Source organism: Microbacterium sp. Root166, assembly GCF_001427145.1.
Classification (GTDB): Bacteria; Actinomycetota; Actinomycetes; order Actinomycetales; family Microbacteriaceae; genus Microbacterium.
On the sequence record NZ_LMGL01000002.1, the window covers coordinates 343161 to 458503 of the forward strand.

Annotated in this window: 100 protein-coding genes, 4 tRNA genes and 1 pseudogene (2 of these 105 cut by a window edge); 81 read left to right on the plus strand and 24 right to left on the minus strand. The window is 70.2% G+C overall.

Annotated features, from left to right (window positions below):
• Nucleotides 1–1029, plus strand: the 3' portion of a protein-coding gene (gene glnA, locus ASD56_RS09385; protein WP_055964711.1) for a type I glutamate--ammonia ligase. It extends 309 nt beyond the left edge of the window; only the last 1029 of its 1338 coding nucleotides appear in the window; its start codon lies off the left edge, out of view; its stop codon occupies nucleotides 1027–1029.
• A 13-nt stretch (nucleotides 1030–1042) separates the two neighbouring features.
• Nucleotides 1043–4045 (plus strand): bifunctional [glutamine synthetase] adenylyltransferase/[glutamine synthetase]-adenylyl-L-tyrosine phosphorylase, encoded by a 3003-nt coding sequence (locus ASD56_RS09390; protein WP_055964714.1) that lies wholly within the window; start codon nucleotides 1043–1045, stop codon nucleotides 4043–4045.
• A 52-nt stretch (nucleotides 4046–4097) separates the two neighbouring features.
• Here ASD56_RS09390 and ASD56_RS09395 read toward each other — a convergent pair whose 3' ends face one another.
• Together ASD56_RS09395 and glnA (ASD56_RS09400) are read right to left on the minus strand one after the other, a co-directional pair.
• Entirely contained in the window at nucleotides 4098–4724 is a 627-nt protein-coding gene (locus ASD56_RS09395; RefSeq protein ID WP_235565635.1) for a peptidase M23, read from the minus strand.
• A 272-nt stretch (nucleotides 4725–4996) separates the two neighbouring features.
• Nucleotides 4997–6421, minus strand: coding sequence for a type I glutamate--ammonia ligase (gene glnA / locus ASD56_RS09400; RefSeq protein WP_055964717.1), 1425 nt, complete (start codon nucleotides 6419–6421; stop codon nucleotides 4997–4999).
• Between the two features lie 104 nt (nucleotides 6422–6525).
• Here glnA (ASD56_RS09400) and ASD56_RS09405 point away from each other — a divergent pair, with 104 nt between their 5' ends.
• Nucleotides 6526–6948 carry an RDD family protein gene (locus ASD56_RS09405; RefSeq protein WP_055964720.1) on the plus strand — a complete coding sequence of 141 codons (423 nt, stop codon included), beginning with the start codon at nucleotides 6526–6528 and terminating at the stop codon, nucleotides 6946–6948.
• A 12-nt stretch (nucleotides 6949–6960) separates the two neighbouring features.
• On the opposite strand, the gene ASD56_RS09410 is transcribed toward ASD56_RS09405, so the two are convergent.
• A complete protein-coding gene (locus tag ASD56_RS09410; protein ID WP_055964724.1) occupies nucleotides 6961–7671 on the minus strand; it encodes a DUF4191 family protein in 711 nt (236 codons plus the stop codon).
• Between the two features lie 122 nt (nucleotides 7672–7793).
• Here ASD56_RS09410 and ASD56_RS09415 point away from each other — a divergent pair, with 122 nt between their 5' ends.
• Nucleotides 7794–9071 carry a hypothetical protein gene (locus ASD56_RS09415; RefSeq protein WP_055964727.1) on the plus strand — a complete coding sequence of 426 codons (1278 nt, stop codon included), beginning with the start codon at nucleotides 7794–7796 and terminating at the stop codon, nucleotides 9069–9071.
• A gap of 9 nt (nucleotides 9072–9080) precedes the next feature.
• Here ASD56_RS09415 and sucB read toward each other — a convergent pair whose 3' ends face one another.
• The 3 genes from sucB to ASD56_RS09430 form a co-directional block, all read right to left on the minus strand.
• Nucleotides 9081–10850, minus strand: a complete 1770-nt coding sequence (sucB, locus tag ASD56_RS09420; protein WP_055964731.1) for a 2-oxoglutarate dehydrogenase, E2 component, dihydrolipoamide succinyltransferase — start codon at nucleotides 10848–10850, stop codon at nucleotides 9081–9083.
• Between the two features lie 61 nt (nucleotides 10851–10911).
• The gene (lpdA, locus tag ASD56_RS09425) at nucleotides 10912–12285 is read right to left on the minus strand and encodes a dihydrolipoyl dehydrogenase (RefSeq protein ID WP_055964734.1); all 1374 of its coding nucleotides are present in this window, start codon (nucleotides 12283–12285) and stop codon (nucleotides 10912–10914) included.
• Nucleotides 12285–13760: a leucyl aminopeptidase gene (locus ASD56_RS09430; protein WP_055964737.1), complete on the minus strand. Its 1476-nt coding sequence runs from the start codon at nucleotides 13758–13760 to the stop codon at nucleotides 12285–12287. Before ASD56_RS09430 ends, lpdA begins: the two co-directional genes overlap by 1 nt.
• A gap of 85 nt (nucleotides 13761–13845) precedes the next feature.
• On the opposite strand from ASD56_RS09430, the gene ASD56_RS09435 reads away from it, so the two are divergent.
• From ASD56_RS09435 to ASD56_RS09460, 6 genes are all read left to right on the plus strand, one after another.
• On the plus strand, nucleotides 13846–14769 hold the full coding sequence (locus tag ASD56_RS09435) for a proteasome assembly chaperone family protein (RefSeq protein ID WP_055964740.1): 924 nt from the start codon (nucleotides 13846–13848) through the stop codon (nucleotides 14767–14769).
• A gap of 222 nt (nucleotides 14770–14991) precedes the next feature.
• A complete protein-coding gene (locus ASD56_RS09440) occupies nucleotides 14992–16395 on the plus strand; it encodes an RNA polymerase sigma factor (protein ID WP_055964743.1) in 1404 nt (467 codons plus the stop codon).
• Nucleotides 16392–17714, plus strand: coding sequence for a MurT ligase domain-containing protein (locus tag ASD56_RS09445; RefSeq protein WP_235565637.1), 1323 nt, complete (start codon nucleotides 16392–16394; stop codon nucleotides 17712–17714). Before ASD56_RS09440 ends, ASD56_RS09445 begins: the two co-directional genes overlap by 4 nt.
• Entirely contained in the window at nucleotides 17711–18466 is a 756-nt protein-coding gene (locus ASD56_RS09450; RefSeq protein WP_055964746.1) for a type 1 glutamine amidotransferase, read from the plus strand. Before ASD56_RS09445 ends, ASD56_RS09450 begins: the two co-directional genes overlap by 4 nt.
• 12 nt (nucleotides 18467–18478) lie before the next feature.
• Complete coding sequence (locus tag ASD56_RS09455; protein ID WP_235565638.1) at nucleotides 18479–19129, plus strand: alanine racemase C-terminal domain-containing protein; 651 nt, start codon at nucleotides 18479–18481, stop codon at nucleotides 19127–19129.
• On the plus strand, nucleotides 19126–20169 hold the full coding sequence (locus ASD56_RS09460; protein WP_055964752.1) for an alanine racemase: 1044 nt from the start codon (nucleotides 19126–19128) through the stop codon (nucleotides 20167–20169). The genes ASD56_RS09455 and ASD56_RS09460 overlap by 4 nt, the downstream gene beginning before the upstream one ends.
• A 10-nt stretch (nucleotides 20170–20179) precedes the next feature.
• Here ASD56_RS09460 and ASD56_RS09465 read toward each other — a convergent pair whose 3' ends face one another.
• Nucleotides 20180–20401 (minus strand): DUF7455 domain-containing protein, encoded by a 222-nt coding sequence (locus tag ASD56_RS09465; RefSeq protein ID WP_055964755.1) that lies wholly within the window; start codon nucleotides 20399–20401, stop codon nucleotides 20180–20182.
• Nucleotides 20402–20571: 170 nt separating this feature from the next.
• Here ASD56_RS09465 and ASD56_RS09470 point away from each other — a divergent pair, with 170 nt between their 5' ends.
• Nucleotides 20572–22644: a DNA gyrase/topoisomerase IV subunit B gene (locus ASD56_RS09470; protein WP_055964758.1), complete on the plus strand. Its 2073-nt coding sequence runs from the start codon at nucleotides 20572–20574 to the stop codon at nucleotides 22642–22644.
• Nucleotides 22645–22687: 43 nt separating this feature from the next.
• On the opposite strand, the gene ASD56_RS09475 is transcribed toward ASD56_RS09470, so the two are convergent.
• Nucleotides 22688–25147, minus strand: coding sequence for a DNA gyrase/topoisomerase IV subunit A (locus ASD56_RS09475; RefSeq protein ID WP_055964761.1), 2460 nt, complete (start codon nucleotides 25145–25147; stop codon nucleotides 22688–22690).
• A 66-nt stretch (nucleotides 25148–25213) separates the two neighbouring features.
• On the opposite strand from ASD56_RS09475, the gene ASD56_RS09480 reads away from it, so the two are divergent.
• Nucleotides 25214–26329 (plus strand): alkaline phosphatase family protein, encoded by a 1116-nt coding sequence (locus tag ASD56_RS09480; protein ID WP_055964764.1) that lies wholly within the window; start codon nucleotides 25214–25216, stop codon nucleotides 26327–26329.
• 6 nt (nucleotides 26330–26335) lie between these two features.
• Here the strand turns inward: ASD56_RS09480 and sepH are convergent, their stop codons facing one another.
• Nucleotides 26336–27367, minus strand: coding sequence for a septation protein SepH (gene sepH, locus ASD56_RS09485; protein ID WP_055964767.1), 1032 nt, complete (start codon nucleotides 27365–27367; stop codon nucleotides 26336–26338).
• Nucleotides 27368–27579: 212 nt separating this feature from the next.
• Between sepH and ASD56_RS09490 the strand changes: the two genes are divergently transcribed.
• Nucleotides 27580–27873, plus strand: coding sequence for a DUF4193 domain-containing protein (locus ASD56_RS09490; protein WP_055964769.1), 294 nt, complete (start codon nucleotides 27580–27582; stop codon nucleotides 27871–27873).
• Here the strand turns inward: ASD56_RS09490 and ASD56_RS09495 are convergent.
• The gene (locus ASD56_RS09495; protein WP_055964772.1) at nucleotides 27848–28336 is read right to left on the minus strand and encodes a DUF3093 domain-containing protein; all 489 of its coding nucleotides are present in this window, start codon (nucleotides 28334–28336) and stop codon (nucleotides 27848–27850) included. The genes ASD56_RS09490 and ASD56_RS09495 overlap by 26 nt on opposite strands.
• Before the next feature lie 12 nt (nucleotides 28337–28348).
• On the opposite strand from ASD56_RS09495, the gene dut reads away from it, so the two are divergent.
• From dut to dxs, 5 genes are all read left to right on the plus strand, one after another.
• On the plus strand, nucleotides 28349–28801 hold the full coding sequence (gene dut, locus ASD56_RS09500) for a dUTP diphosphatase (RefSeq protein WP_200947494.1): 453 nt from the start codon (nucleotides 28349–28351) through the stop codon (nucleotides 28799–28801).
• Nucleotides 28798–29397, plus strand: a complete 600-nt coding sequence (locus tag ASD56_RS09505; protein ID WP_055964778.1) for a DUF3710 domain-containing protein — start codon at nucleotides 28798–28800, stop codon at nucleotides 29395–29397. Before dut ends, ASD56_RS09505 begins: the two co-directional genes overlap by 4 nt.
• Nucleotides 29394–30134, plus strand: coding sequence for a DUF3159 domain-containing protein (locus tag ASD56_RS09510; RefSeq protein WP_055964781.1), 741 nt, complete (start codon nucleotides 29394–29396; stop codon nucleotides 30132–30134). The genes ASD56_RS09505 and ASD56_RS09510 overlap by 4 nt, the downstream gene beginning before the upstream one ends.
• Nucleotides 30135–30270: 136 nt before the next feature.
• Nucleotides 30271–33099 (plus strand): aconitate hydratase AcnA, encoded by a 2829-nt coding sequence (gene acnA, locus ASD56_RS09515; protein ID WP_055964784.1) that lies wholly within the window; start codon nucleotides 30271–30273, stop codon nucleotides 33097–33099.
• Nucleotides 33100–33195: 96 nt separating this feature from the next.
• Nucleotides 33196–35154, plus strand: coding sequence for a 1-deoxy-D-xylulose-5-phosphate synthase (gene dxs / locus ASD56_RS09520; protein WP_055964787.1), 1959 nt, complete (start codon nucleotides 33196–33198; stop codon nucleotides 35152–35154).
• Here the strand turns inward: dxs and ASD56_RS09525 are convergent.
• The 5 genes from ASD56_RS09525 to ASD56_RS09545 form a co-directional block, all read right to left on the minus strand.
• Nucleotides 35151–35858, minus strand: a complete 708-nt coding sequence (locus tag ASD56_RS09525; RefSeq protein WP_200947496.1) for a hypothetical protein — start codon at nucleotides 35856–35858, stop codon at nucleotides 35151–35153. The two genes, dxs and ASD56_RS09525, sit on opposite strands and share 4 nt — an antisense overlap.
• Before the next feature lie 231 nt (nucleotides 35859–36089).
• Nucleotides 36090–38234 (minus strand): 3-hydroxyacyl-CoA dehydrogenase NAD-binding domain-containing protein, encoded by a 2145-nt coding sequence (locus ASD56_RS09530; protein WP_055964790.1) that lies wholly within the window; start codon nucleotides 38232–38234, stop codon nucleotides 36090–36092.
• Between the two features lie 10 nt (nucleotides 38235–38244).
• Entirely contained in the window at nucleotides 38245–39450 is a 1206-nt protein-coding gene (locus ASD56_RS09535; protein ID WP_055964794.1) for a thiolase family protein, read from the minus strand.
• Between the two features lie 72 nt (nucleotides 39451–39522).
• Complete coding sequence (locus tag ASD56_RS09540) at nucleotides 39523–40722, minus strand: ribonuclease D (protein ID WP_055964797.1); 1200 nt, start codon at nucleotides 40720–40722, stop codon at nucleotides 39523–39525.
• Complete coding sequence (locus ASD56_RS09545; RefSeq protein ID WP_055964800.1) at nucleotides 40715–41278, minus strand: DUF3000 domain-containing protein; 564 nt, start codon at nucleotides 41276–41278, stop codon at nucleotides 40715–40717. Before ASD56_RS09545 ends, ASD56_RS09540 begins: the two co-directional genes overlap by 8 nt.
• A 52-nt stretch (nucleotides 41279–41330) precedes the next feature.
• On the opposite strand from ASD56_RS09545, the gene ASD56_RS09550 reads away from it, so the two are divergent.
• On the plus strand, nucleotides 41331–42551 hold the full coding sequence (locus ASD56_RS09550; RefSeq protein ID WP_055964803.1) for an alpha/beta hydrolase family protein: 1221 nt from the start codon (nucleotides 41331–41333) through the stop codon (nucleotides 42549–42551).
• Between the two features lie 4 nt (nucleotides 42552–42555).
• On the opposite strand, the gene ASD56_RS09555 is transcribed toward ASD56_RS09550, so the two are convergent.
• Nucleotides 42556–43008: a SufE family protein gene (locus tag ASD56_RS09555; RefSeq protein ID WP_055964806.1), complete on the minus strand. Its 453-nt coding sequence runs from the start codon at nucleotides 43006–43008 to the stop codon at nucleotides 42556–42558.
• A gap of 34 nt (nucleotides 43009–43042) precedes the next feature.
• Entirely contained in the window at nucleotides 43043–43945 is a 903-nt protein-coding gene (locus ASD56_RS09560) for a sulfurtransferase (RefSeq protein WP_055964809.1), read from the minus strand.
• A 119-nt stretch (nucleotides 43946–44064) separates the two neighbouring features.
• Here ASD56_RS09560 and zapE point away from each other — a divergent pair, with 119 nt between their 5' ends.
• From zapE to ASD56_RS09580, 4 genes are all read left to right on the plus strand, one after another.
• On the plus strand, nucleotides 44065–45093 hold the full coding sequence (gene zapE, locus ASD56_RS09565) for a cell division protein ZapE (protein WP_055964812.1): 1029 nt from the start codon (nucleotides 44065–44067) through the stop codon (nucleotides 45091–45093).
• Between the two features lie 160 nt (nucleotides 45094–45253).
• Nucleotides 45254–46522, plus strand: a complete 1269-nt coding sequence (locus ASD56_RS09570) for an ammonium transporter (RefSeq protein WP_055964813.1) — start codon at nucleotides 45254–45256, stop codon at nucleotides 46520–46522.
• A 72-nt stretch (nucleotides 46523–46594) separates the two neighbouring features.
• Nucleotides 46595–47131: a type II toxin-antitoxin system PemK/MazF family toxin gene (locus ASD56_RS09575; protein ID WP_082541402.1), complete on the plus strand. Its 537-nt coding sequence runs from the start codon at nucleotides 46595–46597 to the stop codon at nucleotides 47129–47131.
• A 35-nt stretch (nucleotides 47132–47166) separates the two neighbouring features.
• The gene (locus ASD56_RS09580; protein ID WP_055964816.1) at nucleotides 47167–47985 is read left to right on the plus strand and encodes a methyltransferase domain-containing protein; all 819 of its coding nucleotides are present in this window, start codon (nucleotides 47167–47169) and stop codon (nucleotides 47983–47985) included.
• A 52-nt stretch (nucleotides 47986–48037) separates the two neighbouring features.
• Here the strand turns inward: ASD56_RS09580 and ASD56_RS09585 are convergent.
• A tRNA-Val gene (locus tag ASD56_RS09585) sits at nucleotides 48038–48110 on the minus strand.
• Between the two features lie 153 nt (nucleotides 48111–48263).
• On the opposite strand from ASD56_RS09585, the gene ASD56_RS09590 reads away from it, so the two are divergent.
• The 5 genes from ASD56_RS09590 (at nucleotide 48264) to ASD56_RS09610 (ending at nucleotide 51587) form a co-directional block, all read left to right on the plus strand.
• Nucleotides 48264–48336: transfer RNA gene (locus ASD56_RS09590), tRNA-Gly, on the plus strand.
• A gap of 56 nt (nucleotides 48337–48392) precedes the next feature.
• A tRNA-Cys gene (locus tag ASD56_RS09595) sits at nucleotides 48393–48466 on the plus strand.
• A 25-nt stretch (nucleotides 48467–48491) separates the two neighbouring features.
• Nucleotides 48492–48563 (plus strand) — tRNA-Val (locus ASD56_RS09600).
• A 451-nt stretch (nucleotides 48564–49014) separates the two neighbouring features.
• Entirely contained in the window at nucleotides 49015–51021 is a 2007-nt protein-coding gene (gene thrS, locus ASD56_RS09605; protein ID WP_055964819.1) for a threonine--tRNA ligase, read from the plus strand.
• A complete protein-coding gene (locus tag ASD56_RS09610) occupies nucleotides 51018–51587 on the plus strand; it encodes an HIT family protein (protein WP_200947498.1) in 570 nt (189 codons plus the stop codon). Before thrS ends, ASD56_RS09610 begins: the two co-directional genes overlap by 4 nt.
• A 102-nt stretch (nucleotides 51588–51689) precedes the next feature.
• On the opposite strand, the gene pdxY is transcribed toward ASD56_RS09610, so the two are convergent.
• Both pdxY and ASD56_RS09620 read right to left on the minus strand, forming a co-directional pair.
• Entirely contained in the window at nucleotides 51690–52541 is an 852-nt protein-coding gene (gene pdxY / locus ASD56_RS09615) for a pyridoxal kinase PdxY (RefSeq protein ID WP_055964822.1), read from the minus strand.
• A gap of 7 nt (nucleotides 52542–52548) precedes the next feature.
• Entirely contained in the window at nucleotides 52549–53889 is a 1341-nt protein-coding gene (locus ASD56_RS09620; RefSeq protein WP_055964825.1) for an aminotransferase class I/II-fold pyridoxal phosphate-dependent enzyme, read from the minus strand.
• Nucleotides 53890–54004: 115 nt separating this feature from the next.
• Between ASD56_RS09620 and pdxS the strand changes: the two genes are divergently transcribed.
• From pdxS to ASD56_RS09680, 12 genes are all read left to right on the plus strand, one after another.
• Nucleotides 54005–54895 (plus strand): pyridoxal 5'-phosphate synthase lyase subunit PdxS, encoded by an 891-nt coding sequence (gene pdxS, locus ASD56_RS09625; protein ID WP_055964828.1) that lies wholly within the window; start codon nucleotides 54005–54007, stop codon nucleotides 54893–54895.
• A gap of 14 nt (nucleotides 54896–54909) precedes the next feature.
• The gene (gene pdxT / locus ASD56_RS09630; protein WP_055964830.1) at nucleotides 54910–55506 is read left to right on the plus strand and encodes a pyridoxal 5'-phosphate synthase glutaminase subunit PdxT; all 597 of its coding nucleotides are present in this window, start codon (nucleotides 54910–54912) and stop codon (nucleotides 55504–55506) included.
• Between the two features lie 33 nt (nucleotides 55507–55539).
• Nucleotides 55540–56064 carry a hypothetical protein gene (locus ASD56_RS09635; protein ID WP_055964836.1) on the plus strand — a complete coding sequence of 175 codons (525 nt, stop codon included), beginning with the start codon at nucleotides 55540–55542 and terminating at the stop codon, nucleotides 56062–56064.
• 4 nt (nucleotides 56065–56068) lie between these two features.
• Nucleotides 56069–56602: a DUF1697 domain-containing protein gene (locus ASD56_RS09640; RefSeq protein WP_055964852.1), complete on the plus strand. Its 534-nt coding sequence runs from the start codon at nucleotides 56069–56071 to the stop codon at nucleotides 56600–56602.
• A 118-nt stretch (nucleotides 56603–56720) separates the two neighbouring features.
• On the plus strand, nucleotides 56721–57479 hold the full coding sequence (locus tag ASD56_RS09645; RefSeq protein ID WP_055964855.1) for a YebC/PmpR family DNA-binding transcriptional regulator: 759 nt from the start codon (nucleotides 56721–56723) through the stop codon (nucleotides 57477–57479).
• A 68-nt stretch (nucleotides 57480–57547) separates the two neighbouring features.
• Nucleotides 57548–58123 (plus strand): crossover junction endodeoxyribonuclease RuvC, encoded by a 576-nt coding sequence (gene ruvC, locus ASD56_RS09650; RefSeq protein WP_055964858.1) that lies wholly within the window; start codon nucleotides 57548–57550, stop codon nucleotides 58121–58123.
• A 46-nt stretch (nucleotides 58124–58169) separates the two neighbouring features.
• Nucleotides 58170–58790, plus strand: coding sequence for a Holliday junction branch migration protein RuvA (gene ruvA, locus ASD56_RS09655; protein WP_055964862.1), 621 nt, complete (start codon nucleotides 58170–58172; stop codon nucleotides 58788–58790).
• A complete protein-coding gene (gene ruvB / locus ASD56_RS09660) occupies nucleotides 58783–59808 on the plus strand; it encodes a Holliday junction branch migration DNA helicase RuvB (RefSeq protein WP_055964864.1) in 1026 nt (341 codons plus the stop codon). Before ruvA ends, ruvB begins: the two co-directional genes overlap by 8 nt.
• Nucleotides 59809–59890: 82 nt before the next feature.
• The gene (locus ASD56_RS09665; protein WP_055964867.1) at nucleotides 59891–60301 is read left to right on the plus strand and encodes a preprotein translocase subunit YajC; all 411 of its coding nucleotides are present in this window, start codon (nucleotides 59891–59893) and stop codon (nucleotides 60299–60301) included.
• Nucleotides 60302–60340: 39 nt separating this feature from the next.
• Nucleotides 60341–62071 (plus strand): protein translocase subunit SecD, encoded by a 1731-nt coding sequence (gene secD / locus ASD56_RS09670; RefSeq protein ID WP_055964875.1) that lies wholly within the window; start codon nucleotides 60341–60343, stop codon nucleotides 62069–62071.
• The gene (gene secF, locus ASD56_RS09675; RefSeq protein WP_055964881.1) at nucleotides 62071–63060 is read left to right on the plus strand and encodes a protein translocase subunit SecF; all 990 of its coding nucleotides are present in this window, start codon (nucleotides 62071–62073) and stop codon (nucleotides 63058–63060) included. Before secD ends, secF begins: the two co-directional genes overlap by 1 nt.
• Before the next feature lie 60 nt (nucleotides 63061–63120).
• Complete coding sequence (locus ASD56_RS09680; RefSeq protein ID WP_055964892.1) at nucleotides 63121–65370, plus strand: RelA/SpoT family protein; 2250 nt, start codon at nucleotides 63121–63123, stop codon at nucleotides 65368–65370.
• Here the strand turns inward: ASD56_RS09680 and ASD56_RS09685 are convergent.
• From ASD56_RS09685 to ASD56_RS09695, 3 genes are all read right to left on the minus strand, one after another.
• Nucleotides 65367–65912 carry a hypothetical protein gene (locus ASD56_RS09685; protein WP_055964895.1) on the minus strand — a complete coding sequence of 182 codons (546 nt, stop codon included), beginning with the start codon at nucleotides 65910–65912 and terminating at the stop codon, nucleotides 65367–65369. The genes ASD56_RS09680 and ASD56_RS09685 overlap by 4 nt on opposite strands.
• 95 nt (nucleotides 65913–66007) lie before the next feature.
• A complete protein-coding gene (locus ASD56_RS09690; protein ID WP_055965845.1) occupies nucleotides 66008–67720 on the minus strand; it encodes a DUF349 domain-containing protein in 1713 nt (570 codons plus the stop codon).
• 98 nt (nucleotides 67721–67818) lie between these two features.
• Complete coding sequence (locus ASD56_RS09695; protein ID WP_055964898.1) at nucleotides 67819–68118, minus strand: hypothetical protein; 300 nt, start codon at nucleotides 68116–68118, stop codon at nucleotides 67819–67821.
• A gap of 226 nt (nucleotides 68119–68344) precedes the next feature.
• Here ASD56_RS09695 and ASD56_RS09700 point away from each other — a divergent pair, with 226 nt between their 5' ends.
• The 29 genes from ASD56_RS09700 to ASD56_RS09840 all read left to right on the plus strand — a co-directional run bounded on the left by ASD56_RS09700 (nucleotide 68345) and on the right by ASD56_RS09840 (nucleotide 102860).
• Entirely contained in the window at nucleotides 68345–69625 is a 1281-nt protein-coding gene (locus ASD56_RS09700; RefSeq protein ID WP_055965847.1) for a replication-associated recombination protein A, read from the plus strand.
• Between the two features lie 206 nt (nucleotides 69626–69831).
• Entirely contained in the window at nucleotides 69832–70461 is a 630-nt protein-coding gene (gene rpsD / locus ASD56_RS09705) for a 30S ribosomal protein S4 (protein ID WP_055964901.1), read from the plus strand.
• A 108-nt stretch (nucleotides 70462–70569) separates the two neighbouring features.
• Nucleotides 70570–70854: a hypothetical protein gene (locus ASD56_RS09710; RefSeq protein ID WP_055964904.1), complete on the plus strand. Its 285-nt coding sequence runs from the start codon at nucleotides 70570–70572 to the stop codon at nucleotides 70852–70854.
• Nucleotides 70855–70916: 62 nt separating this feature from the next.
• Nucleotides 70917–73574 (plus strand): alanine--tRNA ligase, encoded by a 2658-nt coding sequence (gene alaS / locus ASD56_RS09715; protein ID WP_055964907.1) that lies wholly within the window; start codon nucleotides 70917–70919, stop codon nucleotides 73572–73574.
• A complete protein-coding gene (ruvX, locus tag ASD56_RS09720) occupies nucleotides 73571–74038 on the plus strand; it encodes a Holliday junction resolvase RuvX (RefSeq protein ID WP_055964912.1) in 468 nt (155 codons plus the stop codon). Before alaS ends, ruvX begins: the two co-directional genes overlap by 4 nt.
• 1 nt (nucleotide 74039) lies before the next feature.
• Nucleotides 74040–75746 carry an endolytic transglycosylase MltG gene (mltG, locus tag ASD56_RS09725; RefSeq protein WP_082541403.1) on the plus strand — a complete coding sequence of 569 codons (1707 nt, stop codon included), beginning with the start codon at nucleotides 74040–74042 and terminating at the stop codon, nucleotides 75744–75746.
• Nucleotides 75716–76618, plus strand: coding sequence for a shikimate dehydrogenase (locus ASD56_RS09730; RefSeq protein WP_327043468.1), 903 nt, complete (start codon nucleotides 75716–75718; stop codon nucleotides 76616–76618). The genes mltG and ASD56_RS09730 overlap by 31 nt, the downstream gene beginning before the upstream one ends.
• Before the next feature lie 4 nt (nucleotides 76619–76622).
• Nucleotides 76623–77852, plus strand: coding sequence for a chorismate synthase (gene aroC / locus ASD56_RS09735; protein WP_055964915.1), 1230 nt, complete (start codon nucleotides 76623–76625; stop codon nucleotides 77850–77852).
• Nucleotides 77836–78363: a shikimate kinase gene (locus ASD56_RS09740; RefSeq protein WP_055964925.1), complete on the plus strand. Its 528-nt coding sequence runs from the start codon at nucleotides 77836–77838 to the stop codon at nucleotides 78361–78363. Before aroC ends, ASD56_RS09740 begins: the two co-directional genes overlap by 17 nt.
• Nucleotides 78360–79436, plus strand: a complete 1077-nt coding sequence (gene aroB, locus ASD56_RS09745) for a 3-dehydroquinate synthase (protein ID WP_055964928.1) — start codon at nucleotides 78360–78362, stop codon at nucleotides 79434–79436. The genes ASD56_RS09740 and aroB overlap by 4 nt, the downstream gene beginning before the upstream one ends.
• A 55-nt stretch (nucleotides 79437–79491) precedes the next feature.
• Nucleotides 79492–81069, plus strand: coding sequence for an MFS transporter (locus ASD56_RS09750; protein ID WP_235565639.1), 1578 nt, complete (start codon nucleotides 79492–79494; stop codon nucleotides 81067–81069).
• 21 nt (nucleotides 81070–81090) lie between these two features.
• Complete coding sequence (locus tag ASD56_RS09755; RefSeq protein ID WP_055965854.1) at nucleotides 81091–81549, plus strand: type II 3-dehydroquinate dehydratase; 459 nt, start codon at nucleotides 81091–81093, stop codon at nucleotides 81547–81549.
• Nucleotides 81550–81641: 92 nt separating this feature from the next.
• Entirely contained in the window at nucleotides 81642–82202 is a 561-nt protein-coding gene (gene efp, locus ASD56_RS09760; protein WP_055964932.1) for an elongation factor P, read from the plus strand.
• A 3-nt stretch (nucleotides 82203–82205) separates the two neighbouring features.
• Nucleotides 82206–82616 carry a transcription antitermination factor NusB gene (nusB, locus tag ASD56_RS09765; RefSeq protein ID WP_055964936.1) on the plus strand — a complete coding sequence of 137 codons (411 nt, stop codon included), beginning with the start codon at nucleotides 82206–82208 and terminating at the stop codon, nucleotides 82614–82616.
• Nucleotides 82617–82627: 11 nt separating this feature from the next.
• Nucleotides 82628–85579, plus strand: coding sequence for a DEAD/DEAH box helicase (locus ASD56_RS09770; RefSeq protein ID WP_082541404.1), 2952 nt, complete (start codon nucleotides 82628–82630; stop codon nucleotides 85577–85579).
• Nucleotides 85580–85652: 73 nt separating this feature from the next.
• A complete protein-coding gene (locus ASD56_RS09775) occupies nucleotides 85653–87236 on the plus strand; it encodes a Rieske 2Fe-2S domain-containing protein (RefSeq protein ID WP_055964939.1) in 1584 nt (527 codons plus the stop codon).
• 75 nt (nucleotides 87237–87311) lie between these two features.
• A complete protein-coding gene (pyrR, locus tag ASD56_RS09780; protein WP_055964942.1) occupies nucleotides 87312–87842 on the plus strand; it encodes a bifunctional pyr operon transcriptional regulator/uracil phosphoribosyltransferase PyrR in 531 nt (176 codons plus the stop codon).
• The gene (locus ASD56_RS09785) at nucleotides 87839–88825 is read left to right on the plus strand and encodes an aspartate carbamoyltransferase catalytic subunit (protein ID WP_055964945.1); all 987 of its coding nucleotides are present in this window, start codon (nucleotides 87839–87841) and stop codon (nucleotides 88823–88825) included. Before pyrR ends, ASD56_RS09785 begins: the two co-directional genes overlap by 4 nt.
• Nucleotides 88822–90171, plus strand: coding sequence for a dihydroorotase (locus tag ASD56_RS09790; protein WP_055964948.1), 1350 nt, complete (start codon nucleotides 88822–88824; stop codon nucleotides 90169–90171). The genes ASD56_RS09785 and ASD56_RS09790 overlap by 4 nt, the downstream gene beginning before the upstream one ends.
• Nucleotides 90168–90677, plus strand: coding sequence for a PH-like domain-containing protein (locus tag ASD56_RS09795; RefSeq protein WP_055964950.1), 510 nt, complete (start codon nucleotides 90168–90170; stop codon nucleotides 90675–90677). Before ASD56_RS09790 ends, ASD56_RS09795 begins: the two co-directional genes overlap by 4 nt.
• The gene (gene carA / locus ASD56_RS09800; RefSeq protein WP_055964953.1) at nucleotides 90674–91828 is read left to right on the plus strand and encodes a glutamine-hydrolyzing carbamoyl-phosphate synthase small subunit; all 1155 of its coding nucleotides are present in this window, start codon (nucleotides 90674–90676) and stop codon (nucleotides 91826–91828) included. Before ASD56_RS09795 ends, carA begins: the two co-directional genes overlap by 4 nt.
• Nucleotides 91821–95123 (plus strand): carbamoyl-phosphate synthase large subunit, encoded by a 3303-nt coding sequence (carB, locus tag ASD56_RS09805; protein WP_055964954.1) that lies wholly within the window; start codon nucleotides 91821–91823, stop codon nucleotides 95121–95123. The genes carA and carB overlap by 8 nt, the downstream gene beginning before the upstream one ends.
• Nucleotides 95120–95980 carry an orotidine-5'-phosphate decarboxylase gene (pyrF, locus tag ASD56_RS09810; RefSeq protein WP_055964957.1) on the plus strand — a complete coding sequence of 287 codons (861 nt, stop codon included), beginning with the start codon at nucleotides 95120–95122 and terminating at the stop codon, nucleotides 95978–95980. The genes carB and pyrF overlap by 4 nt, the downstream gene beginning before the upstream one ends.
• A complete protein-coding gene (gene gmk, locus ASD56_RS09815; protein ID WP_055964960.1) occupies nucleotides 95973–96881 on the plus strand; it encodes a guanylate kinase in 909 nt (302 codons plus the stop codon). The genes pyrF and gmk overlap by 8 nt, the downstream gene beginning before the upstream one ends.
• A 91-nt stretch (nucleotides 96882–96972) precedes the next feature.
• Nucleotides 96973–97227 carry a DNA-directed RNA polymerase subunit omega gene (rpoZ, locus tag ASD56_RS09820; RefSeq protein WP_055964963.1) on the plus strand — a complete coding sequence of 85 codons (255 nt, stop codon included), beginning with the start codon at nucleotides 96973–96975 and terminating at the stop codon, nucleotides 97225–97227.
• A gap of 87 nt (nucleotides 97228–97314) precedes the next feature.
• Nucleotides 97315–98508: a methionine adenosyltransferase gene (gene metK / locus ASD56_RS09825; RefSeq protein ID WP_055964966.1), complete on the plus strand. Its 1194-nt coding sequence runs from the start codon at nucleotides 97315–97317 to the stop codon at nucleotides 98506–98508.
• A gap of 43 nt (nucleotides 98509–98551) precedes the next feature.
• Nucleotides 98552–100564, plus strand: coding sequence for a hypothetical protein (locus tag ASD56_RS09830; protein ID WP_082541406.1), 2013 nt, complete (start codon nucleotides 98552–98554; stop codon nucleotides 100562–100564).
• A gap of 8 nt (nucleotides 100565–100572) precedes the next feature.
• Entirely contained in the window at nucleotides 100573–101496 is a 924-nt protein-coding gene (gene fmt, locus ASD56_RS09835) for a methionyl-tRNA formyltransferase (RefSeq protein WP_055964971.1), read from the plus strand.
• Complete coding sequence (locus tag ASD56_RS09840; RefSeq protein WP_235565640.1) at nucleotides 101493–102860, plus strand: RsmB/NOP family class I SAM-dependent RNA methyltransferase; 1368 nt, start codon at nucleotides 101493–101495, stop codon at nucleotides 102858–102860. The genes fmt and ASD56_RS09840 overlap by 4 nt, the downstream gene beginning before the upstream one ends.
• 6 nt (nucleotides 102861–102866) lie before the next feature.
• Here the strand turns inward: ASD56_RS09840 and glsA are convergent.
• Nucleotides 102867–104014 (minus strand): annotated as a pseudogene (gene glsA / locus ASD56_RS16020) (glutaminase A).
• A gap of 20 nt (nucleotides 104015–104034) precedes the next feature.
• Between glsA and rpe the strand changes: the two are divergent.
• The 12 genes from rpe to gltB form a co-directional block, all read left to right on the plus strand.
• Nucleotides 104035–104733, plus strand: coding sequence for a ribulose-phosphate 3-epimerase (gene rpe, locus ASD56_RS09855; RefSeq protein WP_055964979.1), 699 nt, complete (start codon nucleotides 104035–104037; stop codon nucleotides 104731–104733).
• Nucleotides 104734–104789: 56 nt separating this feature from the next.
• Nucleotides 104790–105053: a phosphoribosyl-ATP diphosphatase gene (locus ASD56_RS09860; protein ID WP_055965860.1), complete on the plus strand. Its 264-nt coding sequence runs from the start codon at nucleotides 104790–104792 to the stop codon at nucleotides 105051–105053.
• Nucleotides 105054–105096: 43 nt separating this feature from the next.
• Nucleotides 105097–105939: an ATP phosphoribosyltransferase gene (gene hisG / locus ASD56_RS09865; RefSeq protein ID WP_055964982.1), complete on the plus strand. Its 843-nt coding sequence runs from the start codon at nucleotides 105097–105099 to the stop codon at nucleotides 105937–105939.
• Nucleotides 105939–106715: an imidazole glycerol phosphate synthase subunit HisF gene (gene hisF / locus ASD56_RS09870; RefSeq protein WP_055964985.1), complete on the plus strand. Its 777-nt coding sequence runs from the start codon at nucleotides 105939–105941 to the stop codon at nucleotides 106713–106715. The genes hisG and hisF overlap by 1 nt, the downstream gene beginning before the upstream one ends.
• On the plus strand, nucleotides 106712–107077 hold the full coding sequence (gene hisI / locus ASD56_RS09875) for a phosphoribosyl-AMP cyclohydrolase (protein WP_055964989.1): 366 nt from the start codon (nucleotides 106712–106714) through the stop codon (nucleotides 107075–107077). Before hisF ends, hisI begins: the two co-directional genes overlap by 4 nt.
• On the plus strand, nucleotides 107074–107676 hold the full coding sequence (locus ASD56_RS09880) for a Trp biosynthesis-associated membrane protein (RefSeq protein WP_157535947.1): 603 nt from the start codon (nucleotides 107074–107076) through the stop codon (nucleotides 107674–107676). The genes hisI and ASD56_RS09880 overlap by 4 nt, the downstream gene beginning before the upstream one ends.
• A 30-nt stretch (nucleotides 107677–107706) precedes the next feature.
• Nucleotides 107707–107937: a DUF6704 family protein gene (locus ASD56_RS09885; protein ID WP_055964992.1), complete on the plus strand. Its 231-nt coding sequence runs from the start codon at nucleotides 107707–107709 to the stop codon at nucleotides 107935–107937.
• A 1-nt stretch (nucleotide 107938) separates the two neighbouring features.
• Nucleotides 107939–108715, plus strand: a complete 777-nt coding sequence (trpC, locus tag ASD56_RS09890; protein WP_055964995.1) for an indole-3-glycerol phosphate synthase TrpC — start codon at nucleotides 107939–107941, stop codon at nucleotides 108713–108715.
• Nucleotides 108712–109974: a tryptophan synthase subunit beta gene (gene trpB / locus ASD56_RS09895; protein WP_055964998.1), complete on the plus strand. Its 1263-nt coding sequence runs from the start codon at nucleotides 108712–108714 to the stop codon at nucleotides 109972–109974. Before trpC ends, trpB begins: the two co-directional genes overlap by 4 nt.
• Nucleotides 109971–110762 (plus strand): tryptophan synthase subunit alpha, encoded by a 792-nt coding sequence (trpA, locus tag ASD56_RS09900; RefSeq protein WP_055965001.1) that lies wholly within the window; start codon nucleotides 109971–109973, stop codon nucleotides 110760–110762. The genes trpB and trpA overlap by 4 nt, the downstream gene beginning before the upstream one ends.
• 58 nt (nucleotides 110763–110820) lie before the next feature.
• Nucleotides 110821–111807 (plus strand): prolipoprotein diacylglyceryl transferase, encoded by a 987-nt coding sequence (lgt, locus tag ASD56_RS09905; RefSeq protein WP_055965004.1) that lies wholly within the window; start codon nucleotides 110821–110823, stop codon nucleotides 111805–111807.
• 65 nt (nucleotides 111808–111872) lie between these two features.
• Nucleotides 111873–115343: the 5' portion of a glutamate synthase large subunit gene (gene gltB / locus ASD56_RS09910; RefSeq protein WP_055965007.1), read on the plus strand. 1137 nt of this gene lie beyond the right edge of the window; the window shows 3471 of its 4608 coding nt (coding positions 1–3471); its start codon is at nucleotides 111873–111875; the stop codon falls past the right edge of the window.

Consider the following 115343-nt stretch of genomic DNA (forward strand, 5'->3'; position numbering starts at 1 on the left):
GTGGCGGATCCTCGTCACGTGCTCAAGCGCACGCTCGCCAAGGCGGCCGACGCGGGGTTCACGTTCTACACCCACCCCGAGATCGAGTTCTACCTGCTGAAATCGTCCTCCTTCGGCGCCGACGGCCCCGAGCCCGTGGACTCCGCCGGCTACTTCGACAACGTCCCCGGCGGCACCGCGCACGACTTCCGCCGACGCTCGGTGCGCATGCTGGAGGACCTCGGCATCTCGGTCGAGTTCAGCCACCACGAGGGCGGCCCCGGGCAGAACGAGATCGACCTGCGATACGCCGACGCGCTGGCGACGGCCGACAACATCATGACGTTCCGCACCGTGATCAAAGAGGTCGCGATCGAGCAGGGCGTGTACGCGACGTTCATGCCGAAGCCTCTGAGCGGCAAGCCGGGCAGCGGCATGCACACCCACATGTCCCTGTTCGAGGGCGACGTCAACGCCTTCTACGAGGAGGGCGCGCAGTACCAGCTCTCGCAGGTGGGCCGCCAGTTCATCGCCGGCTTGCTGCGCCACGCCAACGAGATCGCGGCCGTGACGAACCAGTTCGTCAACTCCTACAAGCGGCTGTGGGGCGGCGACGAGGCTCCGAGCTTCATCTGCTGGGGTCACAACAACCGCTCCGCGCTCGTGCGCGTGCCGCTCTACAAGCCCAGCAAGGGCCAGTCGTCGCGGGTGGAGTACCGCGCGCTCGATTCGGCGGCCAACCCCTACCTGGCTTACGCGCTCATGCTGGCGGCCGGGCTCAAGGGCATCGAAGAGGGCTACGAGCTGCCTCCCGAGGCGGAGGACAACGTCTGGTCGCTGACGGATGCCGAGCGCCGCGCCCTCGGGTACGCCCCGTTGCCGGCCAGCCTCGACCACGCGCTGGAGTACATGGAGGAGTCCGAGCTCGTCGCCGAGACCCTCGGTGAGCAGGTCTTCAACTACGTGCTGCTGAACAAGCGTCGCGAATGGCAGGAGTACCGCTCGCAGGTGACCCAGTTCGAGCTCAAGAGCAACCTCGAGATGCTCTGACGCCTGCTGACGCATGTCCGCGAGCGAAAGATCCAGCTCTCTCACCCATCTCGCGCGCCTCGGCTTCGGGCGGCTCCGTGAAGCCGACGACCTGCTCGCCGAGCTCGAGAGCGAGGCAGGTCTCCCGCGCGAGCTCGTGATGGCCGGCGCTTCCCGCGCCGCCGACCCGGACGAGGCTCTGGGCGCCATGGCGAGGATTGCGCGCCGGGATGCCGTGGCCCTGCGTGCGCTGCACGAGGACGCCCGGGGCCGGCAGGCGCTGTGGGCATTGCTCGGTGCATCGACCGGATTCGCGGACTTCTTCCTGCGGCATCCTTCCGAGCTCGCCCATCTGGTGGGAGCCGGCGAATCGCTGCCCTCGACGGGGGAGATGATGGAGGAGCTCCTCGACTCCGTCGGCACGGTCGACGGCTTCGCCTCGGACGGGAGCGAGGCCGCGTGGGTGGCGCTGCGCGTGCGATACCGCCGCATGCTCGCCCGGATCGCGGCGTACGACCTGCTGAGCGACTCGCCCGTCGATGTCGTGGCCGCCGTCGCAGCACGGCTCGCGGATGCCGCGGGCGCGGCGTTGGAGGCCTCGCTCGCGGTCGCCCGCACCCGGGTCTCGGGCGGCGCCGCGGGCGCCGGTCTCTTCCCCCGCGATCAGGTGGCGCAGACGGGCCTGGCCATCATCGGCATGGGCAAGACCGGTGCACGCGAGCTCAATTACGTGAGCGACGTCGATGTGATCTTCGTGGCCGGCCTCGCCTCGGAGGGCGGTGAGTCGCCGGGGGAGAGTCGTCTGGTCGACATCGCGACCCGCCTCGCCCTTCAGACGATGCGCGGCATCTCGAGCATCGAGACGGAGCCTCCGCTGTGGGAGGTCGACGCCAACCTGCGGCCCGAGGGCAAGCAGGGGGCGCTCGTGCGCACGCTGGACTCGCATCTCGCGTACTACGACCGCTGGGCGAAGAGCTGGGAATTCCAGGCGCTGCTCAAGGCGCGGCCGATCGCCGGCGATGCGCCGCTCGGAGAGGCCTACGTCGCGGCAGTGCAGCCGAAGGTGTGGACGAGCGCCGCGCGCGCGAACTTCGTCGACAACGTCCAGCGCATGCGCGAGCGCGTCACCGAGCACATCCCCGCAGCCGAGGTACCGCTGCAGATCAAGCTCGGGCCCGGCGGCATCCGCGACATCGAGTTCACGGTGCAGTTGCTGCAGCTCGTGCACGGCCTCTCGGATGACCGCATCCGGCAGCGGGGCACGCTCGAGGCGCTGGACGCGCTGGTCGCCGAGGGCTACATCGGCCGGGCGGACGCGTCCGCCTTCTCACGCGACTACCGCGTGCTCCGGCTGCTCGAGCACCGGGTCCAGCTGCGCAATCTGCGCCGCACCCACTTGATGCCCGCACGCCCCGAGGACCTGCGGGTGCTCGCGCGGGCATCGGGGCTCGCCGACACGGGCGACGCGGTCTGGCAGCTGTGGGAGTCCATCAAGCGCGAGGTGCGCGACATCCATGTCCGGCTCTTCTATCGGCCTCTCCTGTCGGCAGTCGCGGCGCTGCCGGCGGACGAGCGGGTGCTCTCCACCGAACAGGCCCATGATCGCCTCGCGGCGATCGGCTTCGCCGACCCCGCGGGGGCGCTGCGTCACATCGCTGCGCTCACGAGCGGCCTCAGCCGCAAGGCGACCATCCAGCGCCATCTCATGCCCGTCATGATCCGGTGGTTCGCGGACGGGGTCGACCCCGACTACGGACTCCTGGCGTTCCGCCGGCTCAGCGAGCGTCTGGGCGACACCCCCTGGTTCCTCCGCATGCTGCGGGACTCTTCCGCAGCAGCGGAGAGCCTGACGAGGGTGCTGTCGGGGTCCCGCTATGTCGGCGAGCTCATGGAGTGGATCCCGGAGTCGGCCGCATGGCTCGACGACCCGGAGCTGCTCAAGCCGCGCTCGGGGCACGCCCTCCAGCAGGAGGCGCGGGCCATCCAGGCGCGCCACGGCTCCGTGGAGGATGCGATGCGCTCGGTGCGAGGGCTGCGCCGGCGCGAACTGCTGCGGACGGCGATGTCGGCCATCATCGGCACCATCACCATCGAGCAGATGGCCGAGGCCCTCACCACGATCACCGACGTGACGATCCAGGCGACGCTCCGCGCCGTCCGGCCCGAGATCGTGCCGGCCGAGGATGACGCCCTCGACTTCTCGGTGATCGCGATGGGACGCTTCGGCGGGCGCGAGCTTGGGTTCGGCTCCGACGCCGACGTCATGTACGTCTACAACCCGAACGGCGTCGACCCGCAGCGCGCCCACGAACTGGCCGTGAAGCTGGTCGCGGCGCTGCGGGCGCATTCCGAGGACCATCGCGTGCCGCTGGATCTCGACGCCGACCTGCGTCCCGAGGGACGCAACGGCCCCATCGCCCGCTCGCTCGAGGCGTACGCCGAGTACTACCGCCGATGGTCGCTGTCGTGGGAGGCGCAGGCTCTCCTGCGCGCCCGGGGCGTCGCCGGCAGCGTCAAGCTCATCCGCGAGTTCACGGCCCTGGCCGACCAGGTGCGGTACCCCGCGGCCGTCGATCCGCAGGCGCTGCGCGAGATCAAGCGCATCAAGGCGCGCGTCGAGGCCGAGCGGCTGCCGCAGGGCGTCGACCCCGCGCGCCACCTCAAGCTCGGTCCCGGCTCGCTCAGCGACGTCGAGTGGCTGGTGCAGCTGCTGCAGCTCGAGCACGCCCATGCCGTTGCCGGCATGCGCACGACGTCCACCCTCGGCGCCCTGGCGGCGGCGCGCTCTGCCGGACTCGTCCCCGCGGCCGCCGCGGACCGGCTGCACGAGGCCTGGCGTCTGGCGAGCCGGCTGCGCTCGGCGAACACGCTTCTGTCCGGGCAGACCAGCGACGTGCTGCCGGTCGACCGCAAGAAGCTCGATGGGATCGGACGCCTGCTCGAGTACCCGCCGCGCTCGGCGACGCAGGTCGAAGAGGACTACCTGGGCACCACGCGCCGGGCTCGGCGCTTCTTCGAGAAGCTCTTCTACGGCTGAGCGGATGCCTCGGCTCGTCGGCGGCGGCAGGACCGCTGCGGCCGCCGAACTCTCACTCGTGCGTCGTGGGGGCCGGGCACACCGTGATGCCGTCGATGCGGTCCCCGGGGAGTGGCGCCGCGTTCAGCGCCGCCACCACCCGCACCGCACGGTCCCAGAAGCGCTCGTAGTGGAGCGGGTCGGCGTTCACCTGGGTGCGATGGGCCACCAGGGTCGGCTTGAGGGCCGTGCGATCGGGCACGCGAGCGATCATCGCGCGGTAGAAGAAGCTCGCGGCAGTGTAGGGGTCGAGCCGCGCTTCACGTGATCCCCAGCCATCCTGCTGCTGGAACAGACCGATCGAGGTCGTCCGGGAGCCGTCGGGATTCGTCACCCCGCTCGTCTCCCAGTCGCCGTAGTCGATGTTGCGCAGTGAGGACTCGCCCATGGCCGTCATGACCGCGATGGTCTGGTCCCGCTCATCCATGCCCAGGTCGCGCCCCGCAGCGAGAATGGCGCAGGCGTGCGCGAGCTGCTCCTGCCCGTAGCCCGCGACGTCCGGCTCGCGGTCGGTCGGAGGAGCGAAGAGTGGCGCCGAGTCGATTCGGTCGCTCATCGGCGCGGTCAGCGCATGCGCGACCACTGCCCCTGCGACGACGGCGCCCGCCAGCAGCACCACGGCCGTCAGTGCGACCGACACCGCGAAAACGTGCGCTGTCCCGCGCTGCTTCGATCTTCGAGTGGACCTGCGACGGCGCGGCACACGTCGGGACGTGGACTTCGGCGCGCGAGTTCGCGTCCGCCGGGTCCTCGCAGCCTGGCGCGGGAGCATCTGCTGTCGCCTTCCGTCCGTCGTGGGCTCGTTCAGCGTATGCGCGCGCGCTGGGCACCGCCAGCCACCGTGGCCCGCCGGGCGGGTGGCGACGACGAAGGGCCCCGGTCTCCCGGGGCCCTCGTCAGCTGTGCGTCAGATCAGACGCCGTAGTACAGCTCGAACTCGAACGGGTGCGGACGAGCGGCGAGCGGCTTGATCTCGTTCTCGATCTTGTACTCGATCCAGGTCTCGATCAGCTCGGGCGTGAACACGCCGCCGGCCAGGAGGAATTCGTGGTCGGCCGCGAGTGCGTCGAGCGAGTCCTGCAGCGAGTTCGGCACCTGCGGGATGTTCTTGGCCTCCTCGGGCGGGAGCTCGTAGAGGTCCTTGTCGACCGGCTCGTGCGGCTCGATGCGGTTCTTGATGCCGTCGAGACCGGCCATGAGCTGCGCCGCGAACGCCAGGTACGGGTTGCCCGAGGCGTCGGGAGCGCGGAACTCGATGCGCTTGGCCTTGGGGTTGGAGCCCGTGATCGGGATGCGGATGGCGGCGGAGCGGTTGCCGGCCGAATACACCAGGTTGACCGGAGCCTCGTAGCCCTTGACCAGGCGGTGGTAGCTGTTCAGCGTCGGGTTCGTGAACGCCAGGACGGCCGGGGCGTGTGCGAGCAGGCCGCCGATGTACCAGCGGGCGAGGTCGGACAGGCCGCCGTAGCCCTTCTCGTCGTAGAACAGCGGCTGGCCGTTGCTCCACAGCGACTGGTGCGTGTGCATGCCCGAGCCGTTGTCGCCGAAGAGGGGCTTGGGCATGAACGTGGCGGACTTGCCCCACTGCTCGGCCGTGTTCTTGACGATGTACTTGAACTTCAGGATGTCGTCCGCCGCGTGGACCATGGTGTCGAAGCGGTAGTTGATCTCAGCCTGGCCGCCGGTGCCCACCTCGTGGTGCGCGCGCTCGAGGATGAGGCCGGCGTCGATCAGCTTGAGGCTGATGTCGTCGCGGAGGTCGGCCTGCTTGTCGACGGGGGAGACGGGGAAGTAGCCGCCCTTGTAGGGGGTCTTGTTCCCGAGGTTGCCGCCCTCTTCTTCGCGGCCGGTGTTCCAGGCGCCCTCTTCGGAGTCCACCGAGTAGAAGCTGGAGTTCTGCTTCACCTCGTAGCGGACGTCGTCGAAGATGTAGAACTCGGCCTCGGGAGCGAAGAACGCGGTGTCGGCGATGCCGGTGGAGGCCAGGTACTTCTCGGCCTTCTTGGCGACCTGACGCGGGTCCTTGCTGTAGATCTCGCCGTTGCGCGGGTTGTAGATGTCGAAGATCATGATGAGCGTCTTCGCCTCGCGGAACTGGTCGAGGTACGCCGTCGACACATCCGGGATGAGCTGCATGTCGGACTCGTGGATGTTCGCGAAACCGCGGATCGAGGAGCCGTCGAACAGCTGGCCGACCGTAAAGAACTCCTCGTCAACGGTCGACGCCGGGATGTTGAAGTGCTGCTGCACACCGGGAAGATCCGTGAAACGGATGTCGAGGAACTTGACGTCCTCGTCCTTGATGTACTTGAGCACCTCGGATGAATCTTTGAACATGAAGGCTCCAGAGATAGGGCATCGGGAACTGCCGCGCGCGGGGGCGCTATTAGTGGCACGGTACCCGCGGGGGATTGCCCGGCAGTGACACCATTGTTTCCGGCATGTTACGAGCACCTGGATACGCTGGCGGGGTGACCCAGAATGCCCCGAGCTACCCCGGTGAGCGCCTCGGACTTCCCCGCGAGGGCAGCGGATCGATCGGCCGTCCCGGCCGGCGAATCGGCGCGCTGTTCCTGGATTACGGCGCCGCCTACCTGATCTCCGGGTTCTTCGGCTGGGATCCGCTGGCCATCCTGGCGATCTTCGCGGCGATCCAGATCGTCTTCATCCCGACGATCCAGGGCAGCCCGGGTCACCGCATCTTCGGACTCCGGCTGGTGCGTGCGGACGGCGCCTGGGTGGGGCTCTGGCGACCCGTCGTGCGCACGCTGCTGCTGATCGTCGTCATCCCCGCGGTGATCTGGGATGCCGATCAGCGCGGTCTGCACGACAAGGCGGCGGCCACGATGCTGCTGCGGGCCTGACCCGCGCGCGTCTTAGCGAGGGCGCGGAGCGCGCGCCTTCGTCGGGTCGATGCCCTTCGGGATCGGCATCGACGCGAGCGACTGCGACACGGACTCGATGCGCTTGATGACGGCGGCCATCGTGGTGCGGTCGATCTTCTTCGGCAGCGCCTTGATGGTCGAGGCGAGCTTCGAGATGGGCACGTCGCCCTCGCCGTGGCCGACGTAGATGACCGTCACCGGCACGCCCGAGGCGACGCGCTGCACCTTCGAGCGCTCGTCATTGACCAGGCGCGTCAGTCGTCCGCGGGCACCCTCGCCCACGATGACCACGCCGCCGCGTCCGACGGTGCGGTAGACGGCATCCTGAGTCTTGGGGTTGACCCCGACCGGCATCTCCGCGGCCTGCCACTTGCGGCCGAGCGACGTCGACAGCACGTGACCGGCGGCTCCCGGCATCCCGTCGATCTTCTTGTACATCGCACGGGTCGACAGTCGGGTCATCAGCATCAGCGACAGCAGGATGCCGAGCATCAGGCCGGTGACGCCCCACAGGATGACGCTCCAGATCGCGACGGGCGGCAGCAGGAAGCCCGCGCCGACGCCTGCGGCGATGCCGAGGAGGACCACGCCGATCAGCGCGTACGGAAGCCACGGGAACGCCTGCTGCGTGAACGTGTAGAGGCTACGGATCTGCGAGAAGAAGCCGGGGCGCTTCTCGGGTGCGGTGGTGCGGGCGGCCATGCCTCCAGCGTACCTTTCGCGGGGGCCTCGCTCTTCCTCCCCATAGCCGTCGGGTGCGGGTTCCTCCACAGCGAACGGGAGCGCGGGGGCGGGCGGGTGCGCATCCGGCGAGCCTGGTCGGTGTGACTGCGGACGAAGACCTCCTGACCGACCCGTATCGGGCGCTGCGTCCGGTCTCGGCCACGGCGGACGGACCGTGGCCCGGCATGCTCGTCTCGCTGGCCTCGGGCGAGCGCCGCATCCACGTCGCCGCGGCCGATCTGCCGGAGGACTGGTGGGGGTGGCAGGGCGAGCCGGACGGCCATCTGCTCGTGCCGCTGGACGTGGTCCGGCGAGACGATGGTCATGATGTGGCGATCCCGCTGTGCACCGAGCGCCTGGCCGACTTCCTCGCGCGGCGTGACGCCGCGGGTGCGGCGCTGGTCGACGGCGAGGCGGTCACGGTGGCGGTCAGCGTTCTTCGCGGCTGCGTCGAGCTGAGCGGGAGCGACGTCACCGGCGAATGGTGGCTCACCGAGGCGGGGCGGCCGGTCCTGGCGACCGACGCCGTCGATCGCCCGGCGACCGAAGGCGCGCTGGAGGTGCTGGACCGGCTCGGCGGGTCATCGCGCGCGACCGGAGTGTGGGCGGAGTTGAGCTCCCTTGTCGCGGCGCCCAGGCTCTCGCGGGTGGAGGCCGAGCGTCTGGAGTCCGAGCTCTTCGGCCTCGCCGCGCCGCTTCCTTTGCAGACGGCCACCGCCGGCTCGCGAACGGCACGCGACCTCGCCGTGACAGCCCGCGATGCGACGGCGCTCGCGCCGACCGAGCACCGATCGCTGTGGGGTGCCCTCACGCGGCATCTGGACGGTGACCTCGCCGACATGCTGTCGCAGGTGACGACGTCGCTGTGGCGGCGCGGAAGGGCGACCGAGGGGAGCCGGCGGATGCCGTGGCTGATCGGCGGCGCGGCCGCGGTGATCGTCCTCGCGGTGGGGCTTCTCTGGCCCACGGGCGAGGAGGCTCCAGCGACCGCGGACGCCGGTGCCTCCGCCACCCCCGCAGGCAGCGCTGCGCCGACCCCGGCTCCCTCCACCGTCTCGGTCGGACCGCAACCGGATGCGGGCGCGCCGACCGACCTCGTGCAGGTGACGACCGAGCTGCTCGACGAACGCCGTGCATGCGGCGGAGATGCCGGCTGCCTTGGGCGGGTGATGGCCGATCCGTCGACGCCGATGCCGTCCGGCGCGATCGATCTCCCACCGGATCAGCGGGCGGTCGTGCTGCTCGATGACTTCGGCGGTGTCACGGTGCTGAGGGTCGACCCTGTCGCGGCCGCGGAACAGCCGCAGCTGGTGGTCATCGTCCGTCTCAACGACGAATGGCTGCTGCGCGACGTCCAGGACGTCGCGCAGCAGCCATAGGCCGATGGATCAGTAGCCGAGCTGCGACTCGAACGCTGCCGCCTCGAGGCGGCTCTTGACCGCGCCGAGGAAGCGGGCGGCATCCGCGCCGTCGATGACACGGTGGTCGTACGACAGGGCGAGGTACACGTAGGAGCGCACCGAGATCGCGTCCTTGCCGTCGACCGTGACGATGCCGGGACGCTTGACGACGACGCCGGTGCCGAGGATGGCCGACTGCGGCAGGAACACGACAGGGGTGTCGAAGAGCGCGCCGCGCGAACCGGTGTTGGTCAGCGTGAACGTGCCTCCGGCGAGCTCGTCGGGCTTCAGCTTGTTGTCGCGGGTGCGTGCGGCGAGATCAGCGATCTCGTGCGCGATCTGCGCGAGGTTCTTGCCCGCCGCGTCCCGCAGGACGGGGGTCAGCAGACCACGCTCGGTGTCCACAGCGATCGAGAGGTTCTCGGTTGGCGGGTACACGATGTCGGTCCCGTCGACCGTCGCGTTGATCACGGGGTACGCCTGCAGCGCCTCCGCGGCGGCGAGGGCGAAGAACGGCAGGAACGAGAGCTTGGAGCCGGTCTTGGCCTGGAAGTCGCCCTTGACCGAGTCGCGGAACGACGCGAGCTTGGTGACGTCGACCTCGACGACCGACGTCAGCTGAGCCGTCGACTGCATCGACGCGACCGCGCGCTCGGCGAGCACCTTGCGCAGACGCGACATCGGCTGGGTCGTGCCGCGCAGCGGCGAGACCTCGAGCGGTGCCGGCGCGGCGGCGGCCGGAGCGGCAGCGGCCGGAGCCGACGCGGCCTCGGCAGCCTTCAGGACGTCCTCCTTGCGGATGCGTCCGCCCACGCCGGTGCCCTTGACCGACGCGAGGTCGACACCCTGCTGCTGTGCGAGCCGGCGGACCAGCGGAGTCACGTACGAGACGAGGTCCGAGTCGTCGGCAGCCGCAGCGGCCTGAGCCGGAGCCGCAGGGGCGGGAGCCGGAGCGGGCGCGGCGGCCGGAGCCGGAGCAGCAGCGGCCGGAGCCTGAGCCGGAGCGGGCGCGGCAGCCGGAGCGGGCGCGGCAGCCGAAGCGGGCGCGGCGGGCGCTTCTGCGGCAGGAGCCGGGGCTTCCGCCGGTGCCGAGGCCCCGGAGGAGTCGCCGATGCGGGCCAGAGCAGCGCCGACCGAAACCGTCTCGTCCTCCTGGACGAGGATCTCCTGCAGCGTGCCGGCGAACGGCGAGGGGATCTCGGTGTCGACCTTGTCGGTGGAGATCTCGAGCAGCGGCTCGTCGACCGCGACGTCGTCGCCGACCTTCTTCAGCCAGCGGGTCACAGTGCCCTCGGTGACGCTCTCGCCGAGCTCGGGGAGGACGACGTCCTTTCCACCGCCGGCGGGCGCGCTCGGCGCTGCGGCGGGTGCGGCCTCAGCCGCGGGAGCAGGCTCGGCGGCGGGGGCCGGAGCCTCGGCGGCCGGAGCCTCGGGGGCCGGAGCGTCGGCGGGCGCGGCTTCCGCCGGTGCGGCTTCGGCGGTCGCCGCCTCGGGGGCGGGCGCGGGCTCGGAAGAACCCGAGCCGTCGCCGATCTTCGCAAGGATCGCGCCGACCTCGACGGTCTCGTCCTCCTGGACGAGGATCTCTTCGATCACACCGCTGACAGGCGACGGGATCTCGGTGTCGACCTTGTCCGTGGAGATCTCGAGCAGGCCCTCATCCGCCTGGACGGTGTCGCCGACTTTCTTGAGCCAGCGGGTGACCGTACCCTCTGTGACGCTCTCTCCGAGAGCGGGGAGGACGACGGAAGTGCTCATGACGATGTCTCCTTCGGAATGGATATCGGGTCTAGCTTAGTGATCCCGCAAGGGGGTGATGTCAGAGCGCGTGCAGCGGCTTGCCGGCGAGTGCGAGGAATGCCTCGCCCAGCGCTTCGCTCTGCGTGGGGTGCGCGTGGATGAAGGGCGCGATGTCCTCGGGATGCGCTTCCCATCCCACCGCGAGTTGACCCTCGGTGATGAGCTCGCCCACCCGGTCGCCCACGAGGTGGACCCCGATCACCGGCCCCTCCTTGACGCGGACGACCTTCACGATGCCGGCCGTGCCGAGGATCTCGCTCTTGCCGTTGCCGGCGAGGTTGTACTCGTACGCGACGACGCCGTCAGTGCCGTGGGCCTCGACGGCCTGCGCCTCGGTCAGGCCGACGGACGCCACCTCGGGGTGACTGTAGGTGACCTTGGGGATCTGAGCGTCCGGGATGACGACCGGCGAGAGGCCCGCGATCTCCTCCGCGACGAAGATGCCCTGCTGGAAGCCGCGGTGGGCCAGCTGCAGACCGGGAACGATGTCGCCGACCGCCCACACATGGGGGACGCCGGTGCGCAGCCGCTCATCGGTGACGACGAAGCCGCGGTCGATGGTGAGGCCGGCCTCTTCGAAGCCCAGACCGGCGGTCGCCGGTCCGCGGCCGACGGCGACGAGGAGATAGTCCGCCTCGAACGTCTTGCCGTCTTCCAGCGTCACGGTGACGCTCTCGGATGTCTGGGTCACGCCCTGGAAGCGGACTCCGAGGGACGAGGCGATTCCGCGCTTGCGGAAGGCGCGCTCAAGGGCCTTGCTGAGCGCGATGTCCTCGTTCGGCACGAGGTGATCGAGGGCCTCGACGATCGTGACGTCGACGCCGAACGAGCGCCAGACGCTCGCGAACTCGACGCCGATCACGCCGCCGCCGAGGATGACCACGCGCTCGGGGATCTCATCGAGCGCCAGCGCGTGCTCGCTCGTGAGCACGCGTCCGCCGATCTCGAGGCCGGGCAGGCTCCGGCTGTAGGACCCGGTCGCCAGAACGACGTCGGTGCCGAGGTACAGATCGTCGCCCACGCGGACGGCAGGACCCGCCTCGAGGCGCCCCTCGCCGGTGACCACGGTGATCTTCCGCGCCTTGATGAGGCCTTCGAGTCCCTTGAACTTCTTCGCCACGATGCCCTCGCGGTATGCGCGGACACCGGCCGCGTCGACACCGTCGAACGAGGCGCGGATGCCGATGGCCGAGGCCTCGCGTGCCGTGTCGGCCACTTCGGCCGCATGCAGGAGCGCCTTCGTCGGGATGCAGCCGCGGTGCAGGCAGGTGCCCCCGACCTTGTCCTTCTCGATGAGCGCGACCGACTGGCCGAGCTCTGCGGCGCGCAGCGCCGCGGCGTATCCGCCGCTGCCGCCACCCAGGACGACGAGATCGAAAGTGTGGTCGGTCATCAGGACTCCTCTGTCGTGACGAAGCGGATCAGGCTGCGCACCGTCGCTGCGGTGGGGCCCTTGTCGGTGAAGCCGTAGCCGCCGCCCTTGTTCATGCCGACGCCGGCGATGTCCAGGTGCACCCAGGGGATGCGCGGCGCGTCGGCGTCGTCGCCGGTGCGGCCGACGAAGTGGCGCAGGAACAGGCCGGCGAACAGCGAGCCGCCCGCGGGATCGCCGATCTTGGCGTTCTGCAGGTCGGCGATCGGCGAATCCAGCTCGTCGACCATATGGGCCGGCAGCGGCAGCTGCCACGCGGGTTCGGCCTCCGCGGCAGCGGCGGCGAGGTAGGCGGCGACGGCCGCGTCGTCGCCCATGACCCCCGCATGGCGGGTGCCGAGGGCGATCGTGATCGCGCCGGTCAGCGTCGCGACGTCCACGATCACGTCGGGGTGCTCGCGGCTCGCCGCGACGAGGCCGTCGGCGAGGACGAGGCGTCCTTCGGCATCCGTGTTGAGGACTTCCACCGTCGTGCCGTCGAGCATCCGCAGCACATCGCCGGGTCGTGTGGCGTTGCCGGAAGGCATGTTGTCGGCGATGCACAGCCACGCCGTGAGCTTCACCGGCGCACCGATCACCGCGACCGCGCGCAGCACGGCCAGAACCGTGGCCGCACCGCACATGTCGTACTTCATCCCGACCATCGAGGCGGCCGGCTTCAGCGAGAGGCCGCCGGTGTCGAAGGTGATGCCTTTGCCGACGAGCGCGATGTGGCGCGTCGCATCGGCGGGCGCGTATTCGAGTCGGACCAGGCGCGGCGGGCGGGTCGAGCCCTGCCCGACGCCGAGGATGCCTCCGTAGCCGCCGGCCTGCAGCGCCGTCTCGTCAAGGACCTCGACCGTCACGGGGAGCCCCTCGACGCTCGCGACGGCCCGTTCGGCGAAGTCCGCCGGGCCGAGCCACTCGGCGGGGATCGACACGAGGTCCTTCACGAGGGCGACCGCGTCCGCCGCGGCGGCGACCGCGGCGAGGGCCGCGTCGTCGGCGGGGGCGGTGCCGTGCACGACCACCCGCGAAGCGCGGGCCTTCGGCGCCTCGGACTTGTACCCGTCGAACCGGTACCCGCCGAGCGCGGCGCCCTCGGCTGCGGCCGTCCACAGCGACGCCTCGGCGAACGGAGCGGCGACGGCGATCGTCGCGAATCCGGTCAGGCTGCGAATCGCCGCCCCGACGGCGTCGCGCAGGGCCGCGGCATCCGGCCGTGCACCGGTGCCCACGACGGCGAGGGGGTGCGTGGTGGCTTCGGGGGCGTAGACCCGTTGCAGCGATCCGACGGCACCGGTGAAGCCGGTCGCCAGCAGCGCTTCGCGCAGGCCGGGCCAGTCCGCCAGCTCGGGTGCATCGTCGCCTGTCAACGGCGGAAGCGCGAGCAGCAGTGCGTCGGCGTCGGAGTCTCGGATCTGGGCATCGCTGTACGCGAGGTCGGGAAACGACATGGTCTCCATCCTATGGACCTTCGGTGTTCGCTCTGAGCGGGACGACGGCGACCTCCACGGCGATCCCGCCTCGTAGCATGGAGAGATGCCCCTCTCCGGTCCGCTGTTCGAGCGTTCTGCCTCCGCACCCCCGGTGCCGCGGGGTCTGCCGCTCGTGATCGCGCTGACAGGCTTCACCGATGCGGGCAGTGCCGTGAGCCGGATCGTGGACTACTTCCGCGAAGACCTCGCGCCGACTCCGCTCGCCGTGTTCTCCAACGACGTGCTGCTGGACTACCGCGCCCGCCGGCCTCTCATCTCGTTCGAGCAGGACCACCTGACCGACTACCGCCCGCCGCGGCTCGAGCTCTCGCTCGCGCACGATGCCCTCGGGCAGCCGTTCCTGCTGCTGGCGGGCTACGAGCCCGACTTCGGCTGGGATGCCTTCGCGGCTTCGGTGCTCGAGTTCGTCGACGACTACGACGCGTCGACGGTGACCTGGGTCCACGCCATCCCCATGCCCGTGCCGCACACGCGTCCCATCGGCACCACGGTGAGCGGAACGAGGAGCGACCTCACCGAGGCGCACTCGGTGTGGCAGCCCCACACTCAGGTGCCGTCCACGGCCGGGCATCTCCTCGAGTACCGCCTCGCCGCGGCCGGAGTCCGCGTCGCCGGCTTCGTCCTGCTGATCCCGCACTACCTCGGCGACACCGAGTATCCGGCGGCCGCGCTGGCGGCGCTGGACAGCCTGACGGTGGCGACGAGCCTGGTGTTCACGGGGGAGGAGCTTCGCGAAGAGAATCGCGAGTACCTGGCCAAGGTGCAGGAGCAGGTGGCCGGCAGCGACGAACTCTCCCGCATGGTGCACGGCCTGGAGGAGCGCTACGACGCCTATATGGCGGGCTCGACCCTGGCGACCCCCATGATCCACACCGGAGATCTCCCGAGTGCCGACGAGCTCGCGGCGGAGCTCGAGCGCTTCCTGGCGACCAGGCAGACCGGCGAGGACGACAAGCGCATCCCCTGAGCGGAATGCCCGCGCGCCTGAGGGCGTTTGCACATGGTGAAGGTGCGACGCGGGTTTGCCGAATGCTGGCGGCGCACGGCAAGTATGAGATAATGGATACTCCGACCCGTTGTCAACCGGTTTCGTCAGGTCTTCCTGCGGCTCCGGGACTTGACAAGGGTCTTACTAGTGTCCGAAATCTACTGGGGCGTGCGGCACACGTCATCCGGTGAAAGGCGAAACGTGACCTCGAGCACGAACACCAAAGCCCGCGCGGCCGCGAAGGACACCGAGGCGGACGAGCAGGCGACGACCGCCGCCGCTGCCGCGAAGCCCGCGGCCAAGGCTGCTGCCAAGCCCAAGGCTGCACCCAAGGCTGCACCCAAGGCGAAGGCCGCACCGAAGGCGAAGGCCGCTCCGAAGACGGCGGCCAAGAAGACCGCGAAGACCGACGATGACATCGACGGCGACGTCGAAGAGCTTGACGAGGTCGAACTCGACGTAGAGCTCGATGTCGAGGACGAGACCGACGAGGCACCCGCTGCCGCGGCGCCGCGCCGTGGCGCCAAGGCCGCTGCCGAGGAGCCCGCGGCCGAAGTCGCTGCCGAAGAGGACGACGAGGACGAGGAGAACACCAAGCCGGCGTTCACCGAGCCGCTTCCGACCGGCGCCATCGTCATCTCGTCCAACGACGACGAAGATGTTCCCGTCTACTCGACGATGATCACCGGCGCGACCGCCGACCCCGTCAAGGACTACCTGAAGCAGATCGGCAAGGTGCCGCTGCTGAACGCGGCCGAAGAGGTCGAGCTCGCGATGCGCATCGAGGCGGGCCTGTTCGCCGAAGAGAAGCTGTCGCACATGTCGGCCGCTGAGAAGTCCTCGCAGCTGGGCCTGGACCTGCAGTGGGTCGCCCGCGACGGCCAGCGCGCGAAGTCGCACCTGCTCGGCGCGAACCTCCGTCTCGTCGTCTCGCTCGCGAAGCGCTACACCGGCCGCGGCATGCAGTTCCTGGACCTCATCCAGGAGGGCAACCTCGGTCTCATCCGCGCCGTCGAGAAGTTCGACTACACCAAGGGCTTCAAGTTCTCGACGTACGCGACGTGGTGGATCCGCCAGGCCATCACCCGGGCCATGGCCGACCAGGCCCGCACCATCCGCATCCCGGTGCACATGGTCGAGGTCATCAACAAGCTCGCCCGTGTCCAGCGCCAGATGCTGCAGGACCTCGGCCGCGAGCCCACGCCCGAGGAGCTCAGCCGCGAGCTCGACATGACCCCTGAGAAGGTCATCGAGGTGCAGAAGTACGGTCGCGAGCCGATCTCGCTGCACACGCCGCTCGGCGAGGACGGCGACAGCGAGTTCGGTGACCTCATCGAGGACACCGAGGCCGTGGTCCCCGCCGACGCCGTCGGCTTCACGATGTTGCAGCGTCAGCTGGAGTCACTGCTGGACTCGCTCTCCGAGCGCGAGGCCGGCGTGATCCGGATGCGCTTCGGCCTCGGCGACGGACAGCCCAAGACGCTCGACCAGATCGGCGACACGTTCGGGGTCACGCGTGAGCGGATCCGTCAGATCGAGTCCAAGACCATGGCGAAGCTGCGTCACCCGAGCCGATCGCAGTCGCTGCGGGACTACCTCGAGTGAGCGCGGCGAAGGCCGGCAAGACGCTTCGCCCGGGACTGCGGTTCGTTCCCGCGGTCGCAGCGGGAAAGCTGGCCCGGTTCGTCACGCGCTTGCGCGGGGGAGGCTCGGCCTTCCCCGGGTACCTCAGCAACCGCATGGCGCCGAACCTGCTGCCGACCCTTGCGGGCCAGTTCCGCTACGGCGTCGTCTTCGTGCTCGGCTCGAACGGCAAGACCACGACCACCCACATGGTGAGCGAGATCCTGCGGGCGCACGGCCTCGCCGTGTTCACCAACCCGACGGGCTCGAACATGCCGCAGGGCGTGACCAGCGCGCTCATGGCGGACGCGACGCTCACCGGACGGGTGAAGGCCGACGTCGCGGTCCTCGAGGTCGATGAGGGCTACGCCGCCGACCTGGCCGACCGGCTGTCGCCGCGTGTCATGCTCGCCCTGAACGTGCAGGTCGATCAGCTGTACCGGTTCTTCGAGACCGAGCGCGTCGCCGACATGATGCTCGATGCCGCCGCCCGCGCTTCGGACGCGGTGATCGTCAACCGCGACGACCCGTATCTCAGCAAGATCGACGAGACCGCCATGCGCGGCAGCGTCAGCTACTTCGGCGCCTCCGAGGCGCTGGTCGCGGCATCCGCTCACGGTCTCGTCAATGCGATCGACACCCGCAGCGACTCGACCGGCTCGGCCGCCCGTCACGCGGAGTCGGAGGTCGTGGCCGTCGACGGACGCAAGGTCTCGGTCGTTGTGGACGGGCAGCCCATCGGGGTCACTGTTCCGGCACGCGGCCTGCACTACGCCGTCGACGCCGCCGCCGCGCTGGTGACGGCCGCGCGCGTGCTCGAAGCCGAATTCGACGCGGACAACGCGGCACGGGCGTTCGCGGGCATGCAGCCCGCCTACGGCCGGGGTGAGGTCATCCCGCTCGCGCCCGGTCGGGACGAGCAGGTCGAGTTCGTGATGTTCAAGAACGCACCCAGCCTCCAGCTCAACCTGGACGCGCTCCCCGGTGCGCCGGACCGGGTGCTGATGGCGATCGACGAGGGCACGCCCGATATCTCGTGGATCTACGACGTCGATTTCGACGCCCTGGATCACGTCGACGTCGTCAGCGGCGAGAAGGCGCACCAGGTCGCGCTGCGGCTCGAGTACGCGGGGATCCGCGTCGGCGCGGTCGAGCCGGACCTCGCCCGAGCCGTGTCGATGATGAGGGCGCTGCCGCCGCGCAGCGGCCTGTCGCAGACCTGGCTGGTCAACTACGAGATCATGATGGCCGGTCGCCGCCTGCTCGGTCACGGCGATCAGGAAGTGGCACGGCGCGCATGACCACGCTCACGATCGTCCAGCTCTACCCCGATCTGCTCGGGGTGACCGGTGACCGCGGCAACGTGGCCGTGCTGCAGTCGCGCCTCGCTTCGGCGGGCATCACCGCGCGGGTCGTGACGGCCGGCGTCGGCGAACCGCTTCCGGACGAGATCGACATCGTCGTGATCGGCAACGGGCCGCTCTCGGCCATGCGCCGTGTCACCGACGATCTCGCAGCCAAGGCGGACACGCTGCGCGCGCATTCCGAGTCGGGCGGAGTCCTCTTCGCCGTCGGTGCCGGCGCCGAGCTGCTGTCAGCGGGCGTGCAGACGCTCGACGGAGCCGACGTGCCCGGGCTCGGCCTGCTGCCGTTCCGCGTGCGCCGGACGCGCCAGCGACGCGTCGGATACATCGTGGCCGACACCGAGGACGGCGAGCTGATCGGCTTCGAGGACCATGCGTCGACGTGGGACCTCGATGACGGGGCGAGCGCGTACGGCCGCGTCTCCGCGGGCAAGGGCAGCGTCGGCGCCGAGGGTCTCGGCGGCGAGTCGGTCCGCGCGGCGAACGCCTTCGCGACGAACGTGCAGGGGCCCGCGCTCCCACTCAACCCGCAGCTCGCCGATGCTGTGCTCCGCGCAGCCTGCGCGCGGCGCGGAGTCGACTACACCGCCGGCGAGTCGGTCGCCAAGGCCGACACGTTGGCCGAGGCGGCTCGCTCGGACATCCGGCGCCTGACCGCGGGCAAGAAGCCGACAGTGATGAGCATCTAGGCGATCATGCCGGTGACGGATCAGCTGGCGCCGCAGGCGACGATCTCACGGCGCGCGCTCGTCGCGAACGCCCGCATCGCGGCCGGCGGGTCGGACGGGCCGCTGTACGCCCCCGTCCTGCTCCGTGCGGACGCCTGGGGACACGGCGCCGCGCTGGTGAGGGAAGTGCTGGCTGCCGAGGGCATCGCGGAGGCGACGCACGCCGACGGAGGCGACCTGATCGATCCGCTGACCCTGTTCGGTCTTCCGGGCGGAGCGCCGGCCGCACAGCCGGTGATGCGTCTGCGGGGTTCGGTGCTCAGCGTGAAGAAGGTCGCCGCGGGCGAGGGCGTCTCGTACGGCTATGCCTACCGCGCGCCGCAGGACACCCGGGTCGCGCTGGTGACCGGCGGCTATGCCCAGGGCGTCGTGCGGGCACTCGGAGGCGCGGTGTCGGTGCTGCTCCAGAACCGGCTCCACCCGATCGTCGGCCGCGTCGCGATGGACGCCTGCGTGGTCGAGATCGGCGATGCTGATGTCTCGCGCGGGGACGAGCTCGTCTTCTTCGGGGACCCGGGGCGCGCCGAGCCCTCGCTGACAGGCTGGGAGAGCGCGACCGGACTGACCGCGGGCGAACTGGCGACCGCGGTGGGGCTGCACGCAGATCGCCGGGAGACCGAGTGACCGAGCTGCGCGTCGACCTGGACGCACTCGAGGCCAACATCGACGCCGTCCGCGGTGCCGTCGGCGCGGCCGAGCTGATGCTGGTGGTGAAGGACGACGCGTACGGGCACGGTCTCGGCCCGGTGAGTCGCCGTGCCCACGACGCCGGCGTCCGCTGGTTCGGCGCGTACGACATCGAGACGGGCAGCGAGCTCCGGCGCGCACTCGGACCCGGCATCCGGATCTTCGTCTGGATGGCGGCTTCCGGAGAGGCCATGGAACGCGCCGTTGCGCACGACCTCGACATCGGGATCGGCGACGCGGAGACGCTCGAGGCGGTGGCCCAAGCGGGCGCCCGGTCGGGGCGCGCAGCCCGCGTCCACCTCAAGATCGACACCGGCCTGCACCGCAACGGCGTCCGTCCGGAGGAGTGGCCGCAGTTCGTCCGGCGCGCGCGTGAGCACGAGATCGCGGGACGGATCGAGATGATCGGCGTCTGGAGCCACATCGCCGAGGCGTCGGATGCCGAGGACGACCTCGCGCGGTCGGCCTTCGACGAGGCGGTCCACGAGGCTTCGGCCGCGGGGCTCCGGCCCCGGCTGCGCCATCTCTCGGCGAGCGCCGCGTCGCTGGCGAGACCCGAGTTCCGCTACGACCTCGTACGCGTCGGCGCCTTCTGCTTCGGCATCCGCCCCGCCGGTGGCCCTTCGGAGGCAGAGCTCGGCATCCGCCCGATCGCCGCATTGCAGGCCCCCGTGACCTCCGTCGACGGCGATCGCGCGACTGTCGGCATCGGCCGTCTGGACGGCCTTCCCTCGACCCTCGCGGGTCGGGTATCCGTCGGCACGCCGGCAGGACCGCGGTCACTTCTCGAGGTCGGCGCCGATTCGACCGTGGAGAACTGGCCCGGCGCCGCTCCCGGCGACGTCGTCACGATCTGGGGCCCGGGCGAACAGCAGGAAGGATCGGCGACCGATCTCGCAGAGGCGATCGGAACGATCGGCGAAGAGCTCGCCGTGCGCGTGTCACCGCTCGTCCCGCGCAGCTACGTGGGGGAGTGAGACCGGGTCGTCAGACCGCGTCGACCAGACGAGCGGTCTCGTCGTGCCACGAGGTTGCGATGCTGCGCAGCTTCTCTTCGTACTTGCGTCCGTGGTGCGCGCAGAAGAGCAGCTCGCTGCCGTTGACCTCGGCGGCGATGTACGCCTGAGCGCCACAGGAATCGCAGCGATCGATCGCGGTCAGGCGGTACTCGAGGACGGCGGTCTCAGTCGGTGTCGATAGCGTGGTCATTTCGGTGCCTCCTCGAATCAATAGAGCTCTCGTGCGGGTCATGAAATACAACCACGCCCCGGATAGGAGAATGCCCGGAACGCGTCACATTTCGCTGAGCGCGTACGCCCGCCCCGCCTCGAAGCGTGTCGAGACCGCCCGGTGGGTGGGCGCGGATACGCTTGAGGATTGTGACCGCCGAGTATTCCGCCCACCATCTTCAGGTTCTCGAAGGGCTCGAAGCGGTCCGCAAGCGCCCGGGCATGTACATCGGCTCGACCGACTCCCGCGGGCTCATGCACTGCCTGTGGGAGATCATCGACAACTCCGTCGACGAGGCCCTCGGCGGACACGGCTCGCGGATCGAGATCCTGCTGCACTCGGATGGCAGCGTCGAGGTCCGTGACCGCGCGCGCGGCATCCCGGTCGACATCGAACCGCGTACCGGACTGTCCGGCGTCGAGGTGGTCTTCACGAAGCTCCACGCCGGCGGCAAGTTCGGCGGCGGCTCGTACGCGGCATCGGGCGGACTGCACGGTGTCGGAGCCTCCGTGGTCAACGCGCTCTCCGAGCGGCTCGACGTCGAGGTCGACCGCGGCGGCAAGACGTGGGCGATGTCCTTCCACCGCGGCGAGCCCGGCATCTTCGCCAACGGCTCGCCGTCCTCGGCCTTCACTCCGTTCGAGGAGCGCAGCGAGCTCCGCGTCGTCGGCAAGGCCGCCAAGGGCGTCACCGGAACCCGCATCCGCTACTGGGCGGATCAGCAGATCTTCACGAAGGACGCCGCGTTCAGCTTCGCCGAGCTCGAGCAGCGCGCACGTCAGACGGCGTTCCTGGTGCCGGGGCTCGAGATCGTCATCCGCGACGAGCGCGAGGCCGAGCCGCTCGAGACGAGCTACCGGTTCGACGGCGGCATCTCCGAGTTCGCCGACTTCCTCGCGCCCGACGCGCCGATCACCGACACGTGGCGGCTGACCGGCACGGGGACGTTCACCGAGACGGTCCCCGTCCTCCAGCCGACCGGCGCGATGGTGCCCACCGAGGTGGAGCGGGTGTGCGAGGTCGATGTGGCCGTCCGCTGGGGCACCGGGTACGAGACGACCTCCCGCTCGTTCGTCAACATCATCGCGACGCCCAAGGGCGGCACGCACCAGCAGGGCTTCGAGCTCGGCCTCATGAAGGTGCTGCGCACGCAGGTCGAGCAGAACGCGCGACGGCTGAAGTATGGCAGCAACGACAAGCTCGAGAAGGACGACATCCTCGCGGGGCTCAGTGCCGTCCTGACCGTGCGCCTCCCGGAGCCGCAGTTCGAGGGCCAGACCAAGGAGGTCCTCGGCACCCCGGCGGTGCGCCAGATCGTCGCGAACGTGGTGACGCGCGAGCTGACCGCCCGGTTCACGTCGCCCAAGCGCGACGACAAGGCGCAGACCTCGCTGCTGCTCGACAAGATCGTCGCCGAGATGAAGGCGCGCATGTCGGCGCGTGCCCACAAGGAGACCCAGCGCCGCAAGAATGCGCTCGAGTCGTCGTCGCTCCCGGCGAAGCTCGCGGACTGCCGGACTAACGAGGTCGAGGCCTCCGAGCTGTTCATCGTGGAGGGGGACTCCGCGCTCGGCACCGCCAAGCTCGCCCGCAACAGCGAGTACCAGGCGCTGCTGCCGATCCGCGGCAAGATCCTGAACGTCCAGAAGGCGTCCATCAGTGACATGCTCTCGAACGCCGAGTGCGCGGCGATCATCCAAGTGATCGGCGCCGGGTCCGGCCGCTCGTTCGACCTCGATGCCGCGCGCTACGGGAAGATCATCCTGATGAGCGACGCCGACGTCGACGGCGCGCACATCCGCACGCTGCTGCTCACGCTGTTCTTCCGCTACATGAGGCCGCTCATCGACGAGGGACGGGTGTACGCCGCGGTCCCGCCGCTGCACCGCGTCGTCGTCATGAATCCGGGCACCAAGCCGAACGAGACGATCTACACCTACTCCGAGCAGGAGCTCCACGCGCTGCTGACGAAGCTGACCAAGGCCGGCAAGCGCTGGCAGGAGCCCGTGCAGCGCTACAAGGGCCTCGGTGAGATGGACGCCGATCAGCTGGCGACCACCACGATGGATCGCGCCGGCCGGACTCTGCGACGCGTGCGGATGCCGGATGCCGAGGCCGCGGCATCCGTGTTCGAACTGCTCATGGGCAACGACGTGGCTCCCCGCAAGGAGTTCATCGTGGACTCGAGCGACCGGCTCGGCCGGGAGCGCATCGACGCCTGAGCAGGCATCGCTACGGTGACGAGGCCGCCACCAGCGGGAACGATCAGCGGATGCCGGCTCCGACAGCGCCCACGACGCCCTCGAGCGGCGTTCCCGACGCGTCCCGCTTGGCACCCGGCTCGGGCAGCGCGCAGACCGCTCCGTCGGGACCGACCGCACGCGGGTCGGAGCCCACCCACGCGAGGGTGAGTGCGTCCTCGCCGCGCAGGAGTCGCTGCGCGCGCACCCCTCCGGTGGCCCGACCCTTTGCGGGGAACTCGCTGAAGACGGAGACCTTCGCGCTTCCGGACTCGGTGCCCGCCAGCGCGGTGCTCGAGCCCGCGACCGTCACGACGACGGTGTCGAACGCGGACGCACCGACGACGGCGAACGTGATCACGTGCGCGTCGTCGCTGAGGCGGATCCCGGCCATGCCGCCGGCCGAACGTCCCTGCGGACGCACCGACGCCGCATCGAAGCGGAGCAGCTGCGCGTCGCTGGCGACGAAGACCAGCTCCGCGCCGTCGGAGGCCGGTGCCGCGCCGACGACGCGATCCCCGTCCCGGAGGGCGATGATCTCGACGTCGTGCTTGGTGCCGAGCTCGGACGCGGAGACGCGCTTGACGACGCCCTGCTTGGTTCCCACGGCGATCGGCGGACCATCGGTCAGCGGCACGATGGCCACGACGTGCTCGCCCGAGTCCAGACCGAGGTACTGGTCCACGCGCGTCCCGGCGGCCAGCTGCACCGAGTTGCCGGGAACGGACGGCAGATCGACGGGGGAGAAGCGCACCAGCCTACCGGCGCTGGTGACGGCGCCGACGTCCCCGCGGGTGGTGGTGTCGACCCAGGAGCGGATCGCGTCGTGCTTGGAGCGGCGTGCCGGGGGCACGATCCCGCCGCCGGCGGCGTCCGCCGTCAGCTCGGCGCGGATCATGCGCCCGGTCGCCGACAGGAACACCCGGCACGGGGCATCCGCGATCTGCAGGTCCGCCGCGGCGGCCGCCGCGCGCGAGCGGGGCTGGACCGGTCCGCCGTTGAGGAGGAGCGTACGGCGCGGCGTGCCGTACGTCTCGGCCGCGGCATCCAGCTCACGCGCCACCTGCGCCCGCAGCAGCACCTCGCTCGCCAGGAGCTCCTCGAGCTCCGCGATCTCGGTCTTGAGCTTGTCGCGCTCGGACTCGAGCTCGATGCGCGAGAAGCGGGTGAGGCGGCGCAGCCGCAGTTCGAGGATGTACTCGGACTGCGCCTCGGACAGGTCGAACACGTCCATGAGCCGCGCTCGCGCCTGCTCGCCGTCGTCGGACGTGCGGATGACCTGGATGACCTCGTCGATGTCGAGGATCGCGACCAGGAGGCCCTCGACCAGGTGCAGGCGCTCCTTGCGTCGCGCCAGGCGGAACTGGCTGCGGCGCGTGACCACGCTGAGTCGGTGTCCGAGGTAGACGTGCAGCAGCTCCTTGAGGCCCAGGGTCTGCGGCTGCCCGTCGACGAGGGCGACGTTGTTGATGCTGAAGTTGTCCTCGAGCGGCGTCAGGCGGTACAGGTGCTCGAGCACCGCCTGGGCGTCGAAGCCGGTCTTGATCCCGATGACGAGGCGCAGGCCGTGGTGGCGGTCGGTGAGGTCGGTGACGTCGGCGATGCCCTGGAGCTTCTTCGCCGTGACGGCGTCCTTGATCTTCTCGATGATGCGCTCGGGACCGACGAGGTAGGGCAGTTCGGTGACCACGATGCCGTTGCGGCGGGGGCCGAGCGACTCGATCGACACCTTCGCCCGGGTGCGGAAGCTGCCGCGGCCCTTCGTGTACGCATCCTTGATGCCGTCGAGGCCCACGATGATCCCGCCCGACGGTAGGTCGGGGCCGGGCACGAACTCCATGAGGTCCTCGACGGTCGCCTCGGGGTTGTCCAGCAGATGGATGGCCGCGCCCACGACCTCGATGAGGTTGTGCGGCGCCATGTTCGTCGCCATGCCGACCGCGATGCCGGTCGCGCCGTTGACGAGCAGGTTCGGGTACGCGGCGGGAAGGACCTCGGGCTGCTGGAACTGACCGTCGTAGTTCGGGATGAAGTCGACGACGTCCTCGTCGAGGTTCTCGGTGAGCGCGAGAGCCGCGGGCGCCAGTCGCGCCTCGGTGTAGCGGGGCGCAGCCGGCCCGTCGTCGAGCGACCCGAAATTGCCGTGGCCGTCGACGAGCGGCACGCGCAGCGAGAACGACTGGGCGAGGCGCACCAGCGCGTCGTAGATGGGCGCGTCGCCGTGGGGGTGCAGCTTTCCCATGACTTCGCCCACGACGCGCGCGCTCTTGACGTGCCCGCGGTCCGGCCGCAGGCCCATGTCGGCCATCTGGTACAGGATGCGCCGCTGCACCGGCTTGAGGCCGTCCCGTGCGTCGGGCAGAGCCCGCGAGTAGATGACCGAGTAGGCGTACTCGAGGAAGGATCCCTGCATCTCGGTCGAGACGTCGACGTCTTCGATGCGACCGTGGTCGATGGGGGATGAATCGGTGCGTGATGCGGGCATGACGATGAGGCCTCGGGTGACGGCGGATCGGCGGGGGCCGTTCGCCGGTATGCGAGACTGGCCCCGATGTCCCTCAGCCTACCCGCGGACCCGCCGCGAGCCCGGAGCCTCACCGGTGTCGTGCCGCAGATGGCGGCTGCGCTCTCCGGACGCTCGGAGTGGTTCGCCCCGGCCACCAGCGCCATCGTCTTCGTCATCGACGGCCTGGGCGCCGCGAACCTCTCGGGCCGGGCGGGGCACGCCCGCTTCCTCGCCCAGGCCGGCGGGAAGAAGGATGTCGCGCGCACCGTCTTTCCGGCCACCACCGCCTCCGCACTCTCGAGCCTCCTCACCGGCACGCTCCCGGGCGAGCACGGCATCGTGGGCTACCGGGCACGGATCCCGGGCACCGACGAAGTAGTCAACCAGCTGCGCGGCTGGGACACCGACGGCCTGCCGCTCGAGTGGCAGCGGGCGACCCCGCTGACGGCCGCCGGGGACAGGCCCTACTTCGTCGTCTCCAAGCGCGAGTACATGGGCACCGGCTTCACCGCGGCCACGCAGGCCGGCGCCGAGTTCGTTCCCGCCGACGACCTCACCGAACGTGTTCTCACCGCGGCGAGCCTGGCGGCGCGGCATCCCGGATCCCTGACGTACCTCTACGCGCCGGAACTGGATTCCATCGGGCACCGCCGCGGCTGGCAGTCCGACGAGTGGATCGCCGCGCTGGAGCGAGTGGATGCCGCGTCCCGCGCCCTCGCGGCTGCCCTCACCCGCGGCACCGGGGTCGTCGTCACCGCGGACCACGGCATGGTCGACGTGCCGCGTCACAAGCACATCCTGCTCGCCGAGGGGGACGACCTCCTCGACGGCGTGAGGCTCATCGGCGGGGAACCGCGCATGCTGCATCTGTACACGGAGGCCGGAGCTGCCGAGAAGGTCCTCCAGGCATGGCAGGCGGCCGAGGAGTCACGCTCGTGGGTGGTCTCCCGCGACCAGCTGATCGGGTCCGGGCTCATGGGCGTCGTCGCCGACGAGGTGCGCGAGCGGATCGGCGACGTCGTCGTCGCAGCGCGTTCAGGAGTGGTCTACTACGACGACCGGCTCGCCGACAAGGGACCGCAGAACATGATCGGTCAGCACGGCTCGCTCACGGCCGAAGAGCGCATCGTCCCGCTGCTGCGCCTGGGCGCCTTCGCCTGAGCCGGCTCAGTCGTCCGTCCGGGCGCCGAAGACGATTTCGTCCCACGAGGGCATCGACGTCCGTCCCTTGCGGCGGCCCGCTTCGGCCACGGCCGAGGAGGACTCCTCGTAGGCGGATTCCCGCACCTGCTCGGCAGGAGTCTCGTCGTAGCCGGGCTCGAGCGCATCGAACAGTGCGACGGGAGACTGCGACCGTGAGGGCGCCGCCTCGTCCGCGCCGGGAAGGGGCTCGCGCTGTCCGCGGCGGCGTCGGAGTGCCTCGAGCAGATCGGCGGTCTCTGCGGAGGTCACCGCGGGCTCGTTGGCCCGCTTGATAGCTGCTTCCTGCACCGCCGGGGCGGCGGGCGCAGGAAGGTCGGGCGACTCGAGGTCGGCGTCCGGTAGGCGCCGAGGGCCGAAGGCTCCGCTGTCGAAGCGGGAGTCGTCCTTGGGCTGCACGACGTCGAGCGCACGCAGCCGGGGGATGAGGCCGTCGGGCAGGGACCCCTGCCGCGAGAGCTGAACGGCGTCGGAGTTGAGGGGCGAGAGCGTGCTGCGGCGGGGGTCGAAGCCCCATCGCGCGTCGTGGTCGACGTCGTTCGCCGTGAACTCGAGCTTGATCACCCAGCCGGTCGGCTCTTTCCAGCTCGTCCAGCGCTCGCCCGAGGCGCCCGCCTCGTGGAGCTTCACGCGTACCGCGTTGCCGAATGTCGGCGGGGCGTCGTGATCGAGGTCGCTGCCGAGCAGCACCTGGACGGCGAGGGCCTGGCCGACGACGTGCTCGCGCTCGGCGAGGACCGGTCCTTCGAAGCGGGCGACGTCCTCGAGGCGTGCACCCAGCAGTTCGGCGACCTCCGTCGCCGACATTCCGGCGCGGATGTGCGACTGGATCTCACGCGGGCTGGGCCTGGCGGCCTGAGTGTCGCCGTCGCGGTCCCGTCGCGCCTTGCGCAGTTCGATCCGCAGTACGTCGTCGACGTCGAGCGCGAACCTCTCGCCCGACTCGGTGGCCAGGATGAGCTTGTCGTCCTCGGTTCCGATGACTTTGAGCTGTTCCATGCGAACGCCCCTCCGATCCCTGCGTGTCCCGCCATGCTGACACAGCACGGCCCCCCGACCGGGAATATCGCGCGCGCGCCGTGAGTTTCACGGTTTCGCACGGCCGAGCACCTGTCCGACAGCATTTGCTTATTCGGATCCGGTCGTGCAAACTATCGCCGCCCCAAGGGGCGAGCGCACCCGCGATTATCCGGAAGTTGAGACGTTCACGCATGGCCACCGATTACGACGCCCCCCGCAAGACCGAGGACGACAGCGAGTCGATCGAGGCTCTCAAGGAGCGCGTGCCAGACAAGCTCTCGGGAGCCGTCGACGTCGAGGACGCCGACAACCCGTCGGGCTTCGAGCTGCCCGGTGCAGACCTGTCCGACCTCGAGCTCGACGTCGTCGTGCTGCCCCCGCAGGAGGACGAGTTCACCTGCACCAACTGCTTCCTGGTGAAGCACCGCTCGCAGCTGGACCACGAGGCCTCCAGCGGCCCTATCTGCGCGGAGTGCGCAGCGTAGCCTGAGCCCGCCGCACGGCCGCCGCGAGGCGGTCGGGAGTGCGCGACGCGATGACCCACGACGGCGTCGGATCGTCGGGGTCCGTGATCGGAATGACCACGACTCCGTCGATCCCGCCGCGGATCACGTGCCACGACCGAGGGTCGAGGCCCGCGCCTCGCGCCTGCCGCGCCTCTTCGCCGCGGAGCACCTCCGGCATGCCGAGGTGCTCGACGCCGATGTGCGCGCGCCCTGCACGCAGCTCGCCCGCCCGCACGCGGACGACCGGGGCGCCGGCGACGAGCAGGGCGATCACCGCCACGCCGACGATCCCTCCGATCACGAGCGCGACGGTCGGATCGATCGGGGCGAACACGAGTGCTGCCATCGGCGCCGCCACTGCGGCGCTGACCAGGACCCACAGGGATGGCCCGAGCCTCTCTCGGTAGTCCTCGGGCCCGACATTGTGCGCTGTCTTCTGCATTACCCTCGTTGGGTGACTGAAACGGTGGATGTCCTCATTATCGCCCCGGACGCTCCGGCCTATGCGCACCCGGGCGATGCGGGTGCCGATCTCGTCGCCGCCGAGGCGGTCAGGCTGGAACCCGGCCAGCGTGCCATGGTCGGTACCGGCGTGCGGATCGCCCTCCCCGAAGATCACGTCGCCTTCGTGGTGCCCCGCAGCGGGCTCGCGGCCAAGCACGGCATCACCGTGGTCAACTCGCCCGGCACGGTCGACGCCGGCTACCGCGGCGAGATCAAGGTCATCCTGCTCAACACCGATGCCCAGCACGCGCACGACATCGCGGTGGGCGACCGCATCGCGCAGCTCATCGTGATGCCCGTTCCCCGGGTTCGCTTCATTCCCGTCGAGGAGCTGCCCGACAGCGTCCGCGGCGAAGGCGGATTCGGATCGACCGGCTACAAGAAGGATGGAGTCCTCGCATGACCGACCCCACTCCCGGCGAAGGCCCGGGCGCCGAAGAACTCGAGGATCGCGCCACCGCCGGCCCGTTCGACGAGTCCGAGGCCAACCCCGTCCGGCCGTACATCGACCTGGGCGGGATCAAGATCCTGCCGCGCGAGGGCCTCAACCTGCGCCTCGAAGTCGAGGAGCAGACGAAGCGCATCGTGGCCGTCGGTCTGGACTACGCGGGCTCGACCCTGCAGGTGCAGCCCTTCGCCGCACCTCGCTCGACCGGCCTGTGGGCGGAGACGCGCGAGCAGATCCGCGGCCAGATCCGGCAGCAGGGAGGCCGCGTCGAAGAGCGCGAAGGCCCCCTCGGGCCGGAGCTCCTCGCAGAGGTGCCGGTCGTCGCGGGTCCCGAGGGCACCGCGGGCAAGCGCCTCGCGCGCTTCATCGGCGTGGACGGGCCGCGCTGGTTCCTGCGCGGCGTGATCGGCGGGGCCGCGACCTCCGATGTCGAGGCGGCCGCGGCCGTCGAGGAGCTCTTCCGCTCCATCGTCGTCGTGCGCGGCGGCTCTCCGATGCCGCCCCGCGACCTCATCCCGCTGCGCATGCCGGCGACCCCGGGCACCGCGTGAGCGACCGTCCCGATCTCACACCGCCCGAGCCCGATCAGCCGACCGCGTCGGACGTGCTGGGCGCGGCTCTCGGCGGCGCGGCCCGCAAGGCCGGCCTCGACCCGTCCGAGGGCAAGAGCACGGGCCATGTGGTCTGGACCGCGATCGGCGGCATCCGCGGCATCCTGGAATCGGTCCTCCCGGGTCTCGTGTTCGTCATCACCTGGACGCTCACGTACGACGCGGAGGCCGGCACGGCGAATCTGCCGCTGAGCCTCGGGCTCTCGGTCGGCCTCGCGCTGGTGTTCACGGCGATCCGGCTGATCCAGCGCTCGAATGCCAGCGCCGCCATCGGCGGCCTGATCGCCACGGGAGCGGCGGCCGGCCTGTCGCTGCTCACAGGTCGCGGCGAGGACAACTTCATCCCCGGCTTCATCACCAACATCGCCTACGGATCCGCCCTGCTGATCTCGGCGCTCGTCGGCTGGTCGCTGATCGGACTCGCTGTCGGCTTCCTGATGGGGGAGGGCACCGCCTGGCGACAGGACAAGCGCAAGCGCCGCGTCTTCTTCTGGCTCGCCATCGCGTGGGCGGGGCTCTTCGCGGCGCGGCTCATCGTCCAGGTCCCGCTGTACTTCGCGGGAGATGTGGCGGCACTGGGGACGTTCAAGCTCATCATGGGGCTGCCGCTGTTCGCGCCGCTCGTCGCGGTCACATGGCTGGTCGTGAGGGCGCTCTATCCTGGGCCCTCGAAGTGATACATTTATCTTGATATCAAGATAAATTCCCCGCGTAGGGTCTTAGGTGACCCTCACTAGCCGACTGCAGGCCGGCGCGGGAAGATGGGGAGTGCCGGATCCCGGCCAGCTCCCGCCGCCGACGAAGGAGACACACGTGTCCACGGTTGACAGCTTCGGTGCCAAGAGCACCCTGACGGTCGGCAGCACCGACTACGAGATCTACCGCATCGACAAGGTCGACGGCTACGAGACTCTTCCGTTCAGCCTCAAGGTGCTGCTCGAGAATCTGCTCCGCACCGAAGACGGCGCGAACGTCACACAGGCGCAGATCCAGGCGCTCGGTTCGTGGGACGCCCAGGCCGAACCCGACACCGAGATCCAGTTCACGCCCGCGCGCGTCGTGATGCAGGACTTCACCGGTGTGCCCTGCATCGTCGACCTCGCCACCATGCGCGAGGCGATGGCGGCACTGGGCGGCGACGCCACCAAGATCAACCCGCTCTCGCCGGCCGAGATGGTCATCGACCACTCCGTCATCGCCGACCTCTTCGGCACCGAGAACGCCCTCGAGCGCAACGTCGAGATCGAGTACGAGCGCAACGGCGAGCGGTACCAGTTCCTCCGGTGGGGCCAGACGGCCTTCGACGACTTCAAGGTCGTCCCGCCGGGCACCGGCATCGTCCACCAGGTGAACATCGAGCACCTCGCGAAGGTCATCTACGACCGCTCCGTGGGTGGTGTCCTCCGTGCCTACCCCGACACGTGCGTCGGCACCGACTCGCACACCACCATGGTCAACGGCCTGGGCGTGCTGGGCTGGGGCGTCGGCGGCATCGAGGCCGAGGCCGCCATGCTCGGCCAGCCCGTCTCGATGCTCATCCCGCGCGTGGTCGGCTTCAAGCTCACCGGCGCGATCCCGATGGGCGTCACCGCGACCGACGTCGTGCTCACCATCACCGACATGCTGCGCAAGCACGGCGTGGTCGGGAAGTTCGTCGAGTTCTACGGCGAGGGAGTGGCCTCCGTTCCGCTCGCGAACCGCGCAACGATCGGCAACATGAGCCCGGAGTTCGGCTCGACCGCGGCGATGTTCCCCATCGACAGCGTCACGATCGACTACCTGCGCCTCACCGGCCGCAGCGCCGAGCAGCTCGCGCTCGTCGAGGCGTACGCCAAGGAGCAGCACCTCTGGCACGACCCGTCGCGCGAGCCGGTCTTCAGCGAGTACATGGAGCTCGACCTGTCGACCGTCGTGCCCTCGATCGCCGGACCGAAGCGCCCGCAGGACCGCATCGAGCTCTCCCGCTCGAAGCAGCAGTTCGAGGTCGACCTCACGAACTACGCCGACGTCGACCACGACCTCGTCGACCTCACGATCTCCGAGTCGTTCCCGGCGTCCGACCCGCCCGGGTTCTCGCCCGAGGACGAGAGCAACCACCACGAGCACCACCACCACTCGCACGCGCCCGCCTCGGTCTCCCGGCCGACGCCGGTGACGCTCGAGACGGGGGAGAAGTTCGTCCTCGACCACGGCGCCGTCACGATCGCCGCCATCACCTCGTGCACCAACACGTCGAACCCGTCGGTCATGCTGGCGGCGGGCCTGCTGGCACGCAACGCGGTGAAGAAGGGCCTGAAGGCCAAGCCGTGGGTCAAGACCACACTGGCGCCGGGTTCGAAGGTCGTCACCGACTACTACGAGAAGGCCGGCCTCACGCAGGATCTCGAAGACCTCGGCTTCTACACGGTCGGCTACGGCTGCACCACCTGCATCGGAAACTCCGGGCCGCTGATCGAAGAGGTCTCGGCCGCGATCAACGAGAACGACCTCGCCGTGACGGCGGTCCTCTCGGGCAACCGCAACTTCGAGGGCCGCATCAACCCCGACGTGAAGATGAACTACCTCGCGAGCCCGCCGCTCGTGATCGCGTACTCGCTCGCGGGGTCGATGAACTTCGACTTCGAGACCGACGCCCTGGGCAAGGACCAGGACGGCAACGACGTGTTCCTCAAGGACATCTGGCCGGATGCCTCGGAGGTCCAGGCGACGATCGACTCCTCCATCAACGAGGAGATGTTCACGCGTCAGTACGCCACCGTCTTCGCCGGTGACGAGCGCTGGCAGAACCTGCCGACGCCGACCGGCGACGTCTTCGAATGGGACGAGGCATCCACCTACGTCCGCCGCCCCCCGTACTTCGACGGCATGACCATGGAGCTGACCCCGGTCACCGACATCCAGGGTGCGCGCGTCCTGGCGACGCTCGGCGACTCGGTCACGACCGACCACATCAGCCCTGCCGGAAACATCAAGGCGGACAGCCCGGCGGGTCAGTACCTCGCCGAGCACGGCGTGGACCGCAAGGACTTCAACTCGTACGGCTCGCGCCGTGGCAACCACGAGATCATGATCCGCGGCACCTTCGCGAACATCCGGCTGAAGAACCTGCTCGTGAGCGCGGTCAACGACGGAGCGATCGTCGAAGGCGGCTACACGCGCGACTTCACGCAGGAGGGCGGTCCGCAGTCGTTCATCTACGACGCGAGCCAGAACTACCAGGCAGCCGGCACTCCGCTGGTCATCTTCGGCGGCAAGGAGTACGGCTCCGGCTCGTCGCGCGACTGGGCGGCCAAGGGCACCAGCCTGCTGGGCGTCAAGGCGGTCATCACCGAGAGCTTCGAGCGCATCCACCGGTCGAACCTCATCGGCATGGGCGTCGTACCCCTGCAGTTCCCTGCGGGGGCGAGCTGGGACTCGCTCGGCCTCGACGGAACGGAGATCGTCTCGATTGCCGGCCTCGAGCAGCTGAACGAGGGCGTCACGCCCAAGACGGTGCGTGTCACCGCCGCCCCGAGCGAGTTCTCGGCGCCCGGCAAGGAGACCGTCGAGTTCGACGCCGTCGTGCGCATCGACACCCCCGGCGAGGCGGACTACTACCGCAACGGCGGCATCCTGCAGTACGTGCTGCGCTCGCTCGTCTGAGCACCGATCGCGTGGGGGCCGGGCGCGCTGCGCCCGGCCCCTTCGCACTCTCACGGGTAGACTGACGGGGCCCATCCGGGCCGGGAAGGAGCGGGCATGCCACTGCTGTCATCGATCACGGAGCCCCGCGATCTCGACGCCCTGAGCACGGCGCAGCTGCAGGAGCTGGCGGACGAAGTCCGCACGTTCCTCATCGAGAACGTCTCGCGCACCGGCGGGCACCTCGGCCCGAATCTGGGCGTCGTAGAGCTCACGATCGCCCTGCACAAGGTTTTCGACTCGCCCAACGACCCGTTCATCTTCGACACCGGGCACCAGTCCTACGTCCACAAGCTGCTGACCGGCCGTCAGGACTTCGCGGGCCTCCGTTCGCGCGGCGGCCTGGCCGGCTACCCCCAGCGCTCCGAGAGCCCTCACGACGTCGTCGAGTCCTCGCACGCGTCGAGCTCGCTGAGCTGGGCCGACGGGGTGTCGCGCGCACTCACGCGGACCGGCCGCAAGGACCGTCACGTCATCGCGGTCGTCGGCGACGGATCCCTCACCGGCGGCATGACGTGGGAGGCCCTGAACAACATCTCCGACGACAACGACCGCAATCTGGTCATCGTCGTCAACGACAACGGGCGCTCGTATGCCCCGACGATCGGCGGCATGGCCCGCTACCTCAACCGGGTGCGCACGGCCGAGACCTATCGCAACCTCCACCGCGGGTCCGACACGCTGTTCCGCAAGCTCGGTCCCGCAGCCCGCGCGGTCTACCGCGGCGTGCGGGGCGGCACGCACGGCTTCCTGTCGCGATTCACCAACAACGCGGCGCTGTACTCGAACCTCGACATCAAGTACCTCGGTCCCGTCGACGGTCATGACCTGCCCACGCTCATCGAGACGCTCGAGCTGGCCAAGAGCTACGGCGCTCCGGTCATCGTCCACGCGATCACCGAGAAGGGGCGCGGCTATCAGCCTGCGCTGGACGACGAGGCCGACCAGTTCCACGCCGTCGGCAAGATCGACCCGCTGACCGGGAAGACCGTCGGAGTTGCGAGCACCGTGCAGGCCTGGACCGACGTGTTCGCCGAAGAGCTCGTCGAGGTCGGTCAGCGCCGTGACGACGTCATCGCGATGACGGCCGCCATGCTGCGCCCGACAGGGCTCCTGCCGTTCGCCCAGCGCTTCCCCGATCGCGTGTACGACGTCGGAATCGCCGAGCAGCACGCCGTCGCGTCGGCGGCCGGACTCGCGTTCGGCGGGCTGCACCCCGTCGTCGCGATCTACGCGACCTTCATGAACCGCGCCTTCGATCAGGTGCTGATGGATGTCGCGCTCCACCGCGCGGGTGTGACCTTCGTCCTCGACCGGGCGGGGGTCACGGGTCCCGACGGCCCCAGCCATCACGGCATCTGGGATCTCGCGATGCTCCAGCTGGTGCCGCACATCCGCATCGCCGCGCCTCGCGACGCGGAGCGCCTGCGCGAGTCGCTGCGCGAAGCCGTTGCAGTGTCGGACGCCCCGACGGTCATCCGCTTCCCCAAGGGCACGGTCAGCCCCGAGCTGCCGGCCCTCGAGCGACTCGAGGACGGCGTCGACGTCCTCGTCCGCTCGGACGCGCACGACGTCCTGATCGTCGGAATCGGCCCGATGGCCCACATCGCCGTCGACGTGGCGGGCCGGCTGCGCGACCAGGGCATCGGCGCCACCGTCGTCGACCCCCGCTGGGCGATCCCGGTCCAGCCGTCGATCGTCGAGCTCGCGGCATCCCATCGCCTCGTCATCACCATCGAGGACGGAATCCGCGTCGGCGGCATCGGCACCCGCGTACGTCAGGTGTTGCGGGAAGCCGGGGTCGACACCGCCGTGGACGAGCTCGGCGTGCCGGATGCCTTCATCGACCACGCGAGCCGTGAGCAGATCCTCGAGGATGCCGGTCTCACGCCGGCCAAGATCGCGCAGGATGTGGTCTCCCAGGTGCTGGGGACGCGCATCCCGGTGGCCCGTGGCGCGACCAGCGAGATCCCGACGATCGGCGACCTGTCGCCCCGTGAGGAGCGGCGCCGCTAGACCGCGGACAGACGCGTCGCGAGGACGGATGCCGCGGCATCCCACTCCGCCGCCGGTGTGTCGTTCGGCCGCGGCCCGATCGCCTGCGAGAGCAGGTACCCGTCGGTGAGGGCGTCGCCGGTGACGATCACCCGCAGCAGGCTGATGCCGCAGTCGGTGCGCACGAGGTCTGCGCAGGCGGCCACGATGCGCGGCGAGAGGACGTCGTTCGGCGGCAGCACCGCGCCGTCCAGCTCGTGCACCAGATCGCGCAGCGCGGCACCGACGATGTTGCCCGCCCGCTCCTTCACGTTGACGACGTCGAGCTCGAGGACCCGGAGGTCGTGGCCGGACACGATCGGCCGCCAGTCGAAGGACGCGTGCACGAGGTGCTGATGCCCGCTCGCGGCGGTGAGGCTGCGGGCCGGGAGATCCGTCGACCGCGCCCGCACGTCGACGAGCCGGTACCAGTAGAGCATCGGGAACGCGCCGTGCGTTCCCGGCCGGAGCACCACGACCTCACCGGTGCCGTCGCCGGTGCGGCTGCGCCGGATGATCGGCTTGCCGTTGCGGGTGCGGATCGCCGTGGATCCCTCGTCGATGGTCACCAGGAAGAGCTTCATGAGGGCGGGGACCACCACGAGCAGGGTCAGCGCGGCGCCGCTCGTCTTGACCAGCACCCCGAGCGCACTGCCGCTGAACAGTCCCGAGATCGCATCCAGCATCCGGCCACCTTCCGTTTCACTCATCCGACAGGGACAGGATGCCGTGTGCCGGGGTGGCCGACGTGCCGCGGATGCCGCGCAGCGCCGACTGTTCACGCTCCGGACGCGACACGTTCCGCGGACCGAGTGCCGGTGTTCCGCTCACCGCCGCGGCGGGGCGCGCACGCGTCCCGGACGACGAAGGGCGCATCCCCGCCAGGAGGATGCGCCCTTCGTCCGCGGGTCGGTGCGTCAGCCGCCGATGCCCTTGATGACCGGGTGATGGAACGTGTCGCCGAAGACCCGCTCGGACGCACCTTCCCGATCCAGGTAGGGCGATGCGCCGCCGTCGATGAACGGCCAGCCCGCACCCAGGATGAGGCACAGGTCGATGTCTTCGACCTCGGGGACCACGCCTTCGTCGAGCATGATCCTGATCTCGGCGGCGAGGCCGTCCTGGACGCGTGCCAGGATCTCCGCCTCGGTCGCCGGTGACGAGCCGACGGCGCCCTTGAGCACCTTCTCGGCCGCCTTCGTCCAGCCGGTGACCCGACCGGTCTTGTCCTTCTCGACGACCTCCGGCAGCTCGGCGAGCTGGTGGAAGTTCTCGGAGGCGTAGAAGCGCTCCGGGAAGGCGTGCGCCATCGTGTCCTGCACGTGGGCGGCGACCTTCCACCCGACGAGGTCGATGAGCTGGAACGGTGTCATCGGCAGGCCGAGGGGCTGGAACGCCTTCTCGACGGACAGCAGGGGAGTTCCCTCGTAGACGGCGCGCGCCGCCTCGCCCATGACCTTGGCCAGCAGCCGGTTCACGACGAAGCCGGGGGCGTCGGCGGTGAGGACCGCGTTCTTGCCCAGACCCTTCGCGACCACGAAGGCCGTCGACAGCGCGGCGTCCGACGTCTGCGGCGTCTTGACGATCTCGATGAGCGGCATGACGGCGACCGGGTTGAAGAAGTGGAAGCCGACCAGTCGCTCGGGGTGCGCGAGCTTCGAGCCGATCTCCTCGACGGACAGCGACGAGGTGTTCGTCGCGAGGATGGCGTCGTGGGCCACGATCGCCTCGATCTCGGCGAACACTGTCTGCTTCACGCCCACTTCTTCGAACACGGCCTCGATGACGAAGTCGCAGTCCGCGTAGAGACTCTTGTCGGTCGTGCCCGTCACCAGGGCCCGCAGCTTGTTGGCGCCGTCGCCGTCGAGGCGGCCCTTCGCCTCGAGCTTGCCGATCTCCTCGTGGATGTGGGCGACGCCCTTGTCCACGCGAGCCTGGTCCAGGTCGGTGATGAGCACGGGCACCTGCAGCTTGCGCACGAACAGCAGCGCGAACTGGCTGGCCATGAGGCCGGCGCCGATGATGCCGACCTTGGTCACCTTCTTCGCGAGGGCCTTGTCAGGTGCGCCGACAGGACGCTTGGCGCGCTTCTGGACGAGATCGAAGGCATACATGGATGCCGCGAACTGATCGCCCGCGACGAGCTCGGCGAGAGCTTCGTCCTCGCGCGCGAAGCCTTCCGCCTTCGTGCCGCCCTTCGCCTTGTCGAGCAGGTCGAGCGCCGCGTAGGGCGAGCGGGGGACCGTCCCGATCTTGGACTCGAGCATGCCGCGCGCCATCTTGATGGCGATGGGCCACTTCGTGAGGCGCTCGATCTTGCCGGGCTCGTGCTTCCGGCTGACCTTGACCGCGCCCGTGAGCACGCCGTCCGCCCAGGACAGCGAGTCCTCGAGGTAGTTCGCCGCGGGGAAGATCGCATCGACGATCCCGTAGTCGAACGCCTGCTGGGGCTTCAGCATCCGGTTCTGCTTCAGCGGGTTCGAGATGACGACCTCGAGGGCGTTCTCGATGCCGATGAGGTTCGGCAGCAGGTACGCCCCGCCCCAGCCCGGGATGATGCCGAGGAACACCTCGGGCAGCGCGATCGCGGCGGCCGAGGCATCCACGGTCCGATACGTCGAGTTCAGGGCGATCTCGAGTCCGCCGCCCAGTGCCAGCCCGTTCACGAACGCGAACGAGGGGATACCCAGGTCCGACAGCTTGCCGAACACGTGGTGCCCGAGCTGAGCGATGAGACGGGCGTTGTCCTTCGAGCCGACCTTGGAGATGTCGGACAGGTCGGCGCCCGCGGCCAGGATGTACTGCTTGCCGGTCACGGCGACCGCGTGGATCTCGCCGGAGGCCGCGCGGCTCTTGAGGCCGTCGAGCGTCTCGCCGAGCTGCGTGAGCGTGGTGGGACCGAGGGTGTTAGGCCGAGTGTGATCACGGCCGTTGTCGAGCGTGATGAGCGCGAGCACCTTGCCGGAGGCGAGCCGGATGTCGCGCACCCGCGAGTGCGTGACCACCTCGCCTTCGGTCAGGGCGTGCAGCGGCGAGAAGTCGATCTCTTCGTAGTTCGTCATCGAGGCTGTCCTACTTCTTCTTCTTGCCGTTGTAGTGCGGGTTCTCCCAGATGACCGAGCCGCCCTGGCCGAGGCCGACGCACATCGCGGTGAGGCCGTAGCGGACGTCCGGTCGCTCGGCGAACTGGGCTGCCAGCTGGATCATCAGGCGGACGCCGGACGCGGCGAGGGGGTGGCCGAAGGCGATGGCGCCGCCCCACTGGTTCACCCGCGGGTCGTCGTCGGCGATGCCGAAGTGGTCGAGCAGTGAGATGACCTGGATCGCGAACGCCTCGTTCAGCTCGAAGAGCCCGATGTCCTCGATCGTGAGTCCGGCCTTCTTCAGGGCCTTCTCGGTCGAGGGGATCGGGCCGATGCCCATGATCTCGGGCTGGACGCCCGCGTAGGCGAACGAGACGAGCCGCATCTTCGGCGCGAGACCGAGCTCCTTGACCGCGCCGCCACCGGCGAGGAGCGACATCGTCGCTCCGTCGGTCAGGGGTGACGAGGTGCCGGCGGTGACGCGCCCGTGCGGGCGGAAGGGGGTCTTCAGCGCTGCGAGGTCCTCCATCGTGGTCTGGGGGCGGCGGCCCTCGTCCTCGGTGGCCAGGCCCCAGCTGCCCTCGGCGTCCTTGATGGCGACGGACACGAGGTCGGGCTGGATCTTGCCCGCGTCGTATGCGGCCTGGACCTTCTGCTGGCTGAGCATGCCGTAGCGGTCGGAGCGCTCCTTGGTCAGGTGCGGGAACCGGTCGAAGATGCGCTCTGCGGTGACGCCCATGTTGAGGGCGCCCGGGTCGACCATCTTCTCGGCGACGAAGCGCGGGTTGGGGTCGGCGTTGCCGCCGATCGGGTGGTGCCCCATGTGCTCGACGCCGCCGGCGACGGCGACGTCGTACATGCCCATCCCAATCGATCCCGCCATCGTCGTGACGCTGGTCATCGCGCCGGCGCACATGCGGTCGATCGCGAAGCCGGGGACGCTCTGGGGGAGTCCCGCCAGGATGGCGACGCTCCGGCCGAGGGTCAGACCCTGGTCGCCGGTCTGCGAGGTCGCCGCGATGGCCACGTCGTCGATGCGGTCCTTCGGGACCTCGGGGTTGCGCTCCATCAGGCCGATCGTCGCCTTGACGGCGAGATCGTCCGATCGGGTGTTCCAGTACATGCCTTTTTCGCCGGCTCGCCCGAACGGCGTACGCATGCCATCGACGAAGAAGACGTCCGAAATCTCGGCCACTCTGCCTCCAAATTTAGGGATGGCATCAGCCTAGGAGTGCCCCGAGCACGCCCGGAATCGGGTGGGGGATTCCTACGAAGCGGTTTCCGCCTCGGTCGGAGCCTCTTGCACGGATCCCACAAAGGCATCCGCGATCAACTGTGCAGTCTGCGCAATCTGCCACGGGCGAGCCCCGAGCGCCGCCAGTGCCTCGCCGACCGCTTCGGCCGAGATCGGCTGCGGGGGAGTCCAGGCCACCCGGCGCAGCGCGTCGGGGGTGAGGAGGTTCTCGGTCGGCATGTTCATCTCTTCGGCGCGCTGCTCGACGACCGGGCGTGCGGCCTTGAGCCGCGCGTCGGCCTCCGGGTTGCGGTCGCCCCACGCGCGGGGCGGCGGAAGCGAGTCGCCGCCCGTGGCACGCTCGAGCGGCAGCTCGGTCGCGGCCCGGCCGGCCTCGAAGGCGGCCCACCACCGATCGAGCTGCGAGCGGCTGGCACGCCCGGTGAAGTCCTTGAGTGCGGCGAGATCCTGCTTCGTCGCGGGATCGGCGATGACGGCGGCGACGAGAGCCCGATCCGGCACGAGCCGGCCGGGTGCGACATCCTCCGCCTGTGCGAATTCCTCGCGCGCCGTCCACAGCGCGCGCGCGACGGCGAGCGACTTGCGGCCGCGCACCATGTGCAGGCCACTGAGCCGGCGCCACGGCTCGTCGCGGGCGGGTTTCGGCTCCCGCGACAGGACCGCCTGGAACTCCTCGGCCGCGAGTTCGGTCTTGTCCTGCTCCTCGAGTTCGGCGACGAGGGCGTCGCGCACGTCGACGAGGTGCTCCACATCCAGCGCGGCGTACTCGAGCCAGGACTGGGGGAGCGGGCGGGTCGACCAGTCCGACGCGGAGTGCGCCTTGGCGAGCATGATGCCCAGGGTGTCCTCGACGACGGCTCCCAGCCCGACCCGCTCGTGACCCAGCAGCCGGGCCGCGAGCTCGGTGTCGAACATCGAGGTCGGCTCGAGGCCCAGCTCGCGCAGCGAGGGAAGGTCCTGGCTGGCGGCGTGCAGCACCCACTCCTGGCCGCCGATCGCCTGCTGCAAAGCGCTGAAGTCCGCGATGGGCGGCGGGTCGAAGAGGAACACGCCCGCGCCGCGCCGGAACACCTGGATGAGATAGGCGCGCTGCGAGTAGCGGAAGCCCGACGCGCGCTCGACGTCGACCGCGACGGGGCCGTAGCCCTCGGCCAGCGCACGTGCGGCCTCGATCGCGTCTTCCAGCCGGTCGATGACGACGTATTCAGTCACGCGGCATCCTGCGCGAACCCAGCATTGCAATCCCTTCCGAGCCCGGGGGAAGTCCCGCGAGCATGCAGACCAGTTCTGCCCATGCTTCCACGTGTGCGCCGATCGCGCCTTCCGGCGACCACGAGGCCCGCAGTTCTATTTGCGCACCGTCGCCCTCGGCGGCGAGCGAGCCGAACCCCTTGGACAGTGTCTTGGTGGCCGTGCCGGACGCGGAGTGGTAGCCGGCCCGCCGCGAATGCAGGGCGTCGGTCAGCCACGCCCACGCGACATCGGCGAGCATCGGGTCCACGCCGATGTCCGGCTCGAGCGGAGCCTGCGCGAAGCACACGATGCGCCACGGCCCGTTCCACGGGGCGGGCTCGTCGGGGTCGTGCAGCAGGATGAGTCGTCCGGTGCCGTAGAGCGATTCCCCGCCCTCGTCCTCGGGGCGCACGTCGCCGGCAAGGGCGAGGGAGTCCGGCGCGAGACCGGTGGGCGCCGCGATCTCTCGCACCGAGAGGTCGTCGCGGAACAGCAGCGCTCGTACCTCTTCGGCGGCGTGCGCGAACGGCGTCATAGCCGCGGGAGGACGATGCTCAGCCACCCGGACAGACTAGAGTGATGCCTCGATGGTCGCCTTCAGGCGCGCCGCCTTGCGCGGCGCCTCACCCAGTCTTCTCGCCGGCGTGAGGGCTGCGATCACCGTGCTCGGGCTCGCCCTGGCCGGCGTGCTCGCGGCGATGGGCTTCGCATCCGCCCACATGGCTCGCCGCGTCGTGACCCCGGCGCAGCGCGCCGCCGACACGCGCATCCTGTCGCTGGACACCGCGGCCCAGACGATCACGCTCTCGCGCACCGCCGACACGCAGCTGCCCGGCCGCTACGGCCTGTTCACCTCGGGGACGGCCGACTACGTCAAGCTCGGCTCGGTCCTCTCCGAGGACGACACGAGCGTCAAGCGCAAGCTGCTCACCCACGTCAGCGGCGAGGCTCGGCTCGCACCGGAGGCTGCGTTCAGCGGCTGGTACTACGACCACCCCGAGCAGCTCATGCTCCCGTTCACCCCGGAGCTCGTCGGGTCGACCGTCGGGCCCTGCCCCGCATGGCTGTTCCCCGCCGGCGACGGCGGCGTGTGGGTCATCCAGGTGCACGGGCGCGGCACCAGGCGAGCCGAGTGCCTGCGCGCCGTCCCGCTCTTCCACGCGCTGGGGATCACGTCGCTCGTGGTGTCGTACCGCAACGACGGCGAGGCCCCGCGCAGCCGCGGGGGCACGTACGCGCTCGGGGCCACCGAATGGCGCGACGTCGACGCCGCCGTCGGCTTCGCCCGCCGCCGCGGCGCGAAGCGCATCCTCCTCATGGGATGGTCCATGGGTGGCGCGATCGCGCTGCAGGTCTCCCTCAACTCCGCCCACCGCGACAAGATCGCCGGGCTGATCCTGGATTCCCCGGTCGTGGACTGGCGCGTCGTCCTGGAGTACCAGGCCCGCATGATGCGGGTCCCGCCGACGGTCAGCGGCTTGGCGATCGGCGCCCTGGGCAGCGAGTGGGCGACTCCGGTCACCGGCGCGAGCGGCGCCATCCCGTTCGATCGGCTCGATGCCGTCGCGCGCGCGGCCGAGCTGCGGCATCCGATCCTCATCCTGCACAGCGACGACGACGGCTTCGTGCCGTCCGACGCCTCGCACGAGCTCGCGGCAGCGCGGCCGGACCTCGTCGACCTCGAGGTCTTCGACGTCGCCCGCCACACGAAGCTGTGGAACTACGACCAGGAGCGCTGGAGCGCCCGCATTCGGTCCTGGCTGGAGACTCAGGGCCTCTCGGCTGCACCCGCCTCCGCGCGGGACTGACGGCTCAGGCGCCGGGACCCGCCGCCACCTTGGCGCGGACCTGGCGCTTGGCGCGCATGAGCATGCCGGTCATGCCCGAGATGCGCAGCGGCGAGACCACCCGCGTGAGGCCGATGCTCTGCGGGAAGTCGGCCGGAATGGCGAGCATCTCGTCGGCGGTCAGTCCGGTGATCCCCTGGGCGAGGATGCTCGCGAAGCCGCGGGTCGTCGGCGCTTCGGCCGGCGCGGTGGCGTGCATCGCCACGATGCCGTCCGCATCGACGTCCAGAACGATGAAGACGGGGGACTGGCACTCGGCGACCCGCTCGTAGCGCTCCGGGTGGTCCTCGTACTCCGCGGGCACGGCGGGAAGCTCCTGCGAGTACTCCAGCAGGAGCTGCAGCCGATCGGCTTCGGGGAGTTCGAGGAACTCGTCGCGGATCTCGGCGAGGCTCTCGGGCAAGTGCGCGTCAGACATCCCCGTCATCCTTTCACGCTCCGGATGCCGCGGCTCAGCGCGCGGGCGCCTCACCGGGCTCGGAGCCCGTCGCGATCGGAACCCGCACGGCGCTGCCCCACTCGGTCCACGACCCGTCGTAGTTGCGGACGTCCTCGAACCCGAGCAGGTGCTTGAGCACGAACCAGGTGTGGCTGGAGCGCTCACCGATGCGGCAGTACGCCACGACGGAGTCGCCGTCCTTCAGCCCGACCTCGTCCCGATAGATGGCGTCGAGCTCGGCCCGGGGCTTGAAGCCGCCGTCCGGCGCCACCGCGCGCGCCCACGGCACGCTCGCCGCGGTGGGGATGTGCCCGGCGCGGAGCGCTCCCTCTTCGGGGTAGGCCGGAGCCGAGGTGCGCGAGCCGTCATACTCCTCCGGAGACCGCACGTCGATGAGCGGATCGCCGAGATGGGCGAGCACATCCTCCTTGTACGCGCGAAGCTTCGAGTCGTCTCGCTCCACGACGGGATACCGCGTGGCCTCCCGTGCCGCCGGCTCCGTGGTGGTCGGCCGCCCCTCGGCGATCCACTTGTCGCGTCCGCCGTCGAGCAGGCGGACGTCTTCGTGCCCGAAGAGCGAGAACACCCAGAGGGCGTAGGCCGCCCACCAGTTGTTCTTGTCGCCGTAGATCACGACGGTGTCGTCGCGTGCGATGCCCTTGCGGCTGAGCAGCTCGGCGAAGCCGGCACCGTCGACGTAGTCCCGCACGACGGGGTCGTTCAGCTCGGTGTGCCAGTCGACCTTGACGGCCCCGGGGATGTGGCCGGTCTCGTAGAGCAGCACGTCCTCGTCCGACTCGACCACGACGAGGCCGGGCTGACCGAGCCGTTCCTGCAGCCAGTCGCCGGTCACGAGTCGCCCCGGCTCGGCGTACTCGGCGAACTTGGGGGACGACGTGTCGATCGGGGCGGCCATGGTGCTCCTCGGGTCGGGGGCGAAGAAGTGCGACGACTAGGGTTGAACCGTCCCGACCGACCCTAGATTCCCGGATCGGGCCGCACCCCTCTTTCGTAAGACTCCGACACAGGATCCGCATGACCGTCTCCGCCGCCCGCACCGGCATCGTCCACCTCGCGGACCGCACCCCGCAGCTCGCGGGCGCCGAAATGGTCGCCGCTCTCGTCCCGCCGCCGCAGTTCTCCGACGCGACCTTCGACACCTACCGCGCCGACCCGGCGTATCCGTCGCAGCAGGACGCGAAGGATCTGCTGCTGGCCTTCTCGGGTGCGGGGGCGCCTGCCAAGGGCGGGTTCTTCCGCAAGGCGAAGCGGCCCGAGGTCAAGCCGGGCATCTACCTCGACGGCGGATTCGGTGTGGGCAAGACCCACCTGCTCGCGTCGATCTATCACGCGATGCCCGCCCGCCGGAAGTACTTCGGCTCCTTCATCGAGTACACCGCCCTCGTCGGCGCGCTCGGCTATCAGAACACCGTCGAGCTGTTCCGTGGCTCGGATCTGCTGTGCATCGACGAGTTCGAGCTGGACGACCCCGGCGACACCATGGTGATGACGCGCCTTCTCGCGGAGCTCGTCGCCTCGGGGACGCGGCTGGCCGCGACATCCAACACCCCTCCCAACGCACTGGGCGAGGGTCGCTTCGCCGCGCAGGACTTCCTCCGCGAGATCCATGCGATGTCGGCGAGCTTCCAGACCATCCGCATCGACGGCACGGACTACCGCCATCGCGCGCTCGACGGACACGCCGCGGTGCTGTCGCCCGCGGAGTACGACGCAGCGCTGACGGATGCCGCGGCCCGCGGCGTCGTGTCCGATGACGCGTTCGGCGATCTGGTGTCGCATCTGGCGCGCGTGCACCCGTCGCGCTACATCCGTCTCATCGAGGACGTGACGATGGTGGGCATGCGCGAGGTCGCGCCGTTCACCGACCAGTCGGCCGCCCTCCGGTTCGTCGCCTTCATCGACCGGGTCTACGACGCGGAGCTCCCGATCCGGGCGACCGGGGTTTCGCTGGACCTCGTGTTCCCCGAGGAGATGCTCGCGGGCGGCTACCGGAAGAAGTACCTGAGGGCGATCTCACGCCTCGTGGCGTCGACTCTCGACTGATTCGAAGCACTCACCGGCCTCTGCGAAACACGATGTTTACGCACGGGGCCATCGCGTAACGCTCGCGAAACACAGGGTGAACCCCCGCTGAAACGGGCCGTCCCCACACTGGGGGGACCCGACGCGACACCTGCGTCCCTGCAGAGAGGTTCTCCCTGAGATGGATCAAGGCAACACCGCATTCATCCTGATATGCGCCGCGCTCGTCCTTTTGATGACGCCCGGACTCGCATTCTTCTACGGCGGACTCGTCAAGGCGAAGAGCGTCATCAGCATGATGATGCTCAGCTTCGGCGCCCTGGGTCTGATCGGCGTGCTGTGGGTCGTCTACGGCTACGCGATCGCATTCCCCGGCTCTGAGGGACTCGTCGCGCCGTGGGCGATCGACTGGAACAACATCGGGCTCGCCGCGCTCATCGAGGTTCCCGAGGGCGCCGCGTACCCGCCGCTCGCCTTCGTCGCCTTCCAGGCCACGTTCGCCATCCTCACCGTCGCGCTCGTCTCGGGCGCCATCGCCGACCGCGCCAAGTTCGGCTCGTGGCTGATCTTCGCCGCGATCTGGGCGACGATCGTCTACTTCCCGGTCGCGAGCTGGGTGTTCAACTTCGGCCTCGCCGAGGACGGCAGCTTCGCCTACGGCGGCTGGATCACCTACGGCATGCAGGAATGGTTCGGCCTCGGCGCGATCGACTTCGCCGGTGGTACGGCCGTCCACATCAACGCCGGCGCCGCAGCTCTCGCCCTCGCGCTGGTGCTCGGCAAGCGCGTCGGGTTCCAGAAGGGCGTCCACGTCCCGCACAACCCGCCGTTCGTGCTCCTCGGCGCCGGACTGCTGTGGTTCGGCTGGTTCGGCTTCAACGCCGGCTCGGAGCTCGCCGCCGACGGCGTCGCCGCTCTCGCCTTCGTCAACACGATCGCCGCTCCGGCCGCCGCTCTGCTGGCCTGGCTGCTCGTCGAGAAGATCAAGGACGGCAAGCCGACCTCGGTCGGCGCCGCTTCGGGTGCCGTCGCCGGTCTGGTTGCCATCACTCCCGCGTGTGCCGCGCTGACGCCCGGCTGGGCGATCCTGCTCGGTGCCATCGCCGGTGCGGTGTGCGCCCTCGCGATCGAGCTGAAGTTCAAGTGGGGCTTCGACGACTCGCTCGACGTCGTGGGCATCCACCTCGTCGGCGGTCTGATCGGAACGCTGTTCCTCGGCTTCTTCGCGACCAACACCGGCCTGTTCACCGGTGGTGACGGCACGCAGCTGCTGGTTCAGGCCATCGCCGCGGTCTCGGTGCTCGTCTACTCCTTCGTCCTGGCCTGGATCATCGGCTTCGCGATCGAGAAGACGATCGGCTTCCGCGTGAAGAACGAGGACGAGGTCGCCGGCATCGACACCGTCGTTCACGGCGAAGAGGGCTACGTGCTGGAGAGCACGCGCGCCTGAGTTCTGCACACAGCACGAGGGGGCGCCGCGGATCATCCGCGGCGCCCTTTTCGTTCGCGTTAGGGTGACCACGTGACCCATCGCCCCGGCATCCTGAGCCGACTGACGCGACTGCTCCGTCCGTCCGCTCCCCGGTCGCAGCGGCCCGCGGCGGCAGTCTCCGGCCCGGCGGGGGACCGGCCCGGGCAGGCAGGCGCGCACGCGACCGTCGAGATCGTGCCGCCCGGCAGGGGCGAACTCGAGCTCAGCTACGCCCCCTCGCTCGACGGCGATCCCGACGCGGGCGAGATCGTCTGGACGTGGGTCCCGTACGACGAGCGCGACGGACGAGGCAAGGACCGACCGGTTCTCGTCATCGCCCGCGCAGACGCCGAGTGGGTGTACGCGGTGCGCCTGACGAGCAAGTCCCACGACGGCGACCGTGACTACCTGGCGATCGGCTCCGGGGAGTGGGACCCCCAGGCGCGGCCCTCGTGGGTCGACGTCGAGCAGATCTACCGCGTGCACGCGGCAGGCATGCGGCGCGAGGCATCCATCCTGGATCCCGTTCGGTTCGCCCGCGTCACGGCCGCTCTGCACGACCGATACGGCTGGGATGCCGCGGCCTGACAGGGCCGGGCCCGCCGTTCGCCCATAATCGAGGGATGCCGCATCCCACCCTCGAGGACCGCTACTTCGACCGCATGGCCTCGAGTCTCGGCGAGAAGGAGCGCATCCTCGACTGGGTGCTCCGCGGCCATGCCGTCGATGTCGGCGCCGGCGGAGGCGAGTTCACCGCGGCACTGGCGGCCCTGCCGGACGTCCACGCGACGGCGATCGACCAGGCGCCCGAATCGCTCGAGCGGCTTCGGCGGAACACGGCGTTCGCGTCCGAGTACGGCGTCGCGGGCGAGGGTACGGCGCCGTTCACCGATGAGCCGGCCGACACCGTCGTCTTCAACGCCATCCTGCACGAGGTCTACTCGTACAGCCCCGACCGTTACGCCGCCGTGGATCGGGCGCTGCAGCAGGCGGCACGCACGCTCCGGCCGTCGGGTCGCATCATCATCCGGGACGGAGTGATGCCCGACGATCCCGCGGCGGCGGCACGGTTCACGGCGCCCGACGACGAGTTCGTCGCCGACTACCTCGCCCGCACGCCGCACCCCGAGCTTGAGCTCACCCGCGACGGCGCCTGGTGGTCCGGCACCCGCCACGCTGTTTCGGAGGCACTGCTCACCCTGACGTGGGGTGCGGCGAGCCTGCCGCGCGAGGCGCGGGAGCGCTACGAGCTCTTGGAGGCGGACGGGTACGCCGCGGTGCTCGCCGGCCATGGCTTCAGAGTGATCCACACCGAGGTCGTGACGCAGCCGGGCTACGTGGAGGCGCTGCAGGAGTACAGCATCGAGTCCGCGGACGCCGCCGGCGACTGGGAGGCCTGGTTTCCTCCGACGAACGGCCTGTGGGTGTTCGAGCGCCCCTGAAAACGTGGTCGTCCCGGAACGACGAAACCCCCGCCGTGGCGGGGGTTCTCGGTGGGCGATACCAGACTCGAACTGATGACCTCTTCCGTGTGAAGGAAGCGCGCTACCAACTGCGCCAATCGCCCGTGACCCGTGGGGTCGAGAGTCGATACTACCCGACGGCGACCCCTGTCTCGAACCGGCGAAGGCGGACACGCGCGGGGCGCGTCTGGTTTTGCGTGATGCGAATAGTGGGCTAAAGTCTTACGAGTGCCCGGGTGCGAATCCGGGAACGAAATGCGGATGTAGCGCAGTTGGTAGCGCACAACCTTGCCAAGGTTGGGGTCGCGAGTTCGAGTCTCGTCATCCGCTCGAGTGCAGGGGTTTCTTTTCGGAGAGATCACGGCACGTGGGGTCACAAACCACACGGTGGCGTGGCCGAGCGGCTAGGCACCGGCCTGCAAAGCCGTTTACACGGGTTCGAATCCCGTCGCCACCTCCACTCAGTAACTCAAGAGCCCTCACGGGCGCGATTGGCGCAGCGGTAGCGCGCTTCCCTGACACGGAAGAGGTCACTGGTTCGATCCCAGTATCGCGCACACTGAAACCCCCGGAGTTCCGGGGGTTTTCTGCGTTTCAGGACACCGACGCCGGGCCGCTCCCGAGAATCTCGGGACTTTCTGGTGGAACCGCGTAACGAATCCGCTCGATCCGCATCTTCCTCCATCGAAGGTGCCGCACCCCCCGTGGGCGGCATCCCATCCCGGCCATGGGCTGCGGATGACCGTCGATGCGTTTCGGCCCAGGGGGGACTGCGCATCGACGAGGGCCCCGCCTGTCTCCCTCCCCTTGGCAGGCGGGGCCATTCCTCGCCTCGGTGGCCGCTTCGGCGCGGCCGCTACACTGAACGGCATGGAACAGCGGCGGATGACCCGTGCGACCTCGGTCGCCGTCACCGGCACGCGAACGCTCGGCGCCTGAGCGGGCGGGGCGCATCATGCGCCTGAAGCTGAGTAGCCTTGATCCGAGCCACTTCCAGGAGACTTTTCCGTGACTGACGTCAACTCGTCTGATGTGTCGTATCCCGCAGACGGATTCGCCCTCTTTCCCGATCGCTCCGTCGTCGCCCTGCGCGTCAACGGTGAGCTGAAAGACCTCGCCACGCGCGTCGAGGAGACCGACGCCGTCGAGCCGGTCCTGATCGACAGCCCCGACGGACTGAACATCCTGCGCCACTCCGCGGCCCACGTGCTCGCTCAGGCGGTGCAGCGCATCAACCCGCAGGCGAACCTCGGCATCGGTCCGCCGATCACCGACGGCTTCTACTACGACTTCGGCGTCGAGCAGCCGTTCACGCCCGAGGACGTGAAGGCGATCGACAAGGAGATGCAGCGCATCATCCGCGAGGGGCAGCGCTTCGTCCGCCGCGTCGTGACCGACGAGGAGGCCCGGGTCGAGCTCGTGGGCGAACCCTTCAAGCTCGAGCTGATCGGGCTCAAGGGCGGGTCGAAGGAAGCCGCCGAAGGCGCGTCGGTCGAGGTCGGTGCGGGCGAGCTCACGATCTACGACAACGTCGACCGCGACGGCCAGACGGTCTGGAAGGACCTCTGCCGGGGTCCCCACCTGCCGAGCACCCGCATGATCGGCAACGGCTGGGCTCTGCAGCGTGTGGCCGGCGCGTACTGGCGGGGGAGCGAGAAGAACCCCCAGCTGCAGCGCATCTACGGCACCGCGTGGCCCACGAAGGACGAGCTGCGCGCCTACCAGCTGCGCCTCGAAGAAGCGGCGAAGCGAGACCACCGCAAGCTCGGCAAGGAGCTGGACCTGTTCTCGTTCCCGGACGAGATCGGCTCAGGACTGTCGGTGTGGCATCCCCGCGGGGGCATGATCCGCCAGGAGATGGAGCAGCACGCGCTGCGCCGTCACCGTGCCGCCGGTTACACCTACGTGTACACGCCCCACATCTCGAAGCAGGATCTGTTCCTGCAGTCGAACCACCTCCGCACCTACAAGGAGGGCATGTTCCCGCCCATCCACCTGGATGAGGAGCGGGACGCCGAAGGCGTCGTCACGAAGGCCGGCACCGACTACTACCTCAAGCCGATGAACTGCCCGATGCACATCCTGATCTTCAAGGAGCGCGCGCGCAGCTACCGCGACCTGCCGATGCGGCTCGCCGAGAACGGCACCGTGTACCGCAACGAGCTGTCCGGCGCCCTGCACGGCCTGACCCGCGTCCGCGGCTTCACCCAGGACGACTCGCACCTGTTCGTGACGCCCGAGCAGCTGGAAGAGGAGACCACCCGCGTCCTCGAGTTCGTGATCTCGATGCTGCGGGACTTCGGCCTGAGCGAGTTCGAGCTCGAGCTGTCGATGCGCGACGACGAGAAGGACAAGTGGATCGGCTCGGACGAGTTCTGGGACTACTCCACAGACGCGCTGCGCAACGTCGCCGTGGCCAGCGGGCTCAAGCTCACCGAGGTTCCCGGCGAGGCGGCGTTCTACGGCCCCAAGATCGACCTCAAGACCAAGGACGCGATCGGCCGCACCTGGCAGCTCTCCACGGTGCAGGTCGACCCGAACCTGCCCGAGCGCTTCGAACTCGAATACACCGACCGTGACGGCCAGAAGAAGCGGCCGATCATGATCCACCGGGCGCTGTTCGGCTCGATCGAACGGTTCTTCGCGATCCTGCTCGAGCACTACGCCGGCGCCTTCCCGGTCTGGCTGTCACCGGTCCAGGTCGTCGGCATCCCGGTCGCCGAGGAGTACGCCGACTACCTCTCCGAGGTCATCGCGCAGCTGCGGTCCGACGGTGTCCGCGCGGATCTCGATCACAGCGACGACCGGATGCAGAAGAAGATCCGGACCCACACCACGCAGAAGGTGCCGCTCATGCTGATCGCCGGCGAGCAGGACCGCGCGGGAGGAACCGTCTCGTTCCGCTTCCGTGACGGCACGCAGCAGAACGGCGTGCCGATCGCGGATGCGATCCGTCGCATCCACGACTCGATCGCGGCGCACACGCTCGTGAACACGGCGGAGGACTTCGCGTGACCGACGCGTCGACGGGCGCCGACTCCGCCGCGGAGTCCGCGCTCGTCGATGCGGGCACGCTCCCCGGTGTGCCCGACGGCTTCCAGCGCCTGTGGACTCCGCACCGCATGGCGTACATCCAGGCCGGTCCCGACCCGCTCCGCGAGCAGTGCCCGTTCTGCGCCGCGCCGCACAAGTCGGACGAGGACGGCCTCATCGTCGCCCGCGGGACCACCGCGTACGCGCTGCTGAATCTGTTCCCGTACAACTCCGGGCACCTGCTGATCAATCCGTACCGGCACATCGCCACCTACGATCAGGCGACCCCGGAAGAGGTGGCCGAGATCGGCGAGCTCACCCAGCAGGCGATGCGGACCCTGCGCAAGGTCTCACGGTGCGACGGCTTCAACCTCGGGATGAACCAGGGCGCCGTCGCAGGAGCCGGGGTCGACGAGCACCTGCATCAGCACGTCGTGCCCCGGTGGTCATCGGACGCCAACTTCTTCCCGATCATCGCCCGCACCAAGGCCCTGCCGCAGCTGCTCGGTGACGTGCGTGTCGCGGTCGCGGAGGCCTGGGCGCGCTGACCGCCGCATCCGGATGCCGCGGCCGTGGGTGGGCCCACGCGCCCCGAGGCTCCGCGCAGCGCGCAGCGATGCGTGGAGAGGGCGTGGGGAGCATCCGATCGATCAGGCGACCTGGCGCACCTGGAACTGGAGGCGGGGGTGGGCGTAGGACTCCTGCGCCTGCACGAGCTGGAGCTCGCGCTCTCCCGAGGCGTGCGTGCGCTCGAGGAGGTCGAACACGCTCGACACCGTGCGTGCGAGGGAATCGGCCAGATCGCCGGTGCGCCGGTGGTGTGCGGTGAACAGCGCCGCCGTCACGTCGCCGGATCCGTTGGCCTTCATCGGGATGCGCGGGGTCTGCACGAGCCACGCGCCGCTGTCGTCGACCGCGAGCATCTCGATGGTGTCCGGGGCGGCGTCGGGGCGCTCGACGCTCGTCACCAGCACGGTGCGGGGTCCGGTCGCGCGCACCAGCGCGACGGAGGCGAGCGTGGATTCGAGCGTGTCGGGCTCGGTGTCGGTGAGGTAGCCCAGCTCGAACTGGTTCGGCGTGATGAGGTCGGCGGCCGGCACCACCCGATCGCGCAGGAGCACGGGAATCGCGGGCGCCACGAAGCAGCCGGACTTCGCGTTGCCCATCACCGGGTCGCACGCGTACACGGCGGCCGGGTTGGCGGCCTTCACGCGCTCCACCGTCTCGAGGATGACGTCTGCGACGCCTTCGCCGCCCTGGTAGCCGGAGAGGACCACGTCGATCTCCGGGAAGACGCCGCGCTCCTCGATGCCGAGGATCACGGCACGGAGATCGTCGGGGCTGATCAGGGGTCCGCGCCAGGCGCCGTAGCCGGTGTGATTGGAGAAGTTCACGGTGTAGACGGGCAGCACCTCGACGCCGATGCGCTGCAGCGGGAACACGGCCGCCGAGTTGCCCACGTGGCCGTAGGCGACCGCCGATTGGATGGAGAGGATCTTCACCGGTCGATCATCGCATTCCGGCGACGCGGGATGCTCCCGCCGTCTCGACGGCCGCGGCGATGTCGGTTGCCAGCTGCTCGGACGCGGCGTCGTCGAGATCGTGCACCGTCAGACGCAGCCGATGCGACGGTGCGGCCTCGGCGAGGGCGAAGTCGTCGCCGCCGCGCGCCAGCCAGCCGCGGCGCATGAGCTGCTCGGTGACCGGCCTGGCGGGCACGGGCAGCTCGATCCAGAGATTGAGCCCGTCGGCGGCGTCGGCGGGTATGCCGCGATCGGTCAGCAGCGCCGCGAACCGGGCGTTGCGGGCCGCGTAGTGCGCACCCGCGCGATCGATCTGCTCGAGCACGCCGGAATCGGTGACGAGCGCGTGCGTGAGGCGCTGCAGCAGGTGGCTCACCCAGGTCGTGCCGGGGGTCAGCCGCATCGCGAGGCGCTCGGCGGTGTCGGGATCGGATGCCGTCACCGCGAGGCACATGTCGGGGCCGAGGAACTTCGACACCGATCGCACCAGCGCCCAACGCCGGTGGTCGGGCCCGATGATCGAGTGGTACGGCCGGCGGGAGAGCATCGAGAAGTGGTCGTCCTCGACGACCAGCACGTACGGATGCTCCTGCAGGAGCGCGCGGAGCTCGGCGGCTCGACGCGCGGAGACCGTCGCACCGCTGGGGTTCTGGGCCCGGGGAGTGCACAGCACCGCCCGGACGCCCTGCTCGAGAGCGGCCCGAAGCCCGTCGACGGTCATGCCCTCGTCGTCCACGGGCACCGGCACGGGGCGATACCCGCCGAGCCGGACGGTGTGGATGCTGGTCAGGAAGCAGGGATCCTCGAGAGCGACGGCATCCCCCCGCGTCAGCAGGTGCGCGAAGAGGCGTTCCACGGCATCGGCGGCCCCGCTCGTGATGGTGAGGCGCATGGAGGCCGCGGGCGCGAGGTCCTGGCCCATCCATTCGCGGGCCCACGTCTCGAGGTCGCGGTCGATGACCGGCTCGCCGTAGAGCACGGGGCGCCCGGCCACCCCGGCGAGGGCGGTCGTCAGGTCGGGGATCAGGTCCGGGTCGGGGTTTCCGGTCCCGACGTCGCGCAGCACGCTGTCGGCCGCGAAACCCTCCTGGGCGACGGGGGCGGGGTCGGCGACGTGAGTTCCGCCGCGTCCGCGGGTGACCACCACGCCCGCTCGGGTGAGCTGGCGGTACGCGGCGACGGCGGTGTTGCGGTTGATTCCGAGGCTCTCCGCGAGGGCGCGCACCGGTGGAAGCGCATCGCCCGCCTGCAGGGACCCCCGTTCGACGAGCGCCCGCAGGCTGTCGGCGATCTCCGAGGCCGAGCGGCCCGTGATCTCGAGGTCCATGTCACCGTCTTTCGTTGGTCCGATCCTAGGTGCCGGTACATGCTATCTTTTGGCCTAGGTCAATCGACCGCTCCTCCACATCTTCGCGCACGGCGCGACATCGAAGGGATCCCCTGTGACCACTGCCGACACGGGAACCAGCCGCGTCAAGCGCGGACTCGCCGAAATGCTCAAGGGCGGCGTCATCATGGACGTCATCAACGTCGAGCAGGCGAAGATCGCCGAAGAGGCGGGCGCCGTCGCCGTGATGGCCCTCGAGCGGGTCCCGGCCGACATCCGCGCGCAGGGCGGTGTCTCGCGCATGAGCGACCCGGACATGATCGACAGCATCATCGACGCCGTGTCCATCCCGGTCATGGCGAAGGCCCGCATCGGCCACTTCGTCGAGGCCCAGGTGCTCCAGGAGCTCGGCGTCGACTACATCGACGAGTCCGAGGTCCTCTCGCCCGCCGACTACGTCAACCACATCGACAAGTGGGGCTTCACGGTTCCCTTCGTCTGCGGTGCGACCAACCTCGGCGAGGCGCTGCGCCGCATCAACGAGGGCGCCGCCATGATCCGCTCCAAGGGCGAGGCGGGCACCGGCGACGTCTCGGAGGCCACAAAGCACATCCGCAAGATCCGCAGCGAGATCAACGTCCTGCGCTCGATGACGAAGGACGAGCTCTACGTCGCCGCGAAGGAGCTTCAGGCGCCGTACGACGTCGTCGCGGAGATCGCCGAGACCGGCCAGCTGCCCGTCGTGCTGTTCGTCGCCGGCGGCGTGGCGACCCCCGCCGACGCGGCGATGATGATGCAGCTGGGCGCGGACGGCGTGTTCGTCGGCTCGGGCATCTTCAAGTCCGGCAACCCCGCCGAGCGTGCCGCTGCGATCGTCAAGGCCACCACGTTCTACGACGACGCCAAGGTCGTCGCGGACGTCTCGCGCGGCCTCGGCGAGGCCATGGTCGGCATCAACGTGTCGGACCTGCCCGCCCCGCACCGCCTCGCCGAGCGCGGCTGGTAATCAGCGCCCCGCACGTGTCGAGCATCCATCCCCGCGTCGGCGTCCTGGCTCTGCAGGGCGACGTCCGCGAACACGCGCGCGTCCTGAGCGGCCTCGGCGCCGACGTCACCCTGGTGCGCCGGCCGGAAGAGCTCGCCGCCGTCGACGGGCTCGTGCTTCCCGGTGGGGAGTCGAGCGTCATCGACAAGCTGTCGCGCGCCTTCGGCATGCGTGAGCCCGTCCGCGACGCGATCGCGTCGGGCATGCCGGTGTACGGCACGTGCGCCGGCATGATCCTGCTCGCCGACCGCATCACCGACGGCATCGAGGGTCAGCAGACCTTCGGCGGCCTCGACGTCACCGTGCAGCGGAACGCCTTCGGCAGCCAGGTCGACTCCTTCGAGGTCGACCTGGCCGTCCCGGTGCTCGGCGATGAGCCGGTGCACGCGGTCTTCATCCGAGCGCCCCTGGTGGCGGATGCCGGACCCGGCGTGGAGCGGATCGCGGAGCTGGAGGACGGGCGCATCGTGGCGGTGCGGCAGGGGCCGCTGCTGGCGACGGCGTTCCATCCGGAGGTCAGCGGAGAGCACAGATTCCACCGGCTCTTCCTCGATACGGTGCGGTCGACCTGACGCGCGGCCGCTCGGCGCGTTAGATTCTGACGCATGACGATCAACGACTGGTGGCGCGATCGTCCCGAGGAGCGGTATTGGATGATCGCTCCATCGCGGGGGATTGTGGGGGATGCTCTCTCGGCGCCGAAGGCGTCGGACGATCGACGATTCGAGTGGTCGCACGAGCTGGTGGGGTACACCGAGCCCGGCGACACGCTGTTCGTCTGGGACAGAACACTGCCGGTGCCCGGCATCGGCGCCTGGGGGCGCGTGCTCGGTCCGCTCGGCGAGGAGAGCCGCACCCGTCGCGGTGACGACGACGTGCCGCACTGGCGCATGCCTGTGAGCGACACGCTCCGGCTGGCGAGTCCGATCACCCTCACCGCGCTGCGCCGCATAGGAGGCGACATCGTCTCCGTGCGCGATGAGGTCGAGGCGCTGAGCGAGGGGCCGGTGTACTTCCCGTTCATCGGCTCGCCGGCCACTCTCGCCCCCGCGCCGGCGTACCTCTCGAAGGTGCCGCGCGACCTGGTCGCGCTGCTGTCGTCGCGGTTCGGCTTCGAGTTCGCGCTCTGATCCCGTGACGAGATGGGTCGCGCTGCTGCGCGGAGTGAACGTGGGCGGGATCACGATCCGCAACGCCGATCTGGCGGCCGTGTTCACGCAGCTGGGCTTCACCGAGGTGCGCACGGTGCTCGCGAGCGGCAATGTCCGTTTCGAGACGGATGCCGCGGCATCCGCTCGCTCGAAGCTGAAGGCGACGGTCGAGAAGGCGCTCCGCGAGAGGTTCGGGTACGACGCGTGGATCGTGCTCGTCACGGCCGCCGAACTGGCACGGGCCGCAGACGGGTTCCCGTTCGACGAGACCGACGCGAACCGGCAGCCGTGGCTGATCTTCTGCGTCGACGACGAGACGGCACGTGAACTCGCGGACGCGGCGGCGACGATGGATGCGACGACCGACCCGGTCGCCGCCGGCCGCGGAGTCGTCTACTGGAACCCGGTGAAGGGGACCACGGTCGACACTCCCTTCGCAAAGCTCATCGCCAAGGCCGCGTACAAGCCGCGCACCACCAATCGCAACCTGCGCACCGTCCGGAAGATCCTCGCCTGAACCCCGAGCCCGGGCACACGTCCCGCGGGAGGTTTAGAATGGTCAGCCGGTGGGCAGGATCGACCGGCGGTCATCGACGTTCCGCCGAACGCACGCCGACGAGCTGATCAGGAGAAGTATGTCCGGGCATTCCAAGTGGGCGACGACCAAGCACAAGAAGGCCGTCATCGACAGCCGACGGGCGAAGTCGTTCGCGAAGCTGATCAAGAACATCGAGGTCGCCGCCAAGATGGGCGGCGCCGACCTGGCCGGCAACCCCACCCTCTTCGACGCCGTGCAGAAGGCGAAGAAGACCTCCGTCCCGAACGACAACATCGATCGCGCGATCAAGCGCGGCGCCGGCATCGGCGGGGAGGCCGTCGAGTACACCTCGATCGTCTACGAAGGCTACGGGCCGAACGGCGTCGCGCTCATGATCGAGTGCCTCACCGACAACAAGAACCGGGCGGCCGCCGAGGTCCGCACGGCGCTGAGCCGCAACGGCGGCAGCCTCGCCGACCCCGGCAGTGTCGCGTACAACTTCACCCGCAAGGGCGTCATCGTCGTCTCCAGCGAGAGCGCGTCCGAGGACGACGTGATGCTCGCCGTCCTCGACGCGGGAGCGGAAGAGGTCGAGCCGCACGGCGCCGGGTATGCCGTGATCACCGAGGCGACGGATCTGGTTAAGGTCCGCACAGCGCTGCAGGATGCCGGTATCGACTACGAGTCCGCGGACGTGGAGTTCGTCCCGAACCTCAAGGTCGAGATCGACGCCGACACCGCCCGCAAGATCTTCCGGCTCATCGACGCCCTCGAAGACAGCGACGACGTGCAGAGCGTGTTCGCGAACTTCGACCTCACCTCCGACGTGCAGGCCGAGCTCGAGAACGACGAGTGAGGCGTCGCTCCGCGCATCGCGGGGCGCGCCTGAAGGCGTCGTGCGCAGGGCTCGCCTAGCGTGATGATGTGGCATCACAACCCGCGCGCGGCGCGCTGAGAGTGCTGGGCATCGACCCCGGACTGACCCGCTGCGGCGTGGGCGTCGTCGACGTCGCGGCCGACCGGTCGGCGAGCCTGGTGCACGTCGGAGTGGTGCGCTCCGACCCGGGTGCGCCGATCGAGGTCCGCCTCGCGGTGATCGCGGCCGGTCTCCGGGCGGTGATCGACGACTTCGGACCCGCCGTGATCGCGGTCGAGCGCGTGTTCGCCCAGCACAATCGCCACAGCGTGATGGGCACTGCCCAGGCCAGCGGCATCGCCCTGCTCGTCGCCGGTGAGCGCGGGCTGCCTGCTGCAACGCACACGCCGTCCGAGGTGAAGGCCGCGGTCACCGGCTACGGGGCCGCCGACAAGAAGCAGGTCCAGACCATGGTGGCGCGCGTGCTCCGCCTCGACACGCTGCCGCAGCCCGCGGACGCCGCGGATGCACTGGCGATCGCCCTCTGCCACGGCTGGCGCGGGGGAGCGCCGTCCGCCCCGTCGTCGCCGCTCACCCCGGCGCAGCGAGCCTGGGCGGACGCCGAACGCCTCACCCGGCGGTAGGCGTGTCGCTCGAACAAACCTCCGAACGGCGACCTAGGCTCGCTACATGATCTCCTCAGTCCGCGGCACGGTCGTGCATGCCGAGCAGGATGCCGTCGTGGTCGAGGTCGGGGGAGTGGGGCTCGCGGTAGCCGTGACGCCGCAGGTCGCCCGCTCCGCGCACCTCGGGCAGCAGCTGCTGCTGCACACCAGCCTCATCGTGCGTGAAGACGCGCTGTCGCTCTTCGGATTCGAGGACCGCGACGAGCTCGCGGTCTTCTCGCAGCTCCTCGGAGTCACCGGCGTCGGGCCGAAGTCCGCGCTCGGGGTGCTCGCCACGCTGACGGTCGCGCAGATCGCGGACGCGGTGGCTTCCGACGACGACGCGCCCTTCCGCCGGGTCTCGGGGATCGGGCCGAAGACCGCCAAGCTCATCGTGGTCCAGCTCGCAGGCAAGATCGTCGCTCCCGCGGCTCCCGGCTCGGCACGGACGGATGCCGCTCCCGCCGTCCCCGCCCAGGTCGTGCAAGCCCTGATCGGGCTCGGATGGTCCGAGCGCGTCGCCGCCGAGGCCGTCGAGTCGGTGGGCGCCGAGGCGGCACCCGCGGATCGTGCGTCCGTGCCCGCGCTGCTGCGGCTCACGCTGTCGGCGCTCGGTCCCGCGCGGAAGGAGACCGTCGGTGGATGACCTCCGCGACGCGTCCGAGCCCGCGGACGAGACCGAGCTCGCGATCGAGGGCGCGCTGCGTCCCACCTCGCTCGCCGAGTTCGTCGGCCAGCAGAAAGTCCGCGGCCAGCTGCAGCTGCTCCTCGACGCCGCACGGATCCAGCAGCGGCCGGCTGACCACATCCTGCTGTCCGGTCCGCCCGGACTCGGAAAGACCACGCTCGCGATGATCGTCGCCCACGAGAGCGGACGTCCGCTGCGCCTCTCGAGCGGTCCGGCGATCCAGCATGCGGGTGACCTGGCGGCGCTGCTGTCGAGCCTGGTCCCGGGAGAGGTGCTCTTCATCGACGAGATCCATCGCATGGCGCGGTCCGCGGAAGAGATGCTGTACCTCGCGATGGAGGACTTCCGCATCGACATCATGGTGGGCAAGGGAGCCGGGGCGACCAGCATCCCGCTCGATCTCGCTCCGTTCACGCTCGTCGGAGCGACCACCCGCTCCGGCCTGCTGCCCAACCCGCTGCGCGACCGGTTCGGGTTCACCGGGCACCTCGAGTACTACGAGCCGCACGAACTGGAGCGCGTGATCGAGCGTTCGGCCGCCATGCTCGGCGTCTCCGTCCCGCCGCTTCCGCGCGCCGAGATCGCCCGCCGCTCCCGCGGCACCCCGCGCATCGCCAACCGGCTGCTGCGACGCGTGCGCGACTACCTCATCGTGTATGGCGACGGCGAGGCTGCCGACGCCCGGATCGTCGACGCGGCGCTCGACCTGTACGACGTCGACGCGATCGGTCTCGATCGTCTCGACCGCGCGGTGCTGGAGGCGCTCGTGCGTCGGTTCCGGGGCGGTCCGGTCGGCCTCAGCACGCTGGCGGTGTCCGTCGGAGAAGAGCCGGAAACCATCGAATCGGTCGTGGAGCCCTATCTCGTCCGGATCGGATTCATGGGCCGCACGCCGCGCGGACGGGTGGCCACGCGCGACGCCTATGAGCACCTCGACGTCGCGCCCGTCGAATCGATGCTCGGCTTCGACCTATAATCACTGGAGGCTTTCGCCTACCCCCCTTCTACAGGCAGCGCCGCCCTGGTGCGCGCCTGACCCGAAAGGCCATCTCACCTTCATGAACGACTTCTTCGCCAACTACGGCCTCATCATCCTGCTGGTCGTGCTCCTGGTCTTCATGTTCTGGAGCTCGCGCCGCCGGATGGCGAAGCAGAAGCTCGAGCAGGAGGAGCGCGCGCGCAACACGGTCCCCGGCGCCGAGGTGCTCATGCAGGGCGGGCTCTACGGCAAGATCGTCTCCTACGACCCCGAGAACCTCGACCAGCCCGCCGTGGTCGAGATCGCCCCGGGCGTCGACATCAAGGTGCACAGCCAGGCCATTCTCCGCATCGTCACCCCGACGGAAGAGCCTCTGATCGACGAGGTCACGCCGCTCGACGACGTGCAGGTCGTCGAGGACGACTTCCGCACGGTCGAGAAGACCGACGTGGACCCGGACGCCGAGTCCGGCACCAAGCCCCAGGCCTGACCGACCCGCCCGTCAGGGCACCTTCAGAAAGCGGAATCAGTGGCGACTTCCACTCCCGTCCGGCATGCATGGCGTGCGCTGACCGGTCTCCTCGTGATCACGGCCCTCCTGGCCGGCATCAACGCGCTCGGCGTTTACGTCTTCAAAGAGAGCTCGTGGACGCCTGAACTGGCACTCGACCTTCAGGGCGGCACGCAGATCGTGCTCGAGGCGCAGACCGAGGACGGTGCGGCGCCCACCGAAGAGCAGATGAACCAGGCGGTCACGATCATCCGCCAGCGCGTCGACGCCTCGGGTGTCGGCGAGGCCGACGTCACCACCCAGGCGGGCAACCAGATCGTGGTGCAGATCCCCGGTCAGGCCGACGAGGAGACGCGCAACCGCATCGAGGCGTCCGCGCAGCTCCAGCTGCGCGCCGTGCTGTTCGCAGGTCAGCCCGCGAACACGTTCGTGGGCGAGGACGGCAAGGAGACGCCGCACCCGACGCCGGATCCCACGCTGGCTGCGACGCCCACGGCGGAGCCGACCGACGGCAGTGACCTCGCGTGGATCACTCCCGCCCTGCAGGCCGAGTTCCTCGCCTACGACTGCGAGGACGAGGCGAACAACCCGGCCGAGGCTCCGGCCGATCAGCCCCTCATCACGTGCGACGCCGATCGCACGGTGAAGTACATCCTCGGTCCGGTCGAGCTCGACGGATCGTCGATCGACGACGCCACCTTCGGGCTGCAGCAGACCAACGGGCTGTGGGCTGTCAACCTCGACTTCGACGACGAGGGCACCGAGACCTTCGGTGAGATCAGCCAGCGCCTGTACGGCGCCGACCCGCCGCTGAACCAGTTCGCGTTCGTGCTGGACGGCTACGTGCTCTCCGCGCCGTCGATGAACCAGGTCATCCTCGGCGGAAACCCCAGCATCACCGGCAGCTTCACGCAGGAGACCTCCAAGGTCCTCGCCGATCAGCTCAAGTACGGCGCCCTGCCGCTGAGCTTCACGGTCGAGAGCTCGAACTCGATCTCGGCCACGCTCGGATCGCAGCAGCTGCAGATCGGCCTGATCGCGGGCCTCATCGGTCTCGTGCTCGTGGCCATTTACTCGCTCATCGTCTACCGGGCGCTGGGCTTCGTGATCATCGCGTCGCTCATCGTGATGGGTGTGCTGACCTACCTCACGCTGTGCATCCTCGCGTGGCGCATGGGCTTCCGTCTCTCGCTGGCCGGTGTCGCGGGTCTGATCGTGACGATCGGCTTCACAGCCGACTCCTTCATCGTCTACTTCGAGCGAATACGAGACGAGCTGCGCGACGGCAAGTCGATCACGAGCGCCGTCGAAGACGGCTGGGACCGTGCCAAGCGGACGATCTACATCTCGAAGTCGATCAACATCCTCGCGGCCGTGGTGCTCTACATCCTCGCCGACGCCACGGTGAAGGGCTTCGCGTTCACGCTCGGTCTCACCACCGCCCTCGACGTGCTGATCTTCATCCTCTTCACCCACCCGGTGATGCAGCTGCTGGCACGCACGCGGTTCTTCGGTGGCGGGCATCCGCTGTCCGGGCTCGACCCGACCGCGCTGGGCGCGGTCTACCGCGGACGCGCTCAGTTCCGCACGCCCGTCGCCGCCACCGCGACGAGCGCTGCCGGCCGCCGTGCCGTCGCATCGCGCGGCGAGGCCGTGCGGCGCCAGACCATCGCCGAGCGCAAGCAGGCCGAACTGGCTGCCGGATCCACGTCGAAACCGTCCACGACCGCCAAGGAGGGAGACCGCTGATGCGCTCCATGGGCCAGCTCGGCAACGACCTCTACACCGGCAAGACCTCGTTCCCGTTCATCGGGCGACGTCGGCTGTGGTTCCTGATCGCCGCGATCCTCGTCATCGGCTCGGCACTCGTGCCGCTGTTCCGCCCGATCCAGTTCTCGATCGAGTTCACCGGCGGATCCCAGTTCACCGTCAACAACGTCGCGAACCCGGATCAGGCCACGGCGACCGAAGCGGTGCAGTCCGTCGTCCCCGACGCGACCACCAAGGTCGTCACGATCGGCGAGGACGCCGTGCGCGTGCAGACCGACCAGCTGACCGACGACGAGAGCCGGGAGGTGTCGGAGGCACTCGCCGAGGCCTACGACGTGCCGGTCACCGACGTCAGCTACTCGTTCATCGGTCCCAGCTGGGGCGCCGACGTCACGCGCCAGTCGCTGTGGGGTCTGGCGATCTTCCTCGCCCTGACCTTCCTGATCCTGGCGCTGTACTTCCGCACCTGGAAGATGTCGGTCTCCGCGATCATCGGCCTGGTCGACGTCCTCGTGATCACGGTGGGCGTGTACGCGCTGTTCGGCTTCGAGATCTCGCCTGCCGCGGTCATCGGCTTCCTGACGATCCTCTCGTATGCGCTGTACGACACGACGGTCGTCTTCGACAAGATCAGGGAGAACACGACGGAGGACGGTGAGGTATCCGGACGCACGTTCGGCGAGTCGGTCAACCTCGCCGTGAACCAGACGCTGGTGCGCTCGATCAACACCACCGTCGTCGCGATCCTGCCCACGGGTGCGATCCTGTTCATCGGCGTCATCTGGGCCGGCGCCCAGACGCTCACCGACCTGTCGCTGTCGATCTTCGTCGGCACGATCGTGGCCGCGTACTCGACGATCTTCGTCGCGGCGCCGCTCTACTCGCTGCTGCGTGAGAACGAGCCCGCGATCAAGGCGCGCGACGAGCGCGTGCTGGCTGCCCGTGAGCTCGCGGGCTCACCCGCCTGAGCAGAGCAGTACCGCACGCGGGCGTAGGATTGTGAGGTCCAGCGGAGGGGAGGGGATCGGATGACCGAGACCGTTCCCCCCGCGCAGACCTCGTCGCTGCGGCGCCTGGTTCCGCGGATCTTCTCGCGGTCGGCGCGGCGCGATGACGTCGAGCAGCTGCTGCGGACGGTGCGCACGCACCACCCCAAGGGCGACCTGTCGATCATCGAACGCGCGTACGCGGTCGCCGACAAAGCCCACGCCGGCCAGACCAGGCAGAGCGGCGAGCCGTACATCACGCATCCGCTTGCCGTCGCACAGATCCTCGCCGACATCGGTCTCGGTCCGAAGGCGATCGCGGCGGCGCTCCTGCACGACACCGTGGAGGACACCGGCTACGCGCTCGACACGCTGACGGCCGAGTTCGGCGACGAGGTCGCGATGCTCGTGGACGGGGTCACGAAGCTCGACAAGGTCAAGTACGGCGAGAGCGCGCAGGCCGAGACCGTCCGCAAGATGATCGTCGCGATGTCGCGCGACATCCGGGTGCTGCTGATCAAGCTCGCCGACCGGCTGCACAATGCGCGCACGTGGGGATTCGTCCCGCCCGAGAAGGCGCGCAAGAAGGCCACCGAGACGCTCGAGATCTACGCGCCGCTCGCGCACCGCCTCGGCATCCAGGCCATCAAGTCCGAGCTCGAGGACCTGTCGTTCGCGGTCCTCCACTCCAAGCTCTACGCCGAGATCGAGAGCCTGGTCAAGCAGCGCACTCCTCAGCGCGAGCAGTACGTCCAGAACGTCATCGAGGCGGTCGACTCGGATCTGCGAGAGCTGCGCATCCGGGGCCGGGTGATGGGCCGGCCGAAGCAGCTGTACTCCGTGTACCAGAAGATGGTCGTCCGGGGTCGCGAGTTCGACGACATCTACGACCTCATCGGCATCCGCATCCTGGTCGGCAGCGTTCGCGACTGCTACGCGGTCCTCGGCGCGATCCACGCGCGGTGGACTCCGCTTCCGGGCCGCTTCAAGGACTACATCGCCACCCCGAAGTTCAATCTCTATCAGTCGCTCCACACGACGGTGATCGGCCCCGGCGGGCGGACGGTCGAGATCCAGATCCGCACCAACGAGATGCACCAGCAGGCCGAATACGGCGTCGCTGCGCACTGGAAGTACAAGGAGCGGGTCAACGGCGGCAAGGGCGACCCGAAGTCGCTCGACACGGACATGGCGTGGCTCGCGCACATCTCCGACTGGCAGGCCGAGACGGCCGATCCGGGCGAGTTCCTGGACTCGCTGCGCTTCGAGATCGGCGCGAAAGAGGTCTACGTCTTCACGCCGAAGGGTCGGGTCATCGGGCTGCCCTCGGGTGCGACGCCCGTCGACTTCGCCTACGCGGTGCACACCGAGGTCGGCCACCGCACGATGGGTGCGAAGGTCAACGGGCGTCTGGTTCCGCTCGAGACCGAGCTCAAGAGCGGCGACGTCGTCGAGGTCTTCACATCGAAGAATCCCGATGCCGGACCCAGCCAGGACTGGCTCGGCTTCGTCAAGAGCACGCGGGCGCGCAACAAGATCCGCGGCTGGTTCACCAAGGAGCGACGCGAAGAGGCCATCGAGCAGGGCAAGGAGGCCATCGCGCGCGCCATGCGCCGGCAGAACTTGCCGCTCCAGCGCCTGATGAGCCAGGACTCGTTCACCGAGGTGGCGCAGTCGCTGCGCTACGAGGACGTGTCGGCCCTGTACGCGGCCGTCGGCGAGGGCCACGTCTCGACGCAGTCGGTGATCGAGAAGGTCACCGCGCTGGTCAGCGCCAACGAGACCGCGACGGGTCCCATCGAGCTGCCCGCCGTGGGCCGTGCCCGGCAGAGCCGCGGCGGCGATTCCGGCATCCTGGTGCGCGGCGCGCCCGACATCCTCGTCAAGCTCGCGAAGTGCTGCACGCCGGTGCCCGGCGACCAGATCATGGGGTTCGTCACCCGCGGCAGCGGCGTGTCGGTGCACCGGGCGGATTGCAGCAACGTCAAGTCGCTCATGGCGGATGCCGAGCGGCTCATCGAGGTCGAATGGGCGCCGACGACGAAGAGCATCTTCCTGGTGCAGATCCAGGTCGAGGCGCTGGACCGATCGGGCCTGCTCAGCGACGTCACACGGGTGCTCAGCGAGCACCACGTCAACATCCTCTCGGCGTCGGTCTCGACCTCGAGCGATCGCCTCGCGATCAGCCGCTTCGTGTTCGAGATGGGCGACATCGTGCACCTGGATCGCGTGCTCAACGCGGTGCGGCGCATCGACGCCGTCTACGACGTCTACCGCGTCACCTCGTCTTAGCCGCCGCTCGGGTCGAGCGTGCGCAGGAACAGGATCGCCGGGCGCTTGTGGGGGAGTGCGCCCCGCTGAAGACGGGCGATCGACTCGTGCACGAGCCCGCCCCGGCTCTCGGACAGCAGCGCCGCGGCGCGTCGGTGGGCGGGATCGTCGACCCGCGCGAGGTCGCAGAGCGTCCGCACCGGGGAGGTCACCAGGACGCCGCCGATGAGCTCGAGGTCTGCGGCGTCGACAGCGAGGTCGCGGTAGACGAGGTTTCTGGCGGGAAGCCGGTGCAGGCGGCGTGACACGCCGCGCTGAACGGTATGGCGGACCGGCGGCTCGGGCAGCACCCCGTGCACCCAGGCCGCGCTGAGGTGCGTGGCGGCGAGGTTGTCCCCGAGGATGCCGGATAGCGACCCGGCCCGCAGCGCCCGCGTCTCGACGGCGTCGGCGGGGATGTACGCGTCGCCCAGCTCGACGACGTCGCCGTCGAGGCGGGCGGCGCTCAGCTCGGCGAGCGAGAGGCGGTCACCGACGAAGTACAGGAACGGGGACGACGCCATAGCGGCAGTGTGCCGCAGTCGCCGTGCCCATGAGGAACCGCCCCCGTCGTCTGTGGACAACGGGGGCGGTTCTCAGTCGGTGCAGGACCGGCGACTCAGCCGCCGAGTGCCTTGAGCCACGCCCGGCGCGCCTCGAGGGCGTCGGTCGCGTCGGCGATCGCCTTCTTGTCGCCGCTCTTCTTCGCCGTGGCGACGGCGTCTTCGAGCTTGCCGATCGCGTCCATGAGCTGGCGCGTCATGTCGTTGGCGCGCGCCTTGGTCTCGGGGTTGTTCCGCTTCCAGTCGGACTCCTCGCGGGTCCGCAGCGCGTTCTCGATCTTGCGCAGGTCATCGTCCAGCGCCCGCTCGGCGTCGCGCGGGAAGATGCGTCCGACCTCGTCCCAGCGTCGCTGGATGCTGGTCAGGAGCGAGCGCGCCTTGGCGATATCGCGCTCGTCCGCCACGGCCTTCGCCTCTTCGAGCAGGGCCTTGCGCGTCTCGATCTTCTCGCGGGACGCCTCGTTCTCGGCGGACTCGCGTTCGATGCGCGCGGAGTAGAGGGCGTCGCCGGCCGTCTTGAAACGGGCCCACAGCGCGTCGTCGACCTTCTTGCCTGCCCGGCCGGCCGTCTTCCACTGGTCGAGCAGCTCGCGGTACGCGGCGATGCCGTCCTCGCCCTTGGGGGCGAGCGCCTCCGCCTTCTCGACGAGCTTGGTCTTGCGCTCGCGTACGCCCTTGTGGGCCTCGTCCAGCTCGGCGTAGAACTCGCGGCGGTGCTTGTCGACGATCGAACGCGCATCGCGGAATCGCTTCCACAGCTGCTGGGCGGTCGACTTCGGCAGGCGGGGGCCGTTCTGCTGCTGCGACTGCCACTGCTCGAACAGCTCGTTCAGCTCGGCGGTCGCCTGCTTCCACTGCACCGTGCGCGGATCGCGCGCGGCGAGGGCCTCCGCCTTCTCGACGAGCTCGGTGCGCACCCGCACGGCGTCGTCGACGGCCTCGCGGGCAGCAGCGGCCTCGGTCTCGGATGCCGCGGCGAGCGACTCGGTCAAGGCCAGGACCCGAGCCTCGAGGCTCGCCAGGTCGCCGACCGCGGCCGCCTCGTGCAGCTTGGCGGATACGGCGCGTGCCGCGCCGCGGAGGTCGGATGCCGACGCGCCGGCGCGCTGGCGACGGACCTCGAGCAGCGTGACCTCGCTCGCGAGGTCCGCGTACTTGCGCTCGAAGTAGGCCAGGGCCTCCTCGGGGGTGCCGTCGGGGTACTGGCCGACGACGCGCCAGCCGGATGCCTCGCGGACAGAGACCGTGCCGTCTTCCTCGACGCGGCCCCACGGCTCGCCGGCGGGCGCGGGCTTCGGCGCTGCAGCGGCGGCACCGGGCGCGGGGGTCGGCTTGGGACGAGCAGCCGCAGCGGGCGTCGGCCTCGGGGTGGGGGTCGGCCGCGGAGCCGGCGCAGGGGCGGCGGCCGCAGGCTCGGAAGCGGTCTCGGCGGGCGCTTCGGCGGCCTCGGCTTCGGAAGCGGTGGCGTTGGCGGCCTCGGGAGCGTCCGCCTCGGCCTCAGGAGAATCCGGCTCGACGTCGGCCTCGGCCGGCGCGGCTTCTGCCGCTGCCTCAACCTCGGGAGCGGCATCCTCGCCGTCCGTGTCGGGCGCCTCGACTGCGGGCGCCTCGGGCGCTTCGGCTTCGGGAGCGTCGGCGACGGCGTCGACGGTCTCAGGCGACTCAGCCTCGGGTGTTTCGATCTCGGGCGAGATCGCGTCGTTTTCGGGGGTGTCCGACTCGGTCGCGGGACCGGTGGACTCGGGAGTTGACTCTGCTGCGGCAGTCACGGGATGCACCTCATCGCGGCTCACGCCGCCTGTGGGGGATGGACGCGTGCAAGCCTAGTACGCGACCGGCCGCGTCATCCGATGCCGGCCGTGCCGGTTCAGGGTGTCGGCGTCGGAGTCGCGCTGGGGGTCGGCGCGGGCGTGTCGGACGGGGTCGGTGCGACCGTCGGAGTCGGGGTGGACGAGGGCGCCGGCTCCGGCGCACCCGGACCGGCGACGAAGTACGCCGTCTGCGCGGCGAGCACGCCCAGGATCAGCGCCCCGCCCGCGATGCCGGCGATGAGGTTGTCGCGCGTGCGGCGACGTGCCTGACCCGCGTGGAACTCCCGACGTGCCTGATACAGGCGCGCGCGCTCCCGCGACTCGCGAGTGCCGCGGTCCTTGCCACCGTTCGCCACGGATCCTCCTCCGCTCCGGGTCCGTGCCCGGGCGGGGTTGATCCTACGGGGCGCCGTCGGTCGCGACAAAACACGCCCGGAGCCCGCCGTCCGTGGCGCGGACTAGCCTGGAACGGTGACCGTTCCCACTCCCTCCGCACGCGGCGCGGGCGCGTCGCACGGAGGCGCGGGAAGCGGGGGCTCGCAGGCCGCGCTCTTCCAGGGCCAGACGCCGCTCGCCGTGCGGATGCGTCCGATCTCGCTCGACGAGGTCGCGGGCCAGGGACACCTGCTGAAGACGGGGTCACCGCTGGTGATGCTGGCCAGTCCGGATGCCGCGACCCGCACGGCTTCCTCGGTCATCCTGTGGGGTCCGCCCGGCACCGGAAAGACCACCCTCGCGCAGGCGATCGCCCGGTCGTCGGGACGCCGCTTCGTCGAGCTGTCCGCCGTGACGGCGGGCGTCAAGGACGTGCGCGAGGTCATGCAGGAGGCGCTCAACCAGCGCGATCTCTACGGGCAGTCGACGATCCTGTTCCTCGACGAGATCCACCGCTTCACCAAGGCCCAGCAGGACGCCCTGCTCCCGGGCGTCGAGAACGGCTGGGTGGTGCTGATCGCGGCGACGACCGAGAACCCGTCGTTCTCCGTGATCTCGCCGCTGCTGTCGCGCTCGCTCCTGCTCACTCTCAAGCCGCTCACCGACGACGACCTGCGGATGCTGATCGACCGGGCTGTCGCGGACGCCCGGGGGCTCGCCGGCGGCGTTCACCTCGGCGACGATGCGCGCGAAGCCCTGGTGCGGCTCTCCTCGGGCGATGCCCGGCGCGCCCTCACCGCGCTCGAGGCAGCGGCATCCTTCGCCGAGCCGTCCGACGACGACGCCGGCCCGCCCGAGATCACCTCCGAGCATGTCGCCCAGGCCGTCGATCGGGCGCTGCTGCGCTACGACCGCCAGGGCGACGAGCACTACGACGTGATCAGCGCATTCATCAAGTCGATCCGCGGCTCCGACGTGGACGCCTCCATGCACTACCTGGCGCGCATGATCGAGGCGGGCGAGGACCCCCGGTTCATCGCCCGGCGGCTCATCATCTCCGCCGCCGAAGACATCGGGCTCGCCGATCCGCACGCGCTGGTGATCGCCGTCGCCGCGGCCGACGCCGTGCAGCTCATCGGCATGCCGGAGGGGCGCATCCCGCTCGCCGAGGCGACGGCCTACCTCGCGACGACTGCGAAGTCGAATGCCGCGTACATGGCGATCAATGCGGCCGTCGCCGATGTGCGCGCCGGCGGGTTCGGCCGGGTTCCGGTGCACCTGCGCGACGCGCACTATGCCGGCGCGAAGCGGCTCGGGCACGGCAAGGGATATGTCTACCCGCATGACTCCGAGGTCGGCGTCTCGCCTCAGCAGTACCTCCCCGACGAGCTTCGAGGGCGGCGCTACTACGAGCCGAAGGCGCTCGGTGCCGAGCGAGATGTGCAGGCGCGACTGGAGAAGATCCGGCGCATTCTCGACGGCGGCTGACGGGCCCCATCCGCCCGGCCCCGAGGGATCCGGAGGAGAACCCCTGGTCTGGTAGACTTGACCGGCTCGAAACACAGTTTTCGGGCATCCCCTCTCTTCCTCACCTACCTTCCGGCATGCCCCGGCGTGCAGTCCGGAAGGGCGAAGAGACGAGATACGTCCGCGAGCCGTGAAAGACACGGCCGCGTCATCGGAAGGAAAACTTCGTGGCTACGAAGTCCCAGGACCGCCGCAAGGTCCGCCTGTCGCGCGCGCTCGGCGTTGCGCTGACCCCGAAGGCCGCCCGCTACCTCGAGAAGCGTCCCTACGCTCCGGGCGAGCACGGCCGCACCAAGCGCAAGCAGGACAGCGACTACGCCGTCCGTCTCCGCGAGAAGCAGCGTCTGCGCGAGCAGTACGGCATCCGCGAGAAGCAGATGCGCAACACGTTCAACGAGGCGCGCCGCACCCAGGGCCTGACGGGTGAGAACCTCGTCGAGCTCCTCGAGATGCGTCTCGACGCCCTCGTGCTGCGTTCGGGCTTCGCCCGTACGACCGCGCAGGCTCGTCAGCTCGTCGTGCACCGCCACATCCTCGTGGACGGTCAGCTCGTCGACCGCCCGTCCTTCCGCGTGAAGCCGGGTCAGACCATCCACGTCAAGGCCAAGAGCGAGGGCACCGAGCCCTTCCAGGTCGCAGCCGCCGGCGGTCACGCCGACGTCCTGCCCCCGGTCCCGGCCTACGTCGAGGTCCAGCTCGACAAGCTCCAGGCCGTTCTCGTGCGTCGCCCCAAGCGCGCCGAGGTCCCCGTGGTCTGCGACGTCCAGCTCGTGGTGGAGTACTACGCCGCACGCTGATCGCGTTTCCATTCGCACGAAGGGCGCCGGGGATTCCCGGCGCCCTTCGTCGTTTCACCCTACGATGGAGGGATGCCGCGCCCGGCGGCCTCGCGAGGAAGTGGTGACATGAAGAACCTGGTGTGGTTCCTGTTCGGCATCGCCGGCGGCTTCGTCGTCGCGCACCTCGTGAACAAAGACCCGCGCGGTCACGAGCTGCTGGCCGAGGTGGACGCCCGGATCACCGAGTTCACCGACCGCATCGGGGACTCGTACCGCGAGCAGGAAGCCCGCATCTCCGGGCTGGTCGACGACGTCAAGGACGCCGCCGCCGAAGCCGCTGAGGCGGCGCTGTCCGCAGCATCCGATGCCGCGGGCGCCGCAGCCGACGCCGCCAAGAAGCTCACCGACTGACCAGCGGCTCCCTCCACCCGCGCGCCGGGGGAGTGCACCGCGCGCATTTTGCGAGGACCCGAATGAAGACCGCCGAGATCGCGAAGCGCTACCTCGACTACTTCGAGAAGAACGACCACGTCATCGTGCCGTCGGCATCGCTGGTGACCGACGACCGGGCTCTGCTGTTCACGGTCGCGGGAATGGTTCCGTTCATCCCGTATCTCAGCGGAGACGTGCCCGCGCCGTTCGCTCGTGCGGCCGACAATCAGAAGTGCATCCGCACCAACGACATCGAAGAGGTCGGCAAGACTCCGCGCCACGGCACCTTCTTCCAGATGCTCGGCAACTGGTCGTTCGGCGACTACTTCAAGGCCGGCGCCATCCGATTCGCGTGGGAGCTGCTCACCTCGTCCGAGGACGACGGCGGACTCGGGTTCGACCCGAAGGACCTGTGGGTCACCGTCTACGAAGAGGACGATGAGGCGTTCGGGCTCTGGCAGGAGATCGCCGGGTTCCCCGAGGAGCGCATTCAGCGGCTCGGCAAGGACACCAACTACTGGAGCACCGGACTTCCGGGCCCCGCCGGTCCGTGCTCGGAGATCTTCTTCGACCGCGGTCCGGAGTACGGCATCGACGGCGGTCCCGCGACCGACGACGACCGCTACGTCGAGATCTGGAACCTCGTCTTCATGCAGTACGAGATCACCAACGTGCGCTCCAAGTACGACTTCGACATCGTCGGCGAGCTGCCCGCGAAGAACATCGACACCGGCATGGGCCTGGAGCGCATCGCGTTCATCAAGCAGGGCGTCGACAACATGTACGAGACCGATCAGGTGCGCCCGGTCCTCGACCGCGCGGTCGCGCTGTCGGGCAAGACGTACGGTGCGGTGCACGAGGACGACGTCCGCTTCCGCGTCGTCGCCGACCACATCCGCTCCTCGCTCATGCTGCTGTCGGACGGCGTCACCCCCGCCAACGACGGCCGCGGCTACATCTTGCGCCGCCTGATGCGCCGCGCGATCCGCTCCATGCGCCTTCTCGGCGTCGACGGCCCGACCTTCGCCGATCTGTTCGCCGCGTCGCGGGACGCCATGAAAGAGGCGTACCCCGAGGTCGCGACCGACTGGGCGCGCATCTCCCAGTACGCCCTGGCGGAGGAGGAGACCTTCCTGCGCACCCTCGCCGCCGGATCGAACCTCCTCGACGAGTCCGTCGCCGCCGCCAAGCAGTCCGGCGGCACGGCGCTGGCGGGCGCCGAGGCGTTCCTCCTGCACGACACCTACGGCTTCCCGATCGATCTCACGCTGGAGATCGCCGAGGAGGCCGGGCTGACGGTCGACCGCGACGCATTCGACACGCTGATGCTCGAGCAGCGCACCCGAGCGAAGGCGGATGCCCGCTCGCGCAAGCGCCAGCTCGCCGACACCAGTGTCTACCGCGACTTCCGCGCCCAGGGTGAGACGGTCTTCACCGGCTACACCGATCTGGAGACGCCGTCGCGCGTGCTCGGCATCCTCGTGGACGGCGTGTCCGTCGATCGCGCCTCGGTGGGCCAGATCGCCGAGGTCATCCTGGCCGAGACGGCGCTGTACGCGGAGTCGGGCGGTCAGGTCGCCGACAAGGGCGTCATCGTCGGACCCGGCTACGAGCTCGACGTCATCGACGTGCAGAAGCCGGTCGCCGGGCTCATCAGCCACACCGTCGAGGTCACCACGGGCGAGGTCGCGGTCGATCAGCCCGCCACGACGGTGGTGGACGCCGCCAACCGCCGCGCCGCGCGCCAGGCGCACTCGGCCACGCACCTCGTGCACGCCGCGCTGCGCGACACGCTGGGCAAGACGGCCACGCAGGCCGGCTCGCTCAACCGCGCCGGTTACATGCGGTTCGACTTCGCCTGGGGCCAGTCCCTGTCCGAGCAGACCAAGAGCGAGATCGAGGAGATCGCGAACAACGCGGTCCGCGACAACCTCGAGGTCACGACGCGGGTGCTCTCGCTCGACGAGGCGAAGTCGCTCGGCGCGATGGCGCTGTTCGGCGAGAAGTACGGCGACACCGTCCGCATGGTCGACATCGGCGGACCCTGGTCGCGCGAGCTCTGCGCGGGCACGCACGTCACCTCGAGCGCGGAGATCGGGCTCATCAACCTCGTCGGCGAGGCGTCCGTCGGCGCGTCCAACCGCCGTGTCGAGGCGCTCGTCGGCCTCGACGCGTTCCGTTCGCTGGCCGCCGAGCGCGCCATCGTGTCGCAGCTCACGTCGACGCTCAAGACGCCGCGCGACCAGCTCGCCACGCGCATCGCCGAGCTCACCGCCAGCCTCAAGGCGGCCGAGAAGAAGATCGCGGCCTTCGAGTCGAAGGCCCTGGGCGACCGGCTTCCGGCGCTCGTCGCGACCGCGTCGCCGCAGGGCGGCACCGTCGTCGTGGCGGAGTCGCTCGGCTCGGCATCCACCCCCGACGACGTCCGCTCGCTGGCGCTGCAGGTGCGCGAGCGCCTGGGCTCGGAGCCTGCCGTCGTCGCGCTCGGCGCGGACATCGGCGGCCGGGCCGTGGTCATCGTGGCGACCAACGACGCGGCGCGCGCCACGGGCGTCAAGGCCGGAGTGCTCGCGAAGGCGGCGGCTGCCGTGCTCGGCGGCGGCGGCGGCGGTCGCGACGATGTCGCGCAGGGCGGCGGGACGGATGCCTCGGCACTGCCGGCCGCGCTCACCGCGGTGAAGGACGCCCTCCGCGCGTGAGCGGCTTCCGGCGCGGGACCAGACTCGGCATCGACGTCGGCCGGGCGCGTGTCGGCGTTGCCCGGTGCGATCCCGACGGACTGCTCGCGACGCCGGTCGAGACCGTGCCCCGCGACAAGAAGTCGGTGGAGCGCGTGATCGCGCTGGCCGAGGAGCACTCCGCGGTCGAGATCCTGGTCGGTCTGCCGCTGAACATGCGGGGCGAAGACACCGCGTCCACCGTCGACGCGCGGGAGTTCGCCGAGGCGATCGCCGCGGCATCCGCTGTCCCGGTCCGACTGGTCGACGAGCGCCTCTCGACGGTCTCGGCACACGCGGCGCTGCGCGATTCGGGCAGATCCCAGCGATCGTCTCGTAGCATTGTGGATCAGGTCGCCGCGGTCGTCCTCCTCCAGCAAGCGCTCGACGTCGAGAAGAGCACCGGTCGCCCGCCCGGAACCCCCGTCTCCCAGGAGCCCGCCTGATATGACCGAGTCACCGTCCGCCGATCCGTTCGCGGATCTCTTCGGCAAGCTCCCGGACCCCCGTTCGCGCGACCTGCGGATGTCCGGCGAGGACGCCGGACGCGGCACCGCCGGCGGACCCGCGACGGGTTCGGCCGCCACGGACGGCGCACCCGTCTCGCGCCGGGCCGCCCGCGAGGCTGCGCGGCAGTCCACCGGTTCGACGCCGGTCACGGACGGCGCGGCTGCGCCGGAAGCCCCACCCGTCTCCTCGGCGGGTGCCTCTGCCGCGGCAGCGCCGGCACAGGCAGCATCGGCTTCCGCTGCTGCTCAGCACGGCACGTCCGAGCCGGTCGCACCGTACGGGCCCGGTGCCACGGCCGTCAGGGCCGACACGGCTCCCGTCGCGCCGCCCATCGTCGACCTGGACGCTGAGGCTGCGCCTGCCTACAGCCGCACCGGCTCCTCGACGAGCTTCGACGACATCCTCGGGCGCCGCGACGAGTCGACCCCGCGAGCGTCGTCGCAGCCCGCGGCTCCGGCCACGCTCGACGCCCTCTTCACCGGAAGCGTCTCGACGGACGAGATCGGCGCACCGCCGCCCAAGAAGGACAAGCGCCGGCGACGGATCGGCGGCTGGATCGCCCTGGGCGTCATCCTGCTCCTGCTCGGCGGTGCCGCCGGCGGCGCCTGGTACGCGTGGACGACGTACGAGGACAAGATCCGCGAAGTCATGGGCTGGGAAGAGCCCAAGGACTACGAGGCGGGCATGGCCAACGGCGAGGTCTACGTCACGATCGCGCCCGGCGACACGGGCATGCCGATCTCGGAGAGCCTCTACGCGGCCGGCGTCACCAAGACCGACGACGCCTTCTACGACTACCTCATCGAGAACGGCGAGAACCCGCCGTTCGTGCCCGGGGTCTTCAAGCTCCAGAAGCAGATGACGTCCGAGGCGGCGCTGGCCGCTCTGCTGGACCCTGCGAACAAGATGGAGAACACCGCGCAGCTGCGCGAGGGCCTCACCGTCGACCAGTCGCTTCCGCTGCTCGCGGAGGGCACCGGCATACCGATCGAGGAGTTCCAGGCAGCGGTCGCCGACCCGTCGGTCTACGGCGTGACGCCCGACCCCGCGGTCGTCGCCGCCGGCGGGCAGCCGCTCGAGGGCTGGCTGTTCCCGGCGACGTACACCTTCAATCCCGACGTCACCCCCCAGCAGGTCATCCAGACCCTCGTCGACCGCACGGTGCAGTCGCTGGACGAAGCCGGAGTTCCGGTGGAGGACCGTCAGCGCGTACTCAACGTGGCCTCGATCATCCAGCGCGAGGCCCGCTACGAGGCCGACATGCAGAAGGTCGCCACGGTGATCGAGAACCGCATGGACCCCAGCAACCAGGAGACCTTCGGGCTGCTCCAGATGGACTCGACGGCCCAGTACGGGTACGGCGAGATGCACGACGGCACCGTCAGCTCGTCGGGCGAGGCGCTGGCCGACCCCAATCCGTGGAACACGTACGTCAACGCCGGTCTGCCCGTCGGGCCGATCTCCAACCCGGGCGACGCGGCGATCGCGGCCGTGATGAACCCGTCGGGCGGCGACTGGATGTACTTCGTCACGGTCAACCTCGACACCGGCGAGACTCTGTTCACGACGAACCTGAACGACCACAACCGAGCCGTCGCGCAGTGGCAGGACTGGTGCTCCCAGCACCCGGACTCCGGGTGCTGATCCCGCGAGGGGATCGCCTCGCGGTGTGGGGCGATCCGATCTCGCACAGCAGGTCACCGCAGATCCACGCGGCCGCCTACCGCACGCTCGGCTTCGACTGGTCGTACGGCCGTGCGCAGATGGGTGAAGCCGGCTTCGCCGACGCCCTCGCCCGGCTCGACGCCTCATGGCGGGGGCTCTCGCTGACGATGCCGCTGAAGACCGTAGCCTTCGCCGCCGCCGCCGACCGCGACCGGCACGCCGAGCTCACCGGCGCCGTGAACACCCTGCTACTCGGTCCCGACGGCCCGCGCGGCTTCAACACCGACGTCGGGGGCATCGTCCGCGCCCTGGGCGACAGCGGCATCACCGAGACCCCCGCAGCCCGGATCGTCGGCGCGGGCGCGACGGCCACCTCGGCCCTCGTCGCGCTGTCGGAGCTCGGCGCCGAGAACGTCGACGTCGTCGCCCGGAGGCCCGAGGCCGCGGCATCCCTCGTCGCACTGGGCCGGATGCTGGACCTCGACGTGACCGTCTCACCGCTGGCTGCGGAGCCCCGCGCCGACGTCGCTGTGACGATCGCGACCCTTCCCGGCGACGCAGTGCTCGACGGCCCGGTCGCCGACGCGCTGGCGGCCTCGGGCGGGCTGCTGATGGACGTGGTCTACGGGCACTGGCCCACGACGCTCTCATCGGCCTGGGAGCGCGCCGGGTCGCCGGCGGTGTCGGGCCTCGGGATGCTGCTGCACCAGGCCCTGCTGCAGGTGCGGGTCTTCGCGACCGGAGATCCCGCCGCAGCCCTGCCGGATGAGTCGCGCGTCCTCGCCGAGATGCGCCGCGCGCTGGGGGAGCAGTCGCGCGACGTAACCGGCGACGGCGGCGTGGGAGACTAGACCAATGCTCCGCGTGCTCACGGCCGGCGAATCCCACGGCCCCGAACTCGTCGCCGTCATGGAGGGTCTGCCTTCGGGTGTCCCTGTGTCGCGTGCCGCGATCCAAGCCGATCTCGCCCGTCGCAAGCTCGGCTACGGCCGCGGTTCGCGGATGAAGTTCGAAGAGGACGAGCTCACCATCTCGTCCGGCGTCCGCCATGGTCTGTCGCTGGGAAGCCCGATCGCGCTGCGCGTCGGCAACACCGAGTGGCCCAAGTGGGTCGAGGTGATGAGCCCCGAGCCCGTCGAGCTGACCGACAAGTCCCGCGGCCGCGGAGCGGCGCTCACCCGCCCGCGCCCCGGTCACGCCGACCTGGTGGGCATGCAGAAGTACGACTTCGACGAGGCGCGGCCGATCCTCGAGCGCGCGAGCGCGCGCGAGACGGCGGCCCGTGTCGCCCTCGGCGCCATCGCGCGAGGGTTCCTCGGCGAGCTCGGCATCCGCCTCGTGAGCCACACGCTGTCGATCGGGCCGGTGCGCGTGCCCGAGGGCTCGGCGCTGCCGTCGCCCGACGACGTCGACGCGCTCGACGCCGATCCGCTGCGGTGCTTCGACGCGGAGACGAGCGCCCGCATGGTCGCCGAGGTCGACGAGGCCCGCAAGGACGGCGACACCCTGGGCGGCATCGTCGAGGTCCTCGCATACGGCCTTCCTCCGGGGCTGGGGTCCCACGTGCACTGGGACCGGCGCCTGGACGCGAAGCTCGCGCAGGCGATCATGAGCATCCAGGCCATCAAGGGCGTCGAGGTCGGCGACGGCTTCCTCACCACCACGCGCCGTGGTTCGCAGGCCCACGACGAGCTGCACGCGACGCAGGGCGGCATCACCCGCTCCAGCGACAAGGCAGGCGGAACCGAGGGCGGCATGTCGACCGGCACGGTGCTGCGCGTGCGCGCGGGCATGAAGCCGATCGCCACGGTCCCCAAGGCGCTGCGCACGGTCGACGTCTCCACCGGCGACACGGCGGCAGCCCACCACCAGCGCTCCGACGTGTGCGCCGTCCCGGCGGCCGGCGTCGTCGCCGAGGCGATGGTCGCGATCGTGCTCGCCGACGTCGTGCTGGAGAAGTTCGGCGGCGACAGCGTGCGCGAGACCCGCCGCAACCTCGAGGGCTACCTCGCAGCGATCCCGGAGACGCTGCGCACCGCGACCGCCAGCGACGCTGGCCTCGCCGAGCATGACCTCGCCCTCTAGCGCCCTCGTCCTCATCGGCCCGATGGGCGCGGGGAAGACCAGCGTCGGCAAGCGGGTGGCGCGTGCCCTGGGGGTGCCGTTCTTCGACACCGACGCGGCCGTCTCCCGCGAGCACGGCCCGATCGAGCGCATCTTCACCGAGCACGGCGAGGCCCGCTTCCGCGAGCTCGAGCGCGCCGCGGTGGCCGAAGGGCTGGCGACCGGGGGAGTCGTCGCGCTCGGCGGCGGGGCGATCCTCGATGCCGGCACCCGCACCGACCTGGCCGCGCATCGGGTGGTGCTGCTGACGGTGGCGCCGCGCGTCGTCGCTGCGCGCGTCCACGACTCGAACCGACCGCTGCTGCAGGACGCCGATCCCGCCGCCCGCTGGTCGGCGATCTACGAACAACGGCGACCCCTCTACGAGCAGCTCGCGGATGTGACGTTCGACACGTCCACCGGACCGCTGCAGCACGTCGTCGACGACATCGTGGCGTGGGTGCACGACCGCGAGAACGAAGGAGCATCATGACCGACGCGACGACCATCACGGTGAGCGGGGACGCCGGTTACGGCATCACGGTCGGCAGCGGCATCCTCGCCGGTCTCGGCGCCGCTCTGCCGCCCGCTGCCCGCAAGGTGCTGATCATCCACCCGCCCACCCTCGCCGCGCAGGCCGAGGCGCTGCGCACGTCGCTCAGCGCCGACCGCGAGGTGCTCCTGGCCGAGATCCCCGATGCCGAGCAGGGCAAGCGCATCGAGGTCGCCGCCTTCTGCTGGCAGGTGCTCGGCAAGGCCGACTTCACACGCACCGACGCCATCGTCGGGTTCGGCGGGGGCGCCGTCACCGACCTCGCCGGCTTCGTCGCGGCGACCTGGCTGCGCGGCGTCGAGATCGTCCAGATCCCCACCACGGTGCTCGGCATGGTGGACGCCGCCGTCGGCGGCAAGACCGGCGTCAACACGGCCGAGGGCAAGAACCTGGTGGGTGCGTTCTGGCCGCCCCGGGCCGTCCTGTGCGACCTCGACCTGCTCGACACGCTGTCGCAGAACGAGCGGGTCGCCGGCTACGCCGAGGTCGTGAAGGCCGGTTTCATCCACGAGCCCGAGATCCTCGACCTCATCGAGGCCGACCCACAGGCGGCGACCGACTCCCGCAGCGCCGCGTTCCGGCGCACCGTCGAGCTCGCGATCGGCATGAAGGCCGCAGTGGTCGGCGAGGACTTCCGCGAGGCGGGCCTGCGCGAGATCCTCAACTACGGGCACACGCTCGGTCACGCCATCGAGCACGCCGAGCGCTACCGCTGGCGCCACGGCGCGGCGATCTCGGTGGGCATGGTCTTCGCCGCCGAGCTGTCGCGCCTGGCGGGGCGGCTTCCGGATGCCGCGGCCCAGCGTCATCGCGACATCCTGACGTCGCTCGGCCTGCCGACCACCTACCGGGCGGGCGCCTGGCCGCAGCTGCTGGCGACGATGCAGCGAGACAAGAAGACCCGCGGCGGGATGCTTCGGTTCATCGTGCTCGACGACATCGCGCGGCCGACGGTCCTGCAGGCGCCGGACGAGTCGCTGCTGTTCGCGGCCTACCAGGAGGTCGCGGGCTGACGCCGGTCCCAAGATCACCCCCGGAGGGCGAGACCGTGTCGGGCACGATGTACTCGTGACCGACGCATCCACCATGCCGGCCCGCTCGCGGGCGGTGCTGGGCACCCTCATCATCGTCGCTGCGGTGGCGAATCTGCCGCTCGCGGTCGCGAACGTCGCACTGCCCGACATCGGGCTGGCGTTCGACGCCTCGCAGACGCAGCTGAACCTCGTCGCCATCGGCTACTCGCTCGGCCTTGCCGCGTCGGTGCTGTGGCTGGGCGCCGTGGGCGACCGCTACGGGCGCCGGCGCATGCTGCTGATCGGCATCCTGCTCTCGCTGCCCGCCGGTCTCGTCGCGGCGTTCGCACCATCGGTCGAAGTGCTCATCGCTGCGCGGGTGATCGGCGGCATCGCGGCAGGCATGGCCTACCCGACGACGCTCGCCCTCATCACGGCGCTGTGGTCGGGACCGGCCCGCACGCGGTCGATCGCGCTGTGGTCGGCGACCGGCGGCGCCATCTCGGCGCTCGGACCTCTCATCTCGGGACTCCTGCTGGAGAGCTTCTGGTGGGGCTCGGTGTTCCTCGTCACGATCCCGCTGATCATCGTCGCCGTGCCGCTGACCCTCACGTTCATCCCGGCGCACGTCAACGAGGCGACGGAGCCCGTGGACAACCTGGGCGGCGTGCTGTCGGTCGTGCTCGTGGGCGCGCTGATCGTCGCGATCAACTTCGCGACCGTGCCGAACTCCGAAGTGCTCGTCATCAGCCTCACCGGGCTCACGATCGTGACCCTGATCGCGTTCCTGTGGCGCCAGCGCCGGGCGGCCAACCCGCTGTACGACCTCGCCGTTGCGAAGCGGCCGATCTTCTGGGTCGCCGCCGTCGCCGGCGTCATCGTCTTCGGATCGCTCATGGGCGCGATGTTCATCGGCCAGCAGTTCCTGCAGAACGTGCTCGGCTACTCGACGATCGAGTCCGGCGCAGCGATCCTGCCCGCGGCCATCTTCATGGTGCTCCTCGCGCCCCGCTCGGCGAAGCTCGTCGAGGCGCGGGGCGCCCGTTTCACGCTGCTGCTCGGCTACATTCCCGTGCTGCTGGGCTTCCTGACGATGTTCCTGCTGTGGCGCGAGGGATCGTCGTACTGGGCGGTGGCGCTCGGCTATGCACTCATCGGCGCCGGTGTCGGGCTCGCCGGGACGCCCGCGTCCCGATCGCTGACCGGCGCTGTGCCGGTGCGGCGCGCCGGCATGGCCTCCGGTACGGCCGACCTCCAGCGCGACCTCGGCGGGGCGATCATGCAGTCGATCTTCGGGGCCCTCCTCACGGCGGGCTACGCCGCCGCGATGGTGAGCGCGATCGGGTCGAGCGCCGAGGCGAAGCAGGTGACGTCGAGCGTGCAGACGCAGCTCACGAAATCGTTCGCCAGCGCCGAGACGGTCGCGAAGCAGTATCCCCAGTACGCCGACGCGATCACGCAGGCGGCCAAGGAGTCCTTCCTCAACGGACAGGATTGGGCGTACGTCGCAGGCATCCTCGCGGTCCTCATCGGGGCGGCGCTGGTGTTCTGGAAGTTCCCGCGCGCGGAGCGCGAGCGCGAGCTGCTCGCGCAGTACCGCTCCGAGGACGACGCCGTCGAAGCAGCGGACTGACCCGCTGGTAGCGTGGCGGGCGTGACCTCGTCCCGCCGCCTCCTGCTCGTCAACGGCCCCAATCTCAACCTGCTGGGAACGCGCGAGCCCGAGATCTATGGAGCGCACACCCTCGAGGACGTCGTGAAGCTCGTGTCGGGAACCGCGGCCGGCCTCGGCTTCCAGGTGCGTGCGGTGCAGAGCAACCATGAGGGCGTGCTCATCGACGCGATCCACGCCGCGCGGGCGGACTGCGTCGGGATCGTCATCAATCCGGGGGGACTCACGCACACCTCGGTGGTGCTGCGCGACGCGCTGGCGGGGGTGGCGCTGCCGGTGGCCGAGGTCCACATCTCCGACATCGCCGCGCGCGAGCCCTTCCGGCACCACTCCCTTGTGGAAGATGTGGCCGTGGTGCACGTGGTCGGCGAGGGCGTGCCGGGCTACGCCACCGCTGTCTCCCGGCTCATCGCGATCATCGACGGGCACGACGCCGCCTGAGGCCGGCTCCCAGGCCCGGGGTGCGGCATCCCGTAGAATGCACTGTCGGGCCGCGCTCGCCCACTTCTCCTCACGAACGGAACTCCATCCACATGGCATCCACCGCAGACATCAAGAACGGCGTCGTCCTCAACATCGACGGGCAGCTCTGGAGCGTCGTGGAATTCCAGCACGTCAAGCCCGGCAAGGGTGGCGCGTTCGTCCGCACCAAGCTCAAGAACGTCATGACCGGCAAGGTCGTCGACAAGACGTACAACGCCGGCACCAAGATCGACATCCAGAACGTCGATCGCCGCGACTTCACCTACCTGTACAACGACGGCGACAACTACGTCTTCATGGACGTCGCCGACTACGACCAGGTCAACGTGCCGGCCGCCACCGTCGGCGATGCCGCGAACTTCCTGCTCGAGAACCAGCAGGTCACGATCGCCACCAACAACGGCACGCCGCTCTACGTCGACCTCCCGGCGTCGGTCGTGCTCGAGATCACGTACACCGAGCCCGGTCTGCAGGGCGACCGCTCTTCCGCCGGCACCAAGCCCGCGACCGTCGAGACCGGCTACGAGATCCAGGTCCCGCTGTTCGTCGAGGCCGGCACCAAGGTCAAGGTCGACACCCGCACGGGTGACTACCTCGGCCGCATCTCCTGACCATTGAGCGCTCGTAGCAAGGCGCGCAAGCGCGCCCTCGACATCCTCTTCCAAGCCGACGTGCGGGGAGAGGACCTCTCCGCGATGCTCGCAGCCGAAGCCAAGCGCGCAGCCGGCGAGCCCGCTCGTGAGGCATCGTGGCTGTACGCCCGCGAGGTCGTCGACGGCGTGATCGACAATCGTGACGCGATCGACGAGCAGATCACCACCTTCGCCAAGGACTGGTCGCTGGCCCGGATGCCCGCGGTCGACCGCGCCGTGCTGCGCATCGCGGTGTGGGAGATCCTCTACAACGACGACGTGCCCGCGGCCGTCGCGATCGACGAGGCCGTCGAGCTCGCCAAGGAGTTCTCGACCGACGACTCCGGCTCGTTCGTCCACGGAGTCCTCGCCCGCATCGCGCGCGCCTCCTGACCTCGGGGCGAATGCGCGACGGCGAGGCGGGAACCCCGTCGTGGCGGTCCCTCTTCGAACCGGCGACCAGTGCCGAGCGAGCGCGCCCGCTGGCGCTCGGCGTAGAGCTGCGGCAGCGCCTGCGCCGCTCGAGCTGGACGGCGGCGCGGGCTGAGACGGCGACGGCCCGCGGCGTCGAGCGCTCCGCCGGCGACGTCCTGCTGGGGCTGAGGCCGCTGGAGCGGAGCCCGCGCACCGAGGCCTGGATCAAAGGCGACGTGTCGTGGGATGCGCTGCGCCGCCCCGGCCATGGCTATGACCCGGCCCAGGCGCGCTGGTTCGCCGAGCTGCACAGCATCGGCCGCGACATGCGCCTGTTCGGATCGTTCTCCGACGCCTCGGAGTGGCTGACCCTCGACGACATCGAGTCGAGCCTGCTGTGGCCGCACCTCGGGGCGGCGACGGATGCCGGCATCCCGCTCGTGCCGACCACGCGGGAGCAGTCGGTGGCGCTTGCCGCCGCGGCCGAGGCCGTACTGCACGCCGAGCGCGCCGCCGGCGGTCTGCGGCTGGAGCCGCGGCTGACTCTGGACGGCGAGGCGGTGGACGCGTCGCAGGTGCGCCCGGTCGGCCGGACGGGCGCATACCGGTTCGTCGTGCGAAGCGGGCGGATCGAGGTGACCCTGGCTGAGGTCGCACTGTCGGATCCGGTGCGGACTCTTCTGACCGCGGGCGCGCCGATCGAGGTGCCGGCCGCAGAGACCGCTGAATTCGTCCGCGACCATCTTCCTCGTCTGGCGCGGGAGACCGTCGTGCGCGCGCCCGGGATCGACATCCCTCCGACGCCCCGCCCGCGAGCGGTGCTCACCGTGCGGTTCTCGCCCGCGCACCGGCTCGACTTCTATTTCGCCTGGAGGTACGGGCAGGACGAGCCTCTGCCCTTCACGGCGAAGCCCGACTCCGACCGCGATGACGTGGCGGAAGCCGAGATCCGGGCGCGTATCGAGGCGGAATGGTCGGCGGTCGCTGCGGGATCATTCGAGGCATCCGGTGCCCTTGCCGGCATGGAGGCCGCGGAGTTCGCCGCCGACGTGCTGCCTGCGCTGGAGGCGCTCACCGACGTCACGGTGGTCATCGTCGGCGAGCGCCCCCGCTACCGCGAACTCACCGGAGACCCCCACGTGTCGGTCTCGACCGTGGAGAGCGCCGACCCGGACTGGTTCGATCTCGGCGTGATCGTCACGATCGACGGGCGGACGATCCCGTTCGCCCCGCTGTTCACGGCGCTCTCGCGTGGCCGGCGCAAGCTCCTGCTGAGCGACGGAGGGTACTTCTCGCTCGCGCACCCATCGCTGCAGCGGCTCAAGGACCTCATCGAGGAGGCCGGTGAACTGACCGAGTGGGAGACCGGCCCGCGAATCAGCCGCTACCAGACCGACTTCTGGGCGGACTTCGAGGACCTCGCCGACGAGTCGGAGCCGGCCCGCAGCTGGCGGGCGACCGCCGAGGGCCTGCGCGCCGTCGATGCCGTGCCGCGGACGCCGCTGCCCACCGGCCTGCGCGCCCAGCTGCGGCCGTATCAGCGCAACGGTTTCGACTGGCTCGCGTTCCTGTGGCAGCACCGGCTCGGGGGAGTGCTCGCCGACGACATGGGCCTGGGCAAGACGCTCCAGATGCTCGCGCTCATCGCGCACGCCCACGAGACGGGGGAGAAGCGCCCGTTCCTCGTGGTGGCGCCGACGTCGGTGCTCTCGACGTGGCGCGAAGAGGCAGCGCGCTTCGTCCCCTCCCTGCGAGTCGCGGTCGTCGACACGACCCGTGCCAAGCGCGCAGCATCGGTGGGGGATGCCGCGACCTCGGCCGACGTCGTCATCACGTCGTACACGCTGCTCCGCCTCGACGAGGCGGAGTTCGCCGCGCGGGAGTGGGCGGGCCTCGTGCTCGACGAGGCGCAGTTCGTCAAGAACAGCCAGACCAAGGCCTACCGGGCAGCGCGAGACCTGCGCGCGGACGTCACGTTCGCGATCACGGGCACGCCGATCGAGAACAGTCTCACCGAGCTGTGGTCGCTGCTGTCGCTGAGTGCGCCGGGGCTGTTCCCCTCGGCACGCCGATTCCGCGACGACTACGTCGGACCCATCGAGGCGGGGAAGGTGCCCGAGAACCAGACCGGGGGCGCCTACCGCGCCGCCCGGCTCGCCCGGCTGCGCCGGCGCATCCGCCCGCTCGTGCTGCGGCGCACGAAGGAGATCGTGGCGGCGGAGCTGCCCGCCAAACAGGAGCAGCACGTGCGCATAGAACTGTCGGCGGCCCACCGGGCGCTGTACGACACCGTGCTCCAGCGCGAGCGCCAGAAGGTCCTGGGGCTGCTCGACGACCTCGATCGCAACCGCTTCATCGTCTTCCGCTCGCTGACGCTGCTGCGCATGCTGAGCCTGGCCCCCGAACTCGTCGACCCCGCCGACGCGCACATCGCCCCCAGCAAGATCACCGCCCTGTTCGAGCAGCTCGACGAGGTCATCGCCGAGGGCCACCGCACGCTCGTCTTCAGTCAGTTCACCTCCTTCCTGGGCCTCGTCGCCGCCCGGCTGGACGAGCGCGGCATCCGCTATGCGTATCTGGACGGATCGACACGGGATCGGGATGCCGCGATCGCGACGTTTCGCGAGGGTGAGGCGCCCGTCTTCCTGATCAGCCTCAAGGCCGGCGGGTTCGGACTCACCCTCACCGAGGCCGACTACGTGTTCCTGCTCGATCCCTGGTGGAATCCCGCCGCGGAGGCGCAGGCCGTCGACCGCGCGCACCGCATCGGCCAGACCCGGAGCGTGATGGTGTACCGGCTGATCGCGAACGGAACCATCGAAGAGAAGGTGATGGCGCTCCAGGAGCGCAAGGCCGAGCTCTTCCGCGCTGTCATGGGCGACGACGAGCTCTTCGGCCAGGCGCTCACCGCCGACGACATCCGCGGGCTGCTCGACCTCTGACACGGTCGCGCCCGGCCCGGCGCGCCCGGGGCCGCCCGGAGGCTCTCGTAGACTTGCTGAGGAAGGAGCGACCATGCGCATCACGGGCCTCGGCCACGCCGGAATGTTCATCGAGACGGCAGGGGGAAGCATCCTCTGCGATCCGGTGATCGGCCCCACCTTCTTCGGATCGTGGTTCCCGTTCCCCGACAACCGCGGGCTCGACTGGGAGAAGTACGGCAAGGCCGACTTCCTCTACATCTCGCACCGTCACCGCGATCACTTCGATCCGGCGCTCATGGAACGCTGCATCCCGAAAGACATCAGGGTGCTGCTGCCGGAGTACCCGACCGACGAGCTCGAGCAGGATCTCCGCAGGCTCGGCTACGACAACATCGTCTACACGCAGGCGGGGGTCCCGCTCGAGTTCGGACCTCTGAAGGTCATGGTCACGCCGCTGCGCGCTCCCAGCGACGGCCCGATCGGCGACTCGTCCCTCAGCGTCGACGACGGCACCGCCAGCATCCTGAACCAGAACGACTCCCACCCGCTCGACCTCGAGAAGCTCCTGTCCTTCTCCAAGCCCGAGGCGTACTTCACGCAGGTCTCGGGCGCGATCTGGTGGCCGATGGTCTACGACCTGCCGCTGGACGCGAAGCAGAACTTCGCCAAGCTCAAGCGCGACGCGCAGAACAAGCGCGCGATGTACTACATCGAGAAGGTCGACGCCGAGCACGTGTTCCCCATGGCCGGTCCGCCGATGTTCCTGCGCGAGGAGCTGTTCAAGTACAACGGGCAGGGTCTCGACGGCGACGCGATCTTCACCGACCAGCGGGAGTTCCTCGCGTACATGCGGGAGCTGCGACCCGACCAGAAGGCGCACGAGTTCCTTCCGGGAACCGTCGTCGAGCTCGAAGACGGCGAACTGTCGGTGACGCAGACGCTGTACACCGAAGCGGAGATCGACAGGATCTTCGACGACAAGTGGGCGTACCTCGCCGAGCAGCGCGACGCGCGGCAGGACGAGATACGCGCCGAGGAGACGACCCGCGCCCCGGTGCTGCCCCCGGACGAGATGCTCGCTGCCATCAAGGAGTGGTGGGAGCCGCTGCTGCGGCGCGCCCGCACCATCCGCGGCGGCGTGGGCGGTGCAGTGCGCTTCCGCATCGGCGACCTCGACATGGTCGTCGACTTCCCGAAGGCGAAGGTCCGCGAGTACGCGGGCGAGGACTGCATCTACTGGTACACGATTCCCGCCGACCTGGTCTCGACCAACATCGCCGACCACGAGATCGACTGGTCGAACTCGATCTTCCTGTCCATGCAGTTCGAAGTCGGTCGCAGCGGCAAGTTCAACGAGTTCCTCACGACCTTCCTCAAGTGCCTGTCCCGCGACCGCATCGAGTACGTCGAGAACTGGTACGCCGAGCAGACGGATCAGACCGAAGACGCCCAGCTGGGCGACTGGGTCGTGCAGCGGCGATGCCCGCACCTGCGCGCGGATCTCACCAAGACCGGGAAGATCGAGGACGGCGTCCTCACATGCTCGCTCCACGACTGGAAGTGGGATCTCGCGACGGGCAAGTGCCTGACCAGCCAGGGGCACCCGATCCGCGCGTCGGCGGCCGTGCCGGACGGCGCGACCGTCACGGAGCCGTCATCCGCGCCGGCGGCCTGAGCGTGCACTGCTAGGCTGTCGAACGATCACAGCAACCTTTAACACCGTCCCGTGAGGCGGAGAAGGGAGCGGCGGATGAGCACGCGTACCGTGCTGCACGAGGCCGACATCGCCCGCGCGTTGACTCGCATCTCTCACGAGATCCTGGAGTCCAACCGGGGATCGGACGATCTCGTCCTCCTGGGCATCCCCACCCGAGGCGTCACCCTCGCCCACCGCATCGGCGCGCTCATCGAGCAGTTCGGCGGCGTTCCGGTCGCCGTCGGTGCTCTGGACGTCACGATGTACCGCGACGATCTGCACCGCAATCCCACCCGCGCCCCGCAGCCCACCGAGATCCCGGCGGGCGGCATCGACGGCAAGGTCGTCGTGCTCGTGGACGACGTGCTGTTCTCCGGTCGCAGCATCCGCTCCGCGCTCGACGCGCTGCAGGCCATCGGCCGCCCCACCGCTGTGCGCCTGGCGACCTTGGTCGACCGCGGTCACCGCGAGCTGCCGATCCGCCCCGACTTCGTGGGCAAGAATCTGCCGAGCTCCCGTGAAGAGCGGGTGAACGTGCGCCTGGCCGAGATCGACGGCGCGGACGAGGTGACGATCGGATCATGAGGCACCTTCTCGATACCAAGACCCTCTCGCGCGAGAGCGCCCTGCGCATCCTCGACGTCGCCGAGGACATGGCGGACACCCAGCAGCGGGAAGTGAAGAAGCTGCCCACCCTGCGCGGCAAGACCGTCGTGAATCTGTTCTTCGAGGACTCCACGCGCACCCGGATCTCCTTCGAGGCCGCAGCGAAGCGGCTCTCTGCCGACGTCATCAACTTCTCGGCGAAGGGCTCGAGCGTCTCCAAGGGCGAGTCGCTGCAGGACACCGCGCAGACGCTCCAGGCGATGGGCGCGGACGCGGTCGTCATCCGCCACGGCGCCTCGGGCGCTCCGCGCACCCTCGCGACGAGCGGATGGATCACGGCCGGCGTCGTCAACGCCGGCGACGGAACGCACGAGCACCCCACGCAGGCGCTGCTGGACGCGTACACGATCCGCAAGCGCCGGTTCGGCGACGACAGCCGTGGCCGCGACCTCGCAGGGGTCAAGGTGACGATCGTCGGCGACATCCTGCACTCGCGGGTCGCCCGGTCCAATGTCTGGCTGCTCGACACCCTGGGAGCGCACGTGACGCTCGTGGCACCGCCGACACTCGTGCCGCAGGATGTCTCGGCCTGGCCCGCCCGGGTGGTCTACGACCTCGACGAGGCCCTCGCCGGCGCGCCCGACGCGCTCATGATGCTGCGCATCCAGCTCGAGCGGATGAATGCGGCGTATTTCCCCACTGAACGGGAGTATTCCCGGCGCTGGGGCCTGGACGCACGGCGTCTTTCGGCACTCGGTGCCGATAGCATTGTGATGCACCCCGGTCCTATGAACCGAGGTCTCGAGATCTCCGCAGAAGCCGCGGACTCGCCCCGCTCGACGGTGCTCGAGCAGGTCGCCAACGGCGTCTCGGTGCGCATGGCCGCGCTCTACCTGCTCCTGGCGGGCGCGGAGCGCGGCGAAGACCCCCCTGCGGGCACAGAGAAGGAGAACCCCCGATGAGCGTGTCTCGAGACGCCGGTTCGGCCGGCACGACGACGACCGAGACGCTGCTGTTCCGCGGTGCGCAGCTGGAGGGATCCGGCGCTGCCGATCTGCTCGTCGAGGACGGTCGCATCGTCGAGGTCGGCCCGGGGCTCAGCCGGGCAGGCGCGACGGTGGTCGATGCCGCGGGCCTGATCGTCCTTCCCGGACTGGTCGACCTGCACACGCACCTGCGCGAGCCGGGGTACGAGGCATCCGAGACCATCCTGAGCGGGTCGCGTGCCGCAGCCGCCGGGGGCTACACCGCCGTCTTCGCGATGCCGAACACGTCCCCGGTCGCCGACACCGCGGGCGTGGTCGAGCAGGAGCTCGCGCTGGGCGAGGCCGCCGGCTACGTGACGGTGCAGCCCATCGGCGCGGTCACCGTCGGGCAGAAGGGCGAGCGCCTCGCCGAGCTGGGTGCGATGGCGGACTCCCGCGCCCGCGTGCGCGTCTTCAGCGACGACGGATTCTGCGTATGGGACCCGCTGATCATGCGCCGGGCCCTCGAGTACGTGAAGGCCTTCGGCGGCGTCATCGCCCAGCACGCCCAGGACCCGCGACTGACCGAGGGCGCCCAGATGAACGAGGGTTCGGTCTCCGCTGAACTCGGCCTGGCCGGATGGCCCGCTGTCGCGGAGGAGTCCATCATCGCCCGCGACGTCCTGCTGGCCGAGCACGTCGGATCGCGTCTGCACGTGTGCCACCTCTCGACCGCCGGGTCGGTCGAGATCATCCGCTGGGCGAAGCGCCGGGGGGTCGACGTCACGGCCGAAGTCACGCCGCACCACCTGCTTCTGACCGACGAGCTCGTGCGGGACTACGACGCCCGCTACAAGGTGAACCCGCCGCTGCGCCGTGAGGAGGACGTCCTCGCCGTGCGCGAAGGACTCGCCGACGGCACGATCGACATCGTCGCGACCGACCATGCGCCGCACCCCGCCGAGTCGAAGGCGTGCGAGTGGCACGCCGCCGCCAACGGCATGGTCGGCCTCGAGAGCGCCTTGCGCGTCGTCCAGCAGTCCATGGTCGACACCGGCCTGATCACGTGGGGCGATGTCGCGCGGGTGATGTCGCGCGAGCCCGCGCGGATCGGCCGGCTCGCCGGTCACGGCACCCCGCTGACCGAGGGCCACCCCGCTTCGCTCACCTTCTACGACCCGGCGCCGGTGCGCGCCTTCACGACCGCCGACCTGCGCGGCCGCAGCGCGAACTCGCCGTACCTCGGTCGCGAGCTTCCGGGCGAGGTCCGCTGGACCCTGCATCAGGGCACGGTCACAGTGGCCGACGGTGCCCTGCTGGACGCCCCGGGTGTGCGCGCATGACGCGCGAAGGTGCACTGCTCGTCATCGTCCTCGCGGCGGTGGCGCTGCTCGGCCTGCTCGCATGGGCGTGGCTGCGACGTTCGCGCCGCGATTCACGGCTCTCGGCTCCCGTCGGAGAGGCGCCCGCGACCGCGAGCGTGACAGCCGTGTTCCCAGGCCTCTACGTGGCCACGACGCGCCACGGCGAGCCGATGGAGCGCCTGGCGATCCGGGGCCTCGCATTCCGCTCTCGGGTCGACGTCACGGTGACCGATGCCGGCGTCGCCCTCGACCTCACCGGCCAGCCCCGCGTGTTCCTCGACACGTCCCGCATCGCCGAGGTCGCGCAGGCCACGCTCGCGATCGACCGGGTGGTCGAGCGCGACGGCCTCGTGCGCCTCGCCTGGCGCCTCGACGACGGCACCGTCGTCGACTCCTATCTCCGCCCCCAGGATGCCTCGGCCCGCGCCCTGGCCGACGCCATCGCCGGCATCCTCACCTCCACCCAGACGGGAACCGACGCATGACCTCCCTGTTCCAGTCCGATCCGGCCGTGCTCGTCCTGGAGGACGGCACGCGCCACATCGGCCGCGCCTACGGCGCCCTCGGCACGACCCTCGGCGAAGTGGTGTTCTCCACCGGCATGACCGGTTACCAGGAGACGCTGACCGACCCCTCCTACGCCGGTCAGATCGTCCTGCAGACCGCACCGCACATCGGCAACACCGGCATGAACGGCGAAGACCCCGAGTCGCGCCGCATCTGGGTGTCGGGCTACATCGTGCGCGACCCCTCCCGGGTGGTCTCGAACTGGCGTGCCGATGAGTCCCTCGACGACGCCCTCGACCATGACGGGGTCGTCGGGATCAGCGGCATCGACACGCGCGCCGTCACGCGCCACATCCGCTCGGCGGGCAGCATGCGCGGCGGGATCTTCTCGGGCGAGGCGGCCGCCCTGGACGCCGAGCAGCAGCTGCAGCTCGTCCGGGAGGCGCCGGCGATGGCCGGTCGCAACCTGTCGGCCGAGGTGTCGGTCGCGGTCGCCGAGGTCACCGAGGCGACGGGGGAGAAGATCGGCAACCTCGCCGTGCTCGACCTCGGCGTCAAGCAGGCGACGATCGACAACCTGGCCGCCCGCGGCTTCGAGGTGCACGTGCTGCCGCAGGACGTCACGATCGACGACATCCGCTCGATCGAGCCGGTCGCGGTCTTCTACTCCAACGGTCCGGGCGACCCCGCCGCTTCGGGGGATCACGTCGAGCTGCTGCGTGGTGTGCTGGACGAGGGCCTGCCCTTCTTCGGCATCTGCTTCGGCAACCAGCTCCTCGGCCGCGCGCTGGGTCTCGGCACCTTCAAGCTGCCTTTCGGCCACCGCGGGATCAACCAGCCCGTGCTCGACAAGACCACCGGGCGGGTCGAGATCACCGCTCACAACCACGGCTTCGCGGTGGACGCGCCGGTCGACGGCGAGTTCGACAGCCCGAACGGCTACGGCCGCGTCGAGGTGAGCCACGTCGGCCTCAACGACAACGTCGTCGAGGGACTGCGCGCCCTCGACATCCCCGCGTTCTCGGTGCAGTACCACCCCGAGGCCGCCGCGGGCCCGCACGATGCCAACTACCTCTTCGACCGCTTCCGCGACCTCGTGGTCGCGACCCTGAAGGACAAGAATGCCTAAGCGCGACGACATCAACTCCGTCCTGGTGATCGGCTCCGGCCCGATCGTCATCGGCCAGGCGTGCGAGTTCGACTACTCGGGCACGCAGGCCTGCCGGGTGCTCCGCGAGGAGGGCGTGCGCGTCATCCTGGTCAACTCCAACCCGGCGACGATCATGACCGACCCGGACTTCGCCGACGCGACGTACATCGAGCCGATCACGTGGCAGGTCATCGAGACGATCATCGCCAAGGAGAAGCCCGACGCGATCCTGCCGACGCTGGGCGGCCAGACCGCGCTCAACGCGGCGATCGACCTGCACAACCACGGGATCCTCGAGAAGTACGACGTCGAGCTGATCGGCGCGAACTTCGAGGCCATCAACAAGGGCGAGGACCGCCAGATCTTCAAGCAGCTCGTCCTCGACGCGGGCGCGGACGTCGCGGCATCCCGCATCGCCCACACCATGGACGAGGTCCTCGCCGCCGCCGATGAGCTCGGCTACCCGCTCGTCGTGCGCCCGTCCTTCACGATGGGCGGCCTCGGTTCGGGCTTCGCCTACGACGAGAACGACCTGCGCCGCATCGCCGGCGCCGGCCTGCGCGATTCGCCGACCACCGAGGTGCTCCTGGAGGAGTCCATCCTCGGCTGGAAGGAGTACGAGCTCGAGCTCATGCGCGACACGGCCGACAACACCGTCGTGGTCTGCTCGATCGAGAACGTCGACCCCGTCGGCGTGCACACCGGCGACTCGATCACGGTCGCCCCCGCGCTGACGCTGACCGACCGCGAGTACCAGAAGCTCCGCGACATCGGCATCGACATCATCCGCGCCGTGGGCGTGGACACCGGCGGCTGCAACATCCAGTTCGCCGTCGACCCCAGCAACGGGCGCATCATCGTCATCGAGATGAATCCCCGCGTGTCGCGGTCCTCGGCGCTGGCCTCCAAGGCCACCGGCTTCCCGATCGCCAAGATCGCCGCGAAACTCGCGATCGGCTACCGCCTGGACGAGATCCCGAACGACATCACGAAGGTCACTCCGGCGAGCTTCGAGCCGACGCTGGACTACGTCGTGGTGAAGGTTCCCCGCTTCAACTTCGAGAAGTTCCCGGCGGCCGACACCACGCTCACCACCACCATGAAGTCGGTCGGCGAGGCGATGGCCATCGGCCGCAACTATGCGACGGCGCTGCAGAAGGCGCTCCGCTCGCTGGAGAAGCGCGGATCGAGCTTCCACTGGGGCGACGAGTCCCGGTCCGCCGAGGAGCTCCTGCAGATCGCGAAGAAGCCCACGGACGGCCGCATCGTCGTGCTGCAGCAGGCGCTGCGGATGGGCGCCACGGTCGAGCAGGCGTTCGAGGCCACCGGGATCGACCCGTGGTTCCTCGACCAGATGGTGCTCATCAACGAGGTCGCCGAGCACGTTCGCCAGGCCGGCGAGCTGGATGCCGCGACCCTGCTCATCGCGAAGGAGCACGGCTTCAGCGACGCCCAGATCGCGCAGCTCCGGGGCGGCGGTGTTGATCAGATGAGCGAGGAGTCGGTGCGCGGCATCCGTCACGGGTTCGGACTCCGCCCGGTGTTCAAGACGGTCGACACGTGCGCGGGGGAGTTCCCCGCACTGACGCCGTACCACTACTCCAGCTACGACTTCGAGACCGAGGTCACGCCGTCGGAGCGGACCAAGGTCGTCATCATCGGCTCGGGTCCGAACCGCATCGGCCAGGGCGTCGAGTTCGACTACTCGTGCGTGCACGCCTCGTTCGCGCTGTCGGACGCCGGGTACGAGACCGTCATGGTCAACTGCAACCCCGAGACCGTGTCGACCGACTACGACACCTCCGACCGCCTGTACTTCGAGCCGCTGACGCTCGAGGACGTGCTCGAGGTGCTGCACGCCGAGGCGCAGTCCGGCGAGATCCTGGGCGTCATCTGCCAGCTCGGCGGCCAGACGCCGCTGGGCCTGGCGAAGGGCATCGAGGACGCCGGGTACAACATCCTCGGCACCAAGCCCGCCGCCATCGACCTGGCCGAGGAGCGCGAGCTGTTCTCGCGCCTGCTCGACGACGCCGGGCTCCTCGCCCCGCGCAACGGCACCGCGATCGACGCCGAGGGCGCCGTGGTGATCGCCGAGGAGATCGGCTACCCGGTGCTCGTGCGCCCCAGCTTCGTGCTCGGCGGCCGCGGCATGGAGATCGTGTACTCCACCGAGGCGCTGCGCGAGTACTTCGTGCGCACCGCCGGCGAGGTGATCGTGGAGCAGGGCAAGCCGCTGCTCGTGGACCGCTTCCTGGACGACGCCATCGAGATCGACGTCGACGCCCTGTTCGACGGCGAGGAGCTCTACATCGGCGGCGTCATGGAGCACCTCGAGGAGGCCGGCATCCACTCCGGCGACTCCAGCTGCACCCTGCCCCCGGTGAGCCTCGGCCGCAGCGACATCGACCGCGTGCGCGTCGCCACCCAGGCGATCGCCGAGGGCGTCGGCGTGCGCGGTCTGCTCAACGTGCAGTTCGCCATCTCGGCGGGCGTGCTCTACGTCATCGAAGCGAACCCGCGTGCCAGCCGCACCGTGCCGTTCGTGTCCAAGGCCCTCGGCATCCCGCTGGCCAAGGCGGCCGCGCGCGTGATGGCCGGCGCCTCGATCGCCGAGCTCAAGGACGAGGGGCTGCTGCCCCCGCAGGACGGCTCGCGCGTCCCGCTGGACGCGCCGGTCGCCGTCAAGGAGGCCGTGCTGCCCTTCAAGCGGTTCCGCACCGCCGACGGTCAGACGGTGGACTCCGTCCTCGGCCCGGAGATGCGCTCGACCGGAGAGGTCATGGGCATCGACCGCGACTTCCCGACCGCGTTCGCCAAGTCCCAGGAGGCCGCGTACGGCGGTCTGCCACTGGAGGGCACCGTGTTCATCTCGGTCGCCGACAGCGACAAGCGCGCCGTGATCCTCCCGGCCCACCGCCTGCAGGAGCTGGGCTACACGCTGGTCGCGACCGAGGGCACCGCCGAGATCCTGGCACGCAACGGCATCGCCGTGACGGTCGTGAGCAAGTACTCCGAGACGCAGGAGTCGGGCGCGACGAACATCGTCGACCTGATCAACGCGGGCGAGATCGACATCGTGGTGAACACGCCGAGCGGCGGCAGCGCCCGGGCCGACGGCTACGAGATCCGCGCGGCGGCCGTCGCCGGCGACAAGGCGCTCTTCACGACGATGGCCGTGCTCGGTGCCGCCGTCAGCGCCATGCCCGCGCTGCGCGCCGGCTTCGACGTGCGCAGCCTCCAGGAGTACGCGGCCGACCGGGCGGCTCGAGCGTGACGTCGTTCGGTGCCCGGGTCGCCGCCGCGCTGCACGCCCACGGACCGCTGTGCGTCGGGATCGACCCTCATGAGTCGCTCCTGACGGAGTGGGGATTGGATGCCTCGGCCGTCGGCGTGCGGGAGTTCGGCCTGCGCGTCGTCGGCGCCGCGGCGGGCCGCGTCGGCATCGTCAAGCCGCAGGTCGCCTTCTTCGAGCGCTACGGATCGGCCGGGTTCGCCGCGCTCGAGGACGTGCTGCGCGAAGCGCGCCAGGCCGGGCTGTTGGTGATCGCCGACGCCAAGCGCGGCGACATCGGGTCGACGATGGACGGCTATGCGGCCGCCTGGCTGACGCCGGGGTCGCCACTCGAGGCCGATGCGCTCACGCTGAGCCCCTACCTCGGTGCGGAGTCGCTGCGGGCGACGCTCACCACGGCGATCCGCCATGACAAGGGCGCGTTCGTGCTCGCCGCGACGAGCAATCCCGAGGCATTCGCCCTGCAGAGCGCTCAGGTCGTCGATGTCGCCGCCGCCGACGGCCAGTCCGTTGCCGAGCGCGTCGCGCGCGACATCGCGTGGGTCAACGGGTCGGCCGCCTTCGCCGGCACGCTCGGACCCGTGGGCCTCGTCGTCGGCGCCACGGTCGATCGCGTCGTCCTCGGGCTGAGCGACGATGCACTCCGCGGCGCGCCCATCCTCGCTCCCGGCTTCGGGGCGCAGGGCGCCGAGCCGCGGGACCTGCCCGCGCTCTTCGGGCCCGTCGCCGGCAATGTCATCGCCTCCGAGAGCCGCAGCATCCTGGCCGCCGGCCCCGACCGCCTGGCCGCGCGGATCTCCGAGCGGTCCTCGATGTACGGGGAGGCCGGCCGTGGCTGAGCAGCGTGCCGCGGCGACGCGGCCCCCCGAGGTCGACCGGGCAGCGGCATCCCGTCGTGCCGTCGCCGCGCGCCGTGAGAGAGCCGCCCTGAAGAAGGATGTCGCGACCCGCGTCATCTCGCCGCAGGAGCTGCTGCGGAGGGCCCTCGCCGCGCCGGACTCTCCGGCCGGCGCGATGCGCGTGACCGAGTTCCTCACCTCGATCCCCGCGATCGGGGAGGGCAAGCGCGACCGCATCCTGCAGGACCTCGGCATCTCGCCGGTCAAGCGAGTGGGCGGTCTCGGCACGCGTCAGCGCGCCGACCTGCGCGCCTTCCTCGACGAGCGCTGGCCCGAGCTCGAGCCTCGCGGCGGCCGGAGCCGCCTCATCGTGCTGGCCGGGCCCACCGCCGTGGGCAAGGGGACCGTGGCCGCGCACATCAAGGAGCACCACCCCGACATCCACCTGTCGGTCTCGGCCACGACGCGGGCGCCCCGCCCGGGCGAGGTCGACGGCGAGCACTATTTCTTCGTCGACGACGCCGAGTTCGACCGGCTCATCGCCGAGGGCGAGCTGCTCGAGCACGCCACCGTCCACAACGCCTACCGGTACGGCACGCCGCGGGCGCCGATCGAGCGCGTCCTCGCCGAGGGGCGCACGGCGCTGCTCGAGATCGATCTGCAGGGCGCACGACAGGTGCGCGCGGCAGATCCGTCGGCCACGCTGGTCTTCCTGCTGCCGCCGAGCTGGGACGAGCTCGTGCAACGGCTGGTGGGCCGCGGCACCGAGGGCGACGAGGAGCGCGCGCGACGACTGCGCACGGCGAGGACCGAGCTGGCCTCCCAGGGCGAGTTCGACTACCGCGTCGTCAACGACGACGTCGCCCGCGCCGCCGGCGAAGTGGCACGCCTTGCACGCTGAGAGCGCGCCGGGGGCGTAGAATGGCTGGATGCCTCGGTTCGCCCGGGGCCCCGAGACCTTTCCACCCGTCATCCGATCCAGGAGGATTCCCATGGCCGGAACGAACCAGGGCATCATCGAGCCCCCCATCGACAGCCTTCTCGAGAAGGTCGACTCCAAGTACCAGCTCGTGATCTTCGCGTCCAAGCGTGCGCGCCAGATCAACGACTACTACTCCGACCTGCACGAGGGCAACCTCTTCGACAACGTCGGCCCGCTGGTCGACTCGACCGTCGAGGACAAGCCGCTCACGATCGCGATGCACGAGATCCACGAGGACAAGCTTCGCCTTCGTCCCATCGAGTAAGACCATTACCCCTGATGCCCCTGGCAGCCGACGTTGTCGGCCACCGGGGGCATACTGGTGCCTGCACTCTTCCGATCTGGAGCATCGATGACCGACCTGCGGCTGTTCACGTCCGAATCCGTCACCGAGGGGCACCCCGACAAGATCTGCGACCAGATCTCGGACAGCATCCTCGACGCCATCCTCACCGAAGACCCGCGCGGCCGCGTGGCCGTCGAGACGCTCGTCACGACGGGCCTGGTCCACGTCGCGGGTGAGGTGTCGACGTCGGCCTACGTCGAGATTCCGGCGATCGTCCGCGGGGTGGTCAACCGCATCGGCTACACGTCGAGCGAGACCGGCTTCGACGGCGACTCCTGCGGCGTGAGCGTGTCGATCGGCGCGCAGTCCAGCGACATCGCCGCCGGCGTCGACAAGGCGTTCGAGCGTCGTGAGGACGGCTCCGAGGACCCGCACGACCTGCAGGGCGCCGGCGACCAGGGCATCATGTTCGGCTACGCCACGACCGAGACACCGCAACTCATGCCCATGGCGGCATGGACCGCGCACCGCATGGCCGAGCGCCTCGCCGAGGTGCGCCGGTCGGGTGCGCTGCCCTTCCTGCGTCCCGACGGCAAGACGCAGGTGACGCTGGGCTACGACGGCCACACGCCGCGCACGGTCGAGTCCGTGGTGCTGTCCACGCAGCACCAGCCCGACATCTCGCAGAAGGCGCTCCGCGCCGCCGTCCGCGCCGAGGTCATCGACCCGGTGCTCGAGGCGACCGGGCTGGAGCTTCCGGAGGTGAAGTTCTACATCAACCCCGCCGGACCGTTCGTCACCGGCGGACCCAAGGGCGATGCCGGGCTCACCGGCCGCAAGATCATCATCGACACGTACGGCGGGGCATCCCGCCACGGCGGCGGCGCCTTCAGCGGCAAGGACCCCTCCAAGGTCGACCGCTCCGCGGCGTACGCGATGCGGTGGGTGGCCAAGAACGCCGTCGCCGCGGGTCTGGCCGAACGGCTCGAGGTCCAGGTGGCGTATGCCATCGGCAAGGCGAAGCCGGTCGGGCTCTACGTCGAGACGTTCGGCACGGGTACGGTCTCCGACGAGGTCATCACGCGCGCGATCCTCGACGTCTTCGACCTGCGTCCCAAGGCGATCATCGACCAACTCGACCTGCTGCGCCCGATCTACGCCAAGACGGCCGCCTACGGCCACTTCGGCCGTGAGCTGCCCGAGTTCACGTGGGAGCGCACGGACCGCGCCGACGACCTGCGCAGCGCCGCAGGCCTGTGACGCGAGACCCCGCCCGCCGAGCGCGGGCGTGCGGAGCGCCGGCATGACCTCCCGGCGGGTCGCGCGCGTCCTGATCGACTCACCGCTGCCGCAGCTGGACCGCCTGTTCGACTACGCGATCCCCGAGCATCTCGCGGACGACGCCGTCGCCGGCGTACGGGTACGAGTGCCGCTGCGCACCGCCGGTCGCACGGTCGACGGCTACCTGGTCGAGGTCGGCGAGCCCGACGAGTCGGACCGCCCACTGTCGGAGCTCGACGCCGTCGTCTCGCCGATGCCGGTGCTCACACCCGGTCTGTACGCGCTCGCCCGCCGCTGCGCCGACCGTGCGGCCGGATCGGCCGGCGACATCCTCCGGCTGGCCATCCCCAAGCGCATGGTGCGCGCCGAGAAGGCCTGGCTGGCGGCCGAGCCGCCGACCGATCCCTCGGTCGTGCCCGCCGCGGTCGAATGGGCCGAGGCCGTGCTAGCCACGCACCCCGGGTTCGGCGAGGCGCTGGATCGCCGGGAGCGGCTCGCCGTCGACGCGCCGCCGTCTCCCGCGCTCCTCGGCGACGGCTCGGCCGTCGGGTCATGGGCGATGATGCTGGCTGCGGCAGCCGTCCGCACGCTCGCGGGCGGGCGCAGCGCGATCATCGTGGTCCCGGATCACCGCGATCGCGCGCAGCTCGAGGCGGTGCTGTCCGTGTACGCGCCCCCGGGCGCGGTGGTCCGCGACGACGCCAAGCAGAGCTCGCCGCTGCGGTACTCCGCCTTCCTGCGCACGCTGGCCCCGGTGCCGTGCATCGTGATCGGCAACCGCTCGGCGGTGTACGCGCCGGTCGAACGGCTCGGCCTCGTCGCGCTGTGGGACGACGGCGACCCTCTCCTCGGCGAGCCTCTCAGCCCCGGCGTCCACGCGCGCGACGCGGCGCTGCTGCGTCAGGAGCTCGACGGGTGCGCTCTGGTGTTCGCCGGCCACACCCGCACCACGGACGTCGAACGCCTGGTCCTCGTCGGCTGGGTGCGCGATCTGCCGGCCTCCCGGCGAGCCAGCCCGAAGGTCGTGCTCAGCGCTACCCAGGAGGGCGAATCCCGTGGCTCGCGCGTTCCCTCCGCCGCGTACGCCGCCGCGCGCGAGGCGCTCAAGGACGGACCGGTGCTGGTACAGGTCGCCCGGCCGGGCTACGCGCCCGTACTGGTGTGCGCCGAGTGCCGGCAGCCCGCCCGCTGCGCGCACTGCGGCGGGCCGCTGCATGCGAAGCGTCACGGCGCGGTGCCCGACTGCACCTGGTGCGGCCGTACCGCCGTGGGGTGGTCGTGCCCGGACTGCTCGTCGACGCGCCTGCGCATGGCGTCGTCGGGCAGTGAGCGCACGGCCGACGAGCTGGGCAGGGCGTTTCCCGGAGTCCGCGTCATCGTGGCCGACGGCGATCATCCGGTCTCCCACGTCGACGGCCGTCCCGCGCTGGTCGTCTCCACGCGCGGCGCCGAGCCGCTCGCCGCGGGCGGCTACCGGGCCGTGATCCTGCTCGACGGCGATCGGATGCTGCTCGCCGAGGAGCTGCGGATCGGTGAGTCGTGCCTGCGGTGGTGGTCCAACGCGGCCGCCCTCGCGGCGCCCGGCGCACCCGTGCATCTCGTCGGGGTCACCGGTCCCGTGGCACGAGCACTGGCGACCTGGACCCAGCCCGCCTACGCGCGCGCCGAGCTCGCCGACCGCGTTCCGCTGCGCATGCCTCCCACGGTGCGGGTGGCCTCGGTCGACGGGGATCGTCCGGCGGTCGAGGCCGCCCTCGCGGCGCTGCGCACAGCGGTGCCCGAGTTGAGCGACGAGGCGATCCTCGGCCCCCTGCCTCGGGAAGAGGGCGTCCGCGCACTCGTCCGCTTCGAATACGCGCACGGCGCCCGGGTCGCGGAGAGCCTCCGCGCGTCCGTCGTGGCCGAGGCCATCAAGGCCCGGCGCCCGGCGAAGCGGCGCTCCGCGCCCGGCCAGCTGTTCGGGGCGGGGGACCGGCCGGCGGGCAAGCGCAATACACTGAAAGTTCGGGTCGACGTGCCCGATCTCGACCTGTGAGGAACACCATGCGCCTCGTCTTCGCCGGCACGCCGGAGCCGGCGGTGCCGTCGCTGCGCCGCCTCGCGGCATCCGATCATCACATCGCCGCCGTCATCACCCGAAGTGATGCCCCGCTGGGGCGCAAGCGGGTTCTGACACCCTCGCCGGTCGCTGCGGCCGCCGACGAGCTGGGGCTGCACGCGCTGCGGGCCGACCGGCTCGACGCCGACGCCACGGAGCGCATCGCAGCGCTGCGTCCGGACCTCGGCGTGATCGTCGCGTACGGAGGACTCGTGCGCGAGCCGCTCCTGTCCACGCCGGTGCACGGCTGGATCAACCTGCACTTCTCGCTGCTGCCGCGCTGGCGCGGCGCGGCGCCCGTCCAGCACGCGCTCATCGCCGGTGATGCGGTCACGGGCGCCAGCGTCTTCCAGCTCGTTCCCGAGCTCGACGCCGGCGACGTGTTCGCCGAGGTGAGTCAGGACATCCCTGCGACCGCGACCGCCGGCGAGCTCCTCGCGGCCCTTGCAGACAGCGGCGCCGAGCTGCTCGCGGGCGTCGTCGACGCGATCGCGGCGGGCACGGCCGTCGCGCGGCCGCAGGTCGGTGAGACGACCTACGCGCACAAGCTCACGGACGCGGACGGGCTCGTGGACTGGACCGCGCCGCAGCCCGCGGTGCTCGGGCGCATCCGCGGGGTGACACCCGAGCCCGGCGCGCACACGCGCATCGACGGCGCCCGGCTCAAGATCCTCGAGGCCGGACTCGCACCGGTGGACGCCCCGGCGCTCGCACCCGGAGCGCTGGCGCTGCACGGTCGTGACGTGCTGATCGGCACGGGCACCGTCCCGATCGCGCTGCAGACCGTGCAGCCCGCCGGCAAGGGCCCGATGCGCGCTCCGGACTGGTGGCGCGGGCTCCGCACGAGCAGCCCGGTGGCCGGCTCGTGAGCGGCGTGGGATCGCGCCGCGTCGCGTACGACACCATCCGCGCCGTCCACGAGTCCGACGCGTACGCCAACCTGCTGCTGCCGACCTCCATCCAGCGCGCGGGGCTCGACACCGCCGACGCCGCGCTGGCGACCGAGCTGACCTACGGCACGCTGCGCCGCCAGGGAACCTACGACGCGGTCATCGCGATCGCCGCGGATCGCACCATCGCCGAGATCGACCCGGCCGTGCTCGATGCGCTGCGGCTGGGCGTGCATCAGCTGCTGTCGACCCGCGTGGCGTCCCACGCCGCCGTCAACGAGTCGGTGGATCTCGCCCGCGCCGCCGGAGGCCGCGGCGCCGCCGGATTCGCCAACGCCGTACTCCGTCGGGTCTCGCGCGACACGCCGGGCGACTGGATGACGCGCATCGCCGCCGGAGCACGCTCCGACGACGAGCAGCTGGGCCTGCTGTTCTCCCACCCGGTCTGGATCGTCCGCGCGTTCCGGCGTGCACTCACGGCCGAGGGACGCGCCGACGAGCTCGAAGCGCTCCTCACCGCCGACAACGCCGCCCCGAAGGTGACGATGGCGGCGCTGCCCGGTCTCGCCGATGTTCCGGACGACGCACGGCGCACGCCGTTCTCACCCTTGGGGTTCCGCCTCGGCGGGGGAGACCCCGAGGGCCTCATCCGCTCGTCGGGCGGGCGAATCCGCGTGCAGGACGAGGGCTCGCAGCTCGCGGCACTGGCCCTCACCCGTGCGCTCCCGGTGCGCGAGGGTGAGCGGTGGCTCGACCTGTGCGCCGGCCCCGGAGGCAAGACGGCGGTCCTGGCGGCGGAGGCGCTGGAGCACGGGGCGCTGCTGGAGGCGAACGAGATCTCGCCCGCTCGGGCGGGTCTGGTGCGCCGGGCGATCGAGGGCGTCCCGCTCGAGGTCCCGGTGTCGGAGCAGGACGGCCGGGTACGCGCGGCCGAGGCGCCCGAGACCTACGACCGGATCCTCGTCGATGCGCCCTGCACGGGACTCGGCGCGCTGCGCAGGCGCCCCGAGGCTCGCTGGCGCAAGGCACCCGGCGACGTGCCCGAGCTGACCGACCTGCAGCGTGAGCTGCTCAGCGCGGCGGTGACGGCGCTCAAGCCCGGCGGCGTCGTGGCCTACGTCACGTGCTCTCCGCATCTGGCCGAGACCGCAGGCGTCGTCGCCGAGGTGCGGCGCGAATGGGGTGCCGCGCTCGAAGAGGTCTCGGCCCGCGAAGTCCTCACACGGATCGCCGACACCGACCCCGGGCTCGCGCCGCAGGCCGACGGCTCGGGACGCGCGCAGCTGTGGCCGCACCGTCACAACACCGATGCCATGTCGATCACGCTTCTGCAGCGCGTCTGAGCCCGATCACCGCTCGACGGTGAAGCCGAGCGGCAGCCCTTCGAACTCGCTCTCGAGGGCCACCAGCGCGGCGGGGTGCAGACGGCCGATCTCCCGGGCGTCGAGCGTGACGGTGGAGCCCTCCGGCAGACTGGCGGCCAGCTCGCGCAGCACCGCGAACACCCGCTCGGTCCCGGCGAAGCCCAGCTCGCCGCTGAGCCGCACGACCGGACCGGTCTCCCCGTGATGGACTGCCACGGCCGGGACGGCGACGCTCTCGTGAGGTTCGAGCAGGTGCATCCCGAGGCGGTCGGCGAGCTGGTCGACGACGGCGACCGCGCGGACGCTGTTGCCGTGCCGGTCCAGTCGCGGGCTGAAGGCTGCGACGCCGAACTGCGACGGCGCGACCGCCAGCAGGCCGCCGCTGACCCCGCTCTTCGCGGGCAGGCCCACCCGCAGCAGCCACTCGCCCGAGAAGTCGTACATGCCGCAGCTCGCCATGAGCGAGAGCACGTCGCGTGCGACGGGCTCGTCGACGACGCGCTCCCGCGTGGTCGGGTTGAACCCGCCGAACGCGAGGGTCGCCGCCATCTGCGCGAGGTCGCGCACCGTGACGAGGATGCTGCACTGCCGGAAGTACGACTCGACCGCGAGATCGACGGAGCCCTCGATGAGTCCGTAGGACTTGAGGAGCCCGTCAGCGACTCCGAGGCGTACACCGATTCGTCCACGACGAGCTCGCGCCCGGCGAAGCTCGAGAGCAGCTCGATGATGTGACTCGTCCGCTGCTCGATCGAGTCCCCGGAGACCAGGGCGGTCGTAGCGATCGCGCCGGCGTTGATCATCGGGTTGGCCGGGCGGCCGGTGACGGCTTCGAGACTGATGGCGTTGAACGGCTCGCCGCTCGGCTCCGCCCCCACCCTGGTCATGACGGCATCCCGGCCGTGCTCGGCGAGTGCGAGCGCGAGGACGAACGGCTTGGACATCGACTGGATGGTGAACTCCGTGTCGTCGTCGCCCGCCGACCAGACCCGCCCGCGCGGCCCGACGACCGCGAGAGCGAGGCGCTCGGGATCGGCTGCGGCCAGCTCCGGGATGTAACCGGCGGGCGCTCCGTCCGTAAGCGGCCGGACCTGGTCGAGCGCGCTGCCCAGCAGGGCCGTGATGGAGTCCACGCCTCGACCATAATGGTGCGGTGCCCCTCCGCGACGAGAACGGCCGCGATGGCGGCATCCGTATCAACCCGAGCATCCTGGCCGCCGACTTCGTGAACATGCAGGCCGAGCTCGCCCGCATCGCCACCGCCGACTTCGTGCACGTCGACGTCATGGACAACCACTTCGTCCCGAACCTGACCTTCGGGCCGCAGATGGTCGAGCGCATCCAGGCGACGAGCCCCGTGCCGCTGGACGTCCATCTCATGATCGCCGACCCCGACCGCTGGGCGCCGGAGTACGCCGAGATCGGGGCTGCGTCGGTGACCTTCCACCTCGAGGCGGCCGCCGAGCCGCTCGCGCTCGCGCGACGGCTGCGCTCGATGGGGGCGCGCGCCGGAGTGGCGGTGAAGCCGGCGACACCGGTGGAGGGCCTGTTCGATCTCCTGGACGATTTCGACCAGATCCTCGTGATGACCGTCGAGCCCGGCTTCGGCGGGCAGTCCTTCATGCCCGAGACGATGCCCAAGCTCCGCCGTCTCGCCTACGAGGCGCGGCGCCGCGGCTCGTCGGTGTGGCTGCAGGTCGACGGCGGCATCGGCGAATCGACCATCGCCCAGGCGGCCGAGGCCGGTGCCGACACCTTCGTCGCGGGCTCCGCGGTGTTCGGCGCCCACGACCCCGCCGCCGCCATCGCGAGCCTGCGGTCCTCCGCCGGAGCCCACCGTCACGCGCACTGACGTCCTGCCGCGTCACGCGGGGCCGCGGCATCCGTCCGGTTCGATACCCTGGCATGGTGAAGACGTTCGACACGCTGTACGCCGAGCTCGCCGCGAAAGCCGCTGAGCGCCCCGAGGGATCGGGCACCGTCGCGCAGCTGGACGCGGGCGTCCACGCGATCGGCAAGAAGATCGTCGAAGAGGCCGCCGAGGTGTGGATGGCCGCCGAGTACGAGTCCGACGATGCCGCGGCCGAGGAGATCTCGCAGCTGCTGTACCACCTGCAGGTGCTGATGCTCGCGAAGGGGCTCAGCCTCGAGGATGTCTACCGACATCTCTGAGCCGGCGCCCTTCCTCCTCCCTCGAACCGAAAGCCCCGCTGCCATGCTGCGAATCGCCGTGCCGAACAAGGGCTCGCTCGCCGAGACCGCCTCCGAGATGCTCTCCGAGGCCGGCTACACCGGACGCCGCGATCCCAAGGATCTGCACGTCATCGACCCCCGCAACGAGGTCGAGTTCTTCTACCTGCGTCCGAAGGACATCGCGACCTACGTCGGCTCCGGCGCGCTCGATGTCGGCATCACCGGTCGCGATCTGCTGCTGGATGCCCGCATGCCCGGAGCGCGCGAGATCGAGGCACTCGGGTTCGGCGGCTCGACGTTCCGCTTCGCCGGTCCTCCCGGTCGCTTCTCGACGGTCGCCGACCTCGAGGGCATGCGGGTCGCCACGGCCTACCCGGGGCTCGTCGACGGCTTCCTGGACGATCACGGCGTCGCCGTCGACCTGGTCCCGCTGGACGGGGCGGTCGAGTCGGCGGTACGGCTGGGAGTGGCGGATGCCGTCGCCGACGTCGTCTCGACGGGAACGACGCTGCGCCAGGCGGGCCTGGAGATCTTCGGCCCTGTGATTCTCGAGTCCGACGCCGTGCTGATCAGCGGCCCGGTCGAGGCCGAGGGGGCCGAGACGCTGCTGCGCCGCCTCCGCGGCGTCATGGTCGCGCGTCGCTACGTGCTCATCGACTACGACCTGCCGGCCGCGCTCATCGACGAGGCCGTGAAGCTCGCGCCCGGCATCGAGTCGCCGACGATCTCGCCGCTGCGCGATCCCGAGTGGGTGGCGGTTCGGGTGATGAGCCCGCGCCAGACCGCGAACCAGGTGATGGACGCGCTCTACGCGCTCGGCGCGCGCGCGATCCTCGTGACGGCGATCCACAACGCGAGGCTCTGATGAGCCTGGTCTGCCGCGTGATCCCGTGTCTCGACGTGGCCGCCGGCCGCGTCGTCAAGGGCGTCAACTTCGAGAACCTGCGCGACATGGGCGATCCCGTCGAGCTCGCGCGCGAGTACTTCCGCCAGGGCGCCGACGAGCTCACCTTCCTCGATGTCACCGCGACGGTCGATGAGCGCTCGACCACGTACGACGTGGTGCGCCGCACCGCCGAGGAGGTCTTCATTCCTCTCACCGTCGGCGGGGGAGTGCGCTCCACCGAGGATGTCGCACGCCTCCTCGCCGTCGGCGCCGACAAGATCGGGGTCAACTCGGCGGCGATCGCGCGGCCCGGGCTCCTCGACGAGATCGCCGACCGCTTCGGCGCGCAGGTGCTGGTGCTGTCGCTGGACGTCAAGCGCTCCCCGGCCACCACGTCGGGCTTCGTCGTCACCACGCACGGCGGTCGCACCGAGACCAGCCTCGACGCGCTGGAGTGGGCGCGTGAGGCGATCGAGCGGGGTGCCGGCGAACTGCTCGTCAATTCGATCGATGCCGACGGCACGCGCGAGGGCTTCGACCTCGAGCTTGTCGCGCTCATGCGCGAGGTCTCCAGCGTGCCCGTGATCGCCTCGGGCGGCGCGGGGCGGGCCGAGCACTTCGGTCCCGCCATCGAGGCCGGCGCGGATGCCGTGCTGGCAGCCTCGGTCTTCCACTCCGGGCAGCTCACCGTCGGCGACGTGAAGTCGGCGATGGCCGCGACCGGCATCCCCGTGCGAGAGGTGGTGACGGCGTGACCGAGTCCGTCGACGAGCGCATCGCCCGCGTCGCCTTCAACGACGACGGCCTCGTCGCCGCCATCGTCCAGCAGTGGGACACCCGCGAGGTGCTCATGCTCGGGTGGATGGATGCCGAGGCCTTGCGCCGGACGCTCACCGAGGGGCGCGTGACCTTCTGGTCGCGCTCGCGCCAGGAGTACTGGCGCAAGGGCGACACCTCGGGCCACATCCAGCTGGTGCGCGGCGCCCGGCTGGACTGCGACGGCGATGCGATCCTGCTCGAGGTGGATCAGGTCGGCGTCGCCTGCCACACGGGCACGCGCACGTGCTTCGACGCCGACGACCTGGACCCGGTGCCCGGACCGGAGCGTCCCGCGTGATCCGTCGCGCCCGTCTGCTCGCGGTGACGGCGATCCTCGCGTGCGGCGCGCTCGGGGTCATCTCGTCGACGCAGACGTGGCTGACGGTCGCGCTCGGAGAGGACGCTCCGCTGCTGCCCGTCGCCGGGGCATCCGCCGTTCCGGTGCTCGCGCCGCTGAGCCTGGCCGTGCTCGCCCTGGGCGGGGCGCTCTCGATCGTCGGCACGGTCGTGCGGTACGTCTTCGGCGCGCTCACGGTGGTCATCGCGGTGCTGCTGGGCTGGCTCACGGCGCAGGTCGTGTTCGCGCTCCCGACGTCGGCGGTCGCCTCGACCGTGACCGAGTGGACCGGCATCACCGGCGAGGCCGCCGTCGCGGCCCTCGTCGTCTCGATCACTTCGACGCCGTGGCCCGTCGTGACGCTGATCGGCTGGATCGCGCTGTGCGCGGCCGGACTGTTCACCCTGGTGACGGCGTCCCGCTGGAGGCGCACCGGCCGCCGCTACCGCACCGACGAGACGATCGGCGCGACGGCCGGCGGATCCCGTCCGCACGACGCGATCGACTCGTGGGACGACCTGTCCCGTGGCGATGATCCCACCGACCGCCCGCTAGACTGACGACATCCCGCGCCTACCTGGAGGAGATGCATGAGCAACCACATCGGCGACCCCGGCCACGGACACTCGCCCGCCGCCTGGACGGCCGTCGTGATCATGCTCGTCGCTGTCACGCTCGGCACCGTCTTCTACTGGTTCGACATGCCCGCCCTGGTCTGGGCCTCCGCAGGACTGCTGGTCGTCGGAGCCATCGTCGGCTGGGTCATGGCCCGCGCCGGCTACGGCGTCAACGGCTCGAAGTACAGCGCGAAAGAGCACTGACGTGCTCGCCGACCTCACGGCCGGCGCGGTTCAGGATGCCGAGGCCCGCGCTTCGGCGAAGCCTCTGGCGGCCGTCGAGGCCGCCGCTCTGGCACGTCCCGCCGCGCTCGACGCCCTGGCCGCCCTCGCACCCGCCGACCGCGTCAAGATCATCGCCGAGGTCAAGCGCGCGAGCCCCTCGCGCGGTGACCTCGCGGCCATCCCGGATCCGGCGCTGCAGGCCCGTCTCTACGAGCAGGGTGGCGCCTCGGCCATTTCGGTGCTCACCGAGGGACGCCGGTTCAAGGGCAGCCTCGCCGATCTCGAAGCCGTCAAGGGCGCGGTCGCGCTCCCGGTGCTCCGCAAGGACTTCATCGCGAACGAGTACCAGGTGCTGGAAGCGCGTGCCGCCGGTGCGGACCTCGTGCTCCTCATCGTCGCCGCGCTCGAGCAGGACGTCCTCGAGCGTCTGCACACCCTGATCCTCGAGCTGGGCATGACCCCGCTGGTCGAGACGCATTCCGGCGCTGAGGTGGACCGGGCCGCGCAGATCGGCGCCCGGCTGATCGGCGTGAACGCACGCAATCTCTCGACGTTCGAACTCGACCGCGACCTCTTCGGCCGGCTGGTGGATCGCATCCCCGGCGATGCGGTCAAGGTGGCCGAATCCGCAGTGCTGAGCCCTGCCGACGTCGCGCACTACCGCGGCGCCGGCGCCGACGTCGTGCTGGTGGGCGAGGCGCTGGTCACCAGCGACCCCGTGACCACGCTGAACGCATTCCTGGAGGCGGGCGCATGAGCCTTCGCGAGGCATCCGGTCCCTTCTTCGGCGAGTTCGGCGGCCGCTACATGCCCGAGTCGCTCATCGCCGCGATCGACGAGCTGACCGCCGAGTACGAGGCCGCCAAGGCCGACCCGGCGTTCCAGGCCGAGTTCGTGCGCCTGTTGCACTCGTACGCCGGCCGGCCGTCGCCCATCACCGAGGTGGAGCGCTTCGCTGCCCACGCGGGCGGTGCGCGGGTGTTCCTCAAGCGGGAGGACCTCAACCACACCGGCTCGCACAAGATCAACAACGTGCTGGGCCAGGCGCTGCTCACGAAGCGGCTCGGCAAGTCGCGCGTGATCGCCGAGACCGGCGCCGGCCAGCACGGCGTGGCCACGGCCACCGCCGCCGCCCTGTTCGGCCTCGAGTGCACGATCTACATGGGCGAGGTCGACACCGAGCGCCAGGCTCTCAACGTGGCGCGCATGCGCCTGCTGGGTGCCGAGGTCGTGCCGGTGACGACCGGCTCGCGCACGCTCAAGGACGCCATCAACGACGCGTACCGCGACTGGGTGGCGACGGTCGAGACGACCAACTACATCTTCGGCACTGCGGCAGGACCCCACCCGTTCCCGGCGATGGTGCGCGACTTCCAGAAGGTCATCAGCGAAGAGGCGCGCGCACAGCTGCTCGACGAGGCAGGGCGCCTCCCGGATGCCGTCATCGCGTGCGTCGGCGGCGGCTCCAACGCCATCGGCATGTTCGACGCCTTCCTCGATGACGAGGGCGTCAAGCTCTACGGCGTCGAGGCGGCCGGCGACGGAGTGGACACGCCCCGCCACGCCGCCTCGATCGAGCGCGGCCGGCCGGGCGTGCTCCACGGTGCGCGCACCTACGTCCTGCAGGACGAGGACGGCCAGACCATCGAGTCGCACTCGATCTCGGCGGGTCTGGACTATCCCGGCGTCGGACCGGAGCACTCGTGGCTCGCATCGATCGGCCGCGCGGAGTACATCCCCGCCACCGACGATGAGGCCATGCAGGCTCTGCGGCTGCTGTCGAAGACCGAGGGCATCATCCCGGCGATCGAATCGGCCCACGCGCTGGCCGGCGCTCTGCGCATCGGCCGCGAGCTCGGCCCGGACGCGATCATCGCGGTGTGCCTCTCGGGGCGCGGCGACAAGGACATGGACACCGCTGCGCGGTACTTCGACCTGTACGACGCCGCTGCCGCCGAAGCGGTGGCCGCACCGCCCGCGGACGACGCCGCAAAGGGAGAGGGACCCCAGCTGTGACTTCCCGCGTCGCGGCGGCGATCGACGCCGCCCACGAGGCCGGGCGCGGAGCCCTCATCGGCTACCTTCCGCTCGGGTTCCCCGACCTGCAGACGAGCATCGACGCCGCGGTCGCGCTGGCCGAGAACGGCGCCGACATCCTCGAGCTCGGACCGCCCTACTCCGACCCGGTGATGGACGGAACGGTCATCCAGGAGGCCACGCAGGCCGCCCTGGCCGGCGGGTTCCGCCTGCGCGACACGTTCACGGCCGTGGCCGAGATCACCCGTCGCGTCGATGTGCCCGTGCTCGTCATGACCTACTGGAATCCGGTGCTGCAGTACGGCGTCGACCGCTACGCGGACGATCTCGTCGCCGCCGGCGGCGCGGGTCTCATCACGCCGGACATCACGCCCGAGTCCGCCGGCGAGTGGATCGCGGCCAGCGAGCGCACCGGACTCGACCGCATCTTCCTCGCGGCGCCGACCTCGACCGACGAACGGCTCGACCTCATCGTCGAGAGCTCGACGGGGTTCGTCTACACGGTCTCGACGATGGGCATCACGGGGGAGAGGGCGCAGCTGGATGCCGCGGCCCGCACCCTCGTGGGCCGGCTGCGCGACCGCGGGGTCGAGCACGCCTGTGTCGGCGTCGGCATCTCCAACGCCGAGCAGGTCGCCGGAGTGATCGACTACGCCGACGGCGCGATCGTCGGCACGGCGCTGGTCCGCGCGCTGCGCGACGGCGGCGTCGACGGCCTCGCCGAGGCCACCCGCTCGCTCGCCGCGGGCACCGCGCGCCGCATCTAATTAGACTTCTCGCATCGGCCCGCCGCCGACCTCCCCACCAGCAAGGACACGATCTGCCATGGTCAACGCCGCATCGAGCCATCTCGCCCAGGGCGTCTTCGCCAGCATCCCGAGCCCCGAGGTCAGCTCGGTCCAGCTCGGCCCGCTCACGATCCACTTCTACGCGCTGTGCATCATCGCGGGGATCATCGCGGCGGTCCTGCTGACCAACCACCGCCTCACCAAGCGCGGGGCCGAGCCGTGGGTCGTCATCGACATCGCTCTCCTGGCGGTGCCGCTGGCCATCATCGGCGCCCGGATCTACCACGTGGTCACCCACTGGGGCTTCTACTTCGGCGAGGGAGCGAACCCTCTGAGCGCTCTCTACATCTGGGAGGGCGGCATCGCGATCTACGGAGCCCTCATCGGCGGCGCCGTCGGAGCCTGGCTCGGCTGCCGGTGGACCGGCATCCGATTCTGGACCTTCGCCGATGCCCTGGCACCGGGTCTCCTCCTGGCGCAGGCGCTCGGCCGCTTCGGCAACTGGTTCAACCAGGAGCTCTTCGGCCTGCCCACCGACCTCCCGTGGGGCCTGGAGATCGCGTTCGACAACCCGGCATGGCCGGTCGGGCTTCCGGAAGGCACGCTGTTCCACCCCACCTTCCTGTACGAGGTCGTCTGGAACCTGCTGGGCGTCGCCGTCCTGCTGTGGGCCGGCCGCGCCTTCCACCTGCAGTGGGGTCGCCTGTTCGGTCTGTACCTGGTCTGGTACAGCGCCGGCCGCATCGTGTGGGAGTCCATCCGCATCGATCCGAGCGAGATCATCCTGGGCCTGCGCACGAACGTGTGGGCCGCCATCATCGGCGTGGTCCTCGGTCTCACGATCTTCTTCGTCCAGAAGCGGCGTCACACCGGGTTCGAAGCGTCCCCGTACGTCGCCGGCCGCGAATGGACCCCCGAAGGGGCTGTACAATCGCAGGACACCGACGACTTCGTCGACGTCAGCGAACCCCCGACGTCCGAAGTCGACGAGGCCACTGCCACAAGCACACCCGCCACGAAATAGAGCGCCCCCGCGCGTACACGGGCCGACGTCGTCCCATCTTGAGCATCAACGTGAGGACGGTAGGTATGCCTGCGAGCCCCCGTCGCGTCGCCTCTTCCGAGTCGACGACCCCTGAACCGACCGGACTGTCGGGCTTCCCCGCGAAGCAGGGGATGTACAACCCTGCGTTCGAGAAGGACGCCTGCGGCCTGGCCATGGTCGCGACGCTGCGCGGCCACGCCGGCCACGACATCATCGACCTGGCCCTGACGGCGCTCCGCAACCTCGAGCACCGCGGCGCGATCGGCTCGGACGCCGGCACCGGCGACGGTGCGGGCATCCTGACGCAGATGCCCGACGAGTTCCTGCGTGCGGTCGTGGAGTTCCCGCTGCCTCCGGTCGGCGAGTACGCCGCCGGCATGATCTTCCTGCCGCGCGACGATGAGGCGCGCGCCGCTCAGAAGGCCGGAATCGAGCGGATCGCGGCATCCGAGAATCTGACCGTTCTCGGCTGGCGCGACGTCCCCACCGTCGAGGACAACCTCGGCAAGCTCGCTTTCGAGGCCCGCCCGGTCTTCGAGCAGCTCTTCGTCTCGCGCCCCGCCGTGGGCGACGCCGCTGCGCTGTCCGGCATCGAGCTGGACCGCCGCACCTTCCGCCTGCGCAAGCGTGCCCGTACCGAGCTCGACGCGTACTTCGTGTCGCTGTCGGCGCGCACCCTCGGCTACAAGGGCATGGTCACCACCCTCCAGCTGGAGCCGTTCTACCCCGACCTTCAGGACGAGCGCTTCGCGTCCGAGCTCGCGGTGGTGCACTCGCGCTACTCGACGAACACGTTCCCGTCGTGGCCGCTCGCACAGCCCCTGCGGATGCTCGCCCACAACGGCGAGATCAACACCGTCAACGGCAACCGCAACTGGATGCGGGCGCGCCAGTCGCAGCTCGAATCCCAGCTGCTCGGCGACATCTCGCCGCTTCTCCCGATCTGCACCACCGGCGCCAGCGACTCCGCGTCGTTCGACGAGGTCCTCGAACTCCTCACCTTGACCGGTCGCAGCCTGCCGCACGCGATCATGATGATGGTGCCGGAGGCCTACGAGAAGCAGGCCGACATCGACCCCAAGCTGCGCGCGTTCTACGAGTTCCACTCGATGCAGATGGAGCCCTGGGACGGCCCGGCCGCACTGATCTTCACCGACGGCACCGTCGTCGGCGCGACGCTCGACCGCAACGGGCTGCGCCCCGGCCGCTGGACCGAGACGACGGACGGCCTGGTCGTCATCGGCAGCGAGACCGGCGTGCTCGACTTCGCCCCGGAGCGCATCAAGCGCCGCGGGCGGCTGCGCCCCGGCCGCATGTTCCTCGTCGACACGGACCAGCGCCGCATCGTCGAGGACGACGAGATCAAGGGCCAGCTCGCCGACCTCGAGCCGTGGCAGGAGTGGCTCGACGCCGGTCGCGTGCGACTGGCCGACCTTCCCGAGCGCGAGCACATCGTGCACCCGATCGCCTCGATCACCCGTCGTCAGCGCACCTTCGGCTACACCGAGGAAGAGGTCAAGATCCTCCTCACGCCGATGGGCCAGACCGGTGCCGAGCCGCTGGGCGCGATGGGATCGGACACCCCGGTCGCCGTGCTCAGCGAGCGTCCGCGACTGCTCTTCGACTACTTCACGCAGCAGTTCGCCCAGGTGACGAACCCGCCGCTGGACTCGATCCGCGAAGAGGTCGTGACCTCGCTGTCGCTGGGCCTCGGACCCGAGCGGAACCTGCTCGAGTGGGGCCCCGAGCACACCCGTGTGGTGACGCTCGACTTCCCCGTGATCGACAACGACGAGCTCGCGAAGATCCAGCACATCGACACCGCGCTGCCCGGGCGCACGTCGGTGACCATCCGCGGCCTCTACCGCGTCGAGGCCGGCCACAAGGGGATGCAGAAGCGCCTGGCGCAGATGTGCTCCGAGGTCGACCAGGCCATCGAGGACGGCGCGGAGTTCATCGTGCTCTCCGACCGCGACTCGAACAAGGACCTCGCCCCGATCCCGTCGCTGCTCATGCTGGCCGCGGTGCACCACCACCTCATCCGCAAGGAGACCCGCATGAAGTGCGGTCTCGTGGTGGAGGCCGGCGATGTGCGCGAGGTCCATCACGTGGCGACGCTCATCGGGTACGGGGCATCCGCCGTCAATCCGTATCTCGCCATGGAGACCGTCGAGTACCTGGTGCGCGCCGGATACATCACCGGCATCACGCCCGAGAAGGCCGTCAAGAACCTGATCTACGCGCTCGGCAAGGGCGTCCTGAAGATCATGTCCAAGATGGGCATCTCCACGGTGTCGTCCTACGCCGGCGCACAGGTCTTCGAGGCCGTGGGCCTCTCGGAAGAGTTCGTCGGAACGTACTTCACCGGCACGGAGTCCAAGCTCGGCGGCGTCGGGCTGGACGTCATCGCGGCCGAGAACGCCGCCCGCCACGACTACGCCTACCCCGAAGACGCGGCGGTCCGCGCTCACGAGCGCCTGTGGACCGGTGGCGAGTACCAGTGGCGCCGCGACGGCTCGCCGCACCTGTTCAACCCCGACACGGTGTTCCGCCTGCAGCACTCGACCCGCACCCGCCGGTACGACATCTTCCGCGAGTACACCAAGCTCGTGGACGACCAGGCGAACGAGCTCAAGACCCTGCGCGGCCTGTTCAAGCTGAAGACCGAGGGCCGCACCCCGGTGCCGATCGACGAGGTCGAGTCGGTCGCCTCGATCGTCAAGCGCTTCTCGACCGGTGCGATGAGCTACGGCTCCATCTCCAGGGAGGCGCACGAGACGCTCGCGATCGCGATGAACCGCCTCGGCGGCAAGTCCAACACGGGCGAGGGCGGCGAGGACGTCGACCGGCTCCTCGATCCCGAACGCCGCAGCTCGATCAAGCAGGTCGCCTCGGGACGCTTCGGCGTCACGAGCCTCTACCTGACCGAGGCGGACGACATCCAGATCAAGCTCGCGCAGGGCGCCAAGCCCGGCGAGGGCGGGCAGCTGCCCCCGACGAAGGTGTACCCGTGGGTGGCGCGCACCCGCCACGCGACGGCCGGCGTCGGGCTCATCTCGCCGCCGCCGCACCACGACATCTACTCGATCGAGGACCTCAAGCAGCTCATCTTCGACCTGAAGCGCGCCAATCCGTCGGCCCGCGTGCACGTGAAGCTCGTCAGCCAGTCGGGCATCGGTGCAGTCGCGGCCGGCACGGCCAAGGCCCTCGCCGACGTCATCCTGGTGTCCGGCCACGACGGCGGAACCGGCGCGAGCCCGCTCAACTCGCTCAAGCACGCCGGCACGCCGTGGGAGCTCGGTCTCGCCGAGACCCAGCAGACCCTCATGCTCAACGGCATGCGCGACCGCGTGGTCGTCCAGGTCGACGGTCAGCTGAAGACGGGCCGCGACGTCATCATCGGCGCGCTGCTCGGCGCCGAGGAGTTCGGCTTCGCGACCGCGCCCCTCGTGGTCTCCGGCTGCATCATGATGCGCGTCTGCCACCTGGACACCTGCCCCGTCGGCGTGGCCACG

Bases quoted from the DNA above. Each gene is read 5' to 3' on its own strand.
- ASD56_RS09390 (WP_055964714.1), top strand. From the start codon at position 1,043: ATGTCCGCGAGCGAAAGATCCAGCTCTCTCACCCATCTCGCGCGCCTC.
- glnA (WP_055964717.1), bottom strand. From the start codon at position 6,421: ATGTTCAAAGATTCATCCGAGGTGCTCAAGTACATCAAGGACGAGGAC.
- ASD56_RS09405 (WP_055964720.1), top strand. From the start codon at position 6,526: ATGTTACGAGCACCTGGATACGCTGGCGGGGTGACCCAGAATGCCCCG.
- ASD56_RS09410 (WP_055964724.1), bottom strand. From the start codon at position 7,671: ATGGCCGCCCGCACCACCGCACCCGAGAAGCGCCCCGGCTTCTTCTCG.
- sucB (WP_055964731.1), bottom strand. From the start codon at position 10,850: ATGAGCACTTCCGTCGTCCTCCCCGCTCTCGGAGAGAGCGTCACAGAG.
- lpdA (WP_055964734.1), bottom strand. From the start codon at position 12,285: ATGACCGACCACACTTTCGATCTCGTCGTCCTGGGTGGCGGCAGCGGC.
- ASD56_RS09430 (WP_055964737.1), bottom strand. From the start codon at position 13,760: ATGTCGTTTCCCGACCTCGCGTACAGCGATGCCCAGATCCGAGACTCC.
- ASD56_RS09435 (WP_055964740.1), top strand. From the start codon at position 13,846: ATGCCCCTCTCCGGTCCGCTGTTCGAGCGTTCTGCCTCCGCACCCCCG.
- ASD56_RS09450 (WP_055964746.1), top strand. From the start codon at position 17,711: ATGACCACGCTCACGATCGTCCAGCTCTACCCCGATCTGCTCGGGGTG.
- ASD56_RS09465 (WP_055964755.1), bottom strand. From the start codon at position 20,401: ATGACCACGCTATCGACACCGACTGAGACCGCCGTCCTCGAGTACCGC.
- ASD56_RS09475 (WP_055964761.1), bottom strand. From the start codon at position 25,147: ATGCCCGCATCACGCACCGATTCATCCCCCATCGACCACGGTCGCATC.
- ASD56_RS09480 (WP_055964764.1), top strand. From the start codon at position 25,214: ATGTCCCTCAGCCTACCCGCGGACCCGCCGCGAGCCCGGAGCCTCACC.
- sepH (WP_055964767.1), bottom strand. From the start codon at position 27,367: ATGGAACAGCTCAAAGTCATCGGAACCGAGGACGACAAGCTCATCCTG.
- ASD56_RS09490 (WP_055964769.1), top strand. From the start codon at position 27,580: ATGGCCACCGATTACGACGCCCCCCGCAAGACCGAGGACGACAGCGAG.
- ASD56_RS09495 (WP_055964772.1), bottom strand. From the start codon at position 28,336: ATGCAGAAGACAGCGCACAATGTCGGGCCCGAGGACTACCGAGAGAGG.
- ASD56_RS09505 (WP_055964778.1), top strand. From the start codon at position 28,798: ATGACCGACCCCACTCCCGGCGAAGGCCCGGGCGCCGAAGAACTCGAG.
- dxs (WP_055964787.1), top strand. From the start codon at position 33,196: ATGCCACTGCTGTCATCGATCACGGAGCCCCGCGATCTCGACGCCCTG.
- ASD56_RS09525 (WP_200947496.1), bottom strand. From the start codon at position 35,858: ATGCTGGATGCGATCTCGGGACTGTTCAGCGGCAGTGCGCTCGGGGTG.
- ASD56_RS09530 (WP_055964790.1), bottom strand. From the start codon at position 38,234: ATGACGAACTACGAAGAGATCGACTTCTCGCCGCTGCACGCCCTGACC.
- ASD56_RS09545 (WP_055964800.1), bottom strand. From the start codon at position 41,278: ATGACGCCGTTCGCGCACGCCGCCGAAGAGGTACGAGCGCTGCTGTTC.
- ASD56_RS09550 (WP_055964803.1), top strand. From the start codon at position 41,331: ATGGTCGCCTTCAGGCGCGCCGCCTTGCGCGGCGCCTCACCCAGTCTT.
- ASD56_RS09555 (WP_055964806.1), bottom strand. From the start codon at position 43,008: ATGTCTGACGCGCACTTGCCCGAGAGCCTCGCCGAGATCCGCGACGAG.
- ASD56_RS09560 (WP_055964809.1), bottom strand. From the start codon at position 43,945: ATGGCCGCCCCGATCGACACGTCGTCCCCCAAGTTCGCCGAGTACGCC.
- zapE (WP_055964812.1), top strand. From the start codon at position 44,065: ATGACCGTCTCCGCCGCCCGCACCGGCATCGTCCACCTCGCGGACCGC.
- ASD56_RS09570 (WP_055964813.1), top strand. From the start codon at position 45,254: ATGGATCAAGGCAACACCGCATTCATCCTGATATGCGCCGCGCTCGTC.
- ASD56_RS09580 (WP_055964816.1), top strand. From the start codon at position 47,167: ATGCCGCATCCCACCCTCGAGGACCGCTACTTCGACCGCATGGCCTCG.
- ASD56_RS09620 (WP_055964825.1), bottom strand. From the start codon at position 53,889: ATGGACCTCGAGATCACGGGCCGCTCGGCCTCGGAGATCGCCGACAGC.
- ASD56_RS09635 (WP_055964836.1), top strand. From the start codon at position 55,540: ATGACGATCAACGACTGGTGGCGCGATCGTCCCGAGGAGCGGTATTGG.
- ASD56_RS09645 (WP_055964855.1), top strand. From the start codon at position 56,721: ATGTCCGGGCATTCCAAGTGGGCGACGACCAAGCACAAGAAGGCCGTC.
- ruvA (WP_055964862.1), top strand. From the start codon at position 58,170: ATGATCTCCTCAGTCCGCGGCACGGTCGTGCATGCCGAGCAGGATGCC.
- ASD56_RS09665 (WP_055964867.1), top strand. From the start codon at position 59,891: ATGAACGACTTCTTCGCCAACTACGGCCTCATCATCCTGCTGGTCGTG.
- secF (WP_055964881.1), top strand. From the start codon at position 62,071: ATGCGCTCCATGGGCCAGCTCGGCAACGACCTCTACACCGGCAAGACC.
- ASD56_RS09680 (WP_055964892.1), top strand. From the start codon at position 63,121: ATGACCGAGACCGTTCCCCCCGCGCAGACCTCGTCGCTGCGGCGCCTG.
- ASD56_RS09685 (WP_055964895.1), bottom strand. From the start codon at position 65,912: ATGGCGTCGTCCCCGTTCCTGTACTTCGTCGGTGACCGCCTCTCGCTC.
- ASD56_RS09700 (WP_055965847.1), top strand. From the start codon at position 68,345: ATGCGTCCGATCTCGCTCGACGAGGTCGCGGGCCAGGGACACCTGCTG.
- ASD56_RS09710 (WP_055964904.1), top strand. From the start codon at position 70,570: ATGAAGAACCTGGTGTGGTTCCTGTTCGGCATCGCCGGCGGCTTCGTC.
- alaS (WP_055964907.1), top strand. From the start codon at position 70,917: ATGAAGACCGCCGAGATCGCGAAGCGCTACCTCGACTACTTCGAGAAG.
- mltG (WP_082541403.1), top strand. From the start codon at position 74,040: ATGACCGAGTCACCGTCCGCCGATCCGTTCGCGGATCTCTTCGGCAAG.
- aroC (WP_055964915.1), top strand. From the start codon at position 76,623: ATGCTCCGCGTGCTCACGGCCGGCGAATCCCACGGCCCCGAACTCGTC.
- ASD56_RS09740 (WP_055964925.1), top strand. From the start codon at position 77,836: ATGACCTCGCCCTCTAGCGCCCTCGTCCTCATCGGCCCGATGGGCGCG.
- aroB (WP_055964928.1), top strand. From the start codon at position 78,360: ATGACCGACGCGACGACCATCACGGTGAGCGGGGACGCCGGTTACGGC.
- efp (WP_055964932.1), top strand. From the start codon at position 81,642: ATGGCATCCACCGCAGACATCAAGAACGGCGTCGTCCTCAACATCGAC.
- ASD56_RS09770 (WP_082541404.1), top strand. From the start codon at position 82,628: ATGCGCGACGGCGAGGCGGGAACCCCGTCGTGGCGGTCCCTCTTCGAA.
- ASD56_RS09775 (WP_055964939.1), top strand. From the start codon at position 85,653: ATGCGCATCACGGGCCTCGGCCACGCCGGAATGTTCATCGAGACGGCA.
- pyrR (WP_055964942.1), top strand. From the start codon at position 87,312: ATGAGCACGCGTACCGTGCTGCACGAGGCCGACATCGCCCGCGCGTTG.
- ASD56_RS09785 (WP_055964945.1), top strand. From the start codon at position 87,839: ATGAGGCACCTTCTCGATACCAAGACCCTCTCGCGCGAGAGCGCCCTG.
- ASD56_RS09790 (WP_055964948.1), top strand. From the start codon at position 88,822: ATGAGCGTGTCTCGAGACGCCGGTTCGGCCGGCACGACGACGACCGAG.
- ASD56_RS09795 (WP_055964950.1), top strand. From the start codon at position 90,168: ATGACGCGCGAAGGTGCACTGCTCGTCATCGTCCTCGCGGCGGTGGCG.
- carA (WP_055964953.1), top strand. From the start codon at position 90,674: ATGACCTCCCTGTTCCAGTCCGATCCGGCCGTGCTCGTCCTGGAGGAC.
- carB (WP_055964954.1), top strand. From the start codon at position 91,821: ATGCCTAAGCGCGACGACATCAACTCCGTCCTGGTGATCGGCTCCGGC.
- rpoZ (WP_055964963.1), top strand. From the start codon at position 96,973: ATGGCCGGAACGAACCAGGGCATCATCGAGCCCCCCATCGACAGCCTT.
- metK (WP_055964966.1), top strand. From the start codon at position 97,315: ATGACCGACCTGCGGCTGTTCACGTCCGAATCCGTCACCGAGGGGCAC.
- ASD56_RS09830 (WP_082541406.1), top strand. From the start codon at position 98,552: ATGACCTCCCGGCGGGTCGCGCGCGTCCTGATCGACTCACCGCTGCCG.
- fmt (WP_055964971.1), top strand. From the start codon at position 100,573: ATGCGCCTCGTCTTCGCCGGCACGCCGGAGCCGGCGGTGCCGTCGCTG.
- hisG (WP_055964982.1), top strand. From the start codon at position 105,097: ATGCTGCGAATCGCCGTGCCGAACAAGGGCTCGCTCGCCGAGACCGCC.
- hisF (WP_055964985.1), top strand. From the start codon at position 105,939: ATGAGCCTGGTCTGCCGCGTGATCCCGTGTCTCGACGTGGCCGCCGGC.
- ASD56_RS09885 (WP_055964992.1), top strand. From the start codon at position 107,707: ATGAGCAACCACATCGGCGACCCCGGCCACGGACACTCGCCCGCCGCC.
- trpB (WP_055964998.1), top strand. From the start codon at position 108,712: ATGAGCCTTCGCGAGGCATCCGGTCCCTTCTTCGGCGAGTTCGGCGGC.
- lgt (WP_055965004.1), top strand. From the start codon at position 110,821: ATGGTCAACGCCGCATCGAGCCATCTCGCCCAGGGCGTCTTCGCCAGC.